Source organism: Pseudarthrobacter cellobiosi (assembly GCF_023913815.1).
Lineage (GTDB): Bacteria > Actinomycetota > Actinomycetes > Actinomycetales > Micrococcaceae > Arthrobacter > Arthrobacter cellobiosi.
This window is the reverse complement of record NZ_JAMXBK010000019.1, coordinates 1-115,343: the sequence shown is the minus strand read 5'-3', so window position 1 is coordinate 115,343 and position 115,343 is coordinate 1. Positions and strand designations below refer to the sequence as shown.

At 62.4% G+C, this 115,343-nt stretch carries 104 protein-coding genes, 1 tRNA gene, 1 pseudogene and 1 riboswitch (1 of these 107 running past the window's edge); of the genes and pseudogenes, 55 read left to right on the top strand and 51 right to left on the bottom strand.

Going from position 1 to position 115,343, the window contains the following annotated elements:
- The 8 genes from NG701_RS05255 to NG701_RS21340 form a co-directional block, all read left to right on the top strand.
- A protein-coding gene (locus tag NG701_RS05255; protein WP_252565112.1) for a ferredoxin--NADP reductase crosses the window boundary here: on the top strand, positions 1-1,185 show its 3' portion. The gene continues 378 nt to the left of window position 1, outside the view; only the last 1,185 of its 1,563 coding nucleotides appear in the window; its start codon lies beyond the left edge, outside the window; the stop codon is at positions 1,183-1,185.
- Between the two features lie 78 nt (positions 1,186-1,263).
- Positions 1,264-1,336, top strand: a tRNA-Arg gene (locus NG701_RS05250).
- A gap of 622 nt (positions 1,337-1,958) precedes the next feature.
- The gene (locus NG701_RS05245) at positions 1,959-2,894 is read left to right on the top strand and encodes an ABC transporter ATP-binding protein (RefSeq protein ID WP_252565111.1); all 936 of its coding nucleotides are present in this window, start codon (positions 1,959-1,961) and stop codon (positions 2,892-2,894) included.
- Between the two features lie 4 nt (positions 2,895-2,898).
- A complete protein-coding gene (locus NG701_RS05240) occupies positions 2,899-4,152 on the top strand; it encodes an ABC transporter permease (RefSeq protein ID WP_252565110.1) in 1,254 nt (417 codons plus the stop codon).
- Positions 4,153-4,311: 159 nt separating this feature from the next.
- The gene (locus tag NG701_RS05235) at positions 4,312-5,748 is read left to right on the top strand and encodes an ATP-binding protein (protein WP_252565109.1); all 1,437 of its coding nucleotides are present in this window, start codon (positions 4,312-4,314) and stop codon (positions 5,746-5,748) included.
- Positions 5,732-8,488, top strand: a complete 2,757-nt coding sequence (locus NG701_RS05230; protein ID WP_252565108.1) for a Z1 domain-containing protein — start codon at positions 5,732-5,734, stop codon at positions 8,486-8,488. The genes NG701_RS05235 and NG701_RS05230 overlap by 17 nt, the downstream gene beginning before the upstream one ends.
- A complete protein-coding gene (locus NG701_RS05225; RefSeq protein WP_252565106.1) occupies positions 8,481-9,479 on the top strand; it encodes a PD-(D/E)XK motif protein in 999 nt (332 codons plus the stop codon). Before NG701_RS05230 ends, NG701_RS05225 begins: the two co-directional genes overlap by 8 nt.
- Before the next feature lie 31 nt (positions 9,480-9,510).
- Positions 9,511-10,170: a DUF4357 domain-containing protein gene (locus NG701_RS21340; RefSeq protein WP_374208655.1), complete on the top strand. Its 660-nt coding sequence runs from the start codon at positions 9,511-9,513 to the stop codon at positions 10,168-10,170.
- Positions 10,171-10,203: 33 nt separating this feature from the next.
- On the opposite strand, the gene NG701_RS05220 is transcribed toward NG701_RS21340, so the two are convergent.
- Positions 10,204-11,835, bottom strand: coding sequence for a DNA cytosine methyltransferase (locus tag NG701_RS05220; protein WP_252565104.1), 1,632 nt, complete (start codon positions 11,833-11,835; stop codon positions 10,204-10,206).
- A 514-nt stretch (positions 11,836-12,349) separates the two neighbouring features.
- Here NG701_RS05220 and NG701_RS05215 point away from each other — a divergent pair.
- From NG701_RS05215 to NG701_RS05190, 6 genes are read left to right on the top strand one after another with little or no spacing between them, the layout of a single operon-like run.
- Positions 12,350-12,781 carry a LexA family protein gene (locus NG701_RS05215; RefSeq protein ID WP_252565102.1) on the top strand — a complete coding sequence of 144 codons (432 nt, stop codon included), beginning with the start codon at positions 12,350-12,352 and terminating at the stop codon, positions 12,779-12,781.
- Entirely contained in the window at positions 12,774-14,072 is a 1,299-nt protein-coding gene (locus NG701_RS05210; RefSeq protein ID WP_252565100.1) for a Y-family DNA polymerase, read from the top strand. Before NG701_RS05215 ends, NG701_RS05210 begins: the two co-directional genes overlap by 8 nt.
- 51 nt (positions 14,073-14,123) lie before the next feature.
- A complete protein-coding gene (locus NG701_RS05205) occupies positions 14,124-14,447 on the top strand; it encodes a hypothetical protein (RefSeq protein ID WP_252565098.1) in 324 nt (107 codons plus the stop codon).
- Complete coding sequence (locus NG701_RS05200) at positions 14,447-14,860, top strand: hypothetical protein (protein ID WP_252565096.1); 414 nt, start codon at positions 14,447-14,449, stop codon at positions 14,858-14,860. The genes NG701_RS05205 and NG701_RS05200 overlap by 1 nt, the downstream gene beginning before the upstream one ends.
- Before the next feature lie 4 nt (positions 14,861-14,864).
- Positions 14,865-15,011: a hypothetical protein gene (locus NG701_RS05195; RefSeq protein WP_252565094.1), complete on the top strand. Its 147-nt coding sequence runs from the start codon at positions 14,865-14,867 to the stop codon at positions 15,009-15,011.
- 5 nt (positions 15,012-15,016) lie between these two features.
- On the top strand, positions 15,017-15,688 hold the full coding sequence (locus NG701_RS05190; RefSeq protein ID WP_252565092.1) for a helicase associated domain-containing protein: 672 nt from the start codon (positions 15,017-15,019) through the stop codon (positions 15,686-15,688).
- Between the two features lie 100 nt (positions 15,689-15,788).
- Here NG701_RS05190 and NG701_RS05185 read toward each other — a convergent pair whose 3' ends face one another.
- From NG701_RS05185 to NG701_RS05175, 3 genes are all read right to left on the bottom strand, one after another.
- Positions 15,789-16,550, bottom strand: a complete 762-nt coding sequence (locus NG701_RS05185; RefSeq protein WP_252565090.1) for a hypothetical protein — start codon at positions 16,548-16,550, stop codon at positions 15,789-15,791.
- Between the two features lie 319 nt (positions 16,551-16,869).
- Positions 16,870-17,802 (bottom strand): abortive infection family protein, encoded by a 933-nt coding sequence (locus NG701_RS05180; RefSeq protein WP_252565088.1) that lies wholly within the window; start codon positions 17,800-17,802, stop codon positions 16,870-16,872.
- 181 nt (positions 17,803-17,983) lie between these two features.
- Positions 17,984-18,583: a recombinase family protein gene (locus NG701_RS05175; RefSeq protein WP_252565087.1), complete on the bottom strand. Its 600-nt coding sequence runs from the start codon at positions 18,581-18,583 to the stop codon at positions 17,984-17,986.
- Positions 18,584-18,838: 255 nt separating this feature from the next.
- Between NG701_RS05175 and NG701_RS05170 the strand changes: the two genes are divergently transcribed.
- A complete protein-coding gene (locus tag NG701_RS05170; protein ID WP_252565085.1) occupies positions 18,839-19,576 on the top strand; it encodes a hypothetical protein in 738 nt (245 codons plus the stop codon).
- A complete protein-coding gene (locus NG701_RS05165; RefSeq protein WP_252565083.1) occupies positions 19,569-21,173 on the top strand; it encodes a hypothetical protein in 1,605 nt (534 codons plus the stop codon). The genes NG701_RS05170 and NG701_RS05165 overlap by 8 nt, the downstream gene beginning before the upstream one ends.
- Positions 21,174-21,474: 301 nt before the next feature.
- Here the strand turns inward: NG701_RS05165 and NG701_RS05160 are convergent, their stop codons facing one another.
- The gene (locus tag NG701_RS05160) at positions 21,475-22,575 is read right to left on the bottom strand and encodes a helix-turn-helix domain-containing protein (protein ID WP_252565081.1); all 1,101 of its coding nucleotides are present in this window, start codon (positions 22,573-22,575) and stop codon (positions 21,475-21,477) included.
- A 128-nt stretch (positions 22,576-22,703) separates the two neighbouring features.
- Here NG701_RS05160 and NG701_RS05155 point away from each other — a divergent pair, with 128 nt between their 5' ends.
- Positions 22,704-22,889, top strand: coding sequence for a hypothetical protein (locus tag NG701_RS05155; protein ID WP_252565079.1), 186 nt, complete (start codon positions 22,704-22,706; stop codon positions 22,887-22,889).
- Positions 22,890-23,142: 253 nt separating this feature from the next.
- Here the strand turns inward: NG701_RS05155 and NG701_RS05150 are convergent, their stop codons facing one another.
- The 5 genes and pseudogenes from NG701_RS05150 to NG701_RS21335 form a co-directional block, all read right to left on the bottom strand.
- Positions 23,143-23,799 carry a DUF8548 family protein gene (locus tag NG701_RS05150; RefSeq protein ID WP_252565077.1) on the bottom strand — a complete coding sequence of 219 codons (657 nt, stop codon included), beginning with the start codon at positions 23,797-23,799 and terminating at the stop codon, positions 23,143-23,145.
- Between the two features lie 318 nt (positions 23,800-24,117).
- Positions 24,118-25,902, bottom strand: coding sequence for a cutinase family protein (locus NG701_RS05145; protein ID WP_252565075.1), 1,785 nt, complete (start codon positions 25,900-25,902; stop codon positions 24,118-24,120).
- 168 nt (positions 25,903-26,070) lie between these two features.
- Positions 26,071-26,223: pseudogene (locus NG701_RS05140) on the bottom strand (ISL3 family transposase); the annotation flags it as partial.
- A gap of 23 nt (positions 26,224-26,246) precedes the next feature.
- Entirely contained in the window at positions 26,247-26,990 is a 744-nt protein-coding gene (locus tag NG701_RS05135) for a hypothetical protein (protein WP_252565073.1), read from the bottom strand.
- A gap of 221 nt (positions 26,991-27,211) precedes the next feature.
- Positions 27,212-27,460 carry a helix-turn-helix domain-containing protein gene (locus NG701_RS21335; RefSeq protein ID WP_374208654.1) on the bottom strand — a complete coding sequence of 83 codons (249 nt, stop codon included), beginning with the start codon at positions 27,458-27,460 and terminating at the stop codon, positions 27,212-27,214.
- Positions 27,461-27,645: 185 nt separating this feature from the next.
- Between NG701_RS21335 and NG701_RS05130 the strand changes: the two genes are divergently transcribed.
- Positions 27,646-28,839, top strand: a complete 1,194-nt coding sequence (locus tag NG701_RS05130) for an RNA-guided endonuclease InsQ/TnpB family protein (protein ID WP_252565071.1) — start codon at positions 27,646-27,648, stop codon at positions 28,837-28,839.
- 3,010 nt (positions 28,840-31,849) lie between these two features.
- Here the strand turns inward: NG701_RS05130 and NG701_RS05125 are convergent.
- From NG701_RS05125 to NG701_RS05065, 13 genes are all read right to left on the bottom strand, one after another.
- On the bottom strand, positions 31,850-32,149 hold the full coding sequence (locus tag NG701_RS05125; RefSeq protein ID WP_252565069.1) for a hypothetical protein: 300 nt from the start codon (positions 32,147-32,149) through the stop codon (positions 31,850-31,852).
- A gap of 42 nt (positions 32,150-32,191) precedes the next feature.
- Positions 32,192-33,379, bottom strand: coding sequence for an acetyl-CoA C-acetyltransferase (locus NG701_RS05120; RefSeq protein WP_252565067.1), 1,188 nt, complete (start codon positions 33,377-33,379; stop codon positions 32,192-32,194).
- A 44-nt stretch (positions 33,380-33,423) separates the two neighbouring features.
- The gene (locus tag NG701_RS05115; protein WP_252565065.1) at positions 33,424-35,478 is read right to left on the bottom strand and encodes a 3-hydroxyacyl-CoA dehydrogenase NAD-binding domain-containing protein; all 2,055 of its coding nucleotides are present in this window, start codon (positions 35,476-35,478) and stop codon (positions 33,424-33,426) included.
- Positions 35,479-35,580: 102 nt separating this feature from the next.
- Positions 35,581-36,321, bottom strand: coding sequence for an enoyl-CoA hydratase/isomerase family protein (locus NG701_RS05110; RefSeq protein WP_252565063.1), 741 nt, complete (start codon positions 36,319-36,321; stop codon positions 35,581-35,583).
- Positions 36,322-36,373: 52 nt separating this feature from the next.
- The gene (kce, locus tag NG701_RS05105; protein ID WP_252565061.1) at positions 36,374-37,336 is read right to left on the bottom strand and encodes a 3,5-dioxohexanoate:acetyl-CoA acetone transferase; all 963 of its coding nucleotides are present in this window, start codon (positions 37,334-37,336) and stop codon (positions 36,374-36,376) included.
- A 155-nt stretch (positions 37,337-37,491) separates the two neighbouring features.
- On the bottom strand, positions 37,492-38,211 hold the full coding sequence (locus NG701_RS05100) for an alpha/beta fold hydrolase (RefSeq protein ID WP_252565059.1): 720 nt from the start codon (positions 38,209-38,211) through the stop codon (positions 37,492-37,494).
- Entirely contained in the window at positions 38,208-38,681 is a 474-nt protein-coding gene (locus NG701_RS05095) for a nuclear transport factor 2 family protein (RefSeq protein ID WP_252565057.1), read from the bottom strand. Before NG701_RS05095 ends, NG701_RS05100 begins: the two co-directional genes overlap by 4 nt.
- Positions 38,682-38,691: 10 nt before the next feature.
- On the bottom strand, positions 38,692-39,609 hold the full coding sequence (locus NG701_RS05090; protein WP_252565055.1) for a VOC family protein: 918 nt from the start codon (positions 39,607-39,609) through the stop codon (positions 38,692-38,694).
- A 36-nt stretch (positions 39,610-39,645) separates the two neighbouring features.
- Positions 39,646-40,440: an HpcH/HpaI aldolase family protein gene (locus NG701_RS05085; protein ID WP_252565053.1), complete on the bottom strand. Its 795-nt coding sequence runs from the start codon at positions 40,438-40,440 to the stop codon at positions 39,646-39,648.
- On the bottom strand, positions 40,437-41,354 hold the full coding sequence (locus tag NG701_RS05080; protein WP_252565051.1) for a cupin domain-containing protein: 918 nt from the start codon (positions 41,352-41,354) through the stop codon (positions 40,437-40,439). The genes NG701_RS05085 and NG701_RS05080 overlap by 4 nt, the downstream gene beginning before the upstream one ends.
- 40 nt (positions 41,355-41,394) lie before the next feature.
- Positions 41,395-42,231, bottom strand: a complete 837-nt coding sequence (gene folD, locus NG701_RS05075; protein WP_252565049.1) for a bifunctional methylenetetrahydrofolate dehydrogenase/methenyltetrahydrofolate cyclohydrolase FolD — start codon at positions 42,229-42,231, stop codon at positions 41,395-41,397.
- Positions 42,228-43,154, bottom strand: a complete 927-nt coding sequence (purU, locus tag NG701_RS05070) for a formyltetrahydrofolate deformylase (protein ID WP_252565047.1) — start codon at positions 43,152-43,154, stop codon at positions 42,228-42,230. The genes folD and purU (NG701_RS05070) overlap by 4 nt, the downstream gene beginning before the upstream one ends.
- A 325-nt stretch (positions 43,155-43,479) precedes the next feature.
- A complete protein-coding gene (locus NG701_RS05065) occupies positions 43,480-44,817 on the bottom strand; it encodes a hypothetical protein (protein WP_252565046.1) in 1,338 nt (445 codons plus the stop codon).
- Between the two features lie 477 nt (positions 44,818-45,294).
- Between NG701_RS05065 and NG701_RS05060 the strand changes: the two genes are divergently transcribed.
- Together NG701_RS05060 and NG701_RS05055 are read left to right on the top strand one after the other, a co-directional pair.
- Entirely contained in the window at positions 45,295-48,234 is a 2,940-nt protein-coding gene (locus NG701_RS05060) for a helix-turn-helix transcriptional regulator (protein WP_252565045.1), read from the top strand.
- Positions 48,235-48,447: 213 nt separating this feature from the next.
- Positions 48,448-48,843, top strand: coding sequence for a carboxymuconolactone decarboxylase family protein (locus tag NG701_RS05055; protein WP_252565044.1), 396 nt, complete (start codon positions 48,448-48,450; stop codon positions 48,841-48,843).
- Positions 48,844-49,433: 590 nt separating this feature from the next.
- On the opposite strand, the gene NG701_RS05050 is transcribed toward NG701_RS05055, so the two are convergent.
- A complete protein-coding gene (locus NG701_RS05050) occupies positions 49,434-50,378 on the bottom strand; it encodes a LysR family transcriptional regulator (RefSeq protein ID WP_252565043.1) in 945 nt (314 codons plus the stop codon).
- A 200-nt stretch (positions 50,379-50,578) separates the two neighbouring features.
- Here NG701_RS05050 and NG701_RS05045 point away from each other — a divergent pair, with 200 nt between their 5' ends.
- The 12 genes from NG701_RS05045 to NG701_RS04990 all read left to right on the top strand — a co-directional run bounded on the left by NG701_RS05045 (position 50,579) and on the right by NG701_RS04990 (position 60,034).
- On the top strand, positions 50,579-51,865 hold the full coding sequence (locus tag NG701_RS05045; RefSeq protein WP_252565042.1) for a hypothetical protein: 1,287 nt from the start codon (positions 50,579-50,581) through the stop codon (positions 51,863-51,865).
- A 19-nt stretch (positions 51,866-51,884) separates the two neighbouring features.
- The gene (purU, locus tag NG701_RS05040; protein ID WP_252565249.1) at positions 51,885-52,754 is read left to right on the top strand and encodes a formyltetrahydrofolate deformylase; all 870 of its coding nucleotides are present in this window, start codon (positions 51,885-51,887) and stop codon (positions 52,752-52,754) included.
- A 2-nt stretch (positions 52,755-52,756) separates the two neighbouring features.
- Positions 52,757-53,608, top strand: a complete 852-nt coding sequence (locus NG701_RS05035; RefSeq protein WP_308292586.1) for a bifunctional 5,10-methylenetetrahydrofolate dehydrogenase/5,10-methenyltetrahydrofolate cyclohydrolase — start codon at positions 52,757-52,759, stop codon at positions 53,606-53,608.
- Between the two features lie 96 nt (positions 53,609-53,704).
- Positions 53,705-55,039, top strand: a complete 1,335-nt coding sequence (locus tag NG701_RS05030) for an MFS transporter (protein ID WP_252565041.1) — start codon at positions 53,705-53,707, stop codon at positions 55,037-55,039.
- A gap of 188 nt (positions 55,040-55,227) precedes the next feature.
- Positions 55,228-55,521, top strand: coding sequence for a DUF2218 domain-containing protein (locus tag NG701_RS05025; protein WP_252565040.1), 294 nt, complete (start codon positions 55,228-55,230; stop codon positions 55,519-55,521).
- A 106-nt stretch (positions 55,522-55,627) separates the two neighbouring features.
- On the top strand, positions 55,628-56,344 hold the full coding sequence (locus tag NG701_RS05020) for a PIG-L deacetylase family protein (protein WP_252565039.1): 717 nt from the start codon (positions 55,628-55,630) through the stop codon (positions 56,342-56,344).
- Between the two features lie 14 nt (positions 56,345-56,358).
- Positions 56,359-56,958 carry an RraA family protein gene (locus NG701_RS05015; protein WP_252565038.1) on the top strand — a complete coding sequence of 200 codons (600 nt, stop codon included), beginning with the start codon at positions 56,359-56,361 and terminating at the stop codon, positions 56,956-56,958.
- A 56-nt stretch (positions 56,959-57,014) separates the two neighbouring features.
- Positions 57,015-57,371 (top strand): protocatechuate 3,4-dioxygenase, encoded by a 357-nt coding sequence (locus NG701_RS05010; RefSeq protein ID WP_252565037.1) that lies wholly within the window; start codon positions 57,015-57,017, stop codon positions 57,369-57,371.
- Positions 57,364-58,239 carry a class III extradiol dioxygenase subunit beta gene (locus NG701_RS05005; RefSeq protein ID WP_256475544.1) on the top strand — a complete coding sequence of 292 codons (876 nt, stop codon included), beginning with the start codon at positions 57,364-57,366 and terminating at the stop codon, positions 58,237-58,239. The genes NG701_RS05010 and NG701_RS05005 overlap by 8 nt, the downstream gene beginning before the upstream one ends.
- Complete coding sequence (locus tag NG701_RS05000; RefSeq protein WP_252565035.1) at positions 58,223-58,978, top strand: alpha/beta fold hydrolase; 756 nt, start codon at positions 58,223-58,225, stop codon at positions 58,976-58,978. Before NG701_RS05005 ends, NG701_RS05000 begins: the two co-directional genes overlap by 17 nt.
- Before the next feature lie 12 nt (positions 58,979-58,990).
- Positions 58,991-59,302, top strand: coding sequence for a muconolactone Delta-isomerase (locus NG701_RS04995; RefSeq protein ID WP_252565034.1), 312 nt, complete (start codon positions 58,991-58,993; stop codon positions 59,300-59,302).
- Positions 59,303-59,797: 495 nt separating this feature from the next.
- The gene (locus NG701_RS04990) at positions 59,798-60,034 is read left to right on the top strand and encodes a hypothetical protein (RefSeq protein WP_252565033.1); all 237 of its coding nucleotides are present in this window, start codon (positions 59,798-59,800) and stop codon (positions 60,032-60,034) included.
- 928 nt (positions 60,035-60,962) lie between these two features.
- On the opposite strand, the gene NG701_RS21330 is transcribed toward NG701_RS04990, so the two are convergent.
- The 6 genes from NG701_RS21330 to NG701_RS04960 form a co-directional block, all read right to left on the bottom strand.
- On the bottom strand, positions 60,963-61,223 hold the full coding sequence (locus tag NG701_RS21330) for a helix-turn-helix domain-containing protein (protein WP_374208652.1): 261 nt from the start codon (positions 61,221-61,223) through the stop codon (positions 60,963-60,965).
- The gene (locus NG701_RS04980; RefSeq protein WP_252565031.1) at positions 61,220-61,615 is read right to left on the bottom strand and encodes a hypothetical protein; all 396 of its coding nucleotides are present in this window, start codon (positions 61,613-61,615) and stop codon (positions 61,220-61,222) included. The genes NG701_RS21330 and NG701_RS04980 overlap by 4 nt, the downstream gene beginning before the upstream one ends.
- A 386-nt stretch (positions 61,616-62,001) precedes the next feature.
- Positions 62,002-62,391 (bottom strand): hypothetical protein, encoded by a 390-nt coding sequence (locus tag NG701_RS04975; RefSeq protein ID WP_252565030.1) that lies wholly within the window; start codon positions 62,389-62,391, stop codon positions 62,002-62,004.
- 953 nt (positions 62,392-63,344) lie between these two features.
- Positions 63,345-63,698: a helix-turn-helix domain-containing protein gene (locus tag NG701_RS04970; RefSeq protein ID WP_252565029.1), complete on the bottom strand. Its 354-nt coding sequence runs from the start codon at positions 63,696-63,698 to the stop codon at positions 63,345-63,347.
- Positions 63,695-63,997, bottom strand: coding sequence for a hypothetical protein (locus NG701_RS04965; RefSeq protein WP_252565028.1), 303 nt, complete (start codon positions 63,995-63,997; stop codon positions 63,695-63,697). Before NG701_RS04965 ends, NG701_RS04970 begins: the two co-directional genes overlap by 4 nt.
- Entirely contained in the window at positions 63,994-64,137 is a 144-nt protein-coding gene (locus NG701_RS04960; protein WP_252565027.1) for a hypothetical protein, read from the bottom strand. Before NG701_RS04960 ends, NG701_RS04965 begins: the two co-directional genes overlap by 4 nt.
- Before the next feature lie 579 nt (positions 64,138-64,716).
- Between NG701_RS04960 and NG701_RS04955 the strand changes: the two genes are divergently transcribed.
- From NG701_RS04955 to NG701_RS04940, 4 genes are all read left to right on the top strand, one after another.
- A complete protein-coding gene (locus tag NG701_RS04955) occupies positions 64,717-65,364 on the top strand; it encodes a hypothetical protein (protein WP_252565026.1) in 648 nt (215 codons plus the stop codon).
- The gene (locus NG701_RS04950) at positions 65,354-66,511 is read left to right on the top strand and encodes a tyrosine-type recombinase/integrase (RefSeq protein WP_252565025.1); all 1,158 of its coding nucleotides are present in this window, start codon (positions 65,354-65,356) and stop codon (positions 66,509-66,511) included. Before NG701_RS04955 ends, NG701_RS04950 begins: the two co-directional genes overlap by 11 nt.
- Positions 66,512-66,849: 338 nt before the next feature.
- Positions 66,850-67,890: a M4 family metallopeptidase gene (locus NG701_RS04945; RefSeq protein ID WP_252565024.1), complete on the top strand. Its 1,041-nt coding sequence runs from the start codon at positions 66,850-66,852 to the stop codon at positions 67,888-67,890.
- Positions 67,891-67,984: 94 nt separating this feature from the next.
- Complete coding sequence (locus tag NG701_RS04940) at positions 67,985-68,326, top strand: protealysin inhibitor emfourin (protein ID WP_252565023.1); 342 nt, start codon at positions 67,985-67,987, stop codon at positions 68,324-68,326.
- A gap of 50 nt (positions 68,327-68,376) precedes the next feature.
- Here the strand turns inward: NG701_RS04940 and NG701_RS04935 are convergent, their stop codons facing one another.
- The 4 genes from NG701_RS04935 to NG701_RS04920 all read right to left on the bottom strand — a co-directional run bounded on the left by NG701_RS04935 (position 68,377) and on the right by NG701_RS04920 (position 71,961).
- The gene (locus tag NG701_RS04935; protein WP_252565022.1) at positions 68,377-69,597 is read right to left on the bottom strand and encodes a benzoate/H(+) symporter BenE family transporter; all 1,221 of its coding nucleotides are present in this window, start codon (positions 69,595-69,597) and stop codon (positions 68,377-68,379) included.
- A 204-nt stretch (positions 69,598-69,801) separates the two neighbouring features.
- Positions 69,802-70,104, bottom strand: coding sequence for a muconolactone Delta-isomerase (gene catC / locus NG701_RS04930; RefSeq protein WP_252565021.1), 303 nt, complete (start codon positions 70,102-70,104; stop codon positions 69,802-69,804).
- A gap of 42 nt (positions 70,105-70,146) precedes the next feature.
- Complete coding sequence (gene catA, locus NG701_RS04925) at positions 70,147-71,010, bottom strand: catechol 1,2-dioxygenase (RefSeq protein ID WP_252565020.1); 864 nt, start codon at positions 71,008-71,010, stop codon at positions 70,147-70,149.
- 252 nt (positions 71,011-71,262) lie between these two features.
- Complete coding sequence (locus tag NG701_RS04920) at positions 71,263-71,961, bottom strand: maleylpyruvate isomerase family mycothiol-dependent enzyme (RefSeq protein WP_252565019.1); 699 nt, start codon at positions 71,959-71,961, stop codon at positions 71,263-71,265.
- Between the two features lie 291 nt (positions 71,962-72,252).
- On the opposite strand from NG701_RS04920, the gene NG701_RS04915 reads away from it, so the two are divergent.
- Together NG701_RS04915 and NG701_RS04910 are read left to right on the top strand one after the other, a co-directional pair.
- Positions 72,253-73,644 carry an MFS transporter gene (locus NG701_RS04915; protein ID WP_252565018.1) on the top strand — a complete coding sequence of 464 codons (1,392 nt, stop codon included), beginning with the start codon at positions 72,253-72,255 and terminating at the stop codon, positions 73,642-73,644.
- A 284-nt stretch (positions 73,645-73,928) separates the two neighbouring features.
- Positions 73,929-74,819, top strand: a complete 891-nt coding sequence (locus tag NG701_RS04910) for a LysR family transcriptional regulator (protein ID WP_252565017.1) — start codon at positions 73,929-73,931, stop codon at positions 74,817-74,819.
- Between the two features lie 35 nt (positions 74,820-74,854).
- Here NG701_RS04910 and NG701_RS04905 read toward each other — a convergent pair whose 3' ends face one another.
- From NG701_RS04905 to NG701_RS04880, 6 genes are all read right to left on the bottom strand, one after another.
- Positions 74,855-77,683 (bottom strand): AAA family ATPase, encoded by a 2,829-nt coding sequence (locus NG701_RS04905; protein WP_252565016.1) that lies wholly within the window; start codon positions 77,681-77,683, stop codon positions 74,855-74,857.
- Positions 77,684-77,744: 61 nt separating this feature from the next.
- On the bottom strand, positions 77,745-78,569 hold the full coding sequence (locus NG701_RS04900; RefSeq protein ID WP_252565015.1) for a 1,6-dihydroxycyclohexa-2,4-diene-1-carboxylate dehydrogenase: 825 nt from the start codon (positions 78,567-78,569) through the stop codon (positions 77,745-77,747).
- The gene (gene benC / locus NG701_RS04895; RefSeq protein WP_252565014.1) at positions 78,569-80,143 is read right to left on the bottom strand and encodes a benzoate 1,2-dioxygenase electron transfer component BenC; all 1,575 of its coding nucleotides are present in this window, start codon (positions 80,141-80,143) and stop codon (positions 78,569-78,571) included. The genes NG701_RS04900 and benC overlap by 1 nt, the downstream gene beginning before the upstream one ends.
- A gap of 125 nt (positions 80,144-80,268) precedes the next feature.
- Complete coding sequence (gene benB / locus NG701_RS04890; RefSeq protein ID WP_252565013.1) at positions 80,269-80,805, bottom strand: benzoate 1,2-dioxygenase small subunit; 537 nt, start codon at positions 80,803-80,805, stop codon at positions 80,269-80,271.
- A 40-nt stretch (positions 80,806-80,845) separates the two neighbouring features.
- Positions 80,846-82,228 carry a benzoate 1,2-dioxygenase large subunit gene (benA, locus tag NG701_RS04885; RefSeq protein ID WP_252565012.1) on the bottom strand — a complete coding sequence of 461 codons (1,383 nt, stop codon included), beginning with the start codon at positions 82,226-82,228 and terminating at the stop codon, positions 80,846-80,848.
- Positions 82,229-82,511: 283 nt separating this feature from the next.
- Positions 82,512-83,636, bottom strand: a complete 1,125-nt coding sequence (locus NG701_RS04880) for a mandelate racemase/muconate lactonizing enzyme family protein (RefSeq protein ID WP_252565011.1) — start codon at positions 83,634-83,636, stop codon at positions 82,512-82,514.
- A gap of 438 nt (positions 83,637-84,074) precedes the next feature.
- Here NG701_RS04880 and hrpA point away from each other — a divergent pair, with 438 nt between their 5' ends.
- Positions 84,075-88,016, top strand: a complete 3,942-nt coding sequence (gene hrpA / locus NG701_RS04875; RefSeq protein WP_252565010.1) for an ATP-dependent RNA helicase HrpA — start codon at positions 84,075-84,077, stop codon at positions 88,014-88,016.
- Positions 88,017-88,065: 49 nt separating this feature from the next.
- On the opposite strand, the gene NG701_RS04870 is transcribed toward hrpA, so the two are convergent.
- Genes NG701_RS04870 through NG701_RS04860 form a run of 3 tightly spaced genes read right to left on the bottom strand, consistent with a single transcriptional unit; the run spans position 88,066 to position 90,556 of the window.
- Positions 88,066-88,494 (bottom strand): HIT family protein, encoded by a 429-nt coding sequence (locus tag NG701_RS04870; RefSeq protein ID WP_056343343.1) that lies wholly within the window; start codon positions 88,492-88,494, stop codon positions 88,066-88,068.
- Positions 88,491-89,672 carry an NAD(P)-dependent alcohol dehydrogenase gene (locus NG701_RS04865; RefSeq protein ID WP_305884418.1) on the bottom strand — a complete coding sequence of 394 codons (1,182 nt, stop codon included), beginning with the start codon at positions 89,670-89,672 and terminating at the stop codon, positions 88,491-88,493. The genes NG701_RS04870 and NG701_RS04865 overlap by 4 nt, the downstream gene beginning before the upstream one ends.
- The gene (locus NG701_RS04860) at positions 89,669-90,556 is read right to left on the bottom strand and encodes a sulfurtransferase (RefSeq protein ID WP_252565009.1); all 888 of its coding nucleotides are present in this window, start codon (positions 90,554-90,556) and stop codon (positions 89,669-89,671) included. Before NG701_RS04860 ends, NG701_RS04865 begins: the two co-directional genes overlap by 4 nt.
- 99 nt (positions 90,557-90,655) lie before the next feature.
- Between NG701_RS04860 and NG701_RS04855 the strand changes: the two genes are divergently transcribed.
- Positions 90,656-91,735, top strand: coding sequence for a PLP-dependent cysteine synthase family protein (locus tag NG701_RS04855; protein WP_252565008.1), 1,080 nt, complete (start codon positions 90,656-90,658; stop codon positions 91,733-91,735).
- Between the two features lie 4 nt (positions 91,736-91,739).
- Here the strand turns inward: NG701_RS04855 and NG701_RS04850 are convergent, their stop codons facing one another.
- Positions 91,740-92,396 (bottom strand): MBL fold metallo-hydrolase, encoded by a 657-nt coding sequence (locus tag NG701_RS04850; RefSeq protein ID WP_252565007.1) that lies wholly within the window; start codon positions 92,394-92,396, stop codon positions 91,740-91,742.
- 110 nt (positions 92,397-92,506) lie between these two features.
- Between NG701_RS04850 and NG701_RS04845 the strand changes: the two genes are divergently transcribed.
- The gene (locus tag NG701_RS04845) at positions 92,507-92,989 is read left to right on the top strand and encodes a Fur family transcriptional regulator (RefSeq protein WP_252565243.1); all 483 of its coding nucleotides are present in this window, start codon (positions 92,507-92,509) and stop codon (positions 92,987-92,989) included.
- 44 nt (positions 92,990-93,033) lie between these two features.
- Here NG701_RS04845 and NG701_RS04840 read toward each other — a convergent pair whose 3' ends face one another.
- The 5 genes from NG701_RS04840 to NG701_RS04820 all read right to left on the bottom strand — a co-directional run bounded on the left by NG701_RS04840 (position 93,034) and on the right by NG701_RS04820 (position 98,236).
- Positions 93,034-93,909: a metal ABC transporter permease gene (locus tag NG701_RS04840; protein WP_252565006.1), complete on the bottom strand. Its 876-nt coding sequence runs from the start codon at positions 93,907-93,909 to the stop codon at positions 93,034-93,036.
- A complete protein-coding gene (locus NG701_RS04835; protein ID WP_252565005.1) occupies positions 93,909-94,724 on the bottom strand; it encodes a metal ABC transporter ATP-binding protein in 816 nt (271 codons plus the stop codon). Before NG701_RS04835 ends, NG701_RS04840 begins: the two co-directional genes overlap by 1 nt.
- Complete coding sequence (locus tag NG701_RS04830) at positions 94,721-95,719, bottom strand: metal ABC transporter solute-binding protein, Zn/Mn family (RefSeq protein ID WP_252565004.1); 999 nt, start codon at positions 95,717-95,719, stop codon at positions 94,721-94,723. Before NG701_RS04830 ends, NG701_RS04835 begins: the two co-directional genes overlap by 4 nt.
- A 115-nt stretch (positions 95,720-95,834) precedes the next feature.
- Positions 95,835-96,905, bottom strand: coding sequence for a hemolysin family protein (locus NG701_RS04825; protein WP_252565003.1), 1,071 nt, complete (start codon positions 96,903-96,905; stop codon positions 95,835-95,837).
- On the bottom strand, positions 96,902-98,236 hold the full coding sequence (locus NG701_RS04820) for a hemolysin family protein (RefSeq protein ID WP_252565002.1): 1,335 nt from the start codon (positions 98,234-98,236) through the stop codon (positions 96,902-96,904). The genes NG701_RS04825 and NG701_RS04820 overlap by 4 nt, the downstream gene beginning before the upstream one ends.
- A 500-nt stretch (positions 98,237-98,736) precedes the next feature.
- Here NG701_RS04820 and NG701_RS04815 point away from each other — a divergent pair, with 500 nt between their 5' ends.
- The 5 genes from NG701_RS04815 to NG701_RS21325 all read left to right on the top strand — a co-directional run bounded on the left by NG701_RS04815 (position 98,737) and on the right by NG701_RS21325 (position 105,015).
- Complete coding sequence (locus NG701_RS04815) at positions 98,737-102,537, top strand: multifunctional oxoglutarate decarboxylase/oxoglutarate dehydrogenase thiamine pyrophosphate-binding subunit/dihydrolipoyllysine-residue succinyltransferase subunit (RefSeq protein WP_252565001.1); 3,801 nt, start codon at positions 98,737-98,739, stop codon at positions 102,535-102,537.
- A gap of 121 nt (positions 102,538-102,658) precedes the next feature.
- Positions 102,659-103,258 carry a GDSL-type esterase/lipase family protein gene (locus NG701_RS04810; protein ID WP_099093407.1) on the top strand — a complete coding sequence of 200 codons (600 nt, stop codon included), beginning with the start codon at positions 102,659-102,661 and terminating at the stop codon, positions 103,256-103,258.
- 100 nt (positions 103,259-103,358) lie between these two features.
- Positions 103,359-104,201 (top strand): DUF4097 family beta strand repeat-containing protein, encoded by an 843-nt coding sequence (locus tag NG701_RS04805; protein WP_252565000.1) that lies wholly within the window; start codon positions 103,359-103,361, stop codon positions 104,199-104,201.
- Positions 104,201-104,812 (top strand): PadR family transcriptional regulator, encoded by a 612-nt coding sequence (locus NG701_RS04800; protein WP_252564998.1) that lies wholly within the window; start codon positions 104,201-104,203, stop codon positions 104,810-104,812. The genes NG701_RS04805 and NG701_RS04800 overlap by 1 nt, the downstream gene beginning before the upstream one ends.
- Positions 104,813-104,940: 128 nt before the next feature.
- Positions 104,941-105,015, top strand: coding sequence for a 50S ribosomal protein bL37 (locus NG701_RS21325; protein WP_104061284.1), 75 nt, complete (start codon positions 104,941-104,943; stop codon positions 105,013-105,015).
- A 165-nt stretch (positions 105,016-105,180) separates the two neighbouring features.
- Here the strand turns inward: NG701_RS21325 and rsrA are convergent, their stop codons facing one another.
- Together rsrA and NG701_RS04790 are read right to left on the bottom strand one after the other, a co-directional pair.
- Complete coding sequence (rsrA, locus tag NG701_RS04795; protein WP_185260958.1) at positions 105,181-105,441, bottom strand: mycothiol system anti-sigma-R factor; 261 nt, start codon at positions 105,439-105,441, stop codon at positions 105,181-105,183.
- Positions 105,438-106,250, bottom strand: coding sequence for a sigma-70 family RNA polymerase sigma factor (locus NG701_RS04790; protein ID WP_252564997.1), 813 nt, complete (start codon positions 106,248-106,250; stop codon positions 105,438-105,440). The genes rsrA and NG701_RS04790 overlap by 4 nt, the downstream gene beginning before the upstream one ends.
- Before the next feature lie 316 nt (positions 106,251-106,566).
- Here NG701_RS04790 and NG701_RS04785 point away from each other — a divergent pair, with 316 nt between their 5' ends.
- From NG701_RS04785 to NG701_RS04745, 9 genes are all read left to right on the top strand, one after another.
- Positions 106,567-107,103 (top strand): DoxX family protein, encoded by a 537-nt coding sequence (locus tag NG701_RS04785; protein ID WP_252564995.1) that lies wholly within the window; start codon positions 106,567-106,569, stop codon positions 107,101-107,103.
- 6 nt (positions 107,104-107,109) lie between these two features.
- The gene (aroA, locus tag NG701_RS04780; protein ID WP_252564992.1) at positions 107,110-108,510 is read left to right on the top strand and encodes a 3-phosphoshikimate 1-carboxyvinyltransferase; all 1,401 of its coding nucleotides are present in this window, start codon (positions 107,110-107,112) and stop codon (positions 108,508-108,510) included.
- Positions 108,494-109,609, top strand: coding sequence for a ribosome small subunit-dependent GTPase A (rsgA, locus tag NG701_RS04775; protein ID WP_252564990.1), 1,116 nt, complete (start codon positions 108,494-108,496; stop codon positions 109,607-109,609). The genes aroA and rsgA overlap by 17 nt, the downstream gene beginning before the upstream one ends.
- Before the next feature lie 52 nt (positions 109,610-109,661).
- Positions 109,662-110,474, top strand: coding sequence for a histidinol-phosphatase (gene hisN / locus NG701_RS04770; protein WP_104061136.1), 813 nt, complete (start codon positions 109,662-109,664; stop codon positions 110,472-110,474).
- Positions 110,475-110,630: 156 nt separating this feature from the next.
- Positions 110,631-110,744: riboswitch (SAM riboswitch) on the top strand.
- Positions 110,745-110,863: 119 nt separating this feature from the next.
- A complete protein-coding gene (locus tag NG701_RS04765; RefSeq protein ID WP_252565241.1) occupies positions 110,864-112,234 on the top strand; it encodes an aminotransferase class V-fold PLP-dependent enzyme in 1,371 nt (456 codons plus the stop codon).
- 145 nt (positions 112,235-112,379) lie between these two features.
- The gene (locus tag NG701_RS04760) at positions 112,380-113,138 is read left to right on the top strand and encodes a class I SAM-dependent methyltransferase (protein WP_252564988.1); all 759 of its coding nucleotides are present in this window, start codon (positions 112,380-112,382) and stop codon (positions 113,136-113,138) included.
- A gap of 31 nt (positions 113,139-113,169) precedes the next feature.
- Positions 113,170-113,883 (top strand): metal-dependent transcriptional regulator, encoded by a 714-nt coding sequence (locus tag NG701_RS04755; RefSeq protein ID WP_252564986.1) that lies wholly within the window; start codon positions 113,170-113,172, stop codon positions 113,881-113,883.
- A complete protein-coding gene (locus NG701_RS04750) occupies positions 113,884-114,318 on the top strand; it encodes a fluoride efflux transporter FluC (RefSeq protein WP_252564985.1) in 435 nt (144 codons plus the stop codon).
- Positions 114,315-114,713, top strand: a complete 399-nt coding sequence (locus tag NG701_RS04745) for a fluoride efflux transporter FluC (protein WP_252564983.1) — start codon at positions 114,315-114,317, stop codon at positions 114,711-114,713. Before NG701_RS04750 ends, NG701_RS04745 begins: the two co-directional genes overlap by 4 nt.
- The last annotated feature ends 630 nt before the right edge of the window (positions 114,714-115,343 follow it).

The following is a 115,343-nucleotide window of genomic DNA, read 5'->3' as shown; positions in this document are numbered from 1 at the left end:
GCCTGGCGTGGCCGGCACATCTTCAACCCCGCCGCCGCCGGGGCGTTTGTCACTGGGCTGACGGGGCTGAACATCGCGACGTGGTGGGCGGCGACCCCCGCCATGCTGTGGCTGCTGGTCCCGGGCGTCCTCCTGGTGCTCTACCGGACGCGTAAGTTGCTCATGGCGGCCGTGTTCCTTGTGGTTGCCACATCAATTGTGAGCGCTGAGCTGCTGCAGGCAGGGCTTACCCTGGGCAGCGCACTCTGGCAGGCCCTGGCGCAACGGCCGCTGCTGTTCTTCGTCGGCTTTATGCTGACGGAGCCGCTCACCCTCGCTCCGCGCCGCTGGCAGCAGCTCGCGCTCGCCGCACTGGTTGGTGTGGTGTTCGCAGTGCCGTACAACTTCGGTTTCATCGCCAACTCGCCGGAGCTGGCCCTGCTGGTCGGCAACCTGCTGGCGTTCCTTGTGGGCCAGCGCGGCGGGCTCAGGCTCCGGTTCGCTGGCTCCCGTCCTCTGACGCCCAGCACCACAGAGTTCGCCTTTGAACCGTCCCGGCCCGTCCGGTTTGTGCCGGGACAATACATGGAACTGGATCTGCCGCACGCCAAGTCCGACGGTAAAGGCCGACGCCGGGTGTTCAGTTTGACGAGTGCCCCCGGTTCGGAGACGGTGAAGTTTGGCGTCCGGACGGCGGAGCCCCTGTCCGCGGCGAAGAAAGTCCTGCTGGATCTGAAGCCTGGTGATGAGGTGGCCGCCACCTCCGTGGGCGGAGATTTTGTCCTGCCCCGCGACCCCCAGGCCCCCGTCCTCCTGATCGCCGCGGGCATCGGCATCACGCCCTATCTTGCCCATCTGGCTTCCAGCGCCGCGCAGGACCGGGACGTGGTTCTCCTGCTGCTGGCGCGCAATCCTGCCGAAATTGCCTACGCGGCCGAGCTGCAGGCGTCCGGGGCGCGCATCCTGGCACGCCTCGCTGACGGTTCGGTCCCGCCGCCGTTCATCACCGATGCCGGGACACTGCTGTCCGGGGGCGCCGCCCCCGGCGCACGGCTGGACGGAGTCTCCTTGAAGGCCCTCGTCCCCGACATTGCCGGCCGCGCTGTCTACATCTCCGGGTCCCCCGCCAGCGTCTCCTCGCTGCGCCGTGCGGCCAGGAACGCGGGCGCACGGCGCGTGCACGTGGACTCTTTTTCGGGCTACTGACGGGAGCCGTTTTTCCTTGCAGGCACCTTCCTGCTAAGCTCTAGGACGTCCCGCTGGCAACGGCAGGATCCCTGGATTGCCCTCGTAGCTCAGGGGATAGAGCGTCTGCCTCCGGAGCAGAAGGTCGTTGGTTCGATTCCAATCGAGGGCACCGACAAATACCCCGCCACTTCAAGGAAGTGGCGGGGTATTTGCTTGCCTTCTTGACAGCGCCCGATGCTTATGCATTAGGTCCGATGACCGGCGTTTCCCAGCGTCGATGTACCTTTTATGTCACCTACGATGGCAGCGTGGCCGGCGCGTCCAAGGTGTCGACGCCCGCGCCGACCGTCACGCTGCTTTGACTTTCGTGGCTGGCAAGCAAGGCTGCTCCAGGCCACTGGGGCGGGGCGGAAGTAACATCCATCCGCGGCTTGGCGGAGGACACCGGGGCCGCTCACGGCGAAGGGCCCCATCCTGGCACCCTTCGTGGCAATCGTGTGCCCGGAGTCCCGGCACGTGAGGATGTCCGATGTTCTCGGCTGCTCATCTGCCCAGCGCAGGTGGGTCCACGGCCCTAGGCAGCCACGGAGGGCCATGGGGTGGGTACCCCCCCGAACCGTTCAGTTCCCCCTGCCGGGTTCGCTCGTTCCGACAGCGGCCGTAAGTTCGCTTGGTATGTGCTTGCACGTCTTTCGGACTGCCGCTGATGTCATCCCCCGGGCTGAGCCCCCGCAGCCGACCCGCGGATAGACTCACAGTCAGCATCTGTCGACACATTTTGGGGAACAGCCATGAGCGAAGCACTGGTCCACATCGACGGTTTCAGGATGGATTTCGGGGACAAGACTGTCATCCGGGATTTGTCTTTCGACGTGGCCCGGGGTGAGACGTTCGGGTTCCTGGGGAGTAATGGGTCCGGGAAGACCACGACCATCCGGGCGCTGCTGGGCATCTACCAGCCCACCGGCGGGACCCTGCACATCAACGGCCGGCCGTTCAAACCTGAGGACGGCGACCGGCTCGGCTACCTCCCGGAGGAACGCGGACTGTACAAGAAGGAAAAGGTCATCGACATCATGACCTACTTCGGCCGGCTCAAAGGCATCGACCGGCACGCCGCCAAGGCCTGGTCACTGCAGTATCTGGACCGGGTCGGCCTGCCGGACAAGGCCGGTATGCAGCTGGATAAGCTGTCCGGCGGGCAGCAGCAGAAGGTCCAGCTCGGCGTGACGATCATGAACGAGCCCGAGCTGCTGATCCTGGATGAGCCGACCAAGGGCTTTGACCCGGTCAACAGGCGCCTGTTGATGGACATCATCGCCGAACAGAAAACCAAGGGCGCGACCGTCGTGATGGTCACGCACCAGATGGAGGAAGTCGAACGGCTCTGTGACCGGGTGATCCTGCTCAAGAACGGCACCGCCGAGGCGTACGGCACCATCGATGAGGTCCAGAACCAGTACGGCGGCCGGGTCGTCCGTCTCAAACACACCGGTCCCGTCCCGCCCTCGCCGCGGTACCCGGTGACCATGAGTGAGACGAACTACTCCGAACTCTCCATCACCGACGACACAGACGAAGCGGACATCCTCAAAAACCTCATCAACGCCGGCGTCACGGTCCGCGGCTTCACCACCACCAAGATCTCGCTTGAGGAGATCTTCATCCGCGTCTACGGCGACCAGAACAGACCCGACGCGGCCACCTACCAGACGGCAGAGGTCTAGGCACATGGCACAGCACAACCTCGGCACCGTCGTCAGCTTCGAATTCCTCCGCACCATCAGCAAGAAACGCTTCTGGGCCGGCACCCTCGCCGTGCCCGTGATCATGGCCGTCATCTTCATCCTGATCTACATCAGCAACAGCTCCACCGCATCCGCCGCCGACGCCCAGGAGAACGCCCAGTTCTCCATCTCCTACACCGACGCCTCCGGCCTCATCACCCCCGAACAAGCCGAACTCTTCAAAGCCACCCAGGCCGCCTCCCCGGAGCAGGGTGTCGAGGCGGTCCGGGCCGGGAGCGTCGATGCGTACTTTGCGTTCCCCGCCAACCCGGCAAGCACGGAGGTGAAGGTTTACGGCGCCGACCAGGGGATCTTCGAGAACAACAAATACTCCGCCGTCGCCGAAGCCATGCTCACCCAGGCCGTGAACGCACAAATCGGCTCCCCAGAACTGTCCACCCTCGCCGCCGGCAAGGCGAGCATCGACGTCACCACTTTCAAGGACGGCCAGGAAGCCGGCGGGTTCAACGCCGCACTCCCACCGCTGGCCTTCCTGGTCATCTTCTACGCCCTGATCATCCTGCTCGCCGGACAGATGCTCAGCTCCACCCTCGAAGAGAAGGAAAACAGGGTCACCGAGATGATCCTGACCACCCTGAACCCCACCACCCTGATCAGCGGGAAAGTCCTGGCCCTCTTCGGTGTCGGAGCCGTCCAGATCCTGGTCTTCGCGTCCCCGTTCATCATCGGCTACCTGTTCTTCCGCGAACAGGTCAGCATCCCCGACTTCGACCTCACAGCCCTGCTATTTGAACCGGTCCCGATGATCATCGGGCTCCTGCTCCTGATCGGCGGGTTCACCCTCTTCACCACCACCCTCGTGGCAATCGGCGCCGTCATGCCGACCGCCAAGGAAGCCGGAAACTTCATGGGCGTCATGATGGCCCTGATCTTCGTACCCTTCTACGCGATCTCCCTGATCTTCTCCAACCCCCAAGCACTCATCGTCCAGGTCTTCACCTACTTCCCCTTCTCCTCCCCCGTGACCGCCATGCTCCGCAACGGACTCGGCTCCCTCAGCCTCTGGGAAGCAGCCATAGTCATCGCCATCCTCTTCATCGGGTCCGCCATCATGTTCCGCCTCGCCGTCAGACTCTTCCAATACGGATCCATCTCCTACACCTCCAAAGTCAACATCAAAACGGCGCTCAGCAGCCAACCTCGCGCCCCAAAAGCTGCCGACAAGTCCATAAGCTGAACCGTTGTTTCATGTTGGTGTCAGCTTTAGGTCAGGAGGGGTGTACTAGCCTGGCTAGAATGCAGGGGGCGGCGCAGCCTCGCAAGTTCGTTTCTTTCGATCTGTGCCGAATCAATTAGAGCTCTAGAGGTCTATGACCACTCGTTATCAAGGGGAGTTATGGTGGAGACGCGAGAGGCCATTGAAGTTCTACCATCGGCAGCGCGGCTGGTGGGAAGCCTGAGGGACGTTGGCTACTCGTTTCGGGGCGCGGTAGCAGACCTTATTGACAACAGCATCTCAGCCAATGCGAGCAGAGTGTCCATAACCATGTCTTGGAACGGGGCCGACTCGTTCATTCGCATCACCGACAACGGCCACGGAATGGGCCCGGACCGGATTACTGAGGCCCTTCGATTCGGATCAGACCGCGAATACAAGAGAGACGATCTTGGAAAGTTCGGTTTAGGACTCAACACTGCAAGCCTCTCGCAGTGCAAACAATTCTTGGTGTCATCGAAGTCAGAGGTCGACGGAGAAGGCATCCATGCTCGTGGGTTCGATGTGGATCTCATAAATGAGCGCGATGCTTGGCTCATCGAATCGATACCTGAAGAAGAACTCCCCTTGGAGTCGCTAGAAACATTGACTGGTGGCAGCGGCACATGCGTTGTCTGGTCGAAGTTGGACCGCATCTTGGGAGATCACTTTCAAGATACGGCAAAAGCCAAGGACAGATTTTTCGATCACGCTGAGGACTTAGAACGACATCTTGGCATGGTCTTTCACAAGTTCCTCGAGGGGACAGCCGCGAGTCGCTTGGGTCAAACTCTGGAGATCTCGATCAATGGACGACCGATTGAGCCCTGGAATCCCTTTGCTCCACAGGAGCAAGCCACACAACAATTCAGTGATGACCAATTTGACGTGGCCGCCTCCGGAACTTCGGGAACAGTTCGGGTGACTGCCTACGTACTCCCTCGTAAGGATGAGTTCTCCTCCGACAAGGAGTTCGAGAGACTCTCGGGCCCGTCGAAGTGGAATCAGCAGCAGGGCTTCTACGTTTACCGATCTGACAGAATGATCCAATCAGGCGGTTGGTCTCGGCTAGGCGCAGCAGACGAACACACCAAGCAGGCACGGGTCGCCCTCGAATTTTTCCCGGAGTTGGATCCTGCCTTCGGCATCAACATTTCCAAGATGAGTGTCGCTCTCCCGGGGTCCTTGCGTGAAATTTTGAGGCCCAAAGTAGCGTCCTTGCGGGGACATGCCAAACGGTCATATGGTCAGGCGTCAGCCAAGAAGAATGGGGCCAAGAACAATCCCGGCTCGGAGTCGAATGGCGAAGTTCAGAGAGGGAAACTGGATGTCGCACCACCGAGGCAGCCGAATTCCAGTTTTGGAACTGTGCCGACAGGCACAGATGAATCAGCAGGAGGTGCCATCATCGTTCCATGGCCCCCTGCCCCGATACCGCCCCCGCAGCGAATTGTCCATACACGCCGCACATGCTTGGAGAGAGCAGCCGAATCCGCAGGAGAATCCGCAGCCCTCCGTAAAATTATTGATGCCCTCATATCTGATAATCCAGGAGTAGCCCATGAACTCGGTTGGTAACCCAGAAGTCTATCGAGAACAGGCTCACGTGGTCCGGGGTTATTCTGCGACGACGGGCACCAGCATTGAGGAGGCCATCAATATGATGTACCCCGCAATTCGCGAGGGGATATTGGCCTACTTTGCAGCCGAGCAGAAAGTAATCACCTTTGCTAAACCGGGGGCCGTAGTAGTTCCAGGCGGGCCGCTTCCTTGGATCAAGGACTACGACCCTAGCAGCGGTTACCTGTGGAGTACATTAAACCGCTACCTCAGTACACGCAAGCACTGGCATAGCGATACGGTTGACGATTTGGATCTCTGGTCCACCAAGATCTTGTCGTACATCGAGGACCCTAAAGACGGGGCACCCTATGCAAAAGATGACTTCCGCGTTGCCGGACTGGTGCTTGGGTACGTTCAGTCTGGAAAGACCGCCAACTTCACAGCTCTCATCGCGAAAGCCGTCGATCGTGGGTACAAACTCGTCATCGTTCTATCCGGCATTCATAACTCGCTGAGAGCGCAGACCCAGCGCAGACTGGACTTGGAACTCGGTCTGGTTGACGATCCTCGAGGTGTCGGAAAGGCTCCGAGGGAATACGCAATGTGGAACATTACCCAGTCGACGACGACAGGGGACTTCAAACCTGGAACCGACGCCGCTCCTCTTCGTACAGGCATGCCGGGACTAATGGTGGTCAAAAAGAACGCCACAGTTCTCAATCGCGTCAACGAATGGCTTGATGATGACCTTACGGATCTGCCTGTTCTCATAATCGATGATGAATCTGACCAAGCTTCAATCGATACCAAATATGACAGTGCCTACTACTCGGACCTTAGCAGTGCGGACCAAGGCGACTTCGCCCCTGACAAGGAGTTGGACCCATCCACTATCAATGGGCTGATCCGGGAACTGGTTGGTAAATTCAAAAGAGTCTCCTACGTGGCATACACGGCGACACCATTTGCCAATATTTTCATCGATCCGAATGCAAGCACAACAACCCACGGTCAGGATCTCTACCCCAGCAATTTCATTATCAGCCTCCCGCGGCCTGGAGCTTACATTGGGGCTGAAAAGATATTTGGACGTCCTTCGATCGACGAGCAAGATGACCCCCTGCCCGGTTTGGACGTAATCCGGCACATACCGTTTGGTGAAGTCCCACTCCTCACACCAAAGCGGAAGGACGAGGCGGACTGGACGCCGATCGTCACGCCAACCCTCCGTCTCGCGTTATTGGATTGGATCCTCGCATCAGCTGCGAAGTCGGAGAGATTGGGCGGAGGCATGAGCAGCATGCTCATCCACACTTCTCACAAGACGGACTTGCAGAATCGGCTATTCGCTGAATTAACAACGCACATAAAGCGAATTAGGCAAGAATGGCTGTACGACGGCAAGAACCTACGTGAAACACTCCGCCAGCGGTGGGATGCGGACTTTGTTCCGGTTGTTTCTGCTTACGACCTCAACAACGTTCGAACTTTTGAACAAATCGAACCAGCGATTGATCAATTTTTCGAACATTCAAACTCCTTTGAATTGATTGCGCTGAACAGCACGAGCAAAGATACTCTGGATTATGAGAAAGACCCCAATCTGACAGTGCTACTGCTCGGCGGGAACCGCCTGAGCAGGGGCCTCACAATCGAGGACCTCACTGTTTCCTACTTCTGCCGCAATGCGAATAATTACGATACTCTGCTGCAGATGGGCCGCTGGTTTGGCTACCGGGCGAAGTACGCTGACTTGACTCGGCTCTGGACCACAAGGGACTTGGTGGCGAAGTTCCGTCATCTCTCGCTTGTCGAAGAGGAGCTCCGTGACGAAATCAAGATGTATGAGCGCGACAGGCTCACTCCCCGACAAATAGCACCCAAGGTTAGAACTCATCCAGCTATGCTCGCAACTGCAAGGAACCGGATGGGCAGTGCCGAACCCGTGCAGCAGACCTACTCTGGGCGCCAATTGCAGACGGTCCGATTCATGCTGCACAATACTGCTTGGCTCGAGAACAACTTGACTACAGCAAAAACACTTCTTAAGTCGCTCGGTGAACCACACCTCTTGCGAGGATCGGCCCAGCAACCAATCTGGCAGAATGTTCCGTGGGAATCAGTCGTTGGATTTCTTCAGAATTTCAATTCGGCACAGGAAGCGTCGTCATTTGATTCTGCAACTATCGCCGCCTACGTTCAGCAGATGGCCGCAGAGCACTCGGAGCTAACGCATTGGACAGTATCTGTCGTCCACAGTCAGTACGACCCTGAGAAATACCAGGTAGATTTCGGCAGCGACTTCCTCAGGCCGGTGACCGCAATGACGCGAAGCCGACTGAAGTCCGACGACTTGTCTGTTGGTGTCCTGATGAGCCCAGCGGTAGCGGGCAATTTCAGAGCCAGCGACGAGTCCGTCGGCCTCAGCAACGAACAAGTTGCAGCGGCCGAAGCGACCTTCATCAGGGACCAAGCACTGGCGACCGAGGGACAGTCAGGCATCACGATGGGATATGCACTCAGGGAGCAGCGCGATAATACGGAGGGCTTGCTGCTCATCTACCCGATAAGCCCCCTGTCGAGGGGAACGAGTCAGAATCGTCAAGATCTGTTCGACGAACCAAATGGCAAACCTCCGGTCATCGGCGTTGGCATCTCGTTGCCAACTACGCGAAATCTCACGTCGGTCCCGTACGTGCGAGGACGTTTGGCCCACAAACTTCCGGGTGAGGAGGGAGACGAATCCGATGACTGACGTCGACGAGCGCTGGGGTCAACTTCTTGTGCCTACCGATGCTCATCAGGGTTTCGAACTTGATCCAGGAACCGGCATATGGCTGTCATTGGATAGCGAGGGCCGACGCTGTGTTCTTCTTCGAAACGACACGACTCGCCCCAACGGAGATGTCTTCTTCGAAACAAAGGGCGTCGAAGCTTCCATAGAAGAACTACAGCTAACGGGTCATCCAACTAGCTCATTCATCGTTGTCGCGTGCCGTGACTACCGGTTTTGGGAGCCCTTTCTGGCTTTTGCTGAATCCATCCGCGAGGAACGCAGCCAGACTTCCGAGGACAACGTCGGGCTCACCCTGCGCGTTCTTAGGAAGTGGCAGTGGCTGTGGAAAGTGAATCCGTCGGACCTTAATGCTGACAGTGCGCTCGGCCTTATTGGCGAGCTATGGTTCCTCATCCGCTGGGCCGACATCTCGCGATCGTTAGAAGCTTGGTGCGGGCCGACTGGAAATGTCCACGACTTCGTCGGACAGGGAGTTTCAGTCGAGGTCAAGACTTCTCGATCCTCCGCCATACGGGGCCCAGTTCATCGGATCAACAGTCTCCAACAGCTCGCGCCGCTCGAGAATGGCGCGCTCTACCTCTTCAGTCTCGTCATAACACCTGACAATGCTGCAGGGAACACGCTGGGCAAGTTGGTAAGCATAGGACTAGACAAGCTTGAACGTGACCCGGCTCGACAGGATCTGTTCCTTTCTAAACTTTCCCAAATCGGGTGGGCAGCTGCTGTGAGCAAGGAATTCGATTTCCCGTTCCGAATCGTTTCGGAACAGCTTTATCACGTGAATGCTTCGTTCCCGGCACTGTCTTTAGCTTCCTTCCCTAACGGCCTCCCCTCAGCAGTTACGGCCGTTGGCTACACCCTTGACATGTCAGAGTGCACCGAATGGCGAGTCGCGGCCTCTGCCGAGGAAGGTCGGAGCTTGCTGGAGGGCCTGACGAGTGTTGATTGATTCGATTACCCTGCTCCGCGTCGACGAATCTATGACCACTTTGTGGGAAAACGGCCTCTGCCGGTTAACAGGCTCCGCCCACTACCGCCCCGGAACCTGGCAGTCTCGAATATCCGCTAAGCAGTTCAAGTGGTTAGCCACGGCTGCCCTCGAATTGGGAACGGACAGTTCGCGACATCCATCGGCGTCGCAGTCATTGATCATTACCGCCGACGGACGCGAGTGGCGAATTGAAGAGCATTCTGCTCCGGGCGACGCAAACTACTGGATCGTGGCCTCAATCATCGACGGAATCGTGAGCAAGGCGGCCTGGACGCCACTGGACCCTAGGGGGAGACAGGACTTCTACAGATATAGTCTCCAACCGTCTGTACATCTCTTGGCAGGTGATGCGAGTGCGGCGGGTCACGCCGTTGATGGAGGTGTATTCGTTCTGGCTGGAGCCTTGGCATCGACTTCGGAGGCCCCTTCTCTTCTTGGGAACTATAAGCGAATTCGTCGGGAGATGATTGACACGGACTCACTGCACTATGTGCGCGGACAACTTATCCTCACAGAACACGTGTACTTCGATTCCCCGTCCATGGCCGCATGTGTACTCACAGGTTCGACGTCCAATGGGCGTCATCTCTGGAAGACGCTAAACGGGGAACCAATCAGCGTTCTTCCTGGCTACTCAGACTATGCGTAGATAGCCTCCACGAGGGTGAAGCGATCCGCACGCCTAGGAAGCTGAAACAGCCACTTCGCTTGCTCGGGTGCCAGCGGCAACATATTCATTCGTCAGCTGGCCGCCATCCGCGGCCATATTTTGGGCTGCGTCACACAATGACTGGCTGTCTATGGTCTCATCGAGCACGGCCGCTGGGATGCGAAGTGTCGCTGCAACTTTCTCGGCGATTTGCGCCGCCAAAAGTGGAGGCACGGCGTTCCCGACCTGATGGTACTGCTGAGTCCGGGAGCCAGTAAAAAAATAGTTATCCGGAAACGTCTGCAACCGAGCAGCCTCCCGGACTGTCAGACTTCGCATTTGGCTCGGGTCTGGGTGGATATAGTAATGACCGTCCTTTGCGATGTGAGATACGACTGTCGTGGACGGCTTATCGGCCAACTGCACTCGGAATCTGTCAACGAATGGCGTGTTGGCCTTTCCGATGTTCTTGTGCTCTGGCTGCAAGCTGCCCGGCAGGTCATCCAGCTTCGGGGCCCGCCCTAGCCGCGCCGCCTCCGCCGCGAGAAAACCGTATCTCTTAATGTCTTCTGACATATGCGACCTGGTGTGATGAAGCGTTACACCGCCCACTTGCGGATCCAGTATCCACTTCTGATACGCGGACTCCGGCGCCGGCGCAACGTAATTGCCTAGGAACGGTCCACCCGGGATCAACTTCGTTGGTTTGACTAGCGCTGGTTCGGCGACGAATCCACGGCCGAGAATGGCAGTGACTTCGTGCGTCAATATTGTCCACGCCAGCGGGCTGTCTTCTCGAGCGGGAGAGATCGTTGAACGAAGAGATGGGAGGTCACTGATCGCGTCGCTTACGGTTACCTGGTCCTTAGGTTCCAAGAAGACTCGTGACGTCCGCTCCAACGCATCAGCACGGATCCCCAGAAGTATGACCCGATGGCGCTTCTGCGGGATCCCATAATCCTCTGCGTGGATGACGAAATCCCTTGGGTTCAGTTGACCAACGGGCTCATCGACAACAAGCGAACGAACCTCATATTCGACTCCCGGCGATGGCTCGGAAAGATCACTCATGATGAGATCGAAAGTCTGGTCGCCTTTGTTCGTTGAGGAAAGTAGGCCTTTGACGTTTTCCATCACAAAAACGGTCGGACGGAATTTTTCGATGATGTGAAGGTATTCCTTGTAGAGGAAATGCTTGTGATCGTTCTCAAACTCTTCGTCGTGTTTCCGCCTAGAGCGTCCGGCCAAGGAGTAAGCCTGACATGGAGGGCCCCCGATGAGTACCCAGTCATCTGTCGGAGAATCCAAGGACTCCGCCAAGGCGTTTCGGATGGTCCCGTCTACCAATGTCCGGTTATCTTCACCCAACTCGACGAGGTGGACTTCACTCCTCGCGCGGGCCAGCGCATCGCTGACTACGGGATCCGTCGAAAAATCCTCCCAGGGCAACTCCCCCTGGATGTACCTGTAGTAAGCCGAAGGTACTCCTGCCCCCCGTTTCATTATTCGGTAGGCAGTCCGAAGAAGCAGCGTTCCGTGAGCGTACTTGTTCATCTCAAAGGATGCGACTGTTGTGAAGACTGGGCGCCCGTCCTGCTCGCCGACGCTAGAGAACCCTTCGTTCAGGCCGCCGGGTCCGGCAAAGAGGTCAACTATCGGAATCATGGGCGCTGCTTTCAAAGTCAATCTCGCAAATATCTGTTCCTAAGTTACCAGGCAACGGCCGAAAGCCTTGTATCAGCACCAAGCTGGCATGCCGCGACGGAAGGTGGGCTCACGGCCTGCTTTTGACCGCTAACGGGGTCGTTGAAGGCTCGTGCAGTAAGCCAAGATGGCCATCGGTCCTGAATGACGGACACGGCCCTGCTGAGGAACTCCATGCTGGGGTGCCGCCGAACAGCCCGGATCCCTGCAGGCGAGCCTACGGCGAACATCCCCAAATGGTCGCTATCGCCGGCATCGACTCGATCGCCGGATCAAGCGGCTGCCCCGTTCGCTTCCTATCACTGCTCGCACGAGGACCTCACGGCCGGGTCGGATTCGCAGGAGCCGTCCGTGGCGCCCACTGCGGACCGTACTTCCGCTTTCTCACTGCTTGAGCGTGCGCAAAGTCGAACGAATGTCCGTCCTCACGAGTACACTGAAATAAATCGAACATATATTCGAATAAGGGTGTGTTGTGGGCGTTATTGTCGGTCCCCGCGTGATAGATGCGGGCGTGTCTTTGTTGTCGGTGCTGATCTCACCGGTGCCGGTGGCTGCTGGATTCCCGTCGCCGGCGCAGGACTATTTTGACGGCCGGATTGACCTGAACGTGCACCTGATCAAGGACATCACCAGCACGTATGTGGTGAGGGTGTCCGGGGACTCGATGGAAGGCGCCGGGATCAGCGACGGCGATGAACTGATCGTGAACCGGGCGCTGGAGCCGCGTGACGGGTGTGTGGTCGTCGCGGTCCTGGACGGGGAACTGACCATCAAGCGGCTGCGCATCACGCCAACCGGCGTGGTGCTACAGGCAGAGAATCCCGCCTACGCGGACATACGGGTACCGGCGCTCTCGGACCTGGTCATTTGGGGCGTGGCCACCAGGTGCCTTCACCATGTCTAGGCCGGCTGTGATGCGGAGGATGCAGCAGATCGCGCACGTGGACGTGAACTGCTTCTACGCGTCCGCGGAGCGGGCCTTCGACCCGTCTCTGGAGGGCCGGCCCGTGATTGTGCTGTCCAATAACGATGGCTGCGCCGTCACTCGCTCCCCTGAGGCCAAGGCCCTGGGCATCCCCATGGGCGAACCGTGGTTCAAGATCGCACCCCGGGCCAAGGAATGGGGACTCGTCGCGCTCTCCAGCAACTACGAGCTCTACGGGGACATCAGCGCCCGCGTGATGGAGCTCCTGGGCCGGTACTCGGCCTGGTTGGAGGTCTACAGCATCGATGAGGCCTTCCTCGGCGTCAAGGGAACCCCCGACGAACTCCTCACGCTCGGCCGGGCCATGAAGACGGCTGTCCGGCGGAACGTCGGCGTGCCCGTCTGCGTCGGGATCGCCGGCACCAAGACCCTGGCGAAGCTGGCGAACAAGTGGGCCAAGAACAACCCCGGCTTCGGCGGGGTCTGCCACTGGGACTCCGTCCCAGCCGCTGAGCGGGATTCCCTGATGGGGCGCCTGTCTGTGGTGGAGATCTGGGGCGTCGCGACCCGGCTGACCAAACGCCTGAACGTGATGGGTATTTTTTCGATTCTGGATTTGTCCCGGGCGGATCCGGTCATGATCCGGGACCGGTTCTCCGTGGTCATGATGCGCACCGTCCTGGAACTGCAGGGCACACCCTGCATCCCGATGGAGGAAGAACGGATCGGGAGGGACCAGCTGATCTTCTCCCGCTCCTTCGCCGCCCCCATCACCACCGCCGCCGGGATCCGGCAGGTTATGAGTGTGTACGGGCAGCAGGCCTCCGCCCGGCTGGCCAAACACGGTCTGCAGGCCAAAGTCCTCACCGCGTTCGCCGGCACCTCACACTTCAACCCCAAAGACACCTCCTACCCCTCCGTCTGCATCCCGCTGCCGATGCCCACCGCGGACCCGGTGATCCTGACCAAGGCCGCCCACGCCCTCCTCCCCTACATCAACGAGGGTGTCAGATACGCCCGTGCCGGGATCATGGTCACCGACCTCCGCCGCACCGGCAACCAGGCACCCCTTGCCCTGTTCGAGAACCCGCACGAGGAACGCCACGTCGGAACCCTCCTCGAAGACGTCACCCGCCGCTACGGCCGCGGCTCCATCGGCCTCGGCCACGCCGGCATCCGCGGCGGACCGGACTGGGCCATGAAACGGGACATGCTCTCCCCCCGCTACACCACCCACTGGGACGAACTCCCCCTCGTCAAGGCCGCCTAACCCCACCCGCACGACCGCACCGGCAAGTCAGCATCACGAAAGAACGAAATCATGACCATCACCCACGAAGCCCCCACCCAGACCACCGACGTCCAGGTCCGGCTCGACCCGTCAGGTAACCCCTTGGCCATCCGTCACGACGGACGGATCTGGCTGGTCGACCCCGCCACGGATTCCCAGCACTGGTACGGACGGGACGCCTGGTGGGACACCCGCCGCACCGCAGCCAAAGGCAGCGGCGACCTGGTCAGCGTCGAATACTGGCGCGTCCAGGCCCGGATCCCCGGCACCGACGCTGCGCTGAGAACGTTCACGCTGCGCCGTCAACCCCTCGCCACGCAGTGGCTGCTCGAGTCCATCGACGACGGCAACTGATGCCCTCCCCCATCATCGGCAGACCCGTGTCCGCGGAGGTCTGGGAGTCCATCAGGGCCGAGTTCACCCTGCCCACCGTGGAGCAGGTCCGGCGCCGGCTCGCCGAGCTCATGGAAGACCCTGACCCGGTGATGCGGCAGATCGTCCGGGTCTTCATCCGCGAGGACACGTATTGCCCGGGATTCCAGTTCCTCCCAGGAGGCCAGATCCACCCCACCGTGGCGTCCCTGTTCCGGCACGCCCTGGAACTGAAAATCGCGCACAACTACTTCACCGTCTGGATGATCACGCCATCGGCCACCGTGGGCGGGGCGCGGCCCGTGGACAGCCTCCCTCGTTCGGCGCAGCTGCACCGCGCTCTGGAGGGCTTCGCCGCACAACCGCCAGAAACCCGGAGAGCCCAACTAGGATGATCCGGTGGAACTCACCGGAACAATCCAAATGGCCGATGGCAGCATCGACCACATCACCGCCCAAGGCGACGACTACGACAACGCCAAAGCCGCACTCGAGGCTGCCATTCCAGAAGGCTCCAAGTTGATCGCCATCCGCAAGGGCAGCTGACCAAGATGCCCGCGCACAGGCCAGCTCCGCACCCGGAGTGGGTCCAGATGTACCGGCAAGGACTCACCACCACCAAAATCGCCGCCACAGCGGGCGCCGCCCAAAACACGGTCCGCTATCACGTGGCCATTGCCGCGGCCGCGGAACCGTCCATCCGGGACGACCATCGCAACGCCACTCGCACACCGCGCGTCACCCGAATCACTCCCGCCGGGCTGCAAAACCTCCACGACACCATCGCCCTGTACCGGGCCGAATGCCGGCTCCCCTCGAGCAGTTCCCCCTCCGCGCGGGAGCGTGCCCTGGCCATATGGCTGGTCAGACGGCGCCAAGACCACGACCAAGGAACCCTCTCACGCACCTATAGCGACGCCCTGCAGGAAATCCCCGGCTGGGAACAACGCACCCGCAAAGACAACGACGAAGCCCGCTGGGACCAACGCCTGAAAGACCTCACCGCCTACATGGCTGCCGGGAACGACTGGCCACGCCACAAGAGGACAGACACCGAGAAAGAACGGGTCCTGGGGATGTGGCTGCACATCCAACGCATGAAATACCGCCGCCACGAACTGGACCAGGACAAAGAAGAACAGCTAAACACGCTCCTTCCCAGCTGGCGGGACGGCCGGACCCGCGGCCGTCCGCCCGGATCCACGAACGTCCAAAGCGGCTGAACGGGAGCCGGACCTTCGAGGTGCAGCCTCGCTCCAACACCGAGTCAGGCGACTGCAATGGCCGGTTACTGACAACCGCGCCGGCCGCGCGTTTCGGCCATCAACCTGCCAAAAGAGGCTCGAACTTCGGAACCAGATCCGTGGAAACGTAGTCGTAAAGATTCTCAAGCAGGCTTTGCACGGGGTAGTCGTTAGGCCATGGTCCAGACTCGTCGAGTGCTACGAAGGACAAACCCATCGCCGTTATTTCCAAATCCGGGTTTATCTCACCATTAGCGAACCCAAAGGCACCGATTATGCAGTCGTCACCTACAACCCCCGTTTGAAACTGGCCGCCTACAAGGGAAGATCCGTTCGGTGAACTCAGGAACGCATGCGTGTCCTTGAGCATCAGTGCTGTCAGATGCAGGTTTCGGTGTTTGTCCACGTTCCATAGTTCGTTCAGCACGTAAAGTGGGTGCGCTGTGGGCTCGCTCTGCTGGTAGGGCTGCACATCATCCACTCTTGTTAGAGCTTCACTGGAGACCCCGCCGTCCACAGCAAGTCGGATTGGCCGCGTTTTGCAGACGGGAAACGAAGTCCGCCGGGTCGGGGTGTTTCCGGCGGCGAGAACTAATCCGCAAGCGATGTGATCCACGGCGGAGCGGAGCTGATGCGCAATTTCACCAACCAGCACGCTGAGCGAAACGGGCGGCTGTGATGTCACCTGCACCGCCATGACTGATGTCTCGCCGTCCGGCTGGATCTGACGAACGAGGGCAATCGGATCCAGATCGAGGTACATGTGAAGCTCATCGTCGAGCTGCAGCAGGTGTTCCTTCGCCCTATCGATTTTCGCGCGGATGCCGGTCAGATGAGTCATGGAGCCATGATAGTCAGCCGCCAGAGATGGCGTGGGATCACACATCAATTGGTCACCATTGCCAGCGTGGGCGGATTCGGAGATCTCCCTTATGGCATGGGTCCTTTAGGCCTGGGCTGGATCTGGATCTGGAAGACACACGCTTGGAGTGGAGGCAAACTTAGGCAACGCGCAGCATTGTGCAGGTCGAGGGTGAGCCAGCGGTATCTCCGGGTGCCTCTGGATGAAGCCTGGAAGTGGTTCACTGAGCACGATAACGACGAGTCAGACCGGGCAAAGCTGTACCAGACGCGCGACATTGAAAGCCTCTTGTCTGGTCCTAGATCAGCTCGTGCACCTGTCCCTGGGTTTTTCGCCGACCAAGAGTATCGAGCAGGAACTCAGCGATCGTTACAGTGCTGTTCAGTGCTAGCCGGGCATGCGCCTCCGTGGCGATGCTTGCCGTCGTGCGGCCATGGCCGGTTCCGATCTCGTTCCGGAGCTCGGCAATGGCCTGCACTGTCGTGGTCAGTGTCCGGAAAATCTTCTGGATAGTCTGGCTTGCTTTGCTGCTGCCCTTGACGCTCTCCGCGTTGATTTTAAGAGCCTCTCCTACTTTCTTGTACAGATCCGGTACATCGTCCTTGGCAGGATATTCAACCCCTTCTTGGTCAAGGATCAGCTTGAACAGGCTCTCAAGAAGTTCCTTGGAAGACGCGATGGCACTGGCCGGATCCTTGGCAATGCTTTTTTTGATGCGGTCCAGATGTTCGTGCAGAACACCTGAATCGGTCAGGAGCGGCTGACGGGCGATCACCTGGGGTACGTCACCGTGGAAGCTGCCGCGGGTTTTGACCTTGTATACCGGCAGACCTTTGGCTTCTCCATCCACAACAAGATGGAATCCGTCGCCATGCAGGATGTTGTTGTAGATGCCAACGATCTGTGAACTTTGCTCAGCGTCCCGGACAAGGGGGTGGACAGTCATCTCCAGAAATTGGATGAATATTTCATCGGTTGCCCATCGAACATCGAATCTCGGATCTGTAAACACGTAATCGTCGTCCCAGTCATTCGGGTTGTGTACCCGGTGTTGCTGGATGTCGTGATATGCACTCTTGAATCGAGCGTCGTTGCTGCGAATCTCATTCAGATCGAAAATGCGACTCAGGAAGTCCGGCTCACTGAGCCGCCCCGACCAAGTTATGGACTCAAGCTGGTAAGAGTCAATGATTTTGCGTCTTGTAGGGTCGGTGATTTTGTTTCTCAACACAGCGGCTGCCTTCTCTTCGACTGAGGCGCCTCGGAGCCCTCACGCCTCAAATCTACAAGTGCATAGCCAATCAGACCGATGTTGGCAGGCACCACTCACATGGTGGCGTTTATCAAAGGTGGTACGCCGGTAGGACACACCATGCCGCAGCTAGACCCGGCGGCATGGCCCAGTAGCGCCCTTACTTGCGCACTTTTGCTGACAGAGACAACCCTTCCACGCGGCGGTAGAGTGTCGCCCTGGACATGCCGAGATCGCGTGCGACTTGTGCCGCTGGCTCGCCTGACTGAACCAAGCGGAGTGCGCTCTTGATCTGGCTGTCTGTGAACTGAGCCTTGCGCCCTCCCAGGTCCTTGCCAGCAGCTCGCCGCTTGTTCACGCTGTCAGAGATGCGCTCGCGTTTGATTTCAAGCTCCATCTGCCCAAGTGCTGCCATGACGGTAAATACCATGGCTCCCATGGGTGTGCTGGTGTCCACGTCCCCGCCGCCCAAGTTCAATACTCGGAGCCCCGCGCTCTTGCCTTTGATGTCTTCGGCAAGCTTGAGCATGTTCACAGTGGAACGCCCCAACCGGTCCAGCGTTGTGACAACGAGTGTGTCGCCGCCGTGCAAGGCCCCTAAGGCCTTGTCCAGTTCCACCCGGGATGCCGTGGCTCCACTCACGCCGTGGTCCACGTACATGTCATCTCGCCGCACACCAGCGGCGAGCAGATCGGCCTCTTGTCTGTCGGTGTCCTGTGCCTTGGTGGAAACTCGGGCGTATCCGATCAGCTTTCCCATGGCCTGCGCTCCCTCGATGTGTCTCGCAACAGTGTTTGTATACAGCCAAATTAGCTACTTGTGAGACATACAAGCGAGACAGATTCTGGGGTGCTTTGGATGGGGAATGTGTCTCACAACCGAGGTGTCTTAGTTCCCTAGGGTTTCGATACACCGGAATTGATCGGGTCTTTGCCGCACGGGGTGATCGAAGCGGGGCCTCTCTCTTGCTAGCCTGTGAGGGACCGCCAGCCATTAGCCTAGAGGGAGATTTCGATGAACCAGCCCCTGGACTCGGTTGCGCCAGTCGACATGCGTCGGTATCTGCAAGACCTGCAAGCGGCGGCGTCTCGGTGTTCTGAATCGGCTGTTGCTGATCATCGGGGCGCCTTGGGCGCGGTGCATCAAGTCGACGATGACCTCCGGCTGTGGGTGGATCTGATCACTGGTCCCGAGGTTGATCAACTTCGGGCGGCGCGGCGCGAACTGGCTCTCGCTGAATTTTGTGCAGCTTTAGGCCTATACCGACAAGCCTTTGCGAGCCTTCGTCTTTTTCTCGAGTTGAGCTTCGCGGCGGTCCATTTTTCTGTGCATGAATTTGAGCGGCGGCGATGGAGATCCGACAAGAGCGACTTTTCCTGGTCTAGGGCGCTAGACGAAGAGACTGGCCTGCTGTCGAAGCAGTTCGTTGACGAATTCGCCCCTCAGTGCCGAGGTGATGCATCCAAATATGCTGGGGATGCTGCACGCACTTACAGATACTGCTCCCAATTCATTCATGGCAAAGCAAAAGTGTCCGACTCATTGCCCGAGGCATTGGACTACAGCAGCGAGGCCGTTAGCGATTGGTGCAACCACGCGTCATCATGCGGAACAGCCGTTCTGTTCCTCCTCTATATCCGCTACGGTGCGGACGTTAACGCCCATACCGAAGCGACCTTGAGCGAAGTGCTCATCAATCGATTCGGACACCTCAACTCCATGCGCGTATCTCTAGGACTGGCTAATGACTAACGGCACCGGGGATCTCTTCTACCGAACCGAGGACCTCCAACTCGACGAAGTCCTCGGCTACTTTGTAGAAACGTCGGGCGATCGTGTAGTTGTCGATCGTTTGAAGTCAAGATCACCTGTGCTCCTGCGAGGGAGTCGTGGAGTTGGGAAATCCTTCCTTCTGCGAGTGGCCGAAGCAGAACTGAAGAGAGATTTTGACGCAGACAGAATCCTTCCTGTGTACGTTACCTTTGCTCGCGCAGGTCTGATTCGTCAGACAGAAGATGGCTTTATCCCCTGGATGATTTCCAAGATTTCGACAGGCATCAAGCGGGCGCTGGTCACGTACGGCCTATCACTTCCCCCTGAAAGCGCTCTTGCAGCCTTGATGACTCCGCCCTCAAGGTCCCCGGACGGCCGTGCCATCGACGACACGGTCCAAACCGAGTATGAAGAGTTCTGGAAGAACGGAGAGTCGGTTCCATCTGGACGCCTTATCCCTGATCCCGACGTACTCAGGGACGCCATCGACGACCTCTGCCAAGAGCTGGGGCTGAAGCGCATTGCCCTTTTGGTTGACGAGGCAGCGCACGTATTCATCCCTGACCAACAACGACAGTTTTTCACGCTGATGCGTGACCTTCGAAGTCCCAGATTGGCGGTGAAGGCGGCGGTGTATCCGGGGGTCACCTCCTACGGCGAGTCGTTTCAACCGACCCACGATGCGACCGTTCTGGATGTCGAACGCTCTCTGACCGACTCGAGATATGCCTCGTCCATGCGTGAGATAGTCCTAAAACAGGACGCGACTCTAAGGCGCTCCATTGAGCAATACGGGGAGGCTTTTGATGTTCTTGCATTTGCGGCCACCGGTAATCCGCGAATTCTTCTTAAGACTTTTGCTGCCAGCACGCCTATCAATCGAGCTCGAGTTCAGGAAGCCATAAGGAACTACTATCGGGAGGAGATTTGGGCCGAGCACTCCAACCTGGCGGAACGGTATCCCGGGCATAGGGATCTCATCGATTGGGGCCGAAACTTCATAGAACGCGACGTTTTGCCCGTCCTCTATGCACGAAATCAGGGAGCATCCGAGACATCGTCGGCTATATGGATTCACCGTGATGCTCCGCAGGCCGTGCGGGAAGGGCTTCGTCTCCTGTGTTACAGCGGAATTCTCCTTGAGGGAATCTCTGGAATCCGTGCAACCCGCAGCGAAGTCGGCACGAGATACATCGTCAATTTAGGCTGCAACTTTGCCCAAGACGCGGAACCTGTCCAGTATGGTTCTGCCGTCAGATCAACTTTGAGCATCAAGCGCATGCAAGAATTCGGTGCGAATCATCCGTCATACAAGCTGATTGAACAAATGGGGATGGAATCCCTGCAGTCAGATAGCAACGTGGCGCTGGAGGCCCGGCTTGCTGCCGGCATAGGTAATCTGGATCTCACCTATTTCCAGAAGTCGAAGCTGCGTGAGCTGAACTTGACGTCAATTGGTGACGTCCTCGGTGCCTCGGAAGCCGACTTTCAAGCTCTCTTCTACGTTGGCAGGGTTCGATCTAGGCAGATGAGAAATGCCGCCATCATGGCCGTGATCGAGTATCTGTCAGGCTAACAAAGCGTCATGAGGCTCCAAGCGGACGTGTGTTGTAACCTCGGTGTCTCATAAGCCATGGGTTCCGAGACGTCTACCGCGGATACAGACGACCTTGCGGGCCGACCGTCAGATGATATCGACCGCGCGACGCTTCCGCTTAGGAGGCCAGCAGCCGAAGACCAGCCGGGATGCAACGTCCGGAACAAACCCTGCCGGAACAACCAACGCGGCTCGATCACCCGCCCACATCAACCAGCAGCTCACCGCTGCTCGAGGCTAAATCGAACCTGTCACCTGTTCGTTCCGTACGCCCTTGAGTTCAGACGAGCGCTTGGACGGCATTATGAGACTGGGTTAGGGCCTCGTCGGCTTGCGTGATCAGTTGGTTCAGGTCGTCGCCATCGAGCGTGGTCAGGAGACTCTGAACGTCAATCGTCAAGACCGTGATTTGTGCGGCTGCGATCTCGAAGAAGTCGTTGTAGAGCTGCCGGTCGCCATGACTTAACAGTTCCCAGGTCACTGGTCCCGACCCGACTTGGCTCCTGATTTGGTTCTCCCACCGGTTGAGTGCGTGGCCGGCATGTACCGCTATGTAGTCGAGTGTTTGGGTTGCTCGTGGGAGTATGTTCTGGAGCGCTTTGAAGCCAGGGGTCGTGGCGTCGAGTTCGGCTTCTGCCCGCTTGAGCTTTGCGTCGAATTCTTGCTGTCTTTTGCGGTTGCGCTTGGCGATCTCGACGATGCCGAAGGCGGCCAGGGGGGCCGCAGCGAGGATGGGCAGCACCATTGCGCCGCCGGCGCCAGCGGCTGCCAGTCGGGCGGCTCGTTTCAGCCAGACAAGTTGGAAGTCGGTTGCTGCCCCGCCCGTACCTGATGCGGGCGGTTGCGGGACGCCGTCTGTGGCAACTTCAACCTTGCTGTCTATGACGTCGATCGGGTCTTTGCCGTGGAGCTGTGTCGGCTCGGGTTGCCGTGCGCCTTCAATGCGCCCCGCGATCTCAGTGAACTTTCCGAAGAAGTCATCGAGAGCCCGGTCCCGCGCCTCATTGAATACCCGGCTGAGGTCGGTGATGTCCCGTTTCCGCGCATCGATCTCCTGCTCAATCCGCCTATACCGATCCTTGGACCCTTCCGGGCTTCGAGACTCGGTAGCAGTGGCGTCGGCGGTGGCCGTCTCGACGTTGTCGACCGTCTGCCGGGAGACTCTCGTTTCCAACTCCTCCCGGGTGAGCCCGAGCGCTTCCGCAACACCGTCGAGCCGTTCGGCCCCCGGCCTCAGTTGTCCATTCTCCAGGCGTGAGATCGAAACACCGGCACCGCTGCGGTACCCGGCCTTAGTCCCGAGTTCGTCCTGGGTTAGCTTCTTCGCTATTCGGAGTTCCCGTACCACCTGCCCGAGAACCTGCATATGGTCTTGTGTCATGATCACACCGTATCGCACTAAATTAGTACGAGCTAGTTGACATATAGAAATTTAGCTAGCTAAATTGAGCTAAACCAAGGCAATTAGCTGAGGCTTCATTCGATTCGCCCCAACACGAGAAGGACTCAATGACTCGCATCAACCCCACCCAGCAGTCGCCCGACCGGGCCAACCTTGTTCGCCGTCTATACAGGCTTTCGCAGAACGACGCGGTCCGGGATGCCGGAAGAGACGCCACCCGCGACGCCACAAGCGTGACCAAATCCGTAAGGAAGCTGGTTGAGGCCATCCGCGATACCTGGCGGCGCGATTGAATGCGCCAGATCGAGGGGGAACAAGGGCGGGCCAGTAATTCAGACATCGAGCGCAAGTGACTTCGGATGCCATGGGCCTTTGGAGATTCGCCTTTGCAAGATCGTTCTGAAAGTGGCCACTCGTGGGATTATCCGACTACACGACTTCTCCCGGGCGACTACGGCCACAGTTCCGCGTAGGGTCATTGGACTGCTCCCCCGAAACTGGGTCTGCGGAAGAACCGCAGCCGGGTAGTGAGCGGAGAGAACCTGGCTAATCCTCACGACTGCGCATGTACAGCCAGATGGCGTGATCCAGGACTCGCGGATCAACGTCGAGTTCGGCCGCGGCGGCGTTGACCAGCCTGCGCACGTATTCGTCGGAGACCGGCCCATGAGTTTCGAGGACGAGCTTAACGAAACCTTTGAGCCAGGTATCAGGCTTTACATCATGGGCGCCGATGAGCATCGTGAAGTAGGACCAGGTTACCGGGCCGAGTCCGGGCACGTTCACATAGGCAGCTCGATGGGCAGGGTCCTTGGGGTCGGTGTCGGCGGCAGTTTCAACGGCGATGCCGGAGAGCGCACGGGCGGCCCGTACGATGGCCGCAGCCTTCGTTTCCGAGCCCGTCAGCTGATGGTTTTGCAGGACCTCGGCAAGCTTTACCTCGTCGAAATCGGCGAGACGTGACAGAGAGTTGGGGGTCTGGTCGCCGACGGCGTCCTTGTAGCGGCGCACCGCGGCACGTACGCCGGTGTCGGCTTTGCCGTAACGGGCGCGGATGGACAGGACGGCGTCGATAAGCGCCGCTTCGACCTGGTCCGGGTAACCGCCTGGCCATTCCGGGAATGGCCTCGGTAGCCGGGCATCTATTCCGCCCAGGAGGACCTTCAGGTCCTTGTCGAAGTCTCGCGGAGCAATGTCGGTCATAGGGTCCCCCGGTAGTCGTCGGCCGCCGTTCGGCGGTCTCCTGTTATTTATACACGCGAGCTGCCGGGCCGCAGAGTTTGCCGCGGGCGGACGTCTGGAGCCTGTCGAAACCTAAGGCTAACAATCGGGCCGCTCTCCGAGCTTCGTCCGGACGACCAACGCTGCCTCATCTAACGGCCTCGGGTGCACGGAAAAGCCAAGCAAGAGCCATTGATCTCCCCGGGGTGGGAAGCTCTCGACCCAACCGAAACACCTCTGGTTTTCGCACGAGCCGCCACCCGTCGGTGCGGGCCGGACGGCGGCAGGTGCACCGGCCGTTTACTGCGGCGCCGTCACTTGAACGAAAGCATTTGCCGAATAAGGCTGGCCGTCGGGACCGTACGCCGTCTCTGAGACAGAGTTGCCGATCAGATCCATGTTGTTTTCCAGGTAGTTCTCTGTCACCGTGCTTGAGCAGGACACGGTGAGGGACTGGCCGGGTGAGAGCGTAGTCAAAGGCAACGGTACAGCGCCGCAGCGCGACGAAAGGAGCGGACTTGTAGTGATGGTCACGTTGCCGCTGTTGAGAAGCGTGATCGTCCAGTCAGTGTCGTAGCGGGTCAGCGGGTTCCCCGCCACGTCGAGGGTCAGCATCTGCACTGGGACAACGACTTCACTGGACGCTGTCCGTGTTGGGATCACCACCGTGTTGGCTGTGTCGTAGGCATCATACGAAGCGTAGGCCGCGCCTGTGGCGGTGAAGTAGCCCTGGCTGATGTCAGTTGGCGTCAGCGGGTGCCAGCAGGCCCAGGCCCACTCCTCCCCCGGCGATACGTATGACGAATCCTGGGGTGCTTGGCCCGTCGTACCCCACGTCTCCATAGGGATCGAGCATTCGGAAGTCGCCATCATAGCCCTGAACTTCTCGGTTCCGGTGTTTTTGACCAGTACGTTGTAGCGCGCGTTGTAGCCCACCGCTGAGTACTGCGCCGGAACAGGTTCTGCAACGACGCGAACTGCCATGTCGTACGGGTTGTTCATAGGACTGACTGCGATCGTCGCCGTGCCTTCATACGTCTGTCCGACTCGATCGGAAGCCCGGTAGGTGAAAGTCCAACTGCCCATCTGCGTCGGGATTCCCGAGACTCCACTGACGCCTCCCCAGATGAGTCCAGGTGGCAGGCTACCTGAGATCATCTCCAGGCCTGTGAGGGGGTATCCACTGTCGCGATTGAAGGTTCCCGTATAGGCCGCACCCACCGACGCTGAAGCCGGGGAGTAGGAGACCTGTAGCTGATTCGCCGCCATGGTTGTGAGGGCGAGTTGTCTACCGGCTTCCACGACCGCATGGTTCTTCTTGGTGTAGTTCTTGGTGTGAACGTTGAAGCCGTACGTCAGGCCAGCGATCAGGTCCGTGGGGAGCGGCCCTGATGTAGTCGCGCGCCCGTAGTCGCAGACAAGGTCGCCGTAGTCGCAGACCTGGAACCACCGTGAGTTTAAGCCGTGCCCGACGTATGAGAGATGAGTACTGGTCGCGACGTAGGATGCGCCCGACGGGAGACCTGCGAGCCCAACCCCGTAGTCCTGCCCCTCCGTCGGCGAGCTTCCCAAGGTCACGACGTCGTCGAAGGCTACCCGGTCGCCGTCGCCTATTGTTGCAACAGCGTCGATCTTCGGGAGAATCCGATCGAGAGCGCTTCCAAGAGGGGCGCGGCTGAGGTCGAACACGATACGGTGGATCGCCATGGCACCCTGGGAATATCCAGCCAGGACAAAACGCTCGTCAGGACAGTTGTGGGAGCGGTTGATCAGAGTAGCTTCTGCTGAATGTACGCCACCATCAATGCTGGCAAAGTAGCCTTCCCACGCGGTAGCTCCCAACGGCGTAAGGCTTACGAGACGAGGTACATCTGCTGCCGCGTAGTCGATGCCGGTGGCTGCGATTCGCCTGTTCTTCACGCTCGCAGTGAAGCTGTTGTATACGGCCGCGACGCTCGGGCCCATGCCCCAGTCAGTCGGCTTCTCTCCGGAGCCGCGCACCCCCAGGAAGACCACGTCTTGACAGGGGGTTGTGTTGGTGAGGCGGACAATAGTGTTCCCGCTACTATCCTTGGCTGTAGCCATTGTCGCTGTGCTAACCACCAGCACCAGCACGAGCAGCCCAGCGGCGAGTCTCCGAATCATATTGGCCCCCCAATTCATGCGGCCGGTTTCCTCCGACGGCGATGTGCCAATCCTCAAGGATCCAAGCGGCCGTGGCAAGCCTTTTTTCACCAGGCCCATTTAGGCTGTTCATGACTGAGGGTGCAGCTGCGGTCTGAACCGGACCAAGTCGAGGAGCGACCGGGCGATATAGTTGGTCAGGTTCCGGAAGCCGAGGGCGCTGCCGCGGACGTGCTCGAGTCGCCCGCTAACGGCCTCCGCCTGCCCGTTAGGGGTGCCGGGCGGAATATGGAATTGCACCGCAGTCAGGTCGTGTCGGATGAGTCGCTTCGCAGTGACGTCGCCGACCAATACACGGTGTGGGCGGTCGGATAAGGCCGTCTCCTCGTACGTGGCGCGAAGTCTGCATCCGTAGCGTCCACTATCCGTAGCTGTCCGCCCACTTCCAGCATTCTCGTCAGATCGGATCCGCTTAGGTTGTCGACCAGCCTTTGCCGGACTGGCTCGGTCACCTCGAAGAGGAGGTCGTCTGCTACTTCGACGAGCTCGCGGAAACGATCAACCAGCCGGGGAGGCAGCGTCTGCGACACAGTCGCTGCCGCCACGTCCCGCACTCGAAGAGTTGCAGCATCGAGAAAACCCACCGGGAACGTTGTCGCTAGGTTCGACTGGGAATGTGCAATCGTGGTGTTCCTGAATGCCCCCACCAGTGCGTGAATATCTGAGAGCTCGGCAGGGATGGCGATGTGGTCGGTCAGTGGCTTTCTCACGTTCGAGGGGAAATACGTGCGGCAGTATGCGACGACAGCGAAGGCGATCAGGTAGGCAGCCGCATCCTCAAGCTGAGAGCCCTCACCGCGGGACTCGATCGCCAGATCGAGGGCATGACGAGCCTCAGCGAGATCCGCCCCGTAACTCGACAGCTCGACGAACAGCCGGGCGTCTGCGGAGTCGGGTACCGTCACAACCTTGAAAATTGGTTCCACAGCGCTGTTCACAGAACCATCATCGCCGACATCGACGATTTCGGCGTCTGTTGCAGCTGACACGCATATGGGGCCGTCAGTCAGGTTGCGGTGTGTGCCGGCCGCCGGTGCCTCAGTTGAAGACGTGTGGGAACTTCGCCGCCCGTGGAACCTGGGCTGCACCGTCGGGCCGGGTCGACAGGTGATGTAATGACTCATAACTGGTGCCTCCCCTCGTCGGCCTCGGCCGCGTGGGTGAGGGGGGCAGCCTCCGGGCATGGCAAACGGTTCAAGTCTTTCCCGGGCTAGCGGCCCATGGGTCGCCGGCCGCCTCGGTATGGGGTGCTCTCTGCTGGCGATTCCGGTGGGACGAGAAGTGCGGTCATTGGTACATCAAGTACGTCGGCGATATCCCAAAGTCGCTCGTAAGCCACGCTTTTCTTGCCCCACTCGATCCCGATAATCATATTCCGGCTCAACCCGGACTCCAAGGCAAGTGCTTCCTGGGAGAGGCCCTGCCCGAGTCGCAGCTCTCGTATCCGCGCCCCCACCATCGCCCTACGTTCAGCCCACCGGAGTGTCTGCTCCTCGGAGGACTGGTGCGGGCGAGTGGGCATTTGTCCATGTCAGCTGACATTGTCAGCTTTGTCTGCTCTACTCGTAATACATGCATCCAATCTGGTGCATGCCATTGAGAGAAAGTCAGGGGGCGGACCATGGAAGCCCGCCACCGGATGCCATGATCCGGTCGTACAAGTTCCGCATGTACCCGACGGCGAAGCAGGAGGCATCGCTCGTGGCGATGTTGGACGACTTCCGCCTCCTCTACAACGCCGCACTGGAGGACCGCAAGTACATGTGGGAGCGCCACCGAATCAACGTGACCGTCGGCGCCCAGGATGCCCAGCTCAAAGAGATCCGCGCCGCCAACCCCGACTATGAGCGCTGGTCTGCCGCCGCAGAAGCCCAAATCGTCCTTCGCCTGGACAAGGCCTTTCAGGCGTTCTTCCGCCGCATCAAGGCAGGCGCGAAGAGGGTGGGCTACCCGCGTTTCAAAGCCGTCACCCGCTTCAACACGGCCGTCCACCGCGCCGTCACGGGCGCGAAGTGGGACTCGGCGCCCCATCTGACGCAGACCCGGGCCTATTTCAAGGGCGTCGGGCACGTCAAGGTCAAGCAACACCGGCAAGTCGTGGGGCTGGTAAAAACACTCACCATCAAGCGTGAGGGCCGGCGCTGGTATGTCCTCGTCGTTGCCGAGCAGGAGCTGCCGGCGCCGCTCCCGAAGACCGGAGCCATGATCGGGATCGACCTCGCCACCGGCGACAATGGCTTAGCATATACCTCTCAAGGGGAGCAGATCGGGAACCCGGCCTACGGCAAGGCTTCCCTGGGGAAGCTGGCAGAGGCCCACCAGGCCCTGTCCCGCACGAAGCGGGGATCCAACCGCCGCCGTAAGGCTCGGGAGAAGGTTTCCGGCGTGTACCGGAAGATCAGCAGCCAGCGGCGCGACTATCTTCACAAAGCGTCCCGCCAGCTCGTCGACAGCTACGACGTCATCGTGGCGGAAGGCGTCAACACCGCCGGCATGACCCGGCGTGCAGTCCCCCGGCCCGACGGGGCCGGCGGATACGAACCCAATGGAGGGAGCGCAAAGACCGGACTAAACCGGTCCATTCTCGATGCAGGCTGGGGAATACTCCTGGAATTTATACGCGGCAAGGCTGAAAGCGCCGGTCGTGAGTTCATCCAGGTCAACCCCGCCTACACCTCCCAGATCTGCAGTGCATGCGGGCACCGGGAGGCGGCCAACCGAAACGGCAAGGTATTCATCTGCCTTTCCTGCGGGCACCGGGCAGACGCCGACAAGAACGCGGCGGTCAACATACTCAGGGCCGGGCTGGTCCTGCGGGAAGCGGCGCAGGCCGCCTAACGAGAAGGGCGCCGGGTCCTGATTGGCCACAGTTGACGCGGTGCAGCCACAGGAAGATCTCCTCGCCCACCCACCCCACCCACCCCCACCCAACAGCCGGGGAGGCCATCGGTTCCAGGTTGAGGCTGGCATCGTCACGCACGGGCACGTACAACACCCGCAATGTCGTCCCGAGTGTTCTGGTTCAGCAAAGTTCGGCCTGCCCGCAGCCGACTGGCTGGAGGCTGTGGCGTGACCGAAACGACTGGCATCAGGGTGTTGGACACCCTGTTATTCAGCCGCACGTACACGTGCGTCTCTTGCCACCGTGCAACGAAGTACCTTGGCGCACCTGCGTCTCTCGCGGACGCACGGCGCGTCCACAGTTCACCTGCATCTCTTGCTGGCGGACGGTGCGTGGCGAGTTTACCTGCGTCTTGCGCGTCGTTCATGGCTCGTCGTGAACTCACCTCCGCGTCTTGTGCACGCGGATCCCCGGCTCTCGCGTTCACCGCCACAGGGAACTGGACCCTCTGGCCTCTCCTGCGCGCCCATGCGAGCGCGCCCTCGACTGACACCCCTGCCACGGTCGCGAAAAATCACGACCTGGGATCACTCTCGACCTCTGGCCCATGAGTGAAGAGGCGTCGTCAAGAATTCCAAGCACACGGCCTCTTGTCGGGTTCTGGGGTCAGTCGCCGGGGCCATATCAGACGCCTTTGGGCGTTGCGGTTTGGCTGCGCAATCTTGCCCTCATCGCGGAGCGACGAGCCCCCGACCAAGTCGGCACCACTGCCCGGAGAATCAGGAAGAACGTACGGAGTCGTTGGAACTGCATGTCCACTTGGGCCAAACACCTTACCGACGCGGCGACACTGGGCTTGAGCCCTTAGCCCTCTGGACATCGCCTTGCCAGAGCTCCGCCCCCGCAGGGACCTAACATTCCGCGTAAGCGCGGTAATGACGACCTGGAGCAATGCTTAGGTGTAGAACTGCAACAACGCGTACTTCAACGAAGGTCCCAGCCGGGCACGGCACGGACGAGTCCGCCATGTCCCGCTCTCGACGCCCCGGCCCTGAACAGGCTTAGCTTCGGCATGGAGAACTCAAACCGGCAAAGACGCCTGCCCGGTCGTCATTGGTTGTATGACGCCCGCACGGGACCCTACGCGGCCTAACATCTGGGCAGGACCGACGGGACTGGTTGGGATGTCACTAGACAACGCCATAGCCATCACGGCGCTTACCCTCCAGGGTGGGCGCTGGCTCATCGCTGCGGTGCTGATCCTTACTGGTCCCACAACTCCGCAGGGTTAACGGATCTATGCCCCAGTCGCCACCTGCGTCTATGTGGTGCAAGTTGTTAGGGACGCGCAGCACGCCTAGGAGGGGTGGGGGGTAACCCCCACGAGACTTGTTTGCCGGCCCGGCCGTGGTAGCGCCCACAGTCGCGTACTGGTTTGAAACGTTTCATTAATGATGCGTCCTAACCACTCTTCGAGAAGGCACAGGCACGTACAGCGATCACTTGTCGAGGTCCGAGTATTAATCAACTCCTCCATCCCGATGCTCGTCCTGCTCAGCAGGGCTTAGTAGAGGGGCAACTTCGGAACTCTCGGACAGCGTTGAGGCCAGCCCTTTCGTCGGGATGAACTAGGGACGATTCTATTGACGTTCTCAGCTGACGGAACGCCTGCTGGCGCAAACCAACCTACCGTTGTCCTAATTTTGGCCCCTAGGGCCGCCCATGGCCCTATCCCGGCGGAGTTGCCGAGCGAACTTCCGCAGGACGCTGCGGAAAGAGGCTGACAGACCGTATACAGGCCCGGGCACGCGAACGACGCACGTAACGTCATGAAGGGGCGCGGTCCACAAGGAGCCGGCGCTCCTGGTGGCTCGGCTTGAAACGGGAAATTCGAATGGTGATCCCATGGGCAGCGAAGCCTTGGCCCCGCTTAGTTCCACTATTGAAGTCCAAATGTTCTGACCTGCCCGGACTATCGGGGTTTCCCCCGACTGGCCGGAGCGGGCGTTGACCATGCTTTCCCTTGCGGACTCATTTGGGTTGTTGCCGAGGGCGGTGTGGAAGTCAAGAAGTTCGTTGCGTCACGCGGAGCTTGCTCCGCCCTGCGGGCTGCGCGGCGCTCCGCTTGCCTTGACAGCGGAATCAATGGTTCAGTGCCGGAGCGGCCCCCTGCCCTCAAAGCAGGGGGCCATCACCGAGACCCAATTTCCGGATCGCCCTGCCCTGAAGGCAGGGGCCACATCCCCCAGCAGGGGCCGTCACCCGTCCGACCTGGCAGCGTTGGTCCAGGCATAGTCGCGTGGGGTAGTTGGTATCAGGTAGTTCCCATTACGTAGAACTCCCTTGGGGTCGTTCTACGTGAGGTAGTTATCGGTAGAGGGAGTTGTAGTGAGCTAGTTAGGGAGCGGCATTTCGGCGCTACCCTCGGACTGGAATCCGGGGTAGGGCTAGCTCAATAAAGAGTGGGGACCCCTGTCCCCATTCTCACGCATGGGCGTATTCCGGACATGGGTGCTGGCACGGCAGCGGAGGGTTGACCTGTGCGCGACCCTGCCGGGTAATGTCTGTGGAGCAGAACTGCATGGCAAAGCAACCAAACGGAGCCCAAAGGTGATGCTAATAGTTGGCAGGCCAGACTTCAGCCAACCCAATTAGGTTACTGCTACAAGAGTTTCGCTGCGGGCGTTCTCATGTGATGTGATTAGCTATTCCCGGGCGTTGGCTGCCTCACTTTTTCGCCGCGCGGTGGGGCCGCCGAGGAATGGCCCCGCGCGTGTGTTGCTTAGAAAACGCATACCCAAGCGTTCATGATCGTCAGGGCGTTGTCGGGTCTCTGGCTGGAATGCTCTCCGCTGACGCCTCATCCTCCTACTCCTACTCCCCAAGTCTTGTGTCTAGCAGGATATCCGGCCATTCCGACTAGAGAAAAGATTGACGAAAGGTCCGTTATCGGCGTTCGGCAATACGCATTCTGGAATGGCGGACGCAAACTTTCCAGCAGATTGACTACGGCAGTAATTTTATCGGAGCCAGTGAATTCTTGGCCATCATGAAGCGAAGGTCGCCGTCTAGTTCCCGTGGATAGGTCCAGGCTTCGTAACCGAGCGCGGCGTCGAACATTTGCCGCTCATCCGCTCCGTCAGCAGCCAGCCACAATATGGACGAATCCGGCATGGCAGCATCGACCACCCCGGACCGGATGAACTTCCCGTGCTGACGCAGCTGGACCGGGACCCCGACGAGCTTGCCCCAATCACTACACACTTCTGCTGCCAATTTTTCTTTCCTTTCTATCGGGATGCTCACGATAGTGCTCTGAAGAGGACCCGCTGCATGGTGCCGTTCTGACTACCGTGAAAGCAGCAGAGCCTCGCCCTGACCCCCTCCACCACACAGTGCGACGGCGGCCTTCCCGCTTCCTCGGCGCATCAGTTCGTGTACGGCGGTGACCACGACCCGCCCGCCGGAGGCTCCGAGGGGGTGTCCGAGGGCTATTGCGCCGCCGTTGACGTTTACGCGGTCCATGCTTATGCCGAGCAGGGCCGCTGAGTGCAGGGCTACTGAGGCGAATGCCTCATTGATCTCGATGAAGTCGAGCTCCTCGACTTTCCAGTCTGCTCCGGCCAAGGCTTTCGTAATGGCGCGTGCGGGTTTGTCGGGCAGTGAGGTGTCAGGCCCGGCAATCTGGCCCGGAGTTCCGACGGTCGCGAGGACTTCCAGTCCGTGGGTCTCGGCGTACTTACGTGTGGTCAGAACAACAGCGGCCGCCCCGTCGTTAAGTGGTGAGGCGTTCGCTGCGGTCACGGTTCCTTCAGCGGAGAAGGCGGGTTTTAGCCCGCTTAGCACTTCGAAGGTGGTGTTTGCCCGGACTCCCTCGTCGCTCGTTGCCAGTACCGCCTCACCGCGGCGCTGTGGGACCTTTACAGGAGTAATCTCCGACTGGAACAGTCCGTTGTCCTGGGCGGCAGCTGCCCGTTGGTGTGATGCAAACGCGGCCTTATCCTGGTCGGCCCTTGAGATCTGTAGTTCCTCGTTGGCCCGGTCGGTGACCAATCCCATGGATTCGTGCTCGAAAGCGTCGATCAGCCCGTCGTGCGCGGCGGAATCGAGGAGGGTGCTGTTCCCATACAGTTGGCCGGAGCGGAAGCCCGGCAGCAGATGTGGCGCATTGCTCATTGACTCCTGGCCGCCAGCGACAGCCACCTCGACTTCGCCCAGGCGCAGCATACGGCTCGCGTCAATGATGGCGCTCAGCCCGGAAAGGCAGACTTTGTTCACTGTGGTGGCGTGGGCATGGAGGGGAATACCGGCCGCTGCTGCGGCCTGGCGAGCCGGGTTCTGGCCAGAGCCCGCCTGCAGGACCTGCCCCATCATCACTACCTCGACCGTTTCTGGTGCGATGCCTGCCTTGTCCAAGGCGCCGGCAATCGCGGCTCCCCCGAGCTCCACGGCGGATAAGGCCGCGAGTTGCCCCATCAGCTTGCCCTGTGGTGTCCTTGCCGCTCCTACGATGACAACGTCCTGGCTGTGGCTCATTTGTGCTCCTGTAAGTATTGGGACTAGTGGTGTGGCGCGGGTAGCTACCCCCGAGTGGGGACTCCCGCGTGCAGATCCGGTCTGAAGCTGCTGCCGGTTTCCCGGTCAAGCAGCGGGGTCAGGCCTCCGGTATGCAAAGGATAGTTAGCTCCAAGGATCATGCAGAGGTCGATTTGTTCCGGCCCGATGACCACGCCCTCGCGGAGCATATGCTCCGCTTCGTCGGCCATTGCCGACAGGATTCGGGCACGTATTTCGTCTGTAGCAGCGGGCTTTGCCGGCGGCAGGAGGACGGCCGCCTCCGGGAGGATGCCGCCGTCGTCGGCGAGGTATCCGGGCAGCCCCGCCTGGGCCACCCGCGCAAGGCTGGCGCTAGGGGGGAATCGATCCGGATAGGCGTTGTACAGGCTTTCACAGATATGCAGCTGGACCCGCGGGCCGATGAATTGCAGGAGCCGCAGCGGCGTCATCGGCAGCCCCACCGGGTCCAGGGCGTGGTCCACGGTGAAGGGGTCCGATCCGTCATCAATGAGCTGCAGGACTTCGCTGAAGAGACGGGTCAACAGGCGGTTGACGACGAAACCGGGACAGTCCTGGACGAGAATAGGGGTTTTACCCAAGGCCCTGGCGAGGACGAAGGCCTTCTCGACGGTGCTAGATGACGTGTTGACCCCTTGGACAATTTCTATCAGGGAGAGCACTGCGACCGGGTTGAAGAAGTGGAAGCCGATCAAGCGGCCGGGATGCTGGAGGGCTGTTGCCTGGTCGTCGATTGACAGGGCGGAGGTGTTGGTCAGGAGCAGCGTGTCGGGTGCGACGATCTGTTCGAGTGCGTCCCAGACCTGCCGTTTCACCTCGAGCTGTTCGAAGACTGCTTCGATGACAATTTCGCAGGGGTAGAAGTCTTCAAGCCGGACAGTGCCATGGATTCTTCTGCGGATCTCATCGCGACGCTCGGCTGTGAGGCGTCCGCGGCGCACGGAACGGTCGAGTTGGGCAGTGACCTGCTCGAGGGCTCTGTTGACCCGTGCCTGGTCGAGGTCATTTATCAGTACTTGGGCGGTGGAGTGCTCGGCGAAGACGAGGGCCAATTGCACAGCCATCAGCCCGCCTCCGATCACGCCCACGTTGCCTAGTTCCAGGTCCATACTGGTGCGGTTGTTTTTACGGGCTTCCTGCAGGATGTAGAAGGCATAGATGCTCGCGCGGCTTTCGTTTGATTGAAGCAACGTGGCAAAAGTCTTGATGGTGTCCTCGCGGATCGGGTCCTTTCCCGCAGCCAGGCGAAGGCTTGTGCGGTCGCACGGCCGCGATGCGGACGACGCCGCCGGCCGATCGTGTTGCTGCCACCGGGCCAAAAGATCGGAGACGGCAGCGGCGGCCGGTGTGGTGTCCTGGGAGCGCTCGACGGCGGTTCCTGCACCTGTGTCGGCTGCGGGGTTCCTGACGGAGCGGACGCCGTCGAGGAGGTCGTTGGTCCATCGAAGGGCGGCCTCCAGTAGGTCCTCGTCTTCCAGAACGACATCGACGATGCCCTCTTCCAGCGCACCGGCGGCGGTCAGATGGTTGCCGTTCAGCGACTGCGCAACGGCAATCTGCCTTGTTCGTGCAGGGCCTATCAGTCGAGCCATGGAAGTGAGTCCTCCCCAGCCCGGTATGAGCCCGAGGCTGACCTCCGGAAGGCCGAGGGCTCGCACCGAGGATGCCGCCACCCGGTAGTCGGTGCGTAGCGCCAATTCCAGTGCTCCGCCCAGGGCAGGGCCCTGGATGACAGCAACGGTAGGCGCGTCCAGTCGGGAGATGGCATCGAAGATGTCGTATCCGCGGGTGGCGATGGCTGCCCCGTCTTCCCACCGGGCCGACGTGCGGAATTCGTCAAGGTCAGCGCCGGCGCCGAACACTCGTCCGGTGCCGTGGAAGACTACGGCGTCCACCCGGGACGTATCCAAGGACCAGAGGGCTTCGGCTAACTCCGCAAGGGCAGGGGCAGACCAGGTGGTAAGTGAGCCGGTGGCTGGTTGAAACTGGAGTATGGCGAAACGGCGGTTGGACACCACTCGTTCGCTAAGGATCGTCCGGGTGAATGCAGCGGTAGTCACGTGTCTCCTTTGGTAGCACGTCAGTGTGCTGAACGAGTTGTAAGCGCTTCTTGACGTAGCCCTCTTGCCGGGCAGCCGAGGGTGGCGCGGATGGTTGTTGTGCTATTTGCGGCTTTTCAGCCTTGACATGTATTCGCCCGCGAACCGCCGGGGTTCCTCCCCTGTCCAGGCCTGCGTCACCAAAGCCGCGTGGTCCGCGACGGCCTCCCGTATCCGTCTGCTGGCATCGGCGCGGAGCATCTGCTTATGCAGCCCAAAGGTCTGGGCCGGTGTAGAGGTGAACTGCCGGGCGATCTCCAAAGCGCGCCCTTCGACATTGTCATGGGTGGTAACTTCATCGACCAGTCCCAGGGCGAGGGCTTCGTTTGCCTCTACCGTCCGGCCTGACAAGACGAGCCCTGCAGTGCGGGTACCGGCGGTGAAGCGCAGGGCCTCGAGGCTCGCAGGCGGCACGGGGAGGCCGACGATAGCCTCCGTGACACCAATGCGACCTTGGGCCATTACCCGGTAGTCGCAGGCGGAAGCGAGCAGGCAGGCCCCGGCAATGGTGTGCCCCGTGAGAGCGGCGACCACGGGCACTGGCAGCTCGAAAAGCGCGTGCACCAGGGCATCCAACTCGGTCACAAACGCCGTGGTGTAGTCCACGTCATTCTCCAGCAGCCGGGTGAGGTCGACACCGGCCGAAAAGATGCGGTCAGTGCCAGTGATAACGAGGCCCTTGGCCGGGCCAAGGTCTTGGATCTGGAGGGCGATGGCACGAACGAGGTCCAGGTCGAACGCGTTGACCTTGCCGTGGTTGATCCGCAGGACCATAAGGTTTCCATCGTGTTCGACAGCAAGCATGAAGTTCCTTTAACGTAGGGCTGCACAGGCCTGAATGGTCCTGATTTTTCGGTTACACAGGCCGCGAATGGGTGACTTGGGGGATCCTGGTTGCGGCTTTGCCCTTGAGCGAGAGCATGGCGCGCGCTTCATCCGCCGTGGCGATTTCCCTGCCGAGGTCTGTCAGGACGGCGACCATTTTCCGGACCTGGTCGGCATTTGACTCGGACTTCACGCCCTTTCCGGCGTAGAGGTTGTCCTCGAGTCCGACTCGTACATGACCTCCGCGCCAGGCGCTGTGGGTGGCGAACTCGAATTGGCGGCGGCCTGCTGCGAACGCGGAGAAGTGGTAATCATCGCCGAAGAGTTTGTCGGCCACGGTGATCATGTGGTTGAGGTTCATATGGTCGGCTCCGATACCGCCCAGGATTCCGAATACGCCCTGGATCAGGAACGGCGGTTTTGCGAGTCCGCGCTCGGCGAAGTGGGCCAGTGTGTAGAGGTGCCCGATGTCGTAACACTCGAACTCGAACCGCGTACCGTTGGCTTCGCCCAGCTCCCGGAGCGCGTACTCGATCTGGGCGAATGTGTTTTGGAACGGGTGTGAGTAGGACTTCTCCACGAAGGGCTTTTCCCAGTCATACTTCCAGTCGGTGACGCGCTCGGCGATGCCGGAGTACACAAAGTTCATTGATCCCATGTTCAGCGAGGCCAGCTCGGGACTGAAAGCAGTGGCGGCAGCGAGGCGCTCCTCAATGGTCATCGACGTGGCTCCCCCGGTGGAAATGTTGACGATGGCGTCCGTTTCTGCAGCTATGCGTGGGAGGAACTCTCCAAAGACCTCCGGGGCGAAGGCGGGCCGTCCGTCCGGCGCCTGCCGGGCGTGCAGGTGCACTATTGCGGCGCCGGCGTTGGCCGATTCGACGGCAGCTTCCCCGATCTGGTCCGGGGTAATCGGCAGGTACTCGCTCATTGAGGGAACATGGATCGAACCCGTTACGGCCGCCGAAATGATCACTTTCTTTGTGGCAATCATGGTGACACCTCTCGATGGTTTTTGAGTACTACTGGGCGTTTGATGGTGCGATCTCCGGTTCGTGGCGCCACCAACGCCGCCTTGAAGAACATGGGCGTTTTGCGGTGGATGCCTGACACGTCCGGGGTCTCCGGCCGTAAAATGTGTTGCATGGTTCAGCCCAGCCCATCTATGAGGAACGTGAGCGCGCACTCCTGCACTTCCCGTAGGGCCGGTGTCTCGACGTGGCCCAACGCGGGGATCAGGATCTGGCGTCCATTCGGCAGTGACCTCGTCACCGGATCCGGGGATCGGGCGATGTCGTCGTTTTCCCCAGCCACCATGAGCACCTCGGCGGTGATCCGGGCGAGTAATCCCACCTCGAAAGTGCGGGGCGGGCGGCTGATCACGGCCGCCATGGCGCTTAGGTCATTGCCCGAGGCCAGCGCCTCTTCCACAACCTGACGCAGCCCATGAGGGGCCCCTTGGGGAATTCCATGAAGAAGAGCAGACGAGACGGCCTCGCCCTTCTCCACCGAGAAGAGGTTCTCTCCGACCCCGGCGATTACCAACCGCCGGAAACGGGTGGGGTGCTCGGCGGCAAGCCGTAGAAGCAGCTTGCCACCGAGCGAGAATCCGACACCATCAAGGCAGCCGAGGTGCTCCAGCATGCGCCAGAGCTGATCTGCGATCTCGGCGTAATCCTCGGGCCGGGCGGAGGTGAGGACCGGACTGTGTCCGGGGAGGGCGACGGGTATGACCGTACGGCCTCGGGCCAGCAGCTCGCCTTCGAGCCAGGTTCCCCGCCAGGTCCTGTCGTAGGAACTCCCCCATCCGTGGACCAGCGCCACAGGAGGCAGGCTTTGGTCTACGGTATGGGCCGACAGCGAGTTCATGACCCGCGCCTCCTCAGCATGACCGAATCGTTGCCCTCGGCCACGAAGACCGCTTCCAGCCGCCGATGGGCGATCAGCAGGTCATCCTCGTAGCCGACAAGCGTGTCCTCGACGTCGCACACCGCTTGGGGAAGTTCCAGAGGAACAGGCAGGAAGCCGTGTCCGGCATATAGGACCAGAGCGTATCTGGCCACGATCCGGGAGTCCTCCTGCTCGCTTACCTGAAGGTTGGACACCAGGTGTCGGGACACCCTGTCTCCCGCGGCGCGGCGGGCGGCATATCCGTCGGCGATGGCCTGTCGGCCGGACATCGTCATTGCCGGCATCTCGCACACGCCCTCGGGCAGGAAAAACCTTTCCCCGCCGCTGCCGTGCTCGTGATCGACATTCCTCCAACTTCCGTGGACGAGCCCGGTGACGGAAGCGAGCAGGGCAGCCTGATTCGTTCCGCCGCCGACCTGTGATCGCATTGTGCCGCTCCTAGGATCCCTGGGTCATGAACGTTTCGGGCATGTTGTAGGCCCAGCCGTTCATGATTTCCGGGAACTTCTCCGGGCTGGTCTCGGCAATGAAAAATTCAGAGTCCTCGAACTCGTTCATGCCGGCGCTGAACTCATTGCGGTTGCCTGTGGGGTCGAAGGCGTACGCGAAGCAGTTGGTGCCGAAGCCCTGGGTGTCACGGTCGACGCCGCCCATGTGCCGGCCGGGGCCGAACTCCCACCGGTTCCCGGTTTCTACCAGCCGGTCCGAAAGCCGGAAGTAGTGGTTACCGTCTTCGACCGCGAAGGCGATGTGGTGCAGACGGTCTGACTTGCGTTGGGCCTGCATGTAGGCCAGGTCGTGGTCCATCTTGGTGGCGCGCATCCACGAGGCGGCCCAGTTACCGGCGATAGTCAATGCCAGAGACTGTTTGAACCCGAGCACCATCTTCATGAACTCCGAGAACTCGCGCGGGTCAGTCTCGCCCAGGAGATTGATGTGGTCAATGTCTGTAGGACGGAATCCGCCATCGGAAGTCATTTCGGTGACGCCGGCGCGTCGGTTGCCATCAGCTACCACGAACTCCATGCGGTGGCCGGTGGGCAGGTCGAACCCGAGGATTTCGTCGTGGCCGGGCCGGTCAGGGCTGCGGTACTGCTCATATTTCACGCCGTTGGTGGACAGGCGGTGGACGATTTCCTGGAGATCGTCGGCGTGGTCGACACCGAAAGCGAAGCTTTCAATGCTTTGACCTCCCGCGATGAGGGTCAGGTCGGCCGCGTCACCGGAACAGGCCAGCAGGGCACGGTCTTTGGTGCGGTCCAGCACGGTCAGGCCGAGTACGCCCTCGTACCATTCCAATGCCTGGCCGAGTTCCTCGACCCGGACAGCAGCGTGATCGATACGGTTAATTGCCATTTTGTTCTCCTAGGGATTGTCTTGCTTGGTGGTAATTCAGGGGTGGGTGGGTGGAACCGGATGACCGTCTTCGTGCTGTACGAACTCCTCCTCGGCCAGGGCGGATCGTGACCCATGCAGAAGCAGCCCGGCGTCGTTGGAAATCGCCCAGAATCGGCAGGCGGTCAGGGCCTCCGGCAAGGTCGTCTCAGGCACGGCTCCGATGGCCGTGCCCAGTGGCATGTTCCCGCTGGCAGCGGCATCGGCGACGGTTGCCAGCAACTGTGCGAAGGCCGGATCAGAAGGGTCTAGACCCGTGGACGCGGCCAGGTCCGCCATGCCGAGGAAGAGGTGGTCGATGCCGGGGACCGCCGCGATTTGTGCCGCGTTTTGTACTCCCAGGCTGCATTCGATCTGGGGGATCAGTGCAGCCTGCCTGTCCAGGCGCCGATACCGCGGCACGTCGCTGCCCCAGCCGCCGGCTCGCACCGTCGGCCCGTATCCCCGATTGCCGTCCGGCGGTAGGCGGGCTGCCCGGACCAGGCGTTCGGCGTCTTCCCGGGTTTGTATGTGAGGCACGAGCACTCCGTGGGCACCCGAGTCCAGAACCCTGGCGATCACCACATCATCGAGTTCAGGGACCCGGACCAAGGGCGGGATGCCTGCTCCGCGGGCAGCGCCGATGAGTTGGTGCACCTCGGCGAGCCCGAGGGGGGCGTGCTCCATGTCGATGATAACGAAGTCGAATCCTGCCAGTGCCAGGAGTTCGACCACATCGGAATGGGCGATCTTTACGAACGTGCCGCGGGCTGTGTGGACGGGTTCCTGCAGCAGTTCCCTGAAGTGCCTCATAGGGACGCTCCGGGCGGGTTCGGGTAGTCGGCGGCATTGACGACCCATCCCGGCTGTGCTGAAAAGTCAGCGCGGGGCGGGCAGAAGATGTCGATCAAGTGGTTGCGGACCTGGCCGACGGACTGGCTGGTATGGACAGCCGGCGGCGGGATAAATGCAATCGATGGGCTGCCCAGGAGGCGGTGCTCATCTTCGCGCCATTCCGCGGCACGGGATGTCCAGGGGGTACGGATGTGGTGGATGTACTCGCCCTCCACGGCCAGGGAGCATTGCTCGAAATCCGGGTGGGAATGCGGGGAGAGCGCGTCCGGATTGCGGGGTCCCTGGTCGGGATCGAACCAGTTGACCATGAAGGTGCTGGACCGGAAAATCCGGCCGAAACGCGAGGGCTCGTAGGGGTAGTCCTCGATACGGTAGGCCCGCACCCCGGGGTCGCCGATGGGGCCAAGCCACGGCTGGAACGGGGCAACGTGGGGGTGGGCCTCGGCGTAGTCCCCGGCGTTGCGGCAAGTAGCCAGCAGGTCCTCAGCCCGGCAGGAAAACAGGCGCACCAGTGGGCCGTTCCGGCGGATCTCGATTTCGCTGTCTCCCGGCGGCACCACGACAAGTGCCGGCCCAGCGACCTCACTGTCCTCCGCGCCCGCTGCCACGCTGACCATTCCTGCGTGGTCAAGCAGCAGCGCCACATATTCGTCTGGCTGGTCCTTGCGGGCGAAGGCGTCGCCCTCCACGGCCCAGGAGTAGGCGAGTACAAAATTCTGGCCGCGCACCCACCAGGTCCGGCTGCCCAGACCGGAGATCTCATCCGGTTCCAGCTGGCTGAAATCGAAGAAAGCAGGTTCAGCGGATGCCATGTCGCTGGCCGGGCCTGCGGGCGTCAAGCGTGAACGGAGGTTCTGGGGATCGTAGGTCATCAGGTTCTCCAAACAGCGGGATAGAAGTGGGTGCTGACGGTCATCGTGTGGCCGCCGCGGCATCAAGGGTGTTGCGCAGTAACGAGGCGATCGTCATCGGCCCCACACCGCCCGGAACGGGGGTGATGATGCCGGCGATTTCCTTGACGGCGTCAAAGTCAACATCGCCGCACAGGCCTGTTTCCCTACGGTGGATGCCCACGTCGATGACAGCTGCGCCGGGACGGATGTGTTCACGGCCCAGCAGTTGAGGGACGCCGGCGGCAGCGATGAGCACGTCGGCCTCGCGCGTCACCTCTGCAAGTTCACGGGTGCGGCTGTGGCAAATGGTGACCGTAGCGTGGCGGGCCAGCAACATCTGTGCCATCGGCCGGCCGACCAGGTCGGAGCGGCCCACCACCACCGCCCGGGCACCGGACAGCGGAACCTCGGCGTGATCAAGCAGAGTCATCACCCCCGCGGGTGTGCAGGGCTGCAGGCCTGGACGTCCCTGGGCCAGCCGGCCGGCGCTGATGGCGGTGAGCCCGTCTACATCCTTGGCCGGACTGATGCGGTCGATGATGGCGCGGAAGTCCAAATGCTTCGGCAGAGGAAGCTGGACGAGGATGCCGTCGACCTGGTGATCAGCGTTCAAGTCTTCAATGAGAGACTCAACCTCCTCCTGCGAGGCCTCGGCGCTGAGGTGCCGGTGGAGATCGCGCATTCCTACTTCCACGCACTGTTTTCGCTTGTTCTTGACATAAATCTGGGAAGCCGGGTCGTCGCCGACCAGCACAGTGGCCAGGCCGGGAGCTGCGCCAAGCCTTGCGACGTCGGCAGCGACGCTGCGACGCAGCTGGCGGGCTACGTCGGCGCCGTCCAGTACGCGGGCGCTCATGAAAACACCACCGTCGTATTGCCAAGCCGCACAACACGGTCCTCGCAGTGCCATTGCACCGCCCGCAGCAGCACCGACCGTTCCACGTCTGCGCCCTTGCGCTGGAGTGTGGCTGTGTCGTCCCGGTGACTCACCCGGATCACGTCCTGTTCGATGATCGGGCCCTCATCAAGGTCGGCAGTGGCGTAATGGGCGGTCGCGCCGATGAGCTTCACGCCCCGTTGTTTGGCCTGCTGGTACGGTGCCGCGCCCATGAAGGCCGGCAAGAAGGAGTGATGGATGTTGATAACCGGGCAGCCGACCTCCCGGAGGAAATCATCGGACAGGATCTGCATGTAGCGGGCCATCACGACCAGGTCGAAGTTGCCGGTCAGCAGCTGCAGCTGCTGCTGCTCGGCATTGATTTTGTTATCCCGGGAGACAGGGATGTGCACGAAGGGCACACCGAAGGAGCGCACCTGGGCGGCCAAATCGGCATGGTTGGAGATCACAAGACCGATCTCGACAGGCAATTCTCCCCGGCGCCACCGCCACAGCAGGTCCAGTAGGCAGTGGTCGTAACGTGAAACCATGATTGCAACCCGCTTGGGCGCCGCCACTTCCGTGATCTGCCACTCCTCAATCTCAAGCGGACCCGCTACCGAAGCAGCAAAGTCGCGCCGCAAGTCTTCGACAACGACCGATAAGTCCTTCCGGTGGAACACCAGACGGAGGAAGAAGTGACCTCCCTCGGGATTCGTCGTGGTCTGGTCCGATTCCACGATGTTGACTTCGTAGGTCCGCAAGAACTGGGAGATTGCTGCAATGATGCCTGGCCGATCGGCGCAGTGGACGATGAGGCGGCCAAGATCCTGAACATCCCCGTTGCCCGCAGCCTGAGTCGTCAGGATGCTGCGGTTCGTGGTTTCAGCTGTCTTAGTCATGGTTGTGCAACCTCGTGTTCTGAATCGGGAGGTGAAGCCAGATCCAATGGGACTCTGGTTTTGTGATCTGTATCTCAGCTTAGGAATCGGCTCCGGTGCCCCGCGCCCCCGGGGACCGAGGGGATTTCACAGCCCCTCGGTCCCCGGTGGTACGGCCGGGCACGTCATTTCCTTGCCGTCAGGCATCGGGGCACGCCCCGGGTATGGATTCCCAGAGGTGCTCCTCGCGGCTTCGGGGTGCCGGTATGGAAACGGCGACAGACAGGGGCAATTTTTCGCTGCTGCCTGGGATAGACGAGCGTCCGGGCATGCCGGAGCAGCCGAACTACACGAGGACGCCGGGTTCCTTTGTAAGGTCCCGCCGGCGGGTGTCCTGCTTGTAGGGTGCAGGGGCGACGGTGGCCCGGATCTCGGTTTGGGCTTCTCCCGGTTGCCCCCAGATAACCGTCACTTCGGTCCCTGGGGTGCTGTGCTCTACATCGATGAACGACAGCGACAAAACCTTTTTGAACCATCGGCTGTAGCCCGGGTGCGTCGCGTGACCGATCTTTTGGCCGTCTTTGACGATCCAATCGGTCCACGCCGAGACCCACTGGTTCTCGGGCAGGTCCAGCTGCTGGTAGACGGGCCCCTCGTCGTACAGCGAACCGCCAATGCGCTTCATGTCCTCGCTGTTGAACTCCAGCGTCACGACCGTGCGGCGCGGATTGGCCATCTCCTCCTCCAGAGCCTTTCGGCCCGGAAAGTCGTGGTCAAAGGCAATGTTGCGTCCCCATCCCATTTCGATGGGGCTGCGGTAGAGCTCTTCAATGTCAGACCCGTCCCAGCTGCCCGTGAAGGTGGTGGCGAAGTTGTAACGCATCGGCCCACTGAAGGGTGTCGGCTCCCACTCGGGCGGGAGGTTCTCGTCCATGAAGCGGAAGTAGTCAGTCTTACTGTCATCAGACAGTGCATTCATGAAGTGCATGCCACCCGTTGGATAGCAGGCCTCGAGGTGATTGATCATGAACGTCCGGGTGCCCAGGCGCCGCATCCCGAAGTCTTTGCCGGCTTCCAGGATGGCCTCCAGGACCTTCTGGTGGTTCTCGATCGGCCCCTGCAGTTCGAAGCCGACTTCCCCTGCCATGCCCTGACGTAGGAACATGACGTCCTCGCCTCGGATGGTGCCGTATTTAGTGGACATGAACTTCACGTCCAGCAGGTTGGCGTCCGTGAGCCGCTCCATAACAGCCAGGGACTTGGGCCCGGAAATTTGAAACTTGTGGGTGATCGGGAAGGTGATTTCCACGTCGTATCCGCCTCGGTGGGCGTTGTAGACCGTCCATTGCGGCGTCCCGACCTGATACTCGAAGTCGTCGTCCCCGTGACGGAGCAGGATGCCTTCAGAGATCACCTTGCCGTCGTCGTTGCACTGGATAACGTGCTTGGCCTTGCCGACCGGGAAATTGACGAAGTTATTGACGGACAAATCCCGGAAGAGTTTCAGTGCATCGGGGCCCTTGACTCGGATCTGTGGCACAAAGGACCAGTCTCCCACGTAGCAGTTCTCGTGCCACGACAACTGCTCATCCATCCACCCGGAGTTCTCGGACGGGCCCATGACGGGGAAGTAAGGTACCGGGGGTCGACCCGTGAAAGCGCGAAACTGCGCTGCATCGGTCATACGAATCCTCCTTGAATCGTGATTCCGACCACACTGGCCGGCCTCAAATCAGACTAGGCCTGGCGCGGTCACCCGCGCCCCCTCGGACGACCCATGGGGTTTGGGGTCCCCGGGGCTCTCCCCCCCGGGGGGGCGGCTAACCCAAGTTGCCCACCAGAGCCATCGCTGCACCTGCCGAAGCTCACATCCACATTCCTCAAGCCCGCCCAGCCGTGGGCTATCCGTGGCTCACCCTTCATTCACTGGTGAGGAATCGAAGCTTTCTGGCGGCAAAGTGTGTGGCAATCTAGAGGTCGTGCACGTGGCGCTCTCAATCACGGCTCATGCCCGGAGTCAACCCCGTGGACGAAATCCCCCCCGTGGTCTCCAAATTCTGTCCGGATTCCCGGGGTTCTCCATCCCGTCAGGGAATCCTGTCGGGGAGTAACATGAAAGCCGCGGTGACGCGGGTCACAGACGAAGGAGTCAAGGAGAGGGATGCCGGATATCGACCACGGAGCAATTCCGTCGGCGCAGGAGAACCTCCAACCAGTCCCGAACAGGGGACCGGTCACGATGCCGCTCATAGAACGCCAAGGGCAGGTGAGCGCGCTCAATGATGTGCTTCGCGGCGGCCTTAGCGGGTCCGGGCAACTGGCCCTTATTCAAGGACCGGCGGGGATCGGCAAAACCCGGCTTCTGGAGGAAACGCAGCGACTGGCCCATGATCTCGATGCTGAAGTGCTGAGCGCGAGCGGAGGTGAACTGGAGCAAGGCCATCCCTTAGGGCTGGTGCTTCGATTGCTGGAGCATCGCATTTCCAAGGCCTCGGAAGACGAACTGCCGATCCTGTTTCGTGGTCAGGCAGGGTTTGTGGAGGGATTGCTCACCGGCGCCTGGAGTGAGAGCACTACAGCCGTGAACGATGAGTTCGCCCTGATGCACAGCCTTTACTGGCTTATGGTGAACCTGGCGGACCGCAAGCCCCTGGTCCTGCTGGTGGACGACCTGCAGTGGGCCGACGAACAGTCCCTGCGGTTCTTCCTCTATCTCGCGCAGCGGCTTCAGGATCTACCGGTTGTACTGGCAGCCACCGTGCGCAGCGGTGACCCGGCTGCCGAGAACGACCTTTTGTCACGTCTGATGCTGCAGGCCGATCTTTCCCTTCGTCTTCAGGAGCTTACTGTCGAAGGTGTGCGCCAGTTCCTTCAGGCGGCGCTGCCAACGGAGAACCAACTCGCAGCAAGCCTTATCGAAGAAACCTGGTCGGCCACGCGCGGGAATCTATTTCTCCTGCGAGAAGTTGCGTCGACACTGAAGACCCGGCAAGCAGGGCTTCGGGGTGAACACGTTCCGGTCGACACGGCTCCGGACAAGGTAGCCCGCAGCGTCATGCTGCGAATTTCCGCGCTGGGCGCGGACGCGGTCGCGTTGGCCCGCGCCGTGTCCGTGTTGGGCACCTCCACCTCTTTGGCCGTCGCCGCGCAGGTAGCCGGGTTGTCCCATGATGCAGCCATTAGCGCCGTCGACCGGCTGTCCGCCGCCCAGATCCTTTCCTCGGACCCGGAGCTAACCTTCCACCATCCCTTGATCCGTTCCGCGGTTTACCACAAATACAGCGCAGATGAACGAGCCGCCGCCCACCTGGTCGCCGCCCGACTGCTCCACAGCGCAGGGGCCCGGCAGGAGGACGTTGCGCTGCACCTGATGCGGGCAGCACCCGCGCCCGAGGACTGGGCGACAACCTCCTTGCATGCCGCAGCCCGCAGCGCTGGTCAAAAGGGCGCCCCGGCGACTGCGGCGCGTTTCCTGCGCCGGGCCCTCGAATTCCACAAACCCGAAGACGCAGGCGACGCCCGCCTCCTCGTTGATCTCGGGATGATGGAAGCGGCGGCCGGGGAAACCGAGGCCCTTACTCACCTCGAGCGGGCCCTGGAACGCTTGGACGATCCCGCCGAAAGGGCTCTGGCAATGTACGCCCTGGGGCAGACTCTGTTCCGGTATGGCCGTTCCGCCGAAGCCCTCACCGTGTTTCGCCGCGGTGCCGATGATTTCGCAAGTTACGACCGGGAACTCAGCCTGCGGTTTGAGGCAGGCTACATCGCCTCCGCCGCCTATCTCTTTGGCCGCGCCCGCGAGGCCTTCGACCGCGTCACAACGCTGACCTCAGAGCTTGCGGCAAACGACATCGGCACCCTCTCCCCCGCAGAACGCCTTCTAGTGCTGCACTTGGCCGTCTTCCGGGCGATGTCGGAACCCGGATCGGCCCAACACGCTGCCCTGGCGCTCCGAGTACTGGGAGACGGGCTGCAGCTGTGGCGCGAGACCTCCGACGGTATGGCACTAAGCCACACCGTCCTCGCCCTGACCTGGTGCGGGGCGCCGCGTGCGGCCGTCGCGGTTGCAGACAAGGTACTGACCGATGCACGGCTGCGCGGAGACTCCCTGATCTTCGCCGAGATTTCACTTGCGCGGGGGCTGGCCATGTACGCAAGGGGCCGGGTAGATGAAGCCATGGCCGATGCCCAGGCCGCCGTCATCGGCATGAGCCGCGGCTGGAACTCTACAGTCCCCGCGCCCCAAGGTCTCTTGGCATACTGCCACCTGGACCGGGGAGAAATCGACGAAGCCGCAGACGTGCTGAAAGTTGCCGAAAAAGGCCTGCGGGATGAGCAGACCCGTGCCCTGAATGTTTGGTTCTACATGGGCCGAGGTCGCCTGAGATTGGCGCAGAACGATTTTCCGGGAGCATTCGATGACTTCGTGCAGACGGGTGAACTGCTGGAAGCCAACGGGTATGACAACCCGGGGTACATGCTGCTCCCGTGGCGGTCCCTCGCAGCGTATACGGCCCACAAGCTGGGGAGGACGACAGACGCTCAAACCCTCGTCGATAAGGACATCGACTTGGCCGAGCGGTTCGGCCTGCCCTCCGCTCTCGGCGCTTCAATACGCTACAAGGCGCTCATTGCCCATCCCACTCCAGACATCGATCTTCTGCAGAGGTCGGTTATGGTCCTTGACACAGAAGATCCCTCGCTTTTGGAACTGGCCACCAGCCTTTTGGAGCTCGGCGCGGCGCAGAGGCGCGTCGGTGAGCGAGTTCGATGTCGCAACACGCTTCGCCGCGCTCTGGATCTCGCACACCAGGCTGGGGCGCATGCAATTGAGAAACGCGCCCATGAGGAACTTCTCGCGGCCGGCGCCCGACCCCGCCGCCCTCTCATTCAAGGACCGAACGCACTGACCCCCAGCGAGCAGCGCATCGCAGACCTCATGGCCCACGGCATGACCAGCCGTCAGATCGCCGAGCAGTTGTATCTGACGCTAAGCACAGTGGAGTGGCACCGTCGAAACATCTACCGGAAGTTGGACGTCAACTCCCGGCAGGCATTGAAGGCCGCACTGACAGGTCAGCCCATGGACGCAGAAGCATGAGCCGCTGATAGTCCGAACAGCATGCCCCGTAGGCCGGATCGCCCCCACCGGCGAGGCACACCCATAGGCTTTTCCTGCCGGCCAGAGTCGCTTTCAGGACCTTAGCTCACACGAACTCCAAGGAAGACGCCGGCTCCGTCCCCTCGAACGAAGTGATGCAACGGACATCTGCTGGCCAAATCAATTCCTTCCCACAAGAACAGAGGTTTTTAAATGACACAACCAACCACCCACACGGACAGTTATGAAAACGGCCTCGGAATGCGCAAGCGCGTCATGGGGGACGCCTACGTGGAGCGGACCCTCGGCCAGGTCAGCGAATTCTCCCGCCCCGCCCAAGAACTGGTCACCGAATTCGCCTGGGGACAGATCTGGAACCGACCCGGACTCGACCTCCGAACACGTAGCATGCTCAATCTGGCCATGCTGACAGCGCTCAATAGGCCACATGAGCTCAGCGGCCACATCCGAGGTGCTCTCACCAATGGCGTAACCGAACAGGAGATCCAAGAAGTCCTCCTGCAAACAATGGCGTACTGCGGGGCACCTGCCGCTTTGGAGTCCTTCCGCATCGCCGAGGCTGTCTTGGATGAGACCCGCCACCGATAGTCCGTCCACGTCCAAGGTTGGGAGCCGTCCCGCATTTTCTCCCGCCACGGCGCGACAGCGCCGCTGGGTCGCTGGAGGCTGATAGAGGCTTCGGTACATTAATGCCTGAACAATGAGGTCCTATGGCTATGCGCAATGGTCAAACCCGTCCGCCTTTGACCGAGGGACACCTATCGGTTGCCGACTGACAGACCGCCAGCCGTGAGGATCTCCGGCATCAGGTCGGCGGGGACCGCGCAACCAAGGCATCTGGCGCCGCTGTCCCGGCGCTCTCCTGACAGGATCCGGCCGGTGAGCGTGATCTGACCCGGTGGCAGGACTCACCGCACAGGTCCCCCCCTTGTCAGGCGCAGGTTAGATGGCAGTGAGGGAAGCCAAACATTTGGAGGGCTGCCGCATTGGTCTGCAGAGCGAAGGGCCCGCCATCGCCCGTGCATCGCGAGAGTTTCACGATCAGGCCCCTCAGTAGTTCCAGAGAGGGGCGCCTGAAGCTGGCCTGTACGCCTCGGGCCGTGTCGGACGCGTGTGGCGTCGGTCAGTCAGTGAGGGCTGGAGGAGCCCGCTCCTCATAAGGTCACCAGTCGGTGACCTTATGGAAGCAAGTCGCCATCGAGGTAATTCGGGTATGGATACCCGGCCAATCCAGCAGCAATTTTCGATCGGAGCCATTCAACCGGTTGAGAAGGGACCACCCGTCGGCAGGTGTAGAGATTGATACGTCCAGGTTCTAGGCTGAAGGGCAGTGCGAACTGGCGAATGTTCCCTTGGGATTCGAGAATGTCGGCCAACGCTTTGGGCACTACACTCACGTGATCAGTCACGGCGAGGGTCTGCGAGACAACAGCGAAGCTCGGCAAAGTGATTCTGACTTGGTCACCGATGCCTACTTCAGTCAGGCGGCGGCGTACGTGCTCATGGCCTAGTTGCTTCGAAACCACGACATGTTTCTCTGCTGCGACCTCTCGCAAAGAGGGGCTGCCGGGTAGGCGAGGATGCGCGTTTGCACATATGCCCACATACGGCATATCCATGAGGGGCTCTATCAGCAAGTCAGCCTCGTGCATCGCGGGGATGCCGATAGCGGCGTCGACCTCATTACGAACCAGCCGGTCGTGAAGCTGCGAGATATCCAATGGAAGGACGTCGATGCTTACGTTGGGAGCATCAGCAAGTACGGATCTGACGATATACGGAAAGAGTGCCATCAACCCCAAGTCGGTCATCATAAGCCGGAAGCGGTGGGTGTTGGCTTTGGGGTCGAAAGTCGCGGCGCCACGAACCGCTGAGTCAATTGCACGAAGCGATTGGCTTAGTTCCGGATAGAGGCCGGCGGCCGTGGGAGTGGCCTCTAGACCCTTGGGTCCGCGATGGAAGAGCGGGTCGGCGAAAAGCTTGCGCAGCTTGGAGAGTGCATAACTGACCGAAGGCTGGCTGATGGCCAAGATCTCAGCGGCATCAGTCACGCTCCGCGTCTCGTATACCAACACGAATACACGCAAAAGATTCAAATCGTACTTTGAAGCCGGTTCATCCATATGCCTAGAGTAGTTGAATATCTTTGACAATAGATAGTATCTATATATTTATCTTCAAATTCTATTTGATAAATACACCTGAGCGCTTTACCTTGAAGTAAGTGGTGATGCAGGCCACAGAACAAGAGTCGAGCAGCGAAACGGGGAGAAATCCCAAGAGGACGCTGGCTATGGCAAGTACGCAACAAAAGGTGGAAACAATGACGTACACCGTCGACAGCATGCGCAAGGGTCCCGAGGGATACGCGTGGAGCCGCTTCGGTCAGCCGGAGTATACCGACTGGCTTGACGAGAGCCTCTCCTGGAAGGAAAGCTGCTACATCGGCGACTGGTCCTTCCTGTGGCAGCATCGTTTTACCGGTCCCGACGCGCTGCGCCTGTTCGAGGACACCACGGTGAACAGCTACAAGAAGTTCGCTATTGGGCAGTCTAAGCACGCAATTCACACCAACCGGGATGGCAAAGTCATTCATGAAGGCGTGCTTACTCGCTTCGGTGAGGAGGACTTCGTCGTCCACGGGCGCGGCGGCTTCTGGGCTGCTTTCAATCTTGAGCGTGGCAACTACAACGCTCAAGTGTCGAAAGAAGACTGGTTCATCTTCCAGGTTTCAGGCCCGACCGCCGTCAAGGTCCTGCGAACGCTTACGGGCTCAGACGAATTGCTGAACGCCAAGTACATGTACGCAGTGCCGATCACGGTCGCCGGTCATAAGATTCACGCCCTTCGCCAGGGCATGGCCGGCGAGGTCGGCTTCGAGCTCCAGGGTCCCAAGGAAGCCGGCAAGGCCGTGTACGACGCCGTACTCGAAGCAGGTCGGGAGTTCGGCATCCGCAAGCTAGGTGGCAGGGTGGCCGCGATCAACCATCTCGAGGCGTGTTTTCCTACCATCGCCACCGATTACATCCCGGCGATCTTCGATGAGGACATGGTCGAGTACCTGGACTACTTCCGTTCGGCGATGCCCGCCTTCGCCCAGCCTGCGTATATCGCCGGCAGTTACGAGGGCAAGGACATCAGCGAGTACTACCGCAGCCCCATCGAATTGGGCTGGGGCCGAACCGTGAACACTGATCACGACTACCTCGGACGTGACGCCTTGGCTGAAGAGAAGGACAGCCCGCGTCGCGTCATCCGAACCCTGGAGTGGGACGGAGACGACGTCGCCGAGGTTCAGGCTTCCTTGTTCCGGGACGGGGAGCACTACGACTTCATGGACATGCCCCGGGACCAACGCGGTTTCATGTGGGCGGACCGCGTCGAGGTCAACGGCGTCCTCGTAGGAGTAGCCACCTCGCGGGGGTACAGCTACTACTTCCGCAAGATGCTCTCCCTGGCCACCATCAACGTCGAGTATGCCGAACCAGGTACCGAAGTCAGCGTCATCTGGGGAGCCCCCGGACACCCCCAAAAAATCATCCGAGCCGTTGTCCGGCCAGCCCCCTACAAGACCGATAAATCACGAGGTGATCTCCTTGCAACCGTCTAGCACGACACTGCCGGCACCAATTGCCGCCGCCTCAGGGCCCCAGGACATCGGGCGTCTGGTTGTCAGCTGCCCCGACCAGCCGGGCATCGTCGCCAAATTGACACAACTGCTCGGTCAGCACGGGGCGAACATAGTCTCCCTGGACCAATTCACCACCGGTCCCGAAGACGGCACGCTCTACCAGCGGACAGTGTTTCATCTGCCGGGCTACGCGGCCCGAAAAGAGTCCCTGGAAGCTGACATCCAAACAAAGCTAGCCGGTCCGCTTGACATGCAGTGGAAGCTTACCGACGCTTCAAAGCGCAAACGTGTGGCAATCTTCGCCTCGAAGACGGACCACTGCCTGCTTGACCTTCTGTGGCGTCACAGGCGTGGTGAAATCCCGATGGATGTCGTCATGGTCATCTCTAACCACCCTGACCTCGCAGACCAGGCTCGCCCTTTCGATATCCCCTACTTTTACGTTCCGGTCACCGGCGATAAAAAAGAGGCTGAGCGCAAGCACCTTGAACTGTTGAACGGCAACGTCGACCTCGTGGTCCTTGCCCGGTATATGCAAATCATTTCGGCTGAATTCCTGGACGAAGTGGAAGTCCCCGTGATCAATATCCATCACTCCTTCCTCCCCGCCTTCATCGGTGCAGGGCCCTACCAGAAGGCCAAGGATCGCGGCGTCAAGCTCATCGGCGCAACTGCCCACTACGTAACCAAGGATCTCGACGAAGGCCCGATCATCGAACAGGACGTCATCAGAGTCTCGCACCGAGAATCAACACCACAGTTGATGCGCTTCGGGGCAGATGTTGAGCGGAGCGTCCTCTCCAGGGCCGTTGCCTGGCACTGTGAGGACAAGGTCATGCGCGACGGCAACACCACGATTGTGTTCTAGCCGTGGGAACCTCACACATCGTTGACGGCAAAGGCCTTGCAGCGCGTCTCCGAGAAGAGCTCCGCTCCGAGGTCGAACAGTTCAAGCGCGCCACCGGCCGCTCCATCGGGCTCTCGACCGTCCTCGTCGGAGATGACCCGGCCTCTGAAGTCTACGTCGGCAGCAAACGTCGACTCTCGCAACAGGCAGGGATCGATGATCACCACCGCCGCCTGCCGGCCGACGCGACGCAGGAACATGTAGCCGGTGTTCTGGATGAATTGGCTGCCGATCCTGCAGTCGCCGGAATCCTGCTTCAACTTCCACTGCCAAGCCACCTGGATGCCAAAGCCCTCATCGACCGCATCCCCTGGGAGAAGGATGTCGACGGACTCACAACGACCAGCGCTGGCCGTCTGGCCCGAAACCTGGACGGCCTGCGACCCTGCACACCGCTTGGCGTGATCTCCCTGCTGGAGGCTGAAGGCGTTCGACTCCAGGGAATCAGCGCCGTGGTTGTCGGACGGTCCGATCTCGTCGGAAATCCCCTGTCCCGGCTCCTGCTGCAAAAGGACGCAACCGTGACGCTTGCCCACTCCAAAACGGAAAATCTTGCAGAAGTCACCAGCCGAGCGGCATTGGTAATCGCGGCGGCCGGAATCCCCGGCCTCCTGGGAAAACAGCACATCTCACCAGGGGCGGTAGTGATCGATGTAGGAATCCACCGCACGGCTACCGGCCTGGTCGGCGACGTCGACTTCGACGCCGTAAGCACCGTGGCATCCAAAATCACGCCAGTGCCCGGCGGCGTCGGCCCAATGACGATTGCTGAACTACTCAGGAACACGCTAAGAGCGGCGCAGCTCCAGAACTAGCTCGACTAGTTCAACCAGCGTCAGCAATCAATCAACAATTCCCAATCCCATTTGCCTAAGACGGCAGAACCAAGACACCTCACCGAAGGACCTTCCATGCCTCAAACTAATGTCGCCACTGTTGTCGGCAATGCCAAAATCAACCGTTTCCACATCAAAGCCGCAGGTATCTGCGCCCTACTCATGGTCATCGACGGATATGACCTCGTTTCGTTCGGATCCGTAATTCCCCTCCTCATCAGGGACTGGGGTGCTGACCCCGTAGCCCTTGGGCTCGTAGCCTCTATGGCTTTGGCGGGCATGTTTGTCGGCGGACTGGTCGTTGCTCCCGTGGCCGACAAGTACGGCCGACGAAAAGTGCTTGTGGCCGGTTTAATCCTGGTCAGCTTTGCGGCGTTCGCCTGCGCCTTCGCTGAGTCTGTGCTGGTCCTGGGAGCGTTGCGATTCATAGTGGGCATTGCCCTGGGCACACTTGTGCCGAACCTTGTAGCTCTCACAGGTGAGATCGCGCCGACCAAATCGAAGGCACTATTCGTAGCAACGGTGTCGGCCTTCTACGCCGTCGGTGGCGTCAGCGCAGCCTTGATCTCGATCTGGGTTGAGCCGTTCTTGGGCTGGCACGGGGTCTTCTACGTTTCCGGACTGTCGATTTTCCTGGTTCCCGTAGTGCTGAAGCACCTGCCTGAATCTCCTGAGTTCCTGGCGCTGCGTGGCGATCGGAAGCGGTTGGATTCCGTGATGAAACAAATTGAGCCGAGTTGGGACTCCAGTTTCGAGATAGTCCAGCCTGCTCGTGCTCAGTCGAAGTCGCGCATCGCACAGCTGTTTACCCACGGCAACGCCTTGGCGTCATCGCTGATGTGGGTCTTCTTCATCATGACCATGCTCCTGACTTACGCACTGAACACCTGGCTGCCCAAGCTGATGCAGAATGCAGGATTTGAACTTGGTTCGGCCATGTGGACACTCGTCGTTCTCAACGCAGGCGGACTTCTCGGATCCATCGCCGGAGGTTGGATGGCCGGGCGTACTTCCTACCGGAAAACCCTTATCGGTTACTTCGTTGTGGCAATTGTTTCCCTGCTGGTGCTCTCATTTAGGCCTGGCTCGCTCGTCCTGAACATTGCCCTGTTCACGGCCGGAGCAACAATCATCGGCATCCTGGCAATCATCCACGCCTTCGCTGTGGAGTTCTACCCGGTGCATGTCCGCACGACGGGCGTCGGATGGGCGTCGGGCAACGGACGTATTGGCGCGATCGCCGGTCCGATCCTTGGAGGTGCGCTTGTGGCAGCCGGACTCCCTCTGCAGATCAACTTCCTTCTATTGACCATCCCCGCAGCCATCGGTGTTATCGCGGTGATCATCGTGACCGCGCGCCGGTTCAAGATGCCCGTAGCCCCAGCGGAGGAACGCGTTCCCACCGCCTAAAGCGTCCAGTTCCAAGCCACCGTCCCCTGTTCCTCAAAAGGGTTTGAAAGTCGGTTCCAAGGCGCACCAACGATTGCTAGTGGTTCCAATGCAGTTCAGGAACCCTTCACTCGCACTGAACCTGCTCCGTACACATAAACCGGTCGGAGACCAAGCCATCTCCTTACCTTCACTCACGGAGAGTCAAAGTGACGCCGCCATTGCTAACATCACGCGCCGAAATATCGATTGAACGTCCACATCGCTGGGCCAAGCAACTCGTCACCCACTTGAGCCGCAGAATCCCATCGGAACAATCGCCGGAGGGCGATGTCCTCACTATCGGTGGCGGGAAAGGAATCGTGCATGTCCACGCTGACAAGCTGGTGCTGCGCGCCGTCGCCCCTGAAGCCGAGTCGTTGGCGCACGTGGAAGGCGTACTTGCCCGGCACCTTCACAGGTTCGCCCGCCACGAGACCGTGAGCATTGTGTGGATCCGCTAGGAGATTAACCTCCTGACATTGCGGATCCGATGCCAAAGCTCTGAACCATGGCCGCCAAGATCACCGCTGCCCATAAACAATTTCGTCAACCGTAAAGGAGTCCTCGATGTTGAAGAGGAGAATGCTCGTCGTCGGCGCGCATAGTGCAGATTTCGTCTGGCGGTCTGCAGGGGCCGTTGCCACCCACACTAAAGCCGGAGGCGAGGCACTCGTGTTGGCCCTGTCCTACGGCGAACGGGGGGAATCGGGTGAGCTGTGGAAGATACCCGGGCAGACCGAGGAGAACGTCAAACGTATCCGGCATGAGGAAGCGTCAAGGGCGGCGGCAATCCTTGGAGCTGATTTCCAGGCCTTCGACCTAGGCGACTATCCGCTGGAGATCGGCCCGGATGACATTTCTCGTCTGGCCGAACTCATGCGGGACTTTCAACCCCACCTGACCCTCACTCACCCGGCAAAGGACCCGTACAACCCGGACCATCCCGTCGCCCACGCTGCAGTGGCTCGCGCCCGGCTCCTGACAGCCGGTGCAGGCGTGGACAGTGGTTTTCGCACCGCGCCCCCGGCAGAGTTCCTGGCCTTTGAACCCCACCAGCCTGAACTCTGTGAGTTCACACCCTCGGTCTTTGTCGACATCAGCGAAGTCTTTGAGCTCAAAGTGCTGGCAATGAAAGAGATGAAGGCCCAGCAGTACCTGCAGGAGTACTACAGCCAGCGAGCCGAGCACCGTGGCAACCACGCCCGCAAGGTCACCGGCAACAAGCAGATCCGGCAGGCCGAAGCGTTCCAGCGACTACTGCCCAACGTCGTCGATCAGCTCTAGGAAAGGAAACAAGCATGAACGCTCCTGCTAAGCAACTAATGGAACAAGCTGCGACACTGCCCACCGCAAATATCGGGGATGCCATGGACAGGCTCAACGTCGTCGATTCCGGAATTCATCCAGTATGGCCAGGGGCGCGGATAGTCGGCCGCGCGTTCACGGTCATGACCGCCGGTGGAGACAACAAGGCCATTCATGATGCTCTGGACCTTGCCGCCCCCGGGGAGGTTCTGGTCGTGAACGGACAGGGAGCAACGCACCGCGCCCTCATCGGGGAACTTATAGCCGGTCGGGCTGCCGCGTCAGGGGTGCTCGGGTTCGTTATTGATGGCGCTGTCCGTGACGTCCGGGACCTGCAGATGATGCAGTTTCCTGTGTTCGCCAGGGCAGTCTCGCCAGCTGGCCCGTACCGGAATGGGCCCGGCTACTGTCAGCGACCTGTGGCCATAGGCGGGGTAGTTGTGAATCCAGGGGACCTCATCGTGGCCGACGACGATGGGGTGGTCGTGGTCCCGCATCAGTTCGAGGCCGATGTCATTGCCAAGGCCGCCCTCAAGCACGAGCAGGAACTCGCGCAGCGAAATGCAATAGCCGGTTCGGCCAGCACTCACTAAGCCGGTCATCGGCCGCAAAACCTGGTAAGTCAACCCGCTAGGAACGGAGAAACAAAATGCCATCGTCTACACCGGTGGTTCCCGGGACATACGTCTTTGACGTTGTCCAGAGCGCCAGAGGATATGCACTAAACCGCCTATGTGGCTCCCTCAAAGACCCAGCCAACCGCGAGCTTTTCAGCGCAGACGAGGCCGCCTATTGCGATTCATATGGCCTCACACCAGAGCAACGGGACGCCATCCTTCAGCGCGACTGGACACGCATGCTGGACCTGGGAGGCTCAATTTTTTATGTGTTCAAACTCGCCGTATTGGATAAGAAATCAATGCAGGATTTGGGCGGAATATTCACTGGCATGACAACGGAGGAATTCGTTGCATCCCTGAACGCAGGAGGACGTCACTTTGGCTGAATTGATCTGGGGACTCGGCACTTCGCACGTACCATCCATTGGCGCGGCAATGGACAACCACAAAACCGAGGAACCCTACTGGAAACCGCTGTTCGATGGCTACCGCCCAGCCCGTGAGTGGATGGCCGAGCACAAGCCCGACGTAGCCATCATCGTCTACAACGACCATGCGAACGCAATGGACCTCGGCATGACTCCAATGTTCACCATCGGGACGGCCGCCAAATACAACGTCGCCGATGAAGGGTGGGGTAGCCGCAACGTCCCGCCCGTTGTCGGCCACCCTGAACTGTCCGAGCACCTCCTGGTGAACCTCGTGGACGACGGGTTCGACATGACCGTATGTCAGGAACTGGACGTTGATCACGGTCTTACGGTTCCCCTGTCGGTCTACTGCCCTGATCCCGGTGACGCATGGCCATGCACGGTAGTACCAATCCTGGTCAATGTCCTCCAGTACCCGCAGCCCACGGCGGCACGCTGCCTGGCACTGGGCGAGGCCCTCGGGAAGGCCATCCGCTCCTATCCGGAGGACATCAAAATCGCAGTATTTGGCACCGGAGGAATGTCGCATCAACTCGCCGGTACACGGGCTGGCCTCATCAACGAAAAGTTTGACCGAATGTTCCTCGAGGCCATCGAAACTAACCCTTCTGCCCTCACGGCGCTGTCGCGGGAGGACTACATTCGGGAAGCCGGATCAGAGGGCATCGAACTAATTATGTGGCTGGTCATGCGAGGAGCAATTGGATCATCAATCCGTCGGGTCCACGAGGCATACCACGTGCCGGCTTCAAATACCGCCACCGCCCTAGCCTTGTTTGAAACCCTGCCCTCGAACGGAGTCGAAAATGCTCAACACCTCTGATCCAGAAGAAACAGACTCCGGGCCCTTCGTATTGGTCCACGGGGCATGGCATGGAGCCTGGTGCTGGCGGCCCGTCCAACATCTTCTTGAAGCCGCAGGAGCACAGGTCTTCACCCCAACCCTTACCGGTCTGGGCGACAGGGCCCACCTGCTGACCCGGGAGACCGGACTGTCCACCCACGTAATGGATGTCGTGTCCTTCCTCGAATCAGAAAACCTGCAAGACGTAGTCCTCGTCGGCCACAGTTATGCAGGACTGGTGGTTACGCCTGCCGCCGCTCTTGTCCCGGATCGAATAAAGCGGCTAGTGATCTTGGATGGCTTCTTGCCCGAGGCAGGAGAAGTGGCCATGGACTTGCTGCCCGAACGAGCTGCAGCCCACTACCGGGAGTCAGCGCACAAGAATGATGGACTGGTCATTGACCCCAGGCCGCTTGAAAACCTTGGAGTCACCGACCGGCAAATCATTGAGGATTTGTCCCCGCGGCTCACCGCCCACCCTGCCAAAACCTACCTGGACAAGGTCGAACACGGATTATCAGACCTGCCATTCCCGGGCGAGTATCTGCTCTGTTCCGGATGGTCAACGCCGTTCTTGCGCTTTGCCCAGCGGGCCAACACCAAGACCTGGCGAGTCAGTGAACTAGATGCTGACCACGAGGTGATGGTAACGAATCCGGACTTGCTTGCACATCACCTGCTGCACCCCAAGCACCAGCCAGTAAATATGGCTCCATAGATGGAGAAAAGAATGGAATTCTTAGTGCGCCAAGAAAACAACATGCCGCAGCTACCAACAGACGAAGCTGCTCGGATCAAATCGGCAGAGCGAACCTATGCACAGGAACTGCGCGACCAGGGCATCCTAAAGCGCCTCTGGCGGATACCCGGGACAAGAACTGCCATTGGCTGGTACGAAGCGGAAAATGCAACAGAGTTACACGACGTACTCTCGAATCTGCCCACGTTCCCGTGGCAGTCCATCACCGTCGAGGCTTTGGCCACTCACCCACAAGAACAGGTGCTGGCCGCTTCCAATCCCTCCAAAGTGGCTAAACGATAAGCATTTGGGGTGCAAGGAACGAGACGGAGAACCTGAGGAAAGCACTCCCCACGACCATGTAGTCCGAGCAGGAACTCCGCGCGCGGCACGTCCAATGGCCGCCCCACGATTCACGTGATCAATTTATTGATGCCCGAACTGCTTGCCAAGTTGCTGCCTCAGCGTGCTCGCGTGAGCGGGGCGCCATCAATTCGACGCATTATCGAAGTCAGCGGCCACCAGACTGCGGCCGTCACCATCAAGCGACTGCGCAACCAGTCCGCGCGCTTCGAATTACGTGTGTCAAGCCAGCGTGGACACCAAGCAGCTTCGCTAGCTCAGCACGAAGCATTTAACAAACGCTGTCTGCGCCAACAAGCCGGAATCCGCAGCCCAAGCCATGAGGAATCATATCGAAGGCGTAGCCACGTCATAAGACCTGCTACCGAGGCGGGGGTTTGACCACGTCGATATGCAGCCATTCCTAGCTCACCCCTGAAATATCTCGAGGAAACTATGAGTACCACTTACCCTATGCCCATTACGATTTCCAACCGCCGCGAACTCGATCAGATGCTGGACAGTGCAGTTGAAGCGGCAATCGAACAGGCTACCCAACGGCCCGGAGCAGGCATCCTCGTCACGCGCCATAACCACCGCTCCTTCAGCCTTTCATTCAGCCAGGAGGTCCCATACGGAACGATCATGGAGCGAGACATGCGTCCATCTTTTGACACCCGCTCCAATGCCTGACAGAAGATGCGCAGCCTTCGACCTGCTCACTACCGCATTAGTCGACGTTCTGTCGTTTGGCCCGCTCAGGAAGTCTGACGACGAGAACCGTCGTCGCAGATTCGCCTCAGGAAGCCGCTTATCCCCCTGCAGGCGGGCGAATCGAGTCCGAGAACTTGGCCCCCCGACGCGGGCTGTTGCTGCGCCAGTGATTCGGCTTGGCAACAGGAAATTTGTCGACGATCGGCTGGCACTCGTGACACGGCGGCTTGGAGCGGGAGAACCCTAACTGATGCCCAAATGCTGCCTGTGCTGCACAGCGGGAGCAGATGCCCAAACGAACGTAGTGTCGCCTCATGGCGTCATACGTCGTGGCCTGCCGAAGGGTTTCATCACGGTCAATGTGGGACCGGGAGGAGGATTTCTTCATCATTTTCCTTGATTTCGTACGCGGATTGTTTGATGGCAATGGGCTACTGAGTCCAGATACACGCCGGACTTTTCTCGCCCGCGCCTGATGTTCCTGACCTAGCAATTGCGGCCAAGATGATGGGGAGGCCATTCCTGAGGGGCCTTCAGGATTGGTTGATGACTACTGCGAGGCAACGACGATCGTGACCAAGCCGCAGGGAGTAGCCGGTCCTACGCCTGTTACTTAGGCCAGAAGGCAGGCCCAAGGACCGCCCCCAAGCAGCATTGAACGAGCAACTGGTACCACTGACGCAGATATGAGCCGCCTGCGGCTCTGGGAGGGCTGGCAACGCCGGGGTACCCAAAGCTTGGATCGATTTGGGTACCCCGGGGTGCTAAGGCCACCGGATCTAGGAGTCGGCGCCCTGACCTTCAGCTTCGACTTCGTAGACGAGGTCCGCCATCCAAATCGGCGGCACCGATACCTCCAGCGCAGGGTCGGAAGTCCAGGCTTCTTCTGCTGTGGGAACAGTGATGGTTAAATGATCGAGTTGTCCTGACGCCGTTTCTTGCGCAGATAACCCGCTGACTCCGCCGTCCCGGTGTGCTGGGAAACCACTCGCGAGGACAAGCCCGCAGCGACCGCCAGGGTTTTCACCTTTGGCCATGCCTCTCCCGTGCGATTGTCGGCGAAGGTGGCAAGGGCCCAGCAGGTCGCCTTGACTCCCGAAGGGAGGCCAGACTTGGCAATCGCCTTGCCGTACTGCAAAGGGCGCGACGGCTCGCTCGGTACGCTCACTGTTCTCCCTCCGGAATCAGCAGCGTCCAGCCGTACCGGCGGCGGCCGAAGCCGTCGTAGAAATTGCGGTCAATGTATCCCTTCGCATGGAGTTCGGACATGATCGCCAATGACGTCAGATCCCGCCTCTCCCGCCCAAGCGAGGCATTGATCCGCTGCCAGTCCGTAAAGGACGCGCGCCCGATGCCAACGGAGAGGGCCATCACCTTCGCCACACCGAGCGTCTCAGGCGGAAGGCTGACGTCGCTGGCGATTGCCTCGAGCCAATGAACCAAGAAAGGATTCCGCGCCGCGAACTCGGAGTTGCTGCCGCCGTGATCGTTGGACGTCAGCGGCTCACATGCCTGCTTCACAGGAACCGCCTCAGACGGCGGTTCGGTCAACTGGGTCATTAGTTACCTCCATTTTTGGGTCAAAAGGGCCCGACAGGGCAGGGAAGTGCCCCGTCGGTCTGATGCGAAATGATTTAGTGGTGAGTAATGTGGTCCGTGGAAGAGGCTGTCAATGGAAACGAGATCCGTATTCCGGCTGGCTCATCAGACCGGCTCGCCAACTGCTTGCGGGCCAAGCGGATGACATGGTCACGCAGGCAGCGGCATTGCGAACCAAACTTTGAAACCCCGGCCTCGGACACCCGACAGACGGCTGCGCCGTTCCAGGTAGTTGTGAGCGAAGGTGGAAAGGGCCCAGCGGGTCGCTTTGGTTCCCAAAAGCAGGCCGGACTTCGAACTGCAAACCCCGTACGGCAGATCGAGCGAGGACTGGCTCGGAACTTAGCTCACAGTTCTCCGTTCGGAATAAGCAGCAACCAGCCGTAGACAAACGGGTTGTCGGCGTCGCGGTCGAGGTATCCCTCCAACTCGAGTTCTGACATAGTCTCGAAGACCGCGAGATCCCTCCTGTACCGCCCGAGCGCGACATTGATCCGCTGCCAGTCGATGAAGGCCACGCGGCCGACGCCAACTGAACGGGCCATGACGCTTGCTACCGCGAGCGCTTCGTAGGGCAGGCTGCCGTCATTGGCGATCGCACGCAGCCAGTGGACCAGGAACTGATTCGTCGCGGCGATCATCGGGCTGATGCCGGCATACTGTGCAATACACCGTGGCCCGTCCGCCGGCGGGGCAGGTACCGCATCCGAGCACGACGGGTGGGTCAAGTGGAACATTGAATACCTCCATTTATTGGGTCAAAAGGGCACGACAAAGGCCGGAAAGGGCCTGGTCGGTTGAAGCGATACAACGAGCGGCGCTCTTCCGCTGGTTGGCGAAGAGGCTGGTGGTGGAAACTACAGGCGTGATCCGGCTGCTCATCCCTGCCGGGTGGACCGTTTCCGTCCACGCCACCGGAGAGTCGGGCTTCCACTCTTTCGTTTGACTATTGGCAGCGCTCACTGCGGCGTCTACTGACGCTGTCAGGAGACAAAGGAATCCTCGGTGCCACTTGCAGTACCGTTGTCAGATATTCGCCGCACAGGGCCGCTAGTGACCCATCCGGGAGTGAGCTGGTTAAGGGCGCAGACTCACATAACGCCTTCTGTTGGAATCGACGCCCTTTCTACCGAGAGCTGCCGGCAGATGCCTCGGCAAGCCCGGACGGTTATTGATTACGGTTCCCCTTTACGTGTTGTGCGGGTTGTTGACGAGGATGTGTGTGTACAAGGAAGAAATCGTTGGCGTACGCGGAGCTTGCTCCGCCCTCCGGGCTGCGCGGCGCTCCGCTTACCTTGACAGCCGAATCGACTGTCCCGTTGCAAACGGACCCGGATCAAGGTGATGGCCCGCCCTTCAGGCGCGGGCCGCCTTGGCACAAAAGATCACGGTGATGACCCTGCCACTCAGGCAGGGGCCCATCGTCATCCGAACCGCATGGTCAAGGCTTGGGATGATTGCCAATGGAGTAGTTAGTGATGAGGTAGTTCCAATCAGGTAGTCCTCCCTTGAGGTCGTTCTACCTGAGGTAGTTATGGTGAGGTAGTTAGGGAGCGGCTTATTCGGGGCACCCGTAATGGAATTCGGGTGTGGGGGTACCCGGACAAACCCTGAGTACCCCATCCGCTTTTTAGTTCCTAGCTGGCACCATTTGTCGAGTTACGTGCTACGGCTTCCCTGGGCGGCCCCGTCACCGCACATCCAGGTGATTGCCATGCTCGTCCATGGCACCGGACTCCTCGGTAATAACCATTTCATCGGTGACCGGCACGGTGATCGTATAGAGGATCGAATTGTTGCGGCGGATGTGCTTGTGCAGGTACCCCGCTGCTTCAGCACGTGCAGTGTGCTTGGAGACGACTGCCTTCGACAGCCCGACGGCCTTGGCCAGTGTCGCCACTGACGGGAACGCCTCGCCGGTCTTGTTGTGCGCAAAGCTTGCAAGCGCCCAGCAGGTGGCCTTGGTGCCTGAGGAAAGTTCAGAGTTGGCGACGGCCGTCAGGTACTGCAAAGGCTGGGACGGCACACCCGGGACCGAAATCATTCCTGCTCCTTCCCCGGCTGCGTCAGCCGCCACCCCTGCGTGAAGGCCCTGCCGTCGCCCAGATCGCGTTCCAGATACCCGGCAGACTGAAGTTCCGTAATGCTGGCGCGCACTGCCGGGTTTGTCCTGGCGCGTCCGAGCGAAGTGTTCAACGTCTGCCAATCAGTGGTGGCGACGTACCTGACGCCCATGGCGCAAGCAATGGCCGACGCAACCAGGTAAGACCCTGAGCTCACTGCCGGGTCTCCGATGACGGCCTTAAGCCAGTGGTCCCTATAGGTGTTCATCGCGACGCTCACGAAGCCTCCACTCCGGCGGTCTCGCAGAGGATCGGACCTGCGATGTAGTCCGTTGCCTCGCGGGCAATGAGCCAGTCGGGTGCGAGCCGGGGCAACTCGGGTCCGGCGCGCCATTCGTAAGTTTTGATGCACGAAAGCATGGATTTCCTTCATCGATGGGTGCCCAATAGGGCCTGAGTGTGAGATGAATGGACGGCCGAACTCCGCTACGTAGATGCACGAACTCAGCGAAAAGGTTGAATTACCGGTGCCATTGAGGCGGCACCATGCGGAGCCGGCTCGCGATAAGCTACCGGGTCGCCCGCTGCTGGCGGGCCCAGCTGATGACATCGTCACGCAAGTAACGACATTGCGAACCAAACTTGTGGAACCGCGGTCCGATGGCCCGGCCTGACTGAGCCAGCCACTTCTCGGAGACGTTCAGATAGGCGGCCGTTTGCCGCCGCGTGAAATACGGGGACGCGACGGCGTCAACGGGCTCCGCACCTCCGTCATGGGAATTCTTGTCCAATGGACTCCTCATTCATTCAGTTAAACACTGTCGTCTTGGCAACCACAACGTGCCAAGCTGTAAGTACAGCATACCTGCCAATCACATGGTGTCAAGCACCCCGGTCCTGGCAACCCAAACGTGCTGGGTCGTAAGTACAGCATACCTGCCAATCGCACGGTGTCAAGCACGCTAGGCTTGGCAGCCACATTGTGCTATTGTCGCTTACATGATCGCTGTTGAACTCCCCGACCTTCCACCCAACGTTGAGTACCGCGGCCCTAAAGACGGTCCGGTCGTGGAGGAATACATGGTTGGCGAGCATAAGGTGACAGCCCTGTCGGCGCCATATCTCGTCCATGGATTCGACGTAAGCATTGGCTGGGAGGTTGGCCACCCGATGGGGCATTTCCGGGACCCAAACAAATTGAGCATTGAGTTCGACGAGTTCGAACATGGGACAAGCGGAATCCAATCCCAGGACTCGCTGGAGGGCATCACAACATCTTTGTTGCGATCCATCCCAATGGCACATGCCCGCGCCCTCTTGCGCGAGCACCATGAACAGCTTTCAGTAGCTGACCTCCGCCGTGATATCACGCCCTTCCCTTCCCGGGTGGAAACTGACCGCGACTACACGCACGTCGCCGCCGCATATGTCGCTCTCGGGGAAGTGTCCGTCGAGCCCATCAAGCGGCTTGCGGAATGGAGCGGTGAGAGTATCGATACCTGGTCCGCTCGACTCCGTCGGGCAAGAGCCAAGGGAATCCTCGAAGGTAAAGGGCGCCAAGCCCGAATTGCTCCGGGTTACCTGGACGCTAGGGACGCAATCTGGGCAACCATGCGCGCACGGAAGGATAAGCCCGATGGCCGTTAACAAGCTCCCCAGCGGAGTTAAGCGCTGGCAGGTTGACTGGGTGGTCGACGACGCCAAGAAGGGCAAGGTCCGCCGCCGAAAGCGCTTTTCCACCAAAGCCGAAGCTCAAGATTTCCAGGCATCCACTAGGCAGGCCATTCGCTCGGGCTCATGGGTTGACCCAAAACTGGCTGACAAGATGACGGTGGGTAAGTTGGCGCTGGAATGGCTGGAAAGGGTCAAGACCATCGGCGCCAACGGACGAAGACCAGTCACCCCGAAAACATACGATAATTACCTCCGCCTCTACGAGAACTACATTGAGCCACAATGGGGCATGACGCGGGTGTCCAGCGTCACCTACGACGCGACAAGCGAATGGGTAACGTCACTAAAGGGAATGGACGGCAAGCCCGCCGGCGCGCGAACGCGGGAACTCGTCAGCAAGGTCTTTGGTCGCGTCATGGGCTACGCGGTCAGGAAGCGCCTACTGCCTGCCAACCCCACGAAAGATCCCACTGGTCGCGCCGACTATATTCCAGATGCACGTCCCGTCAAGCGCCACACATACCTGACCATGAAGCAACTTGCCGCCATAGCCCACGAGGCCGGGGACGGCGCCCTGATGGTGATGCTCGCCGGCACATGCGGGCTCCGATGGGGTGAAGTGACAGCACTGACGGTTGCCAACGTAAAGCTGGGCGACAAACCCATGCTGGCCGTTACACAGGCTTACAGCGAAGTATCTGGCAAACTGATCCTCGGCCCGACCAAGGGCGGCGAGGACCGGCAGGTCCCTATCCCCCGACTAATTGCTGATCGATTGAGAGTCGCGGTTGAAGGCGCGCCATCAACGGAGAGGGTCTTTCAAAGCCCACGAGGTACGGTCCTTCGAAATGGCAACTTCACCAAAACCGTCTACAAGCCTGCTATTGAACGGGCCGGAGCCGGCGACTCCGACTTCCCTTCTCCAACTTTCCACGATCTGCGGCATACTGCCGTCTCCCTGGCGATTAGTGCCGGGGCCAATGTCAAGGTGGTCCAGCGAATTGCCGGCCACGCGTCCGCCACGCTGACTCTGGACACCTACGCTGGCCTATTTGACGACGACCTCCACGACAGTGCCAGCCGGTTGAATGACCTACTTCAGGGCATGGATTGGCAATGAGCGCTCGGATTCGATGTCACTTTAATGTCACCAGAGGGGCAAAAAACAGCGCATTTGCAAGCTTCAAACCACTGCCTCCGGAGCAGAAGGTCGTTGGTTCGATTCCAATCGAGGGCACATTGAAAGCCCCGCCGTTTCGTTGAAACGGCGGGGCTTTTCGCATTCCAGAATGCCGGAGCGCCGGCAGATAAGCGGGCGCTGCCAGGCCCGGTTCCGGCAAACCGTCGGCCGTTCCCCGTAGGCTGTCCCCATCGGCAGCGGGGTTCCCGGCGGCCGGCAGGATTGAAGCCAGCCGCCGCACCGTGGTGCGCCCCGCCGAAGCACAGAAGGGGTCTGGCATGTACTGTTCAATCGTCCCTCCGTATCTTCTGCGCCGGCTGGCAGCGCTGGAGGAACCGCGACTGGGCGCTGCCGCCGCGGCTGCCCGCAGGGCCCTGCAACATGTCCAGGGCTTCCACGCCGCCCGGGCCCTAGCCGCACCGGCTGCCCGCCCCGGCATCCGGCAGCCCATCCCGGGCCCGCGCCGGACCATCTACGACGCGAGGTTCCTGGAGGACCTGCCCGGCGTCGTGGTCCGCAAGGAAGGGTACCCGCCTACCGGCGATGTGGCCGCGGATGAGGCTTACGACGGGCTGGGACATACCTTCCGGCTCTATGCGGAAGCCTTCGGCCGTGACTCCATCGACGGCAATGGCCTGCCGTTGGAGGCCTCAGTCCACTTTGGCGACCACTACGACAACGCCTTCTGGGACGGGCACCAGATGGTCTTCGGCGACGGTGACGGGGAGGTTTTTGACCGGTTCACCAAGTCCCTGAGCGTGATCGGCCATGAGCTGGCCCATGGCGTCACCCAGTATTCGGCCGGGCTGGCTTACCGGAACCAGGCCGGCGCCCTGAATGAATCGATGTCCGATGTCTTCGGCGCCCTCGTGGAGCAGTTCGCGAAGCGCCAGTCCGCTACAGAGGCAAGCTGGCTCATCGGCGAAGGGCTGTTCACCGACCAGGTACAGGGCTCCGCCCTGCGGTCCATGAAGGCCCCGGGGACCGCTTACGACGACGACGTCCTGGGCAAGGATCCGCAGCCGGAGTCGATGGACTCCTTCGTGCACACCACAGCCGACAACGGCGGCGTCCACATCAACTCAGGCATCCCGAACCGTGCCTTCTGCCTCGTCGCCCTGGCGCTGGCCGGCAATGCCTGGGAAGCCCCCGCCCGGATCTGGTACGCAACCCTGACGAACGGATCGCTGGGGCCTGACGCCACCTTCCGGGTCTTTGCCCGCGCCACGGCAGCCTCGGCCAGGGATTTTTTCGGGTCCGGGTCCGGCGAGCATGACGCCGTGCGGTCTGCGTGGGAAACTGTGAAGGTAAGGCTCTGATCCGGTTTCCCCCGGACCGCCGCACTCGTGGCCCGGCGGCGGCCGGACACGGGAACCATTCCATGAAGAACCAGGCCTGATGAAGATTCCTGCCATGAAAATTACTGTCGAACGCAGCGGCGGCTTCGCCGGAATGACGCGGACCTGGACGGTCCTGCCGGCACCTCCGGACGACATGGACCGTTGGCAGCCGCTGATCGAGGCATGCCCTTGGGACACTGTGCCGGCCTCCGGGCGGACCGCGCCTTCCGGCCAGCCGGACCGCTTCACCTACAGCATCCGCGCCGGCGTGCACCGGGCCGTTCTGCCCGAGCAGGCCTTGACGGGGCCGTGGCTGGATTTGGTCGAGCACGCCAAGGCGGCCGCCGAGTCCGCCCAGTCCCCGGCCGGAGGGCCGGGCAGTCCACGGCCGGAGGGTGCACCGGCGGGGCCTTGACAGTAGCCGGGCCGCGGAGCGCTCGGCGGCGGAAGGCGCCGCCGTCGTGTCTATGCCTGCCGGCCGTAGCGGCGAAGGGCGAGGTAGGCCGTGCTCCCCGCCAGAAGTCCCCAGAAGGGCGAGACGATGCCGGCCGGAGCCACCCCCGAAGCGGTGACCACCAGGGTGATGACCGCTGCCTCCGCTGCGATCGGATTGGCCTTGAAGTCCGAGATGGTGTCGACGAGTGAGGCCTGCAATGCCCCGAGGAGGGCGACGCCGGCGAGGGCGGCCATCATGGCTGCCGGCACAGCGGAGAAGAGTACTACGGCAGCGCTGCTGAAGAGGCCAAAGATGATGTAGAAGAAACCGCAGAAAATACCTGCCATGTAGCGGCGGTCCTTATCCGGGTGGGCTTCCGGACCGGCACAGATGCCGGCGGTGATGGCAGCTAGGTTAATGCCGTGTGCGCCCAGCGGGGCCGATACCAGCCACGCGAAGGAGGCAGCCCCCAGGACCAGCTTGTCGTTGACCCGATAACCCAGCGCGCCCATCATCGCCAGCCCTGGCCCGTTCTGCCCGGCCATGGTCACGATCAGCAGCGGCACGGCGATGCCCATGATGGCCTGGGGATTGAAGGTCGGGGTGGTCCACACCGGTCCGGACAGGTCCAGCGTTAACGCCGGCACGTGGGCCTGCGCAGTGAGGACGCTCAAGACCGCGCCTGCGGCCATGGCCAGCAATACCGCGTAGCGCGGCACAACCCGGCGGCCGATGAGGAACGCCACCACCAGTCCGCCGGCAACGATGGGGGATGTGGTTACTGCCTCGACGGCATTCAGCACAAAGGGGAAGAGTACGCCCGCCAGCACGGCGGCCATGACAGGCTTGGGAACGATGGCCAGCAGGCGTCCGAACCACCCGGTAACACCCAGGACCAGGGCGAGCAAGGCCGCCGCCACGTAGGCCCCGAGAGCGTCGCTGTAGTCGTAATTTCCCAGGGCCGTCAACAGGAGCGCTGCCCCCGGTACGGACCAGGCCACCACTATCGGCTGGCGTGTCAGGAAACTGAGCACCACGCACGTCACGCCGCTGGCTACAGCTAGGGACCAGACCCAGGAAGTCGTATGACCCTCACTGAGCCCGGCGCTTTGGGCGGCCTGCATGACCACAAGCATGGGGCCTGCATAGGAAACGGCCACGGCCACGAAACCCGCCGTCATGGCGGACAGCGAGAAGGACTTCCGGAGCGGCAAGCGCGCGGGCTGGCGTTCTGTCAGGGCGCGGGCCATCGGACTCCTCACGTTCGTCCTTGAATTTTGTCTGATCCGTGGATGCCGTTGAAATGAAGTACAGGGTCGGCATGACGGGACTGCACATTGGCGGCCGACACATTGCCTGCCGGACAGACTGCAGTCCAGCAGGCCGGCGCCGGTGCGGGCACTCGCCGGGGCCTTGCCCTTCAAAGTGCCGCACCAGCGACGGCTGGCTGATCCCTAGTTCGTTGTTACAGCCAATTCGAGAGATATGTCTGAAGGATGCGCTGCCAAGGGCGTGATGTCCATTTTCATGAAGGGGAAGAGCGGCAGGCCCCAGAGAATCTCGTGCAAGCGTTCATTGCCAGTGACATCAAAGATGCTGATATTCGCATATTCACCGACGCAGCGCCAGATGTTCTGCCACTCCCCCGTGCGCTGCAGGTCCTGCGAGTACGCCTTTTCCCGGACGAGCAATTCTGCCTTGGTGTGTGCATCCATGTCCTGCGGAATGGTGACGTCCATGCGGACTGCGAATAGCACGTGTTTGCTCCTTCGTGTGTCGTTCGGCGCGTTGGTCGTGCTTCAGGAACGGGCGGCGTCGAGCACGAAGTCGTACGTGACCTCGCTGCCTGCAGCGTCAGTGCGCGCAGTGGGGCTCAGGACAAGTTCGGGCTTGACGGCAGAGGCTATGTCATCGGAGAGGTGCTGATCCCCTTCGAAGTAGAGCTGCGCGGTCAGCAGCTGGTGCCCGGGAGCTGACACCTTCAGGTGCAGGTGCGCCGGGCGCCAGGCGTGCCAGCCGGCCGCGGCGATGAGCTTACCGCAAGCACCGTCCATGGGAATCTGGTACGGGGCCGGCTGCACGGTGTTCAGCGCGAAGTTGCCCTCGGCGTCGGCCACAACGGTGCCGCGCAGGTTCCACTCCGGCAGGCCGGGGGCGAACTGGGAGTAGAAGCCGTTGTCATCGGCGTGCCAGATCTCCACCCGTGCGCCCGGGAGCGGGGTGCCATCGACAGCGCGCACCTGGCCCTGGAACAGCAGCGGCGTACCGCCCTCATCCTCGCGCATCGGCAGGGTCGCCGGGGTCTCAAATTCAGGAGCGCCCGGGATGTAGTACGGGCCCTCAATGGTGCCCTTGTTCCCTTCCCGGTCCTCGGTGGAAACTTCCTCCACGACGTGCTCTACCCACACGTCCATGAACAAAGGCCATTCGCCGTCTTCACCGACGTTGATAAGCCAGGCTTTGAGGGCGTTGAACTCGTCATAGGTCACCTTGTGCTTGCGGATCGTCTCATGCACCGCGCTAAGCACCTCGTTGACCAACAGCGACACGCGCTCTTTCGGAACAGCCAGCGCTGCCGTCTTGCCGCTCTCACGGAAGCGCTCCGTGGCGGCATTGCCGGACTCAGCGGCTTTCGCTTCAAATTCACTCTGTTGGGTTGTCATCGTTGACTCACTTTCATAAGGGGCGTACACCGCAGCGCGGGCGCCCGGAAGTTACGGCCAAGAGGAAGCTTTGGAGGCTCCGCTCCTTCGTGGGTTCATACTTACGCCACTGTTGGCTCAAAAGCGTACGCGTGATTTTAGTGATAAACAAAGACTTAAATGCCTCCTATTCATATCCATGCGATAAGAATCTCCCCCAGCCTCAACCTCGGTAAAACCCTTGGTGCCGGAAGGGCCCTCAGGCCGCTTTTCTCACCAGGACGGCAGCTCCGGCAGCGGCCCATCGGACTCAACGTTCTCGGCGTGGCCGCGGGCGAGCCACTCCAGCATGCCCTCACGGTCGGACGCGACGCGCAAGGCACCGTCGCCGATGATCCATTCATCCCGTTCCTCGGTCACAAGGGTCATGCCAGGGGCATTCTTGGCACGCATGGTGCGCACTGCGGCTTCCAGAGCGTCCAGCAGCGAATCCGGGTCGGCCTCCTCAATGGTCCAGGCCGTATCGAGGTCGTGATGGTGGACGACAATCTCGCTGATCCTCAGCGCCACAATAGCCGTGGCAGGGATTTTTTTACCGTGCAAATGCACCTCGCCCAGCGCAAGATCCCCACCCAGCCGCTGGGCCTGTTCGGCAAAGAACTGGGCGGACTCCCGCAGTTTGATCATGAGTCCTTCGCGGGGCAGGGCCGCCAGCGAAGAGATCTCCCGGGCGCGGGCATCCGGAGACGCATAGAGTTGCTGCTCCTCACCCGTGGCAGCCCAATCAATGAGCTTGACCAGGGCAGGCCCGTTGGACGTGAGGTGGGCAACCACGTCAGCCCGGGTCCACCCCGCACACAAGGAAGGGGCGGCCAGCTCGTCGTCGGACAAGGACGCGACGGTGGCCAGGAACATCTCCGTCTCCCGATTGAGCCTGGACAGGTCTGAGTGCAAGCGCGTGGCATTGATCATGGGGTCACTCTAGCCAGGCGCCCCGGTGCAGGCTACCAGTGCCGGCCAGGACCGGGTCCAATTCCCGAGCGCCCCCACCTGCTTCATCGCGCTGCACTGTCACTTTAGGCCATAACCGAGCCATTTTACTGGATTGATACCTCAGGCCTATGAATTACACCCCTGACAAAGTCAGGGCATTTGCCTCATATGATCCAGATCACGGCTTTGCCAGACTGAAATGTAATCAGACACCCCTGCGGTTTCCCCGCTTTGGTAATGCCACATGCTCCGCTCAGAGAGGACCCGGACATGATCAAACCGAATATCGTCATCGCCGAAGACCCGCGCAAAGAGGCGCGCACCGCCAATTGGGTGGCCTTCGTCATCTGCCTGGCCCTGTTGTTCGACGGCTATGACCTCGTCGTGTACGGCACAGTCCTGCCCGGCCTGCTGGCCGACCCGAGCCAGATCGGCGCCTTCGACCTGGCCACCGCCGGCATCCTTGGTTCCTGGGCACTCATTGGGGTGCTGGTCGGCTCCCTGTTCTGCGGCGCGGTTGGGGACTTCTTCGGCCGTCGCCGGCTGATGCTGCTGGGTATTGCCTGGTTCTCGGTCGGTATGTTCGTCACGGCACTGACCACTACTGTCATGGCTTTCGGCACGATGCGCTTCATCACCGGCCTGGGCCTTGGCGTGGTAATAGCCACCGCCGGTGCCACCATGGCTGAGTTTGCGCCGCACGGACGGCGTCAGTTCTACAATGCAATTGTTTACTCCGGCGTTCCCGCCGGCGGCGTGTTTGCCTCTGTCATTGGCATCCTGCTCCTCAATAACATCGGCTGGCGCGGGCTGTTCATGATCGGCGCGCTGCCCCTCGTCCTGCTGGTGCCCATAGCGTGGTTCAAGCTCCCTGAGTCTCCACGCTGGCTGCTGTCCCGCGGCCGCGAGCAGGAGGCCCAGGCCGCTTCCCAGCGCACCGGCGTTCCGCTTGTCGAGGAACGGATCATTCAAGAGGTGGGCGCCGCACCGCAAAAAGCAGGTTTCGCCGCGGTGTTCTCCCGGCAGTTCGCTGTGGCATCCATTTTGCTCGGGCTGATGTCGTTCTGTGGCCTGCTGCTGACCTACGGCTTGAACACATGGCTGCCCAAGATCATGGAAGGGTACGGCTACGGGCGTACATACTCCCTGTTCTTCCCGCTGGCACTGAACCTGGGTGCCGTCGCAGGCGGCCTGCTCCTCTCGCGCGTCGCTGACAAGAGCGGCCCCCAGCGGGTCATCGCCTCCACCTTCGTCCTGGCGACCATGAGCCTGATGCTCATGACCTTCAGCTTCCCGCTACCCCTACTCTTCACCTTCATCGCCATCGCCGGCGTAGGCACCCTGGGCACCCAGGTCCTAATTTACGGGTTCCAGTCGAACTACTACACCACGAACGCCCGGGCCGCTGGCGTGGCCTGGTGCGCCAGCGTAGGACGCTTCGGCGGGATCCTGGGACCGATCATCGGCGGCTGGTTGGCCGCCGCAGGCATCGGAGGGGCCACGGCGTTTTATATTTATGGCGCCGTCGCCCTCGTCGGGGCAGTCGTGACCGTCCTGGTTCCTCACCAGCGCAAGCTGGAGGAGGCTGAGCACAAGGTGGAGGAGATCGCCGAGCACCGTGCCGACGACGGTGTGCCTGCTGCCCGTACACCCCGCCCCTAGGGCAGAGGGGCCACCGGATTCCCGGTAGTCTCCCCGGCAGAGCTTCCTGATCAGGTCGCTCTGCCGGGGAGACCTGTTTAAGCGGCCCCCCGGCCGTCTCGGACCGGGCACCCCGGTCATCCGAGGACCTGCGGTTCGTCAGTTGGGTCCCCGCTGGCTCCGGGCTGTTCCGCAAACCCCGGACTATATGCGTTGCATGCACTACTGAAGGATATTCAGGCTATTCTGCATATAAATAACCCGAAGGCAGACAGCCAGGTCCGAGCGGAAAGACAGTATCGACAATGGACATCCGCCAGCTTAGCTATTTCATCGCCGTCGCCGAGGAGCGCCACTTCGGTCGAGCCGCTAAACGCCTGCACATGGCACAGCCACCCCTATCGCAGCAGATCCGGCAGCTGGAGGAGCAGCTGGGCGTGCAATTGCTTAACCGCACCACCCGCCGGGTAGACCTCACGGCCGCCGGTGAGGAACTGCTAAGCCGTGGAAGGCACATCGTCAACGCCATGGAGACGCTCCAGGCCGACGTGTACCAGGTCGGCCAAGGGGCGGCCGGCGTGCTCCGCGTCGGGTTCTCCGGTTCCTCGACCTACGGGGTCATGCCCCCCATCGTCCGCCGCGTCAAGCAGGTACTTCCCGGCTTGACCCTGGCCCTCCGCGGGGAGATGCTTACGCCGGCCATGGAAGCCGGCCTGCGGGACGGAACGCTGGATGCAGCGCTGCTGCGGCCGCCGGTCTCAGCCCCGGAGATCGAATACCGCATCGTGGGTCGTGAACAGCTGGTCGTGGCGCTGCCCTCCTTCAGCCCGCTGGCAGCGGGCCGGCCTGTGGCCGTACACGAACTCCAAGACCAGGACTTTATCGCCTATCCGCCGGAGTCGGTGCTGTACCGCACCACTGCAGATATGTGCCGCAGTGAGGGGTTCCGGCCGCGCGTCACTCAGGTGATCGGCGAAACCTCCACCATGCTCTCCTTTGTGGCCGCCGGCAGCGGAATTGCCGTCGTTCCGGAAAGTGTCCGCGCTCTGCAGCTTGAAGGCGTGGTCTACTGTTCCATCGAGGACGCACCCCAGGTGGAATTGGCAGTCGCATGGCGGCGTGACGACCGCTCGGCGTTGCTGCGCAATTTCCTCGACGTGGTAGGCCCCGCAGAGGAGGCGACCCGCCCGCGCTGACGACAAGGTGCTCCCGGCCGCGTGGAAGCAATTCTTCAGTCCGAATCCCGGAACCGGGCGGCAAGTTCGCTGCGGGAGCGGATCCCCAATTTCCCGTAGACCCGTGTCAGGTGGTATTGGACGGTCTTCTCGGCCAGGAACAGCGCACGGGCGGCCTCCTTGTTGGTGGCCCCGTCGGCCACCAGTTCGCTTACTGCCTGCTCTTGGGGGGTGAGCTGGGCCTGCGAGCGGGCAGTTGCGGAAAGCACGGGGTCAGCGGGGTCGGGCAGGCTGCCGACGTCAACCCCCGTCGCTTTGAGTTCCCGGTCGCACCGGTCTACGTAGGTGGTCGCGCCCAGGGATTCGTAAAGATCCCGGGCGACCCGCAGCACTGAGGACGCCAGGCGCTTCTTGCCGGCGCGCCGCATGCTCTGTCCGAAGGCGAAGCTCACCCGAGCCCGCAGATAGGGCCGGTTCAGCCCGCCCAGATGCCTTAGGGCTGCTTCGAAGTGCTCCCGGGCCGTGTCGGGATCACCTTGGGCGGCCACCAGGCGGCCCCTGGCCCATGCCATCCGCGCAAGGTCTGAGGGTATGTTCCGTTCCCGCCGCACCCCTTCGAAGGCAGTAAGGAAAGCATCCGCTGTGTCAAGCTGATCGGTCATCACGAGGGCGTTGACGTAGGTGTCCTGCCAGGGCCAGAAGGACACCCGCTCCCCGGTCCATCGGTCCAGCTCCGTCAACGGCTGTAGCGCTTCCAAAACGCCCTCGTAGTCCGCTCGGGCCTCATGGAAACGGGCTCGGGCCAAACTGGCCGGCACCTGCATGGCCCCATAAGTTCCCGGCTGCACGGCAGCCTGGGAGACGTAGTACCTTGCCCTGTCCCAGTCGCCGCGCATGGACCACAGTTCAGCGGCGGTCCAGTACAGCAAGGGCCGGATCAGCGGCATCTGTGAACTCTCGAGGCGCACAGATGCGCGGGCCACGGTAGCAGCGGCTGCATCCCAGTTACCAAGCACAAGATGGGTGCGGGCCAACCAGGCCTCAGCCCACAGGGAAATCCGCATCGAGCCGCCGCGGTACTCCGTGGGAGCCGCCGCTTCGAGATTCACAAGTGCTGTCTCGGCGTCGTCGAGGCGCAAGGCCAACCAGCCGGCACCCATCTGCACGCGCTGTTTCTGTGCGTTCTCCGCGGCATGGTCGAAGGCCCGTTGGTACGAGGCCTCGGCCTCCGCCAAGCGGCCCTGCGCGTACAGGCCCAGCCCGTAAATGGCCTCCGATTCGATGTGCGCGGGCGTGCCGGGTTCCGCCAGGGACATCGCCCGCTCGGCCCAGCCGGTGATGAGCGGACCGTCCCAGGAGGCCAGTCCGTGCAGCACCAGGCGCTGGGCCACCTGGGCGGCGGCAGCCGGATCCCGTTCCGGATTGCTGGTCCGCCAGGCCATCTCCAGCAGGGACTGGGCGCTAAGGTTTTGCCCCGACGCGGTGGAGAGATAGCCCAGCACAGACGAACGCAGCGGGGAAGACGGCATGGCGTCAACGGCGGCAGCCCACATCTGCGCCTGCGCGATGTTGCCGGAGCCTACCAGCGCATCAACGCCCCTCAGCAGCCGGTCGTTGTGCGAGCGGACGTCCGAGGAGAGCCGGGAAGCGGAAAACAACGCGGTCGAGACATCCTGCCAAGCCCCTAGGAGGGCCTGGCGGCGGGCGAACTCCTCCAGTTCAGCGGCCAGCGCCTCGTCGGCGCCCGGGGTCGCCGACACCCGGTGTCCCAGCCGTTCGCCTTCGGCCTGGACCACCTCTGCGGCACGGCGGTGCAGAGCAATCCGCCGGCTGGGTAAAATCTGTTCATAGACCGCTTCAGCAGTGCCGGGCTCGAAGAACGCCACCACGGACCGCGCCTGTTCCACTGACAGGCCCAGCAGTCCGGCGCTGTGCCCCTCGTCGAGCGCCTGCATCACGGAGGCCATGCCACTGACAGCGGAGACCTCCGTCAATCCGGCGGAGCGTCCAAGAACGGACACGGCTTCGGCTACGGCGACCAGGTGCGGCGACGCGGCACTGAGAAGGCTATGCACCCTGGCCCGCACCCGCGAGCTCGGTGGCAGGGAGGGGAACCACGTATGCCAGGTTTCCGCGGGCAGCTCACCCAGCAGCTCGACAATCGGCTGAGGCGTTCCCCCTGTGTGCCGCACGAGCCCGTGGGCGGCGGTGGCACTCAGCTCAATGCCGAATGAGCGCCGGGCGAGGTCCTGGACGTGTTGAGGCGACAGGGGCTCCAGCGGGATACGGGCAACTTGGTGGCCGGAGAGGAAACCAAGCACCCCCGCCGGGACATGCGCGGCCTGACTGGGGTCCAGAGTGACCACGAACAGGATCCGCTTGCCCCGCAGGCGTCGCATGGCAAACACCAGGATGTGAAGGCTCTCGGCGTCGAAATGCTGGATGTCGTCGACGGCAACGACCACGGAGCCGTGCGACTGCAGCCCCTCAAGGTGCGTGCTGAGGGTGGAGGCATATTTGAGGACCTGCCCAGGGTCGAGGGCGGCGCCAGGGACGGGGAACCCTGCCTCACGGTTATCCCCCTTGGCCGAGCGCAACGGTGCGGTGAGCATGAGCTGGGAATAGCCGGCAAGGGCGAACTGGGCTTCCCACTCGTCCCCCGTGGCGGAGAGCAGCCGCACTCCCCGGGCCACCGAAGAGCAGCGGTCCAGGAACAAATCGAGAAGCGCGGTCTTTCCCGACCCGGGCGGGCCTGTGAGCACGACAGTGCGCACATGGCCCTTTCGCACCGCGCGGAGGGTCTCCTGTAGTTTCTCGAAAACCACGGCCCGGCCCAGGAGTGGCAGCTCCGCTCCTGTGCCGCTATCGTGGGGGCCCGCCGTCATGGTCGCAAGCTTACTCCCGCGGGCCCTGTTGCCATTCCGGCGGGTTCCCGTCAAACCAGCATCAGCCGAGGTCCCCACCCGCTACCGGAAGGATGCTACCGGTGATGTAGGACGCCTCGTCGGAGGCCAGGAACACGATCGGCGCGGCCTGCTCATCGAGGGTGCCGTAGCGCTTCATGAAGGAGGACTGCACGGTCTGGTCCACGATGCCCTGGTACCACGCCTTTTCCGCGGAAGACTCCGCACCAGGCCCGCGTTGGACCTTTCTTGGCGGAGCCTCAGTGCCGCCCGGGGCTGTTGCGACGACGCGGATCCCGCGCCCGGCAACCTCCATGGCCAAAGACTGCGTCAGGGCGTTGACACCGCCCTTCGCTGCGGCATACGGGACCCGGTTCATGCCCCGGGTAGCCACCGAGGAGACGTTGACAATGGTGCCGGAGCCTTGCCCAAGCATGATTGGAAGCACGGCCCGGCAGGACCAGAGTGTAGGGAACAGCGAGCGGCGGATCTCCTTCTCGATTTTCTCCTCGTCGTACTCTTCGTAGGGGCGGGCCCAGATGGTGCCGCCCACATTGTTGACGAGAACATCCACCCGCCCGTAGGCGGCAAGTGCTCCGTCCACCGCCTGTTGCGCTCCGGTAAAGGTCTCCAAGTCAGCGGTCAACGACGTGGCGTTTCCCCCCGAGCCGGACAACTGCGCTCCGTCCTTAATTCCGAGGGCAACCTCGTGCACCAGTTCGGCCCGGTCCACGAGAAAGACAGAGCCCCCTTCAGCCCCGATCCTTTCTGCCACCTTCTGCCCGATGCCCTGGGCCGAGCCCGTCACGATCGCCACTTTGCCGGCGAAACGGCCAGGAGAGAGGAACTGCCCGTGCGGCGCCGGCATCAGGAATCAGCCATCTTGGCGTCGATCGCCCCGGACATGGTTTCCTTGGCTTCACGGGTGTGGGCCATGATGACCTGGCGTGCGCGTTCTTTATCACGGCGCTCGAACGCTTCCACGAGGTCCAGGTGGTCCTGTGTGACGCGCTCAAAGATCTCGGTCCCCTTCTCGAAAGTCGCCGCCATCTGGGCATGGACATCGAGCCGGCGGTAGGACTCCAGGAGCATGGGGTTGTCGCAGATCAGGAAAAGGTACTCGTGTAAGGCCTCGTTGGTCTGCACGTATTCTTCAGGGTCTTGAACCGTGCCGGCGCCCACGGAGCGGGTGGTGGCCTCGGCACGCCGGCGGAACTGTTGAAGTTGTTCCTCGCTGAGGCGACCAAGCATCAGCTCGGTAACTGCGAGCTCAAGGCCCATGCGCGCTTCAAGGTGGGCGTAGCTGTCTTCCTTGCGAAACTCCAGCCGGCCGGTCTCCAGGGAGGAGATGGCCTGGGCGCGGCTGATCTTGTCGCCCTCAGCCTCGATCTGCTGTACGGGGGCCGGGGCACCCGTCTCGGCGTCACCGCCGGTGGTTTCCTTCGGGGCGAACCGCTCAAAGTAGAAGTTGGCCGGCTGGACATTCTCGACGTCCAACCACTTTGAGACTGCATTGACCATGGGGGGCGGGCCGCACAGGTAGACATCGACGTCGCCGTCGTTGAGGTGGGCGGGCTCGATAATCTGGGTCACGTAGCCGGTGTGCGGGGCCGAGGTGCCCGGATCGGAGGCGATGTAGTCCCAAGTGAAGTTTGGCAGTTTCGCTTCGAAGGCCCACAGCCAGTCGAGCCCGACGATGTCCGCTTCACGGGTGACACCGTAGATCAGGTGCACCGGCGTGGCAGGCGGGTTGTCGGAAAGTTTCGCCAGGATTGACAGGAGGGGGGCCAGGCCGGTGCCCCCTGCCAGCAGGAGCAAGGGTCGCTTCGGCTCGCGCAGGAAGAACGATCCGTAGGGTCCCGTGAATTCGATGGTGTCACCCACCGCCGCCCGGTCGCGCAGGTACTCGGACATCGCGCCCTGGGGGGTGATACGCACCATGAAGGATGCATCGTCCACGCCGGGGCCGTTGCTGAAGGAGTACGAGCGCTCTGCGTCCGTTCCGGGGACCTTGATATTGACGTACTGGCCGGGCAGAAACGCCAGGGCCTCCCGGTCCTGCACGTCCAGCGTGAAGGAGATCGTGGATTCCGAGTGCTTGTTGAGCTCTTTGACGGTTGACGTGAACGTGGCGGCCGAGGTCTTCGCGGATTCCGAAGTTGCCGGGATCTGGATGGACAAGTCGGATTCCGGGACGGCCTGGCAGGTCAGCATGTAACCCTTCTCCAGCTCCTCCTCGGTCATGGCGTCGTCGATAAAGTCTCCCGGATCGAAGGAGCCGGAGTCGCAGAAGGCCTTGCAGGTGCCGCAGGCACCGTCCCGGCAGTCCGACGGGATGTTGATTCGCGCCTTGTAGGCGGCGTCCATGACGGTCTCGTAGTCGCCGACCTTGATGACCTTGGTGACGCCATCCTCGAAGCTGAGGGCTACCTGGTGGCCCATAATTTCCTCCTGGCTGGGGTCGCGTCCCTGCGACCCGGAAAAGTTTTTGCGGTGTGCTCGATCGAGCGGTGCGGTAGGCAGGATCCCGGACTGTGCCCGCCGGAGCAGGCACAGTCCGTGGGCCGTCAGACCATGTAGACGTCCACCACGTGGTGGATGTAGTCGTTCTTGAGAACGACTTTCTTTTTTAGGATCACCGGCTTTTCGCCTGAGAGATCAATCGTGTAGAAACTGGTCCCGAAGTAGGTGTCAGTCGTGTTGTAGCGGAAGTACAGCGTGAACCAGTTGAAGCGGACCTTGACCTGGTCGCCGTCGTGCTCCATCACTTCAATGTCCGTGATGTTGTGCCCGGTGCGGGGCTCGGGCAGGGAGGTGGCCGAGGACCGGTCGGTCTTGATGCGGAATACGCGGTCCTCGATGCCGCCGCGGTTGTCATAGTAGATCAGAGAGATTTCGTTCTGGGGATCCGTGGTGAGGCGGTCATCAACGTCCCACGCCGGCATCCAGAATTCCGAGTCCGGGTGGTAGCACTCGAGCCACTCGTCGAACTGGCGGTCGTCCAGCAAGCGGGCTTCCTTGTACAGGAACGCGCGCACGCTCTCAAGGGTGGCGATCTCCTCAGCGGTCTTGAACGCCGTCACGGGGTTGAGCAGGTTGGCCATGGTGTTCAGCACTCTTTCTGTAATTTGGAAGTTGTCTTGGTCAGGCAGTGACGGGAACGGTTTCCTGGGCGGAGCGTTCCTCTTCCGTGAGAGCCTTGTCCATTACTTCCTTCCAGTACCCGTGCTGGATGGGGTACAGCCCCTCATCCTCGGTGCGCACACCGGACGCGATGACCCGGGTCATGCCGAGCGCTGTGGCCTGCTCGTCCGGGCCGGCGATCTCGTGGGTGGAACCACGGGTCATGTCGTTCCAGGGAGCGGCGGTGGCCCAGTACGTCTTGTTGCAGGAGCGGAACTCCTCCAGGTCATCGGGGGTGGCCATACCGGTCGCGTTGAAGAAGTCCTCGTACTGGCGGATACGCTTCGAACGGTTCTCCTGCGACTCGCCCTTTGGGGCGATGCAGTAGATGGTGACCTCCGTCTGGTCCGCGGAGATGGGACGAAAGTGGCGGATCTGCGAGGAGAACTGGTCCATGATGTAGACGTTGGGGTACAGGCAGAGGTTGCGCGAGATGTTGATCATGAAGTTGGCCATCTCCTCGCCGTACTTCTCCACGAGCTCGTCGCGGCGGTCCCATAGCGGACGGTCCTGCGGGTTAGTCCACTCCTGCCACAGCAAAAGGTGCCCGTGGTCGTAAGAATAGAAGCCGCCCTTGACTTTGCCCCACTTGCTGGCGTCCATGGCCTTGGTCGTGTTGGCGGAGTCGCCGGAGTTGCGTCGGGCGGTGGTTGCTGCGTAGTTCCAGTGCACGGCAGTGACGTGGTAGCCGTCAGCGCCGTTCTCCGCCTGGACTTTCCAGTTGCCGTCATAGGTGTAGGTCGAAGCGCCCCGCAGGACCTCAAGCCCTTCGGGTGACTGGTCCACGATGGAATCGATCACCTTGGTAGCGTCGCCCAGATGCTCCTCCAGCGGGAGGACGTCCGCGTTCAGGGAGCCGAACAGGAAGCCCCGGTAGGAATCGAAACGGGCAACCTTCGTGAGGTCGTGGGAGCCCTCCTTGTTGAAGGTCTCCGGGTATCCGGCATTGCGGGAGTCCTTGACCTTCAAAAGCTCGCCGGAGTTCTTGAAGGTCCAGCCGTGAAACGGGCAGGTGAAGGTGGTTCGGTTGTCGGTCTTGCGGCGACACAGCATCGCGCCACGGTGCGAGCAGGCGTTGACGATGCAGTTGAGCTTTTCATCCTTGTCCCGCGTGATAACGACGGGAGTGCGCCCGATGTAGGTGGTGAAGTAGTCGCCGACGTTGGGGACCTGGGACTCGTGGGCGAGGTAAACCCAGTTGCCTTCGAAGAGGTGCTTCATCTCCAGCTCGAAGATTTCCTTGTCGGTGAAAATCTCGCGCTTGGCTCGGATGACGCCGTTCTCTCGGTCATCGATCACGGCGTCAGCAAGGACTTCACGGACATGTGACAGGTTCTCGGTCATGATGTGCTCCTTCTTTGGAGTGTGCGGGGGCCGGGGTGGGCGGTCCGGAGACCAGGCTCCAACCCAGGCGGCAAAGGGTATATAGCCATTCTTCACGCCGGTGGCCGCGCTCACATCAGGCAAACCCCTAGTCAGGACCAAGGGTCGTGCTAATTTCATCGTGGGACCCCTATGAGGGCTGATCAATAGCCTGCGGGTCCTAATCCAGCGCCGGCCGGGCAGAGCGCATAGACCCGCGGCACCGGCAACGGCTGGCCCGCCCTCACCGCGTCGCGGGAAGGACTTAAACCGTGGAGCTCAGCGGAGGGGTGTCGAGCCGGTACCTGGCAAGTTTTTCAGGGTCGATGTCGATACCGATTCCCGGGACCTGCCGCGCCAGCAGCCTGCCGCCCACGATCACAAGTGGTTCGGCCAGGAGGTCATCGGTCATGTCCAGGAAGTTGGACAACTCGCCTGCCCGGCGCGTAGTGGACTTGTATGCGGCACCGAAGGTGACTGTGCAGAGGGTGCCGATCTGGCCGTCGATCTGATTGCCCATCACCACTTCAGCGCCAAGGCCGTCGCATTCGAACAGAACGCGCTGGGAGTGGGAGAACCCGGTTCGCGCCGTCTTGATGCTGACCGCGTTCGCGGCTCCGTTGAGAAGTTCGCGGGTGACCTGGCCGGGGTTCGTGGCACTTTCATCTGCGACGAACGGGACGGGGCAGCGCTCCACGAGCCACTTGCGTCCGAGGACGTCGTCGGCCGGGCAAAGCTCTTCAGCGAGCGTAAGGTCCAGATCAGCCATCGCATTGAGGGCGCGCAGGGACTCGGACGGCGTCCACCCGCGGTTGCCGTCGATGTAGAGTTCGACGTCCGGGCCGAGCTCTTCCCGCAGGGCACGGCATACGTCCACGTCCAGGCTGAGAGGCATGCGGCCCACCTTTACCTTAAAGGTGGTGATTCCGTAGGTATCACGCATGCGCTCGGCCTCGGCCACCATTTTGGCAGGTTCGTCGAACCCGAGCATGTGGCTGACGCGCATGCCATCGGAGTAGCCGCCGAGCAGCGCCGTCACGGGCTGACCGAGTGTCTTGCCGATGACGTCCCAGATGGCCATGTCCACCGCGGACTTGGCGGTTGGATTGCCAACGGTCCTGTCCATGACCGCATGCACCTGCTCACGGTCTAGAACGGACATCCCCAAGATCTGGGGCGCAAACAGGGTCTCGATCACCGCGACGATGGATTCCTGGGTTTCGCCGTAGGTGAAGGGCCTCGCCGGCGCCTCGGCATACCCCACAACCCCGTCGTCACTGCACACCCGGACCAGCACATGGCATGCCGTGTGCACCTCGCCGCTGGCAAAGCGAAGGGGTTTGAGGTATGGGATAGCGAAGGGTATAGCTTCGATGGAAGTGATCTTCACGGACGTTCTCCAAACTGGCTTATCGCCATAAGCGCGGTCTAATTCAGTGGCGGCGGGGAATGCTTCCCCGAGCGGGATCTAGGGGTCGAGACCGCCCGGACAGAGGCCGGCTACTTCCGCACCTGACGCTGCTGGTTCTCCGCGGTCCCCGACGGCCGCACTCTTCGGTCAGTTCACAGCGTAGGCGCGATTTTATGAAGAAACAAAGACCTAGATTGCCCTGATTGATACGCATGGAATAACAATCGTGGTCAGCAGGCCCCATACGCCTCCCGGCGGGAAAATGTGGGCGCCACCACGGGCGTAGGCAGGCGTTCCCGCGGCGTGTATACGGGGATTCCGGGCCGCCATTGGCGCGGAACCGGACCGCCCGTTGCCAAGGCCGGGCATCCCGCCGGACCCCACAGGTATCCGGGCCCCAGTAGACTGGCTGCAGCCATGACATTTCATATCTCCTACCCTGCTGAGCTGCCCGTTTCCGAGCGCCGCGAGGACCTGAAGGCTGCCATTGCAGCGAACCAGGTGACCATCATCGCCGGCGAGACCGGCTCCGGCAAGACCACCCAGATCCCCAAAATGTGCCTCGAGCTGGGCCTGGGCGACAACGGCCTGATCGGCCACACCCAGCCGCGGCGGCTCGCAGCCCGCACGGTCGCTGAGCGCATCGCTGAGGAACTCGGTGTGGAAATCGGCCAGGAAGTCGGCTTCCAGGTGCGGTTTACCGGCGAAGTCAGCCGCGCCACCAAGGTCAAGCTCATGACCGACGGCATCCTGCTCGCAGAGATCCAACGCGACAAGCTGCTGCGCAAATACAACGCCATCATTATTGACGAAGCACACGAGCGCAGCCTCAACATCGACTTCATCCTGGGCTACCTCAAGCGCATCCTGCCGCAGCGGCCGGACCTGAAAATCATCATCACCTCGGCCACGATCGATCCGGAGCGATTCGCCAAGCACTTCGGGTCCGACGACGAGCCCTCCCCCATCATCGAGGTGTCCGGGCGCACGTTCCCGGTGGAGATCCGGTACCGGCCGCTGTCCCAGCCAGCCGGCGGGGCCGACGAGGACGCCTCCGATGACGAACTCGAAGAGGACCGCGATCCGCTCGACGCCGTCTGCGACGCCGTTGACGAACTCGCCACCGAGGCCTCCGGCGACATCCTCATCTTCTTCTCCGGTGAGCGCGAAATCCGCGATGCGGCAGAGGCACTCAACGCCAGGATCCAGTCCAACCGGCGCCTGGCCGGCACCGAGGTGCTCCCGCTGTTCGCCCGTCTGAGCCTGCAGGAACAGCACAAGGTGTTCCACCCCGGCAAAAACCGCCGGATTGTGCTGGCCACCAACGTGGCCGAGACGTCCCTGACTGTCCCGGGCATCAAGTACGTCATCGACACCGGCACGGCCCGCATCTCCCGCTACTCGCACCGTACCAAGGTCCAGCGGCTGCCCATCGAGCGTGTGTCGCAGGCTTCGGCGAACCAGCGCTCGGGCCGGTGCGGCCGCGTGTCGGACGGTATCGCCATCCGGCTCTATTCGGAAGAGGACTTCGAGTCCCGGCCGCTGTTCACGGATCCGGAAATCCTGCGTACCAACCTGGCGGCAGTCATCCTGCAGATGACCGCCATGGGCGTTGCCCGTGGGCCCAAGGACGTGGAGAACTTCCCGTTCGTCGAGCCGCCAGACTCGCGGGCAATCAACGACGGCGTTACGCTCCTGCGCGAGCTCGGCGCCTTGAATGCCGTACGGCCAGGTGACGCCAAGAGCGGCGGACTGACCGCCGTCGGACAGCAGCTTGCCCAGCTGCCGGTGGATCCCCGCCTCGGCAGGATGATTGTGGAGGCCGGCAAGCGCGGCTGCGTCCGCGAGGTAATGATCCTGGCCGCGGCGCTGACCATCCAGGACCCGCGTGAGCGTCCCACGGACAAGCAGCAGCTCGCCGCCGAGAAGCATGCCCGCTTCCGCGATGAAAACTCGGACTTCACCGGCTTCCTGAACCTGTGGAACTACCTGCAGGAGAAACAGCAGGAACTCTCGTCCACCCAGTTCCGCCGCCTGTGCCGGACCGAGTTCATCAACTACCTTCGGGTCAGGGAATGGCAGGATCTCTTCGCCCAGCTCCGCCAGATGGCCCGCCCGCTCGGGATCAGCCTGGACAACAAGCGCCTTGCCGATCCTGTGGGCAACCACGAGGGCATCCACATGAGCCTGCTGTCGGGCCTCCTCAGCCACATCGGCATCCTGGACGAGCGCAAGCGCGAATACGCCGGTGCCCGCGGCAGCCGGTTCGCAATCTTCCCCGGTTCGTCGCTCTTCAAGAAGTCCCCCACGTTTGTGATGGCTGCCGAACTCGTGGAGACGAGCCGCCTCTGGGCCAGGGTCGCAGCCAAGTTCGATCCCGTCTGGGCAGAACAGGTGGCGCCGGACCTCGTTAAGCGCAGCTACAGCGAGCCGCACTGGTCCACCAAAATGGGCGCGGTCATGGCGTACGAGAAGGTCACCCTGTACGGCGTGCCCATCATCCCGCAGCGCCGGGTCAACTACAGCCGAGTGGATCCTGTGCTGGCCCGCGAGCTGTTCATCCGGCACGCCCTGGTGGAAGGCGATTGGAAAACGCATCACAAGTTCTTCCACCGCAACCGCGCCCTGCTTCTGGAAGTCGAGGAGCTCGAGGCCAGGATGCGCCGCCGCGACCTGCTGGTGGACGACGAAACGCTGTTTGAGTTCTACGACGCCAGGATCGGCCCCGACGTTGTATCCGAACGGCACTTCGACAAATGGTGGAAGGAGGCCCGGCAGCAGAATCCGGACCTCCTCGACTACGACAAGTCATTGCTGCTCAACAACGACGCCGATGACCTGGACGAGGCCGCTTATCCGAAGACCCTGTTGCACAAGGGCTTCGAGCTGCCACTCAGCTACGAGTTCCACCCGGTGGCGCCCGGGTCACCGCCCAACCCGTCCGACGGCGTCACGGCCGAAGTCCCGGTGCTCTTCCTGAACCAGCTCGATGATGCCGCCTTCCGCTGGCTGATCCCCGGCCAGCGTGCCGAGCTCGTGGCCGCGCTGATCAAGTCCCTGCCCAAGCAGGTCCGCAAGAACTTCGTCCCCGCCCCGGATGTGGCCCGGCAGGCCGTTATTGCCCTGGAATCGGACTTTGATCCGGCGCACGATGAGCTGGAAGCTTCACTGGAACTGGCCCTGCGCCGGATCCGCGGCCACGTCATCCCGCCCGGTTCCTGGAACTGGGATGCTGTGCCATCCCACCTGCGGGTGAGCTTCAAGGTTGTCGATACCCAGGGCAAGGTGCTGGATGAGGGGAAGGACCTCGCGGCCCTGCAGGAGCGGCTGGCCCCGGCAACACGCCGCGCCATCGCGGAATCCCTGGGGGCGACGCCGGTAACCACGGCTCCGCCGTCTCGGGGAAATTCGAAGTTACCCGGAAAGACCGGCGGGACTGTACCCGCGTCATCGGCAGGCGGAAATTCAGCCGGCAGCGGCACAGGCTTCCAGGAACAGACGGGCCTGACCGAGTGGTCCTTCGGCACCATGCAGCGTCAGGTCAGCAACACCGTCAAGGGCCACACAGTCACCGGCTATCCCGCCTTGGTGGATGAAGGAACATCTGTGGCGCTGCGCGTCTTCCAGACCTCGTCGGAGCAGCTCGAGGCCATGCGCGGCGGCGTGATCCGGCTCCTGGCCCTCAGGGTACCGGCGCCTGACCGTTACGTCCTGGAGCATCTCAACAACACCGAAAAGCTGACGTTCAGCCAGAATCCGCACGGTTCGGTGTCAGCCCTTATTGCCGATTGTGCCCTGGCTGCCGTGGACAAACTGACCCCGGCGGAACTCCCGTGGGACCGGGGGTCCTTCGATGCCCTTTACGAACAGGTCCGGGCGGAACTGATCGATACCGTCTTCAGTGTGACGGCGGTGGTGGAGCGCGTCCTGGCCAGCACCCGGCGGATTGAGAAACAGCTGACGGGCACCACCAGCCTGGCGCTCATCAGCGCCCTGAACGATGTCAGGAGCCAGCTTGAGCAGCTCGTGTTCCTGGGATTTGTGGCCCGCACGGGCTACAAGCAGCTGAGCCAGCTCCCCCGCTACCTTGCCGCCATCGAGAAACGCCTCGAAAAGCTCCCCGGCAACGTCCAGCGGGATGGCCTGAGCATGGCCGCGGTCCAGCGGCTGGAAGACGATTACGACGACGCCGTGTCGGCCCTGCTGCCCGGGCGTCGGGTGGGTGCCGAGCTGACCCAGGTCCGCTGGATGATCGAAGAGCTGCGGGTGAGCCTCTTCGCCGTCGAACTCGGAACGGCCTATTCCGTCTCCGAAAAGCGGATCAGGGCTGTCCTTAACAAGGCGCTCGCGCCGGCCTAGGCCTGCCAGGCCAAGACCTGGAAGGGCCAAACCGGCGCGAGCGTCAGGCTCAGCTTGCGGGAACGAACTCCGCATAGCCCGCGGCCCGGAGCCCGGCGCGCAGCTTTTCGGCGTTCGCGTCCAGCACCGCGGGATCCGGGTTCTGGTCGGCCGAGGCGAAATCGAAATCAGCCATGGTCCTGGACGGCCACACGTGGACGTGCAGGTGGTTGATCTCGTACCCGGCCACAATCAGCCCCGCCCGCTCGGCGGGGAAGACGTCCAGCTGCACGGCACCGATCCGCCGGGCCACTTCCATCACCTTCGCGAGGGTTTCCGGGGAGGCATCGGTCCAGCGGTCCACCTCCTCGGTGGGGACCACCAGGGTGTGCCCGTCTGCAAGGGGACCCGTGGTCAGGAAGGCCGCAACGTCAGCCTCCCGCCAGACGAATCGTCCGGGAATCTCGCCATTGATGATTTTCGTGAACAGGGTGCTCATGCGTCTGCCTTCTCGGCCGGAGCCTGCAAGGTGCTGGCATCCAGCACAAACCGGTATTTGACGTCTCCTGCCACCATACGGTCGTAGGCCTCATTCAGCTGGTCTGCGCGCACCAGTTCGATATCCGCCACCACGTTGTGCTCGGCGCAGAAGTCGAGCATCTCCTGCGTTTCGGCGATCCCACCGATCAGCGAGCCTGCGTACGCGATCCGCCGCCTGATTAGGGCTCCGGGGCTGACCGGCGGCATGGCGTCGGAGGGCAGGCCCAGCTGGAACAGCGCACCGTCCACGCGCAGGGTGCGGAAGAACGGATTCAGGTCATGCGGAGCGGCCACCGTGTCGATGATGAGGTCGATGGTCCGGTCCGCGGCGGCCATGGCGTCCTTGTCCCGGGACAGAATCACTTCGTCGGCCCCGAGTTCCAGCGCGGCCGGCACCTTGCCTTCGGAGGTGGTGAAGACCGCCACCCGCGCCCCCATGGCCTTGGCCAGCTTCACGGCCATATGTCCGAGCCCGCCGAGCCCCACCACGCCCACCGCGTCGCCTTCCTCCACGTCGAAGTGCCGCAAGGGAGAGAACGTGGTGACACCTGCGCAGAGCAAGGGGGCGACGGCGGCCGGGTCCAGGTTGCCGGGCACTCGGACCACGTAGCGCCGGTCCACCACCACGACGGACGAGTAGCCGCCCTGCGTGATGGCATCCTCGTTACGTGGATCCTTGGCGCCGTAGGTCCCGATCAGCCCGTTTTCACAGTACTGTTCCAGGCCGACCAGGCAGCTCTCGCATTCGCGGCAGGAATCAACCATGCACCCGACGCCCACGCGGTCCCCCGGGGTGAAGTCAGTCACGGCCGAGCCGACGCGACTGACGGTTCCGACAATCTCATGGCCGGGGACCAGCGGATATTTCTGGCCGCCCCATTCACCACGCGTGGAGTGCACGTCCGAGTGGCACAGGCCGCAGAATTCGATGGCAATCTCGACGTCGTCCGCTTTGGGGGCACGCCGGGCAAGCGTCAGGGGCGCCAGGCCGCTTTCAGGGGAAACCGCGCCATAGGCGGCGGCCAGCAGGCCGGTGCCCGGACCGGCGCCCAGGTCCGTAGCAGGATCGGCAACAGCATCATCGTTCGGCAATACGGGGCGGGCAAGGGGCGGCGGTACGGGGCGTCCTGGGGTCATCCTTCGACGCTACCCCCGCGGGCCGCCGCATGGCCATTCGGCCGGCTGCCCGTCGCCACCGGCAGCGCCGGATTGTTGGACCATTCCGAGAAGGAACCCGGATAGAGTGCGGCCCGGAATCCTGCGATTTCGAGGGCGGCCACCTCATGGGCGGCGGTCACGCCCGAGCCGCAGTACACGGCCACCGCGACGTCGTCGCGGACGCCGAGGTCCTCGAACCGATGCCGCAGCAGGTCCGCCGGCAGGAAATGCCCGGCCCCGTCCACGTTCTCCGTTGTTGGCGCGCTCCGGGCGCCCGGAATGTGGCCCGCGCGCGGATCAACGGGTTCAAATTCGCCCCGGTATCTTTCGCCGGCCCTGGCATCCAGGAGGACGCCGGTTGCCGGCCAGTCCGCGGCTCCGGCCGCGTCGATGCTGGGCATCTTGCCTCCGTCAGGGGAAACGTCAAAGGAAACATGCCCGACGGCGGCGTCCACGGGTCCGGTGTCCAGCGGCAGTCCGGCGTCCTGCCAGGCGGCCAGACCGCCGTCGAGCAGGTACACGTCCTGGAACCCGGCGTTGCGGAGCATCCACCAGAGCCGGGCGGCAGCCATGTTGCCGCTGTTGTCATAGGCCACCACAACGTCGCCGTTGTTGATCCCCCAGCGCCTGGCAGTTTCCTGGAATTCCGCGTCTGTGGGCAGCGGGTGCCTGCCGCGGGCCGGGGTGGCCGGCGTGGCCAACTCGGTGGCGAGGTCCACAAAAACTGCCCCCGGGAGGTGGCCCCCAAGGTAGTGTTCCCGGCCGTGCGGGTCCCCCAGCGCCCAGCGGACGTCCAGCACCACGGTTCGCTGGCCGGCGGCGAAACGCGCCGCCAAAGCCGGGACAGCCATCAGTGGACCCATCGTTCTCCTTGCAATTGTGCTTGTGTGGTGTGCAGTCGCTGATCCAACTCTAGCTCCGGCAGAACGGCTGGCAGGGAGCGCCGCCGGTAGGCTGGTCCGGTGAAGAACGCGAGCGCGGACCGGGCCTGGGCTGACGAGGCCATCAGAAAAATCAATGCAGAAAACAACCGGTCCGCGGATACCCATCTCTACTCGGTACCGCTCCCGCAGCACTGGGGCGTCCAGCTGTACCTCAAGGACGAGTCCACGCACCGTTCGGGGAGCCTCAAGCACCGGCTGGCCCGCTCTCTGTTCCTCTTTGGCCTGGTCAACGGCTGGATCCGCGAAGGTACCACCATCGTGGAGGCTTCCAGCGGAAGCACCGCGGTCTCGGAGGCATATTTCGCGCAGCTCCTGGGGTTGCCGTTCGTAGCGGTCATGACCCGCACGACGAGCCCGGAGAAGATCGCGCTGATCGAACAGTTCGGCGGCTCGTGCCTGTTGGTTGACCATGCCTCAGAGGTTTATGCCGCGGCGGCGGACGTCGCTGCCACGTCCAACGGCCACTACATGGACCAGTTCACCTACGCGGAGCGGGCCACGGACTGGCGCGGCAACAACAACATCGCGGAGTCCATCTTCGGTCAGCTGGCGCTGGAGGAACACCCGGTCCCCCGCTGGATCGTGGTGGGTGCGGGGACCGGCGGCACCAGCGCGACCATCGGCCGCTACCTGCGCTACCGCGGCCACGACACGCGCCTTGCGGTGGTAGACCCGGAGAATTCAGCGTTTTACCCCGGCTGGGTGAACGGGACTGGTGGAGCCAGCACCGGCCTGCCGTCCCGGATCGAAGGCATCGGCCGCCCGCGGATGGAACCGAGCTTTGTGCCCGCCATCATCGACCACATGATCCAGGTTCCCGATGCCGCCTCCATCGCAGCCATGCGGCACCTGCGCACCGTCGCCGACCTGCACGCCGGACCGTCCACCGGCACCAACCTGTGGGGTGTCTGGCAACTCGTGGCGGAAATGGTGGCACAGGGACAGCGCGGTAGCATTGTGTCGTTGATGTGCGACGGCGGCGACCGCTATGCGGGCAACTACTACAATCCGGCGTGGCTGTCCGGCCAAGGCCTGGACCCCGAGCCGCATGAGGATGTCATCCGCCGGTTTTTCGAGACCGGCGTCTGGAACGCGTAGCTGATCAGACCTCCACCGATTCCCGCGGGGCAAGGCGGGTGTACTCGGTGCCGTATTTCCGGCCCAACCGGGCAACATGGGATTCTGCGACCTTCAGGCCCGTTTCGTTGAGCAGCCCATCGTGGATCTGGAACGCACGCGGGGCCCGGACGGCGATAACGAAGTCCACCACCTCGCTGACCTTGCTCCACGGTGCGTGGAGCGGAACCAGCAGCGTCTGCACGCTGAGGCCGTCGGGGATGATGAAAGAGTCCCCCGGGTGATACACGTTGCCGTCCACCAGGTAGCCGATGTTGGCCACTATGGGAACCTGCGGGTGGATCAGTGCGTGCTGTCCGCCGAAGCTGCGCACGTTGAAGCCGGCCGCGTCAAAACTGGAGCCGGGTTCAACCGTGTGGATCCGCACTGCAGCCTGCGGCGCTTCCTCCCGCAGATGGGCGGCCACTCCGGCCGGCGCGAAGACCGCCAGGACGTCAGAGCGGCTCAGTGCGTTGACCATGGCCGGCACATCCACATGGTCGGCGTGCTCGTGCGTGATGAGCACGGCCTGCGCCCCGGCCAGGGCTTCGGCCGTCTCGGAGAACGTTCCCGGATCAAGCACCAGCACCCCGCCGTCCTTCTCAAGCCGGACGCACGCGTGGGTGTATTTTGTCAGCTTCATAGCGCCAGCGTAGGGTCCGGCCCCAAGCCTGTCCAAGGGGCGTCCGGCTGTTCAGCCCCGGCTGGTAATCTTGATGATTGCCACCGTCCCTCAGGGAAGCGAGTACCTTCATGCCGTTCGGCACCAAAGCTGACGCCACGCCGTCGAACGCTGCATCCGGCGCAGGCACCGTCAGTGTGCCCGGCAAGGAGCAGCGCGTCACCAAGCAGCGTGTGGCCGTCAGCGCTGCCCTGGACGAGCTGGATGACTTCGTCAGCACGCAGGAGCTATACCGCATCCTGCAGAACAAGGGCGTCTCAGTTTCCCTGGCAACGGCGTACCGGATCCTGCAGTCCCTCGCCGACGACGGTCTCGTGGACGTGCTGCGCAACGGCGAGGGCGAAGCCGTTTACCGGCGCTGTGCCGTGACCGGGCACCATCACCATCTGCTGTGCCGCAACTGCGGGAAGGCCGTGGAAGTCGAGGCCCCGGCGGTGGAAACCTGGGCCTCCCGGATCGCCACCGAACATGGCTACACCGAGGTGGCGCACACCGTGGAGATCTTCGGCCTGTGCCCGGAGTGCACAGCCCTCAGGGCCGCCGGCAAGCTCTGACGGCCTGCGCCGCCGCAACCTGAAGCATCCGGCGTGTGCCCGTGTCAGCGGGCGTGGACCAGCCGGCCGTTGATGCCCTTCTTGGCCCGGACACTGCCGACGACGCGGCACACCACGTATATCAGGAATGACAGCGTGGTGACGTAGGGGCTGATGGGGATCCGCCCGCCCAGGGCAAGCAGGATTCCGCCCACCGTGGCCGTGACGGCGAAAACAACGCTGAGCGCCACCACGGCCACGGGAGCGGACGTCACGCGGAGCGCCGCCGCTGCCGGGGTGATCAGCAATGCGAGCACCAGGAGTGCACCCACCACTTGGATGGACAGCGCTACGCTGACTCCCAGCAGCACCATAAAGATCAGCGCGAGCGTCCGCACGGGCACCCCGCGGGCCTCTGCCAGTTCGGGATCAACGCTGGCAAAGTTCAGCGGGCGCCAAATGGCTGCCAGGGCCGCAATGACCAGCACGGCGGCGCCGGCGAGGACCTGGAGCTGGACGGTGTCCACGGAGACGATCTGCCCCGTGAGCAGGCCGAATTTGTTGGCGGCACGGCCTTCGTAGAGCGAGAGGAACAGGATGCCGAGCCCCAGGCCGAACGGCATGATCACCCCGATGATGGAGTTTTTGTCCCGTGCCCGGACCCCCATCAGGCCCAGGAGCAGCGCCGCCGCCACCGAGCCGATCAGCGAGCCAAACACGATGTCCGAGCCGATAAGGAGCGCAAACGCTGCCCCGGCGAAAGAGAGTTCGGAGATGCCGTGGACGGCGAAGGCCAGGTCCCGTTTCATCACGAAAGTGCCCACCAGCCCGCCGAGCAGGCCCAACACGGCCCCGGCCCAGATCGAGTTCTGGACCAGCAGCAGCAGCTCACCGTAGTTCTCGAAGCTGAAGATCGCTCCGATGATGCTGTCCGCATCCATCAGGCCACCTCCCCCGCCGTTGCGTGGACATCGGCATGGTGGTGCGTGGTCGCGTCGGGCAGGCCGACGACGACGATGCGCCCGTTCGCGTGGATGACCTCCACATGGCTGCCATAGAGCTCAGACAGGACCTCAGTGGTCATGACCTCTTCCGGGGTCCCCACGCGGAACCGCCCGCCGGCCAGATACAGCACCCGGTCAACGTAATCGATGATGGGGTTGATTTCGTGGGTGACAAAAACCACCGCGCTGTTCTGGGCGTGGCACTGCTTGTTGATCAGCGCGCTGACGGCCTGCTGGTGGTGCAGGTCCAGGGACAGCAACGGTTCGTCGCAGAGGAGGACCTTGGGGTCCGTGGCCAGCGCCTGGGCCACCCGGAGGCGCTGCTGCTCGCCGCCGGAGAGCTGGCCCACCGGGACTTTGGCGTACTCACTGGCGCCCACCAGTTCCAGAAGCTCATCGATCCTGCGGTTTGCCCCGGACCTGCCCAGCCGCAGCCCCCAGCGGTGGCCATCCACACCGAGCCCCACCAGGTCCCGGGCACGCATGGGGGTGTCCGGAGCAAAGGATTTCTGCTGCGGAATGTAGCCGATCAGCTTGCTGCCCCGCTCCACGGGACGGTCGCCCAAAGTGGCCCGGCCGGACTGCAGTTCCTGAAGGCCCAGGAGAACCTTGAGGAAACTGGTCTTTCCGCTGCCATTCGGACCCAGAACAGCGAAGAACTCACCGGGCCTGATATCCAGGTCGAGATCCTCCCACAGCAAGCGTTTGCCGAACTGCAGGGACGCCCCGCGGAGGCTGACCACCGGTTTCAACTATTTTTCTCCAAAACTTTGCTGACGTTGTCAACATTGTCCGTCATCCACTGCAGGTACGTCTTGCCTTCGGGCAGGGTTTCGCTGAAGTCAATGACGGGAACGCCGGCTGATTCGGCTGCCTTTTTCAGCGCCTGCGTCTGTGGTCCCTCTGTCTGCGCGTTGTAGGCGAGGAATCTGATGTCCTTGGATCCTGCCAGCTCCGCGGCGGCCTTCAGCACGGCTGGCGGAACGTCCGAGCCTTCCTCGATCGCGGCTGTGTAGTCGGCCGGAGTCCTGTTCTCCAGCCCTGCTGCCTCGAGCAGGTACAGTGGGACGGGTTCGGTCACGGCCACGGCTGCGCCTGTTCCGTTGGCCTTCAGTGCGGCGAGTTTGCCGGCCAGGCCGTCCACCCCGGCTTTGAAGGTTGCGGCATTGGAAGTGAACAGGGCGGCTGAGCCCGGTTCCAGTTCACCCAGCTTGGCCGCAAGTAAATCAGCGAGCTTGCCCATGGCATCCAGGCTGTACCAGGCGTGTTCGTTGAATGCACCGGGCTCGTGCGCGTGTTCGTCGGCTGATTCGCTAACCGACGGCGACGTTTCGGCGTGCGCTTCCTCCGGCGCCAGGCCGCCTACCTCCACGGCCGTGACGATATTGCTGTGCGCGATGTTGCTGTCGTCGGCCATCTTGTGGAGGAAGGCGTCGTAGCCGCCGCCGTTCTCGATCACCAGTTCCGCTTTGGACACCAGCAGCCGGTCCTGCGCGGTGGCCTCGTACGAATGCGGGTCCTGGCTGGTCTTGGTGATGATGGAGGTGACGTTGACCTTGTCCCCGCCGATGATCGCGGCGATGTCCCCGTACACGTTGGTGGAGGCCACAACGTCGACGACGCCGACGGATGAGTCGGCGCCGGACGTCGCCGACGGTGCGCCGCCTCCGGAGCCGCAGGCGGTGAGCAGCAGGCTCACCCCGGCGAGGGCTGCGAGGGACGTTCGGATGGCGGCGGGGTGGCGCACGGAAACCTCAGTTCAGTACAGGGATGGACTTTTGCGTCTCCAAAAAGCTTACATCCAAATGTGAATGATTCCTATTTAGGATAGCCGGGCCGGTCCCTTCCGTACCCGGGCGCGCTCAGTCACCGTTCGGTTCGCCCAGCCTCCTGATGCCGGTGGCCTGTGTGGCGTCCCGGATCTCTCCCACCAGCTGCTCGATCACGTCTTCCAGGAAGAGGACGCCGCGGGTCTGCCCGTCCGCGCCGATCACGCGGGCCAGGTGTGAGCCCGTGCGCTGCATGACGGACATGGCCGTTTCAACTTCGTCGTCCAGCGCGAGGTTGGCCAGCGAGCGGATCCTGCTCTCGGCGATGGGGTGCTGGTAGTCCGACTCGGGAATGGACAGCACATCCTTCACGTGGAGGTAGCCGGACAGCATGCCGTCATCGTCCACCATGGGGAACCGTGAGAACCCGGTCCTGCTGACGGCTTTTTCAAACTCCACCGGCGTGGTGGCCGCCTTCAGCATGACCAGATCGTCCAGTGGAACCATGATGTTCGAAGCCGTGTATTCGGAGAATTCCAGGGCGCCGGTGATCAGGCCCGCGTCATCATCCACCAGCCCGTGACGGGTGGATTCCTGCACGATCGACTGGACTTCTTCGAGCGTGAAGGACGAATTCACCTCATCCTTGGGCTCAATCCGCAGGAGCTTGAGGATGTGGTTGGCGGACCAGTTCAGCGCGACGATGGCCGGGTTGACCAGCTTTGCAACAAACATCAGCGGCGGCGCCAGCAGCAAGGCAGCCTTGTCCGCCACCGATACCGAGATGTTCTTCGGCACCATCTCGCCGAACGTCACGTGGAGGAAGGTCACCACCATCAGGGCAATGGCGAACGCTGCGACGTCGGCAACTTCCACCGGCAGCCCGACAGCTTCCAGGGGAGCCGCCATCAGGTGGTGGATGGCCGGTTCGGCCACCTGCAGGATCAGCAGCGAGCACACGGTGATGCCCAACTGCGCACAGGCCAGCATCAATGAGACGTTTTCCATGGCGCGCAACGTGGTCTGTGCCCGCTTGGAACCGGCCTCGGCAAGGGGTTCAATCTGGCTGCGCCTGGCCGACATCACGGCGAACTCGGCGCCGACAAAAAACGCGTTACCCAGCAGGAGGACAACCAGCCAGGCAATTCCGGCCCAGTCACTCATCGTTCACTCCCGTCTTCCGGAACAGGCTCCGCTTCAGGCGCCGCCGGATGGAAGGAGATCCGCTCGATCCTTCGGCCGTCCATCCTTGTCACGCTCAGCGTGCCTCCGCCTACGTCGACGGTGTCCCCCACTGCGGCGATCCGGCCCAGTTCACTCATAACGTACCCGCCCACGGTTTCGTAGGCGGCTTCGTCCGGAACGGTCAGCCCCGGGATCTGTTCGGAAAGCTCGTCGGGGCGCAGCAGCCCGGGGAAGTACCAATCCCCGGAGGCGCTCTGGAGCAGTCCCGGGCGTACCTTGTCGTGCTCGTCGGACACTTCACCGACGATTTCCTCCACCAGGTCCTCAAGGGTGGCGATGCCTGCGGTTCCGCCGTATTCATCCAGGACAATCGCGAGCTGGAGGTTTCCCTCGCGCAGCTCGGCCAGGAGGGCATCGAGGTGGATGGTCTCCGGCACGCGGAGGACATCGGTCATGATGGCTCCGGCCTCCAGGTTGGCCCGCCGGTCCCACGGCACGGCAACGGCCTTCTTGACGTGGACCAGGCCCTTGATGTCGTCCGAGGACTCCCCGATGACGGGGAAGCGGGAGTACCCGGTGCGCCGGGCGGCGTCCAGGATGTCCGAGACAGGCTGGTCGGCGTCGATGGTTTCCATCCGGATCCGGGGCGTCATAACATCGGCGGCCGTCCGGGCCGAGAAGTTCAGGGTGCGGGCCACAAAGTTGGCCGTCCCGGCGTCGAGGGTTCCCATGGCGGCGGAGCGCCGCACCAGGGAGGCGAGCTCGGCCGGCGTCCGGGCACCGGAAATCTCTTCCTTGGCCTCCAGGCCAAAGACATTCAGTACCTTGTTGGAAAAGCCGTTGAGCACCACGATGGCGGGCTTGAAGATGGCCGTAAAGACCAGCTGCGGCCGCGCCAGCGCCTTGCCCACCTGGAAGGACAGCGCAATTGCCATGTTCTTGGGCACGAGTTCGCCAAGCAGCATGGACAACAGCGTGGCCAGCACCATGGCGATGACCAGGGAAACGGATGCCGCCGCCACTTCGGGAATTCCGACGGCGGCCAACGGGCCCTCAAGGAGGCGCCCTACCGACGGTTCCATCACGTAACCGGTCAGAAGGGTGGTGAGGGTGATGCCGAGCTGACAGCTGGAAAGCTGGGTTGAGAGGGATTTCAGGCACTTGAGCAGCGGGACGGCACCGGTGTCACCGTTATCGATGGCACGTTGGACCGTGGCCTGATCAAGGGCAATAAGGGAAAATTCGACGGCGACGAAAAAGCCGGTGCCGGCGATCAGCAGGAGGCCTGCCGCGAGGAGCAACCACTCCATTCAGCATCCCGCCCGAAAATCGGGGGAAGCGATGTGGATCCGGGGGAAACTGCCCGGCGGAGGATGATCGGCGGAAGCCGATGCTGTTTCCATAGGGGCTCCGCCGGGGTGGACTGACGGAGAGTGATGGGCACGTGTTCGGGGTTTGCCGGCTCTGCGGGTGGACTGCGCGGTGCTGTACTTCATGCTCCGCTGACAGCCCCCAGGCCGGCACCTAGATTTACTGTCCATAAGAATTTCAGTCTACAGGAGCAGATTGCGCCTTCCGGATGGCTGCCCGGAGGTCCTGGCACACCCGCGCAGGGACAGCTTCCGGACGCCACAATCCGTGATCTCCGCGTCATTGCCATGATTCGGGTCACCGTTATTGGCAGTTAACGCAGAATGCTCATTAGACTGGCAACGGTCCGGGTTCAGGACGCAGAGACTGGTTCGAATGTTGTGCTGCGGCACCGTGGCGGCCAGAGAGAAATCAAACTCATGGAAGAGGCGTATTTCAAGTGCCAGAGCAGCCTAGCCACCGTCTACCAGAGGAATTTGGCGGAAACGAGTGGCTCGTTGACGAACTGTACGAGCAGTATCAGAAAGACAAGAACACGGTGGATACCAAATGGTGGCCCCTGTTCGAGTCCTTCGATTCAGGCAGCGGTTCTTCTTCCAACGGAAGCACGGCAGTAGCCGTGGCCCACCCAGCAACCCGCGAAATGCCGGCTGTACCACCGGCGCCTCCGGCTTCTGCAACTGCTGCACCGGCAACGTCGCCGGCCGCACAGCCCGCAGCGCCGGCCGCCGCCCCCGCGGCGGCAAAGAAAGCTCCCGCTACGGTCGCCCGCGATGGCGCGAAGAAGACCGAGCCCGGAAGTACGGCCCAGCCGATCCCCGCCCAGCTTCCCAAAAACGTCAAGGCACCCACGGCTCCGGAAGAGGACGTGGTCTCCGTTCTTCGCGGCCCGGCCAAGGCCATCGCCACCAACATGGTCACCAGCCTTGAGGTCCCCACGGCCACCAGCGTCCGGGCTATTCCGGCAAAGCTGCTGATCGACAACCGCGTGGTCATCAACTCCAACCTGGCCAGAGCACGCGGCGGCAAGGTTTCCTTCACACACCTCATCGGCTACGCCGTGATCCGCGCACTCGCCCAGTTCCCGTCGATGAACGTCTACTACGACGAAATCGACGGCAAGCCCAGTGCTGTCCAGCCGGCCCACGTCAACTTCGGCATCGCCATTGACATGCCCAAGCCGGACGGCACCCGCCTGCTCATAGTGCCCAACATCAAGAAAGCGGAGACCCTCAACTTCTCCGAGTTCTGGCACACCTATGAAGACCTGATCAAGCGTGCCCGCAGCGGCAAGCTGACCGCTGATGACCACTCCGGCACCACGGTGTCCCTGACCAACCCCGGCGGCATCGGCACCGTTCACTCCGTGCCGCGTCTGTCCAAGGGACAGGCCGCCATCATCGGCGTCGGCGCGCTGGACTACCCGGCCGAGTTCCAGGGCGCCAGCGAAAAGATCATCGCGCAGAATGCCATCAGCAAGGTCCTTACGCTGACGTCCACCTATGACCACCGCGTCATCCAGGGAGCCGGCAGCGGCGAGTTCCTGAAGCTTGTGCACCAGCTGCTGCTCGGTGCCCAGAACTTCTACGACGACATCTTCGAGTCACTGCGCATCCCGTACGAGCCCATCCGCTGGAGCCCCGACCTGCAGGTGGACCCCGCTGACGAGATCAACAAGGTTGCCCGGATCCAGCAACTGATCCACTCCTACCGTGTGCGCGGCCACCTGATGGCGGACACCGATCCCCTGGAGTATGTCCAGCGCAAGCACCCGGACCTTGACGTCCTCACCTACGGGCTGACGCTGTGGGACCTGGACCGTCAGTGGCCCACCGGCGGTTTCGGCGGCGCACCCATGCTCAAGTTCCGCGACATCCTCGGCGTACTCCGCGACGCCTACTGCCGCACCACGGGCATCGAGTACATGCACATCCAGGAGCCGGAAGAACGCAAGTGGTTCCAGGACCAGCTGGAGCACGCATACTCGAAGCCGAGCCGCGAAGAGCAGCTGCGCATCGTGTCCCGGCTCAACGCGGCCGAAGCGTTTGAAACCTTCCTGCAGACCAAGTTCGTCGGCCAGAAGCGCTTCTCCCTGGAAGGCGGCGAATCCCTGATTCCGCTGCTGGACGCCATCATTTCCGATGCCGCTGACGACGGTCTGGACGAAGTTGCAATCGGCATGGCCCACCGCGGCCGCCTGAACGTCCTCACCAACATCGCCGGCAAGACCTACGCCCAAGTGTTCCGCGAATTCGAAGGCACCCAGGATCCCCGCTCCGTGCAGGGCTCCGGCGACGTGAAGTACCACCTCGGTACCGAAGGCACGTTCACCTCGGAAAACGGCAACGAGACCAAGGTCTACCTCGCTGCCAACCCGTCCCACCTCGAGGCTGTCGACTCGGTGCTCGAAGGCATCGTCCGCGCCAAGCAGGACCGCCTGGACCAGGGCGAGGCCTTCCCGGTCCTGCCCCTCATGGTCCACGGAGATGCTGCGTTCGCAGGCCAGGGCGTGGTTGCTGAGACGCTGAACCTGTCCCAGCTCCGCGGATACCGGACCGGCGGCACCATCCACGTGGTGGTCAACAACCAGGTCGGCTTCACCACAGCACCGTCGTCGTCGCGCTCGTCCACCTACTCCACGGACGTCGCCAAGATGATCCAGGCGCCGGTGTTCCACGTGAACGGTGACGATCCCGAGGCAGTGGTGCGCATCGCCCAGCTCGCCTACAAGTTCCGCCAGCGGTTCCACAAGGACGTTGTGATCGACATGGTGTGCTACCGCCGCCGTGGCCACAACGAGGGTGACGACCCCTCGATGACCCAGCCCATGATGTACAACCTGATCGAAGCCAAGCGCTCCGTCCGCAAGCTGTACACCGAGGCGCTCATCGGCCGTGGCGACATCACCGAGGAAGAAGCCGAGCAGCTGCTCCGCGACTACCAGGAACGGCTGGAACGGGTCTTCGCCGAAACGCACGCGGCCCAGACCTCGCCCATTCCGATCATCACCGCGGACTCCGCCGCCGTCGCCGACATTGAGCGTCCCATCGCCCAGCAGGCTGACTCCGGCACCAACGCCCCGGCCTCCACTGCAATTTCGCCGGAAACCCTGGCGCACATCGGCAAGGCCCACGTCCAGATCCCCGAGGGCTTCACCGTCCACGCCAAGCTCAAGCAGCTCCTCGAAAAGCGCGAACAGATGTCCCGCGAAGGCGGCATCGACTGGGGCTTTGGCGAGATCGCGGCCTTCGGCTCGCTGATCATGGAAGGCGTTCCCGTCCGGCTTGCCGGCCAGGACTCGCGCCGCGGCACGTTTGTGCAGCGCCACGCAGTGTTCCACGACCGCGCCAACGGCAACGAGTGGCTGCCCCTGGGCCACCTCTCGGATGACCAGGCCAAGCTGTGGATCTACGACTCCCTGCTGTCCGAATACGCGGCCATGGGCTTCGAATACGGCTACTCGGTGGAACGCCCGGATGCCCTGGTGCTGTGGGAAGCGCAGTTCGGCGACTTCGTCAACGGCGCGCAGACCATCATCGATGAGTTCATCTCCTCGGCCGAACAGAAGTGGGGCCAGCGCTCCTCCCTGGTCCTGATGCTGCCGCACGGCTACGAGGGCCAGGGTCCGGACCACTCCTCGGCACGCATCGAACGCTTCCTGCTGATGTGCGCCGAAGAGAACATGATCGTGGCCAACCCCACCACGGCGGCATCACACTTCCACCTGCTGCGCCGCCAGGCCTACAGCAGGCCGCGCAAGCCGCTGATCATCTTCACGCCGAAGCAGCTCCTGCGCCTCAAGGCAGCCGCGTCGTCCGTCGAGGACTTCACCACCGGCGCCTTCCGCCCCGTCATCGGCGACCACGAGCAGCTGGCGGCAGACGCCGTCGAGCGCGTGCTGCTGGTCTCGGGCCGCCTGTACTACGATCTCCTGTCCACCCGGCAGAAGACCGACGACAAGACCACCGCGATTGTCCGCGTGGAGCAGCTCTACCCGCTGCCGCACGAAGAAATCGCAGCGGAGCTGGCCAAGTACCCGAACGCCGAGGTTGTCTGGGCACAGGACGAGCCCGCCAACCAGGGACCGTGGCCGTTTATGGGCCTGAACCTCCCGGATGCGCTGGATCGGCGCGTCCGTCTGGTGTCGCGTCCCGCATCTGCCTCCACGGCGGCCGGCTCCATGAAACGGCACGCAGCTGAGCAGGATTCACTCCTGAAGCAGGCATTTGCACGGAAGTAGAACCAGTGGCTGCCCGGCCGGACGTCGAAATACCAGACTCCGGCCGGGCAGTTCTGTTTAATGAAGATGGATCATAGCCACGCCGATTGGCCTCAATCGGCACGGACGTAAAGAGGGACTTGTGGAAGACAGGAAGCTGCGGATCGCAGCTGTTGGAGATGAACTGCTAGCCGGGCTGGGCGATCCCAGGGCCCTCGGCTGGCTGGGCCGCGTGTTGGCCCGCACTCCGCAGGACGGCATGGTCATGGAAGCGTATGCCCTCCCCTGTCCCCAGGAAGGAACGGAAGGGCTGGCTGCCCGCTGGCAGGAGGAGGCCGGGCGGCGGTTCGGCGACCAGCACGAGAACCGCCTGGTGATCGGCCTCTCGGGCCGGGACATCGAGTTCGGCCTTTCCACCGCCCGGAGCCGCCTGAACCTGGCCAACATCCTGGATACCGCCACGCAGAACCGGATCGAGGTGTTTGTGGTGGGCCCGCCGCCCACGCTGGACCCGGTCCAGAACCGCCGGCTCGCCGATCTGAACACGGCCTTCGCTGACGTCACCACCAGGCGCAAGCACCTCTACGTGGACACGTTCTCTCCGCTGCTGAACCACGAACAGTGGCGCCAGGACCTTGCGGCCAACACCGGCACTCCCGGGCAAGCAGGCTATGGCCTGATGGCCTGGCTGGTCCTCCACCGTGGCTGGTTCCAATGGCTGGGCATGGACGCCCCCGAGTAAAGCATCCCCAACCCTTCCAGTCGCGATATATCTTGACGGGTCCAGCGGTCCGTTGTATCTTGAAGTATCAGTCACGATATATCGCGATTTTGGAGGATTCATGACAGAGGACAGCTGGACCGTCACAGGTCCGCAAACCATCGATGTTGACAACGTCAGGTCGCTGAAGCTGGGCATGGTCCGCGGCAGGTTCGACGTCGTCACCCATGCCGACGCCGTTGCCCGCGTGGAGATCAACGACGTCCAGGGCGATCCCGTGTCGGTGACACTGACGGACGGCAGGCTCGAGGTCCGCCATCAGCTGCACGGCCCGCAGGGCTGGTTCAAAAACCTGATGGGCACGGTCAACCACAACAGCAACAACTCAGCGGTTATCAGTATTGCCCTGCCGGCCGGCGTCGAGGTGGAGGCCGGTACGGTCAGCGGCGATGGCCTTGTGTCCGGAATCAGCGGGCACACCCGGCTCAATACCGTCTCAGGTTCTGTGATGGCAGACGGCACGTCCGGGGAACTTCACGTCAACACCGTCAGCGGCGAGGTCATCGCGCGAAACCACGACGGCGTCCTGACCGCCAAGAGTGTCTCCGGCGAGGTCACCGCATCCGGCCGGTTCAGCAACATCCGGGCTCACACGGTCAGCGGCGACATGAGTTTTGACCTGCTCGGCTTTACCCACGACTTCGGCGCCAATTCAGTCTCCGGCGACCTCACCATCAGGCTGCCCCATGACGTCGGGGTGGACATCGTGGCGAAGTCTGCCAGCGGCGTTGTGGTGATTGATGACCAGCAGTACTCGCAGCCCGGCGGCAAGGTGGAAACCATTGCCGGACCGGACGGGAAGCTGATGCTGGTCCGGACCAACTCGGTGTCCGGCAAAACGTCCATCTTCCATGGCCAGCCGGCCCGCAACGACGACGCAAGAAGCCCGGAAGCGGGGCACTGATGCCTCCGGTGTTCGCCCATGGTGCGCTCCGGCTGTACCTGCTCGCCCTGCTGGAGTCAGGGCCCAAACACGGCTATGAACTGATCAAAGCCCTCAGCGAACGGTTCGGCGGCACCTACTCCCCCAGCGCGGGAACCATCTATCCCCGGCTTGGGAAGCTGGAGGAAGAAGGGCTCGTCGCCACTGAATCAGAAGGCCGCCGCACCAACTACCGCATCACCGCGGCGGGGCTTGCAGAACTCAACAAGCGCCGGGAGGAACTCGCCGGAGTCGAGAACGACATTTCCGCTTCCGTCCGCCGCCTGGCGGACAACCTGCGGGCGGATATCCGCGTCAACATGCGCGGGTTGCGGGCAGACCTGGCGGCCACGGCAGAGGCGGCCCGTTCCACGGCGCGGGCCGCCGATTTCAGGAAAGCCGGCCGCCAGTCTTCGGAAGGGTTCCGGGAGCTGAAGGAAGCGGAGATGCTGCTGCAGGCGTTCCGAGACGACCTGCGCGTGGAACTGCGGCTTCAGGCCACCCGGCAACCGCTCGGCGCCGTCACGCTGGAAACTGTCAGGACCGTGCTGGACCAGGCGCGCATCTCCATCCGCAACTCACTGCCCGGCTGAGCCGCCGGACTGCGCCCCCGGGTCGGTGTTGCCCCCGGTCACAGCCCGTTTCGGTTTCGCGGCGTGTCCCATGGTGTGGGAGACTTGAGGGCAGCTCTTTTGAGTACCAACATTTAAGGAGGCCAGCTATGAGCAAGCGTGCACGTAAACGTCGTGACCGTAAGCGTGGCGGCGCGAACCACGGGAAGCGCCCCAACGCCTAAGCTAAAGCTTGGAAATCGGTTTAAGCGAAGGACCCCGGAAGCCACACGGCTTCCGGGGTCCTTCGTCTTTGAGCTGCTTTTTGGCGCCTGCGGTACTACTGACGGGCATCGACGCAGCCAGGCGTCCACGCAGTCAGGTGTCCCTTCAGACGGCTACCGCTTGGGTTAGGCGTCTACCGGGCGGATGGAGTGGATCCGGTCCAAAATGGCGTTCTTCAGGTTTTCCGGAGCGGCCTCGGTGCACGAGCGCTTCACCATGGTGCGGATCACGCACTCGAGGTCGTACTGCTCGGTGCATTCAGGGCACTCATCAAGATGGGTCTTGATTTCCGTGATGTCCTCGCGGGTCAACGCCCCGTCGAGGTATTCGTAGATGCGTTGCATCCGGGCGTCATCGCAGTCGCCCAATCCCTGGCAGTCGCTCATTTCCTGTTCTCCTGTTTTGTGGTCGCGGCCGTGTCCTGTGATTCGACGGCGCCTTTGAATCCTCGTTCGGCGGCATAGTCCGCCAGCATGTCCCGCAACATTTTCCGGCCGCGGTGCAACCGGGACATCACTGTCCCGATCGGCGTGTTCATGATGTCCGAGATTTCCTTGTACGCGAAGCCTTCGACATCGGCGAAGTACACTGCCAGCCGGAACTCCTCGGGAATGGCCTGGAGCGCCCGCTTGACGTCCGAGTCCGGCAGGTGGTCCAGCGCCTCAGCCTCGGCCGAGCGCAGGCCGCGGGACGTGTGCGACTCCGCCCTGGCCAGCTGCCAGTCCTCGATGGTGTCCGAGTTCGACTGCAGCGGTTCGCGCTGCCGCTTGCGGTAGAGATTGATGTACGTGTTCGTCAGGATCCGGTACAGCCAGGCCTTGAGGTTGGTGCCGGGCTTGTATTGGTGGAACGCTGAGAACGCCTTGGTGTAGGCCTCCTGGACCAGGTCTTCCGCATCGGCGGGGTTCCTGGCCATCCGCATGGCGGCCGAGTAGAGCTGATCCACGTACTGCATGGCATCACGCTCAAAACGGACCCGGCGTTCTTCCGCTGATTCGGTGGCCACATCCACGGGTTGCTCGGCGGGCGCAGGCCCAGCGGGCACAGGGACATCCGCTGCAGGCTGCGCGTCACTCCCTGCCGGTGCGTCGCTGCTGGCATTGGCGCCGCTGCTGGCATTGGCTTCGCTGCTTGTTTTGGCTTCGCGTTCGGAGGCCTCATACATGGCCTCGAGGGCCGGATCCAGGGTGCTCATTGCGTTCAAGTCTACTGTGACGGCCTTGGCGCGCCGCGATCCGTACTCCGGAAGATCGGATTCCAGAGTCTGCAGTGCTAAGGGTCCGGCGGGCTCCGTCCCGTCCTTCAGTAACCTCAAGGGCAACTCCACTCTGTGTCAGGCCATGGTGTTCCAGGCAAATACCTGCCGGGCAATCCATGATGAGTCAATTCGTCCGGTGTTCGGCGGACCCGCAAACCATAACCGCTGGCGGCAGGCAAATATTCCCCAAAAGTGCAAGACTAGAACGGACTCCGCCGCATCCGGTGCGGTTCGTCCAGCCAGGAGGAAACCCATGTCCTTTGTCCGTACTCTCGCCCGCCCCATGCTGGCTTCCAGTTTCGTAGTCGCCGGACTGGACAAGCTGAAGAACGCGGATGACACCGCCACCCAGCTCTCGCCGCTCCTGCAGAAGGCAGCCGCGTCGCTTCCGTTCCAGGCCGACGAAAAGATGCTGGCACGCGTGATCGGCGGAACGCAGGTGGGTGCCGGCGTGCTGTTCGGCCTGGGCAAGTTCAGCCGCCTCTCGGCAACACTGCTGACCGTCATCTCGCTACTGAACACCTTTGTGGAATGGCGCAGCGCGGACATCAGCACCAAGGAAGGCCGCGAGGCCCGCCGGAACCAGCTGCTCAAGAACATTTCCCTCAGCGGTGGCGCCCTGCTGGCCTCGGTGGACACCGCCGGCAAGCCTGGCCTGGCCTGGCGTGCCGAGCACCTCGCCGCGGATGCCCGGAAGACTGCCGCCGGCGCCCGCAAGACCACCGGCCAGAAGCTACACAAGGCGGACAAGGCCGTGCGCCGCGCCGTGGAACACGCAACGGGGGCGTAAGGACGGATGACCGGTTCCACCCCGCCCGCAGCCACCGACGCACACAACTCCACCGACACCGTTCCGCACTGGCCGGCCCCCTTCGCCAGCAGGCCCATCAACGCCACTGTCACGGTGCCTGGCTCAAAATCCCTGACCAACAGGTTCCTGGTCCTTGCCGCGCTGGCTGACGGGCCGTCCCGGCTCCGTGCTCCCCTGCATTCCCGGGACTCTGCATTGATGATCGATGCCCTCCGCCAGCTGGGAGCCACCATCACGGAGGTGCCCGGCGACGGCGCCTACGGGCCGGACCTTGAGGTCACGCCCCTGAGCCAGGAGGCGCCGTCGCCACGGACGCACATTGATTGCGGCCTCGCCGGAACAGTGATGCGTTTTGTTCCGCCGCTTGCGGCGCTGCGCAACGGCGTGAGCGTGTTCGACGGCGACCCCCACGCCCGGAAGCGCCCCATGGGCACCATCATCGAGGCCCTGAAAGCCCTCGGGGTGGCCCTCACGGCGGACGACGGCGGGACCCCCTCGTCGCTGCCCTTCACCGTTGCAGGCACCGGGGAAGTCCGGGGCGGCCACCTGGTGATCGATGCCAGTGCGTCATCCCAGTTCGTCTCCGCCCTTCTGCTGGTCGGCGCCAGGTTTACCGACGGACTCCATCTGGAGCACGTGGGCAAGCCCGTGCCGAGCCTGGACCATATCAACATGACCGTTGCCGTGCTCCGCGGCGTGGGTGTATCAGTGGACGATTCGGTGCCGAACCACTGGGTAGTGGCACCGGGCCCCATCCGCGCCTTTGACCAGCGCATCGAGCAGGACCTCTCCAACGCCGGCCCGTTCCTGGCCGCCGCGCTGGCCTCCGGCGGCACCGTCCGGATCCCGGACTGGCCCGCCGGCACCACCCAGGTGGGAGACCTCTGGCGCAGCATCCTGGCGGACATGGGCGCGGACGTCAGCCTGGCTGACGGCGTCCTGACCGTCACGGGCGGGCCAGAGATCAAGGGTGCGGATTTTGACGAAACCAGCGAACTCGCCCCTACCGTGGCGGCCCTCTGCGCCCTGGCCAGCGGACCTTCACGGCTGACCGGCATCGCGCACCTGCGCGGCCACGAGACGGACCGGCTGGCCGCGCTGGTCACCGAAATCAACCGCCTCGGCGGCGATGCGGAGGAAACCAGCGACGGCCTGGTGATCCGCCCGGCGAAGCTGCACGCCGGCGTCGTCCACAGCTACGCGGACCACCGGATGGCCACCGCCGGCGCCATCCTGGGCCTCGCAGTGCCGGGCATCGAGGTCCAGGACATCGCCACCACTGCTAAGACCATGCCGGAATTCCCGCAGATGTGGGCGGACATGCTGGCCCAGGGCGCGGCTGCCGACGACACCTCGGAAGGTCCCACTGGTGGCACGCAGCACTGATTCCTGGGACGAGTCCGACGTCCGGATCCGGCCCAGCAAAAAGGGCTCCCGGCCGCGCACGAAGGACCGCCCCAGCCACGACGACGCCGTCACGGGCCGCATCATCACCGTGGACCGCGGCCGCTACACCGCCGTCGTCGGCGAGGACTCGGGCGACGAGCGGATCATCATCGCAGCCAGGGCCCGCGAACTCCGCCGCTCCCCCGTGGTTGCCGGCGACTTCGTCTCCCTCGTTGGAGATGTCTCCGGGGAACCCGACACGCTTGCCCGCCTGGTCCGGATCCAGGACCGCAGGACCCTGCTGCGCCGCAGCGCCGATGACACTGATCCGATCGAGCGTGCGGTGGTGGCCAACGCCGATCAGCTCGTGGTGGTGGTGGCCGCCGCAAACCCGGAGCCGCGCACCGGCTTCATTGACCGCGCCCTGGTGGCCGCTTACGACGCCGGCATCGAGCCGCTGCTGCTCGTCACTAAGGCGGATGTCAAGGATCCCGCGGAACTGTTGTCCAACTATGAGCACCTGGACTTCCCTGTGATCATCAGCCGCACGTCGGACTCCGAGGCCTCAGGTATTGATGCCCGCTCCGACGACGGCCTCTCTGCCCGCCTGGACAGTGATGCAGTTTCGCAGCTCCGCGCGTACCTCGAGGGCAAGGTCTCGGTGATGCTGGGTCATTCCGGCGTGGGCAAGTCCACCATGGTCAATGCGCTCACCGGGGCCGAACGGGCCACCGGTGGTGTGAACGCGGTGACCGGCCGTGGCCGCCACACGTCGTCGTCGGCCCTTGCCCTGAAGTTGACCGGAGCTCCGGCCGGAAGCTGGATCATCGACACCCCTGGCATCCGTTCGTTCGGCCTTGCCCATGTGGACCCGGACCGGATCCTGCGGTCCTTCCCGGACCTGGAGCCGGGTACGGATGCCTGCGAGCGTGGCTGCAAGCACAACACCGCGGCCGTCAACTGCGGGGTGGATGCCTGGGTGTCCACCGGCCAGGCGGGCCCCACAGGCCCGGCCAGGCTCGCGTCACTGCGGCGGCTGCTGGGCACTGATCCCCGCCTGGTGGGCCAGGAAACCAAGGAACTGGGCAGCATCGGCTAGACGGAACGCCGATGTCCCCAACCCTGCGGTCCGGAGACGGTAGTTTGGAACCATGATCCAACCCGCTTCGAGCTACAACGATGACTTGCGCCTTGCCCATGTGCTGGCAGATTCCGTGGATGACCAGACCATGAGCCGCTTCAAGGCACTGGACCTCCGCATCGAGACCAAGCCGGACCTGACGCCGGTTACGGACGCGGACAAGTCCGCGGAGGAAGCCATCCGCGGCCAGCTGTCCCGCTCGCGTCCCCGCGACGCCGTGCTGGGCGAGGAATTCGGCAGTTCGGGCCATGGCTCCCGCCGCTGGATCATTGATCCCATCGACGGCACCAAGAACTTTGTCCGCGGCGTCCCGGTTTGGGCCACCCTGATCGCCCTCGTGGACGAAGGTGAACCCGTGGTGGGAGTGGTCAGCGCGCCCGCGCTGGGCAAGCGCTGGTGGGCCGCCAAGGGTTCCGGCGCGTACATGGGCAAGTCCCTCGCCGCCGCAACGCGGCTCCGGGTCTCGGACGTCTCCAAGCTTTCGGATGCCTCCCTGTCCTACTCCAGCCTGGGCGGCTGGAAGGAGCGCGGCAACCTGGATGAGTTCCTGGGCCTGACCGAGGACGTGTGGCGCACACGCGCCTACGGCGATTTCTGGTCCTACTGCATGGTGGCCGAAGGTTCCGTGGACATCGCCTGCGAGCCCGAACTGAACCTCTACGACATGGCTGCCCTCGTGCCCATCGTGGTGGAAGCCGGCGGCCGCTTCACCTCCCTGGAGGGACAGGACGGGCCGTTCGGCGGAAACGCTCTGGCCACGAACTCCATCCTGCACTCAGAGGTGCTCAAGCGGCTGAACCCGGACCTGGACGATCTTCTCTAGGCACTTTTTTCGAATTATCGACGGCGGACGCCTCCTCAAGGGGGCGTCCGCCGTCGTATCTTCGACAAATGTGCGGTTCCTCAAACGCGCGTAACAAAGTCCTTAACATTGGGCCGGCTTCCTTTCTGCAGCGGCAGATGTTCTACGCTCTTAACAGGTCACGAGTGCCAGCGCTAAACCCCGGTTTGCTGGCCGGCAACCCTCCATTCGCGGTGGGGTGCCCCGGGTGACGACCAGGCCGGTCCGGAATGGACACGGCAAGCGCGGATTCCCGGTACCGGGAGTCCTTTTAGAGTGAGGTCTCCGTGACAGCTGCCACCGTCTCCCCCAACACTGTTTCTCCCAACCCTGTCTCGCCCAACAACGCTGCCCCCGTCAACGCCGCTGCGCTGTTCAACGAGGCCGCCGCCATCGCCGGGCAGCCCCTCTCCGCTGTCACCGGCGCGGAGATCCAGGCGCCGCTGATCCAGGGCGGCCATGTTCGCTACGCAAACCTGGACTACGGCGCATCCGCGCCCGCCCTCTCCGTGGTGTCCGCCTACCTCAACGAAATCCTGCCGTTCTACGCCAGCGTCCACCGCGGCGCCGGCTTTGCGTCGCAGATCAGCACCTCCGTCTACGAGAACGCCCGGAACATCGTGCGCGACTTTGTGGGCGGGCGCCCGGACGACTCCGTCATCTTCACCCGGAACACCACCGACTCGCTGAACCTGCTGGCGGGTTGCCTGCCGGCGACGGACGGGCGGCCGAATGGTGACGTCCTCTACCTGGACATCGAGCACCACGCCAACCTGCTGCCGTGGCAGGGCGTCCCACACCGCAGCGTCGTCGCCGCGGACACCATCGCGGGGACCATCGAGGTCCTCCGCGCCGAACTTGAGCAGGGCAACGTCAGCCTGCTCGCGGTCACGGGTGCGTCCAACGTGACCGGCGAGATCCTTCCGATCAGGGCCCTGGCCGCCCTGGCCCACGAGTACGGCGCGCGCATCGTGGTGGACGCCGCGCAGCTCGCGCCGCACCGGCGCATCAATATCAGTGCCGACGACGTCGACTACCTCGCCTTCTCCGGCCACAAGCTCTATGCGCCGTTCGGTTCCGGGGTTCTGGTGGGCCGCACCGACTGGCTCGACGCCGGTACTCCCCACCTCGCCGGCGGCGGTGCCGTCCGCGAGGCAAAGCTCGACGGCGTCAGCTGGGCCACAGGTCCGGCCCGGCACGAGGGCGGCTCCCCCAACGTCCTGGGCGCGGCCACCCTGGCCCGTGCCACCCAGGTCATCGCGTCCCTGGACCAGGACCGCTGGCACGCCCATGAGGCGGCCATCAGGTCATTCCTGGTGGACGGGCTCGGGAAGGTCGACGGCGTCACGGTGCACCAGATCTTCTCGGACACGGACGCTGAAACCGGGACCATCGGTGTGGTGAACTTCTCCGTGGCGGGGTACGACGCCGGACTTGTGGCGGCCTACCTGTCGGCCGAGCATGGCGTTGGCCTCCGCGACGGCCGCTTCTGCGCGCACCCGCTGCTCAAGCGCCTGGGCCTTCCGTCAGGTTCGCTGCGGGCCAGTTTCGGCGTGGGTTCGCGGTTGGAGGATGCCCAGCGGCTCCTTGCCGGCCTGGAACAGCTCCGCCGGACCGGCCTGGGCTGGGACTACGTGGTGGACGCGGGCCGCTGGGTTCCGGCCAACGACACCCGCACCTACCCGCACTGGGCGCCCAACACGCCCGGCACGGCCGGCGCGGCGCCGTGCCTTGACGACTGACTGGGCTTTTACGTCTGACTGACGCTTACCTGACCAGGCGGCCGGCTGACCAGGCGGCCGGCTGACCGGGCGGCTGATCAGACGGCTGCGGCCCATGCGGTAAATTCGAAGGATGCGCATGGGCATCAGCTGAAGGAGGCCGCACGTGGCACGGGGTGGCCCCAGACTTGAGCACGGACGCCGTCTGGAACTCGGACAGAGCTTCCAGGACGGCGGCGAACATTACCAGCGCGTACGCCCTGGCTACCCTGCCGAATCAGCGGACTGGCTGATCCCGGCCGGGGCCAGGGACGCCGTGGACGTGGGCGCCGGGACCGGCAAGTTCACCGCCCTGCTGCTGAAACGCGGCCTGGCGGTTTCGGCCGTGGACCCATCGCCGGACATGCTTGAACAGCTGCGGGCCCACTACGCGGCGGCGGACGCGACGCAGGGTAGGGCAGAGGCGACGGGACTCGCTGACTCGGCGTTCGACGTCGTGAGCGTTGCGCAGGCGTGGCACTGGTGCGATCCGCTGCCGGCGAGCACCGAGCTGGCGCGGATCCTGCGGCCCGGCGGAATGCTGGGGCTGATCTGGAACCAGCTGGACACGTCCGTTCCGTGGGTCCACCGTTTGTCCCGCATCATGCACGCGGGCGACGTCTACAAGCCCGGGTTCCGCCCGGTGGTGGGGCCGGAGTTTGAAGGCCTTGAGAGCCATGTGACGCGCTGGGAGGACAGCCTCAGCACGGCGGACATCATGGAACTGACGAAGTCCCGCAGCTACTACCTGCGTGCCGGCGAATCGACCCGCAGCAAAGTCCTGGCCAATCTGGACTGGTACCTGCATGAGCATCTGGGGCACGCCGTGGACGAGGACATCAGCCTGCCGTACCTGACGCTGACGTGGCGGGCCGGAAAGGCGTGACGGCCACCGACCACCGGGTAGGCTTGGAGACGTGAAGACCAGTGCGCCCTCCTCCTCGATCGAGGACTACGTCAAGGTTATCTACGGCTTCACGGAGTGGCAGGACAAACCCATCACGTCCTCGCAGCTCGCACAGCGGCTGGGTGTGGCCAATTCCTCGGTCTCGGAGATGGTCCGAAAGCTCAAGGACCAGGGCCTGGTGGACCACAAACCGTACAGCGCCATCACCCTCACGGAATCCGGAGTACGGCTGGCGCTGTCCATGGTGCGCCGGCACCGCCTCATTGAGACCTACCTCGTGCAGGAGCTCGGCTACAGCTGGGACGAAGTCCATGACGAAGCCGAACTGCTGGAGCATGCGGTGTCGGACACATTTATTGAACGCATGGCGGCCAAACTGGGCAACCCGCAACGTGACCCGCACGGTGACCCGATCCCCGCCGCGGACGGCACGGTGCTGCTGCCCGAAGCCCATCTGCTCGGCGAACTCGATCCCGGGCACACCGGCCGGATCACCCGCATCAGCGACGAGAACCCGGATCTGCTGCGGTATCTTTCCGCCGAGGAAATTGACCTCGACGCCGAGGTGGAGGTAGTGGGCCGCAAGCCGTTCGGCGGCGCCCTCGTGGTGCGGATCAGCAACGCCGGCAGGAAGCGGGACTACGACCTCGCGGATGAAGTCACCGCGGCGCTCTGGGTCCACAGCGACCACCCCCATGCCGGCTGCACCCTCAGCGGCAGCTGAATGCCAAACGCCCGCGTCCCGCACTCGCGGGCCTGGCTGGCCGTGGCGGTGGGCGGCCTGGCCGGAACGGAACTGCGGTACGGCCTGGGACTCGCGTTTCCGGAATCCGCGGGGGCAATGCCCTGGGCCACCCTGGGTATCAACGTAGCTGGCAGCTTTGTGCTGGCTGCCCTGACGACGGTCTGGATGGCCAGGCCGCTGACGGCATTCTGGCTCCGCGCCGGCCTGGGGCCCGGCCTTCTGGGCTCGTTCACAACGTTCTCAGCTGTGGTTTTCTCGGTGGACCAGCTGGCCCGGGCCGGCGAGCACCCCGTGTGGATTGCCTACCTGGGGCTGTCCCTACTGCTTGGCCTGGGCGCTGCGGCCGGCGGCTGGCGGACCGGGCGGCTTTTCGCTGACCGGCTGCAGGCCGACCGGCTGGGGGCAGCATCATGATGGGCGCGGTCCTGGTGGGAGTGTTCGGCATGGCGGGCGCCCTGCTGCGCTTCGCCGTCGACAGCTGGTTCGCTCACCGCGGGGCGCAGCGTGAAGCTGTCACCGCCAGCGGTACGCCGCGGCACTGGCCGTGGGCCACGCTCACCGTCAACGTGACCGGGTGCCTGATTATCGGGCTCTCCATCGGCATCACCGGACGGCTCGGCCTGGCACCCGAGTGGCAGGCCGCCGTCGCCACCGGCCTTGCGGGCGGGCTCACCACGTTCAGTTCCTGGACGACCGCCACGGTGCGGCTGCTGAGCGAGTCGCGGTTCGGTGCCGCCGTCCTGAATATCGGCGCCAACCTGGCCGCGGGATTCGCCGCGGCGGCCTTGGGCATAGCCCTCGCCTCGTAGGTGGTTGTGTTCCGAACCTACGAGGCGAGGGCGATGAACTGACTACCCGGATTGGATCCGCGAGAGCTGGATCCACCCCGGGTTCCTACCGTTACGGCGTGCCGGAGAGGAAGTAGCCTGCGACGTCGGCGATGAGGTGGGTCGTGCCGTTGGAACGGTTGAACAGGGCGACTTTTCCATCGCCCCCGACACGGACGGTGACCGAGTTTGGCACGGTCTGACCCGGGTAGAAGTTTTCGTTCGAGGCGTTGGGCCGGGTTGTTCCGGAGGGGTAGGCAGCGATAAACCCGAAGTCTTGGGGCTNTGTTCCGGAGGGGTAGGCAGCGATAAACCCGAAGTCTTGGGGCTGTGTCACCGTCATGTTGAAGACCACCGCCGAGACCTTCGCCGGTATCCCGGCAACCCCGCCGACTTTGAAGGACACTGCCGAATCGGCACCGACAGGGACCGTGTCACGGGTGTCCAGGAACCGTGAGGGGACCACAGGTGCGAACGCTCCGGGGACGGCCGGGGTTCCAGCTATGTAATACCCGGCGACGTCAGCGATGAGGTGAGTGGTGCCGTTGGACCGGTTGAAGAGCGTGACTTTCCCGTCAGCGCCGACTGGGACGGTGACCGAATTTGGTACGG

What these genes read in the sequence shown, in the direction of transcription:
- benC (WP_252565014.1), bottom strand. Translation starts at nt 80,143, where the DNA reads ATGGGCCACCAGGTAGCCCTCAGCTTCGAGGATGGCGTCACCAAGGTC.
- NG701_RS04945 (WP_252565024.1), top strand. Translation starts at nt 66,850, where the DNA reads ATGTACTGTTCAATCGTCCCTCCGTATCTTCTGCGCCGGCTGGCAGCG.
- purU (WP_252565047.1), bottom strand. Translation starts at nt 43,154, where the DNA reads ATGACTAAGACAGCTGAAACCACGAACCGCAGCATCCTGACGACTCAG.
- NG701_RS04950 (WP_252565025.1), top strand. Translation starts at nt 65,354, where the DNA reads ATGGCCGTTAACAAGCTCCCCAGCGGAGTTAAGCGCTGGCAGGTTGAC.
- NG701_RS04970 (WP_252565029.1), bottom strand. Translation starts at nt 63,698, where the DNA reads ATGATTTCGGTCCCGGGTGTGCCGTCCCAGCCTTTGCAGTACCTGACG.
- NG701_RS04800 (WP_252564998.1), top strand. Translation starts at nt 104,201, where the DNA reads ATGCCTCCGGTGTTCGCCCATGGTGCGCTCCGGCTGTACCTGCTCGCC.
- NG701_RS04910 (WP_252565017.1), top strand. Translation starts at nt 73,929, where the DNA reads ATGGACATCCGCCAGCTTAGCTATTTCATCGCCGTCGCCGAGGAGCGC.
- NG701_RS05160 (WP_252565081.1), bottom strand. Translation starts at nt 22,575, where the DNA reads ATGACACAAGACCATATGCAGGTTCTCGGGCAGGTGGTACGGGAACTC.
- NG701_RS05015 (WP_252565038.1), top strand. Translation starts at nt 56,359, where the DNA reads ATGAACGCTCCTGCTAAGCAACTAATGGAACAAGCTGCGACACTGCCC.
- NG701_RS04935 (WP_252565022.1), bottom strand. Translation starts at nt 69,597, where the DNA reads ATGGCCCGCGCCCTGACAGAACGCCAGCCCGCGCGCTTGCCGCTCCGG.
- NG701_RS05175 (WP_252565087.1), bottom strand. Translation starts at nt 18,583, where the DNA reads ATGGGAAAGCTGATCGGATACGCCCGAGTTTCCACCAAGGCACAGGAC.
- NG701_RS05100 (WP_252565059.1), bottom strand. Translation starts at nt 38,211, where the DNA reads ATGAACTCGCTGTCGGCCCATACCGTAGACCAAAGCCTGCCTCCTGTG.
- NG701_RS04940 (WP_252565023.1), top strand. Translation starts at nt 67,985, where the DNA reads ATGAAAATTACTGTCGAACGCAGCGGCGGCTTCGCCGGAATGACGCGG.
- NG701_RS05020 (WP_252565039.1), top strand. Translation starts at nt 55,628, where the DNA reads ATGTTGAAGAGGAGAATGCTCGTCGTCGGCGCGCATAGTGCAGATTTC.
- NG701_RS05085 (WP_252565053.1), bottom strand. Translation starts at nt 40,440, where the DNA reads ATGAGGCACTTCAGGGAACTGCTGCAGGAACCCGTCCACACAGCCCGC.
- NG701_RS04920 (WP_252565019.1), bottom strand. Translation starts at nt 71,961, where the DNA reads ATGATCAATGCCACGCGCTTGCACTCAGACCTGTCCAGGCTCAATCGG.
- NG701_RS04840 (WP_252565006.1), bottom strand. Translation starts at nt 93,909, where the DNA reads ATGGATGCGGACAGCATCATCGGAGCGATCTTCAGCTTCGAGAACTAC.
- NG701_RS05235 (WP_252565109.1), top strand. Translation starts at nt 4,312, where the DNA reads ATGGTGGAGACGCGAGAGGCCATTGAAGTTCTACCATCGGCAGCGCGG.
- NG701_RS21340 (WP_374208655.1), top strand. Translation starts at nt 9,511, where the DNA reads ATGACCACTTTGTGGGAAAACGGCCTCTGCCGGTTAACAGGCTCCGCC.
- NG701_RS04805 (WP_252565000.1), top strand. Translation starts at nt 103,359, where the DNA reads ATGACAGAGGACAGCTGGACCGTCACAGGTCCGCAAACCATCGATGTT.
- NG701_RS05065 (WP_252565046.1), bottom strand. Translation starts at nt 44,817, where the DNA reads ATGACCGATGCAGCGCAGTTTCGCGCTTTCACGGGTCGACCCCCGGTA.
- NG701_RS05200 (WP_252565096.1), top strand. Translation starts at nt 14,447, where the DNA reads ATGCCCTCCCCCATCATCGGCAGACCCGTGTCCGCGGAGGTCTGGGAG.
- NG701_RS04865 (WP_305884418.1), bottom strand. Translation starts at nt 89,672, where the DNA reads ATGACCCCAGGACGCCCCGTACCGCCGCCCCTTGCCCGCCCCGTATTG.
- NG701_RS04790 (WP_252564997.1), bottom strand. Translation starts at nt 106,250, where the DNA reads ATGAGCACCCTGGATCCGGCCCTCGAGGCCATGTATGAGGCCTCCGAA.
- NG701_RS21335 (WP_374208654.1), bottom strand. Translation starts at nt 27,460, where the DNA reads ATGGTGGGGGCGCGGATACGAGAGCTGCGACTCGGGCAGGGCCTCTCC.
- NG701_RS05165 (WP_252565083.1), top strand. Translation starts at nt 19,569, where the DNA reads ATGACTAACGGCACCGGGGATCTCTTCTACCGAACCGAGGACCTCCAA.
- NG701_RS04860 (WP_252565009.1), bottom strand. Translation starts at nt 90,556, where the DNA reads ATGGGTCCACTGATGGCTGTCCCGGCTTTGGCGGCGCGTTTCGCCGCC.
- NG701_RS04825 (WP_252565003.1), bottom strand. Translation starts at nt 96,905, where the DNA reads ATGAGTGACTGGGCCGGAATTGCCTGGCTGGTTGTCCTCCTGCTGGGT.
- folD (WP_252565049.1), bottom strand. Translation starts at nt 42,231, where the DNA reads ATGAGCGCCCGCGTACTGGACGGCGCCGACGTAGCCCGCCAGCTGCGT.
- NG701_RS05050 (WP_252565043.1), bottom strand. Translation starts at nt 50,378, where the DNA reads ATGGATGAACCGGCTTCAAAGTACGATTTGAATCTTTTGCGTGTATTC.
- NG701_RS05130 (WP_252565071.1), top strand. Translation starts at nt 27,646, where the DNA reads ATGATCCGGTCGTACAAGTTCCGCATGTACCCGACGGCGAAGCAGGAG.
- NG701_RS04750 (WP_252564985.1), top strand. Translation starts at nt 113,884, where the DNA reads ATGCCAAACGCCCGCGTCCCGCACTCGCGGGCCTGGCTGGCCGTGGCG.
- NG701_RS04995 (WP_252565034.1), top strand. Translation starts at nt 58,991, where the DNA reads ATGGAATTCTTAGTGCGCCAAGAAAACAACATGCCGCAGCTACCAACA.
- NG701_RS04850 (WP_252565007.1), bottom strand. Translation starts at nt 92,396, where the DNA reads ATGAAGCTGACAAAATACACCCACGCGTGCGTCCGGCTTGAGAAGGAC.
- NG701_RS04955 (WP_252565026.1), top strand. Translation starts at nt 64,717, where the DNA reads ATGATCGCTGTTGAACTCCCCGACCTTCCACCCAACGTTGAGTACCGC.
- NG701_RS04960 (WP_252565027.1), bottom strand. Translation starts at nt 64,137, where the DNA reads ATGCTTTCGTGCATCAAAACTTACGAATGGCGCGCCGGACCCGAGTTG.
- NG701_RS04745 (WP_252564983.1), top strand. Translation starts at nt 114,315, where the DNA reads ATGATGGGCGCGGTCCTGGTGGGAGTGTTCGGCATGGCGGGCGCCCTG.
- benA (WP_252565012.1), bottom strand. Translation starts at nt 82,228, where the DNA reads ATGACCGAGAACCTGTCACATGTCCGTGAAGTCCTTGCTGACGCCGTG.
- NG701_RS05060 (WP_252565045.1), top strand. Translation starts at nt 45,295, where the DNA reads ATGCCGGATATCGACCACGGAGCAATTCCGTCGGCGCAGGAGAACCTC.
- aroA (WP_252564992.1), top strand. Translation starts at nt 107,110, where the DNA reads ATGACCGGTTCCACCCCGCCCGCAGCCACCGACGCACACAACTCCACC.
- catA (WP_252565020.1), bottom strand. Translation starts at nt 71,010, where the DNA reads ATGACAACCCAACAGAGTGAATTTGAAGCGAAAGCCGCTGAGTCCGGC.
- NG701_RS05145 (WP_252565075.1), bottom strand. Translation starts at nt 25,902, where the DNA reads ATGGCTACAGCCAAGGATAGTAGCGGGAACACTATTGTCCGCCTCACC.
- NG701_RS05120 (WP_252565067.1), bottom strand. Translation starts at nt 33,379, where the DNA reads ATGAGCCACAGCCAGGACGTTGTCATCGTAGGAGCGGCAAGGACACCA.
- NG701_RS05155 (WP_252565079.1), top strand. Translation starts at nt 22,704, where the DNA reads ATGACTCGCATCAACCCCACCCAGCAGTCGCCCGACCGGGCCAACCTT.
- NG701_RS04870 (WP_056343343.1), bottom strand. Translation starts at nt 88,494, where the DNA reads ATGAGCACCCTGTTCACGAAAATCATCAATGGCGAGATTCCCGGACGA.
- NG701_RS05150 (WP_252565077.1), bottom strand. Translation starts at nt 23,799, where the DNA reads ATGACCGACATTGCTCCGCGAGACTTCGACAAGGACCTGAAGGTCCTC.
- NG701_RS05240 (WP_252565110.1), top strand. Translation starts at nt 2,899, where the DNA reads ATGGCACAGCACAACCTCGGCACCGTCGTCAGCTTCGAATTCCTCCGC.
- benB (WP_252565013.1), bottom strand. Translation starts at nt 80,805, where the DNA reads ATGGCCAACCTGCTCAACCCCGTGACGGCGTTCAAGACCGCTGAGGAG.
- NG701_RS05110 (WP_252565063.1), bottom strand. Translation starts at nt 36,321, where the DNA reads ATGCTTGCTGTCGAACACGATGGAAACCTTATGGTCCTGCGGATCAAC.
- NG701_RS04975 (WP_252565030.1), bottom strand. Translation starts at nt 62,391, where the DNA reads ATGTTCCACTTGACCCACCCGTCGTGCTCGGATGCGGTACCTGCCCCG.
- NG701_RS04785 (WP_252564995.1), top strand. Translation starts at nt 106,567, where the DNA reads ATGTCCTTTGTCCGTACTCTCGCCCGCCCCATGCTGGCTTCCAGTTTC.
- NG701_RS04820 (WP_252565002.1), bottom strand. Translation starts at nt 98,236, where the DNA reads ATGGAGTGGTTGCTCCTCGCGGCAGGCCTCCTGCTGATCGCCGGCACC.
- hisN (WP_104061136.1), top strand. Translation starts at nt 109,662, where the DNA reads ATGATCCAACCCGCTTCGAGCTACAACGATGACTTGCGCCTTGCCCAT.
- hrpA (WP_252565010.1), top strand. Translation starts at nt 84,075, where the DNA reads ATGACATTTCATATCTCCTACCCTGCTGAGCTGCCCGTTTCCGAGCGC.
- NG701_RS05000 (WP_252565035.1), top strand. Translation starts at nt 58,223, where the DNA reads ATGCTCAACACCTCTGATCCAGAAGAAACAGACTCCGGGCCCTTCGTA.
- NG701_RS05185 (WP_252565090.1), bottom strand. Translation starts at nt 16,550, where the DNA reads ATGACTCATCTGACCGGCATCCGCGCGAAAATCGATAGGGCGAAGGAA.
- NG701_RS05205 (WP_252565098.1), top strand. Translation starts at nt 14,124, where the DNA reads ATGACCATCACCCACGAAGCCCCCACCCAGACCACCGACGTCCAGGTC.
- kce (WP_252565061.1), bottom strand. Translation starts at nt 37,336, where the DNA reads ATGATTGCCACAAAGAAAGTGATCATTTCGGCGGCCGTAACGGGTTCG.
- NG701_RS05230 (WP_252565108.1), top strand. Translation starts at nt 5,732, where the DNA reads ATGAACTCGGTTGGTAACCCAGAAGTCTATCGAGAACAGGCTCACGTG.
- NG701_RS05090 (WP_252565055.1), bottom strand. Translation starts at nt 39,609, where the DNA reads ATGGCAATTAACCGTATCGATCACGCTGCTGTCCGGGTCGAGGAACTC.
- NG701_RS05190 (WP_252565092.1), top strand. Translation starts at nt 15,017, where the DNA reads ATGCCCGCGCACAGGCCAGCTCCGCACCCGGAGTGGGTCCAGATGTAC.
- NG701_RS04845 (WP_252565243.1), top strand. Translation starts at nt 92,507, where the DNA reads ATGCCGTTCGGCACCAAAGCTGACGCCACGCCGTCGAACGCTGCATCC.
- NG701_RS04900 (WP_252565015.1), bottom strand. Translation starts at nt 78,569, where the DNA reads ATGCCGGCGCCGCACGGGCAGTTCCTCTCTCCTGGCCGTTTCGCCGGC.
- NG701_RS04990 (WP_252565033.1), top strand. Translation starts at nt 59,798, where the DNA reads ATGAGTACCACTTACCCTATGCCCATTACGATTTCCAACCGCCGCGAA.
- NG701_RS05095 (WP_252565057.1), bottom strand. Translation starts at nt 38,681, where the DNA reads ATGCGATCACAGGTCGGCGGCGGAACGAATCAGGCTGCCCTGCTCGCT.
- NG701_RS05170 (WP_252565085.1), top strand. Translation starts at nt 18,839, where the DNA reads ATGAACCAGCCCCTGGACTCGGTTGCGCCAGTCGACATGCGTCGGTAT.
- NG701_RS05220 (WP_252565104.1), bottom strand. Translation starts at nt 11,835, where the DNA reads ATGATTCCGATAGTTGACCTCTTTGCCGGACCCGGCGGCCTGAACGAA.
- NG701_RS05210 (WP_252565100.1), top strand. Translation starts at nt 12,774, where the DNA reads ATGTCTAGGCCGGCTGTGATGCGGAGGATGCAGCAGATCGCGCACGTG.
- NG701_RS05080 (WP_252565051.1), bottom strand. Translation starts at nt 41,354, where the DNA reads ATGACCTACGATCCCCAGAACCTCCGTTCACGCTTGACGCCCGCAGGC.
- NG701_RS05045 (WP_252565042.1), top strand. Translation starts at nt 50,579, where the DNA reads ATGACGTACACCGTCGACAGCATGCGCAAGGGTCCCGAGGGATACGCG.
- NG701_RS05225 (WP_252565106.1), top strand. Translation starts at nt 8,481, where the DNA reads ATGACTGACGTCGACGAGCGCTGGGGTCAACTTCTTGTGCCTACCGAT.
- NG701_RS05055 (WP_252565044.1), top strand. Translation starts at nt 48,448, where the DNA reads ATGACACAACCAACCACCCACACGGACAGTTATGAAAACGGCCTCGGA.
- NG701_RS04915 (WP_252565018.1), top strand. Translation starts at nt 72,253, where the DNA reads ATGATCAAACCGAATATCGTCATCGCCGAAGACCCGCGCAAAGAGGCG.
- rsrA (WP_185260958.1), bottom strand. Translation starts at nt 105,441, where the DNA reads ATGAGCGACTGCCAGGGATTGGGCGACTGCGATGACGCCCGGATGCAA.
- NG701_RS04905 (WP_252565016.1), bottom strand. Translation starts at nt 77,683, where the DNA reads ATGACGGCGGGCCCCCACGATAGCGGCACAGGAGCGGAGCTGCCACTC.
- NG701_RS05010 (WP_252565037.1), top strand. Translation starts at nt 57,015, where the DNA reads ATGCCATCGTCTACACCGGTGGTTCCCGGGACATACGTCTTTGACGTT.
- NG701_RS04980 (WP_252565031.1), bottom strand. Translation starts at nt 61,615, where the DNA reads ATGACCCAGTTGACCGAACCGCCGTCTGAGGCGGTTCCTGTGAAGCAG.
- NG701_RS05245 (WP_252565111.1), top strand. Translation starts at nt 1,959, where the DNA reads ATGAGCGAAGCACTGGTCCACATCGACGGTTTCAGGATGGATTTCGGG.
- NG701_RS05030 (WP_252565041.1), top strand. Translation starts at nt 53,705, where the DNA reads ATGCCTCAAACTAATGTCGCCACTGTTGTCGGCAATGCCAAAATCAAC.